We start from the raw sequence: 94,124 nt of genomic DNA, 5'->3' as shown, positions 1-94,124 counted from the left end.
CGTCCGGGCCCTACGGGCGGTCGCCCGGACCCCACGGCTCGTGCTCCGGAGCGGCCGGGCGGGGCAGGGGTTCCAGGTCCACGTCGCGGCCCCTGGGGCGCCTGCGGCGTCCGCGCATGACCGCCGCCGCCAGGAGCAGCAGCGCGCCCGCCCCGAAGGCGGAGGCGAGCCCGGCGCCGAGGCCCTGCCCGTCGGCGCCGACCGACAGGCCCCCGGCCGCCTGGCCCTGGCGGACCATCCACAGCACCGCCACGCCCAGCACCACCACCCCCGCCAGCGCCATGAGCGGCCGCGAGCGCCGCACCACCGCCACCAGCACGAGCAGCGCGGCGAAGACCATCGGCAGCAGCAGCGAGCCCGGCAGCGCGGGCACGTCGGTGGTGACGCCGGAGCCGGAGAACAGCTCCTCGATGCGGTAGTCACGGCCGGGCCGGCCGTCGTACCAGGCCCGGAACGGGCTCCAGACGGCGGCGACGGCGCCGATCAGACCCATGAGCGAGCCGATTGCGTTGCGGATCATGCCCGGCCCTCCGGGGTAGCGGTCATGATCCCGACGCTAGCCCGGGGCCCCGGGCGCCGCACGCCGGTCGTGGCGTACGGAGGCGTGGCCGGGGCCCGGGGGCCGGTGGCCTCAGGAGGTGGCGCGGGCGGCTTCGACGCGGCTGCGCAGGGCCTCGTTCATCGTGGTGAAGTTGCGGGCCGTGCCTTCCAGCAGCTTTCCGGTGAAGGGGACCAGCAGCCCCCGGAACCGTTCGCCGTGCTCCAGCCGGGTGGTGCGGCCCGGGCCCTCGGAGAGCCGGAAGAAGTGCTCGCCGTCGAAGAGGCCCCGGACCAGGAAGCGGCCGACCCAGCGGAGCTCGGCCGCGGGCACGCAGACCCGGACGGTCGGGTGGAAGGTGGTGGGCTTCCCGGACTCCGCGTACATGGTCAGCCGCAGCCGCCCGCCGGGCGCGACCTCGCCGCCGGCCTGCCGGATGAAGGGGTTCCAGACGCAGTAGCGGGGCAGGTCGGTCAGGACCGCCCAGACCTCTTCCGGGGCCGCGTCGATGATGATCTCGGTGGTGATGTTGCGTCGCATGTTCGCCGTGTTCCTCGTGGTGACGTGGTGCTCACCGAAGGGACGCGGGGGTGTGCGGCTGCCGCCGGGTTCGGTGCTGGGATGCAACCACGGATCGGGCGGGGCGGAGCCGGGGGAGGGGAGGTCTTCGCTGGTGGCGCAGAGAGCGGAACAGAGCCTTCCGGGTGTGCGGGGGTGAATGCCGACACGTCGGGCGGGCGTCGCCCGGGTGCGGCCGGGCGCGCCTGGTAGCGTGACGGCGTTTTGTCTCAGGGGGAGGGACTCGAACGATGCTGTCCGGACGGGTACGCGGGATCAGATTCGGCGCGGTGCTGGTGGCGGTGGTGCTCTCGCTCACCGGGTTCTCCACGGGCCACGGCAAGGGCGACGGCGGCGGGGGCGGCTGCTCCGGCTCGAAGAGCAGGAGCAAGACGAAGAAGACGAGCGGCGGCAGCGGGATCCGCACCGACAGCGGCCCGACCGCGACCGCGACCGCCACCGCGAGCACCGGGCCCGCCACCGCCTCCGTGGTCTCCTGCGTGGACGCCGGCACCGCCCGCCCCTCCAGCACCGTCGAGGTCACCTCACGGCTCGACCGCACCGCCACCTTCTCGGTGACCCTGCGCCGCGAGGGCGTCGGCGGGGGCCTCGTCGAGACGGCCACCGTCCTGGTCACCCTGCGGGCGCGCGAGACCCGCAGGGAGACGGTCCCGCTGCGGGCCGGGGAGCGGGCGGGCGACGTCAAGGACTGCCGGATCACGGCGGTCACCACCGTGTCCGCCACGGCCACGGCCACGGCCACCGCCACGGCCACCGCCACCCCGTCCCCGAGCCCCACGGCCACGGCCTCCCGCAGGCCCTGATCAGCGCAGCCGGAACCCCGGCCCCGCCCGGCGCCCCTCGAACAGCTCCGCCTGGCGCTCCGGCGGGAGGTTCCCCAGGGCGATCAGGGCCGGGGCCTGGGCGAGCGACTGCTGCAGCGCGGCCTGCTTCGCCGACCACAGCGCCCGCACGGTGCCCTGCACGCCCTCCGTCGGGAACGAGGCCAGGGTCCGCGCCGACCGCAGCGCCGCCGCGAGCAGCTCCCCGGGCTCGGCCAGCTCCGACACCAGGCCGATCTCGTACGCCCGGCGCGCGGAGAGCCGTTCCGCCGTGCCCATCAGGGACATCCGGGCGACCTCGCCGAAGGGCATCCGCTGCGCCATGTAGACGGCCTCGTAGGCGCTGACCATCCCGTACGAGGTGTGCGGGTCGAAGTAGGTGGCGGTGGTGGCCGACACGATGAACTCCGCCTCGCCCAGCAGGTAGAAGGCCCCGCCGCAGGCCATGCCGTTGACGGCGGCCACCACCGGCTTCCACAGGTCGTTCGCCTTCGGCCCGACGGCGATCAGCGGGTCGTCGGCCGAGTACGGGGAGGCCGGCTGCGGCACCTGCGCCGAGCGGTCGATCCCGGTGCAGAACGCGGCCGTGCCCGCGCCCGTCACCACCACCGCCCGGACCTCGTCCTCGAAGCGCAACTCCCGCCACAGCGCCGCCAGCTCGGCTGCGGTGGCGAGGTCGATCGCGTTGTGCCGGTGCTCGCGGTCCAGGGTGACGACCGCGACCCCGGCCTCCTTGTCCCGCTCGACCCGGAGCGTCATGACTTCACCGGGATCCAGCGCGGCACGGCCATCCCGCCCGTCTCGGTGAACACCACCTGCACCTGCGCCCCGATCCGCAGCCGGGACGGGTCCACCGAGTCGAGCGGGGCGTCCGCGGAGGTGACCAGGTTCCCCGCCAGCCGGATGTGCGGGGCGTCCGCCAGCTCCACCAGGATCACGTTGTACGGGGCCTGCGCCGCGTACGCCGGCAGCAGCGGGGGGTGCGGCAGGACGTAGGACCAGATCCGGCCCCGCCCGCTCATCGGGCGCCACTCGGACGCGAAGGACCCGCAGTGCGGGCAGCAGGGCCGGGGCGGGAAGCGGAGCCTGCCGCAGGAGGCGCAGGCCTGGACGCGGAGCTCGCCGCGGGCGGCGTACTCCCAGAAGGGGGCACCGTCCTCGTCGGGGACGGGGAGCAGGAGCTGGAGTTCGTCGGCGCCGGGGGCGGTGGTCATCGTGCGGCTCCTCGGGGAAGGGGGCTCAGGCGCGCAGCAGGATCGCGGACGTGGGGACGCCCTCGCCGGCCGTCACCAGGCAGGTGGCGGCGTCCGGCACCTGGGCGGTGGAGGTGCCGCGCAGCTGCTTGACGCCCTCGTTGATCAGGTTGAAGCCGTGCACGTACGCCTCGCTCAGCCCGCCGCCCCCGGTGTTGATCGGGAGCCGCCCGCCGATCTCCAGCGCCCCGCCCTCGGTGAACGCGGCGCCCTCGCCGCGGCCGCAGAAGCCGTAGCCCTCCAGGGAGAGCGGGATCAGGGGGGTGAAGGCGTCGTAGATCTGGGCGACGTCCACGTCGGCGGGCCCGAAGTCGGCCTGCTTCCACAGGTGCCGGGCGGCGGTCCAGGCGGGGCCGGACAGCGGGTCGTCGTTCCAGTAGTTGACCATCCCGTGGTGCTGGGCGGGCAGGCCCTGGGCGGCGGAGTGCACGTAGACGGGCTTCTGGCGGCAGTCGCGGGCCCGCTCGGCGGAGACGACCACGCAGGCCAGGGCGCCGTCGGTCTCCAGGCAGTTGTCGAAGAGGCAGAGCGGGTCGCTGATCATGCGGGAGGTCATGTACATCTCGCGGGTCAGCGGGCGGTCGTACATCATCGCGGCGGGGTTCTCGTTGGCCCGGTTGCGGCAGGCCATCGCGACGTTGAAGAGGTGGTCGCGGGTGGCGCCGTACTCGTGCATGTAGCGGCGGGCCAGCATGCCGATCTCGTCGGCGGGCCGCAGCAGCCCGAAGGGGCGGGTCCACTGGCCGGGGGTGGGCAGCTGGACGGCGGTGTTCTTCCAGGGGCGCGGGCCGGAGCCGCGCTTGCGGGAGCGCCAGGCGACGCCGACGGTGGCCTGGCCGGTGGCGACGGCGGCGGCGAGGTGGCCGACGGTGGCGCAGGAACCGCCGCCGCCGTAGCCGACTTTGGAGAAGAAGGTGACGTCGCCGGCGCCGATGGCCTTGGCGACCTCGACCTCGTCGGTCTCCTCCATCGTGTAGGAGGCGAAGGCGTCGACCTCGCCGGGGGCTATGCCCGCGTCGGCGAGCGCCGCCAGGATCGCCCGGCAGGCCAGCTCCTTCTCCGACGCGGGTAGCCGCTTGGCGAAGGGGGTCTGGCCGATGCCGACGATTGCCGTAGCGTCCTTGAGCGTTGCCGCCATCGCCACCTCCGGGGTGCGTCGGTACTGCTGACAGCGGCGAAGGCTACAGCTAATCTGACGGATAGTCAGCTACTGGTGTCAGGGGAGGGGCGGGCGATGGACCGAGGCGGCCACGAGGACCACGACGACACCGACGCGTACGAACCGCCCGGACGACCGGGAACGCCGCCGGAGGAGGCCCCGGCGGCTGCGGGGGGCCCGGTCGCCGCGGCTGCCCCGGCAGTGCCGGGAGGCCCGGTCGCCGCCGAGCCCGTCGATCCGCGCGGTGACCTGCGGTGGGGTAGCGTCGCCGGGCTCGTGCGGGACGCCGCGCGGCGGTACGCACGCCGCGAGGCCGTCGTCGACGGGCGTACCCGGATCGACTACGCCCAGCTCGGCGAGCGCGTCGAGCGGGCCGCCGCCGCCTGCCTCGCCGCCGGCGTCGAACCCGGCGACCGGGTCGCCGTCTGGGCGCCCAACACCGTCGACTGGATCGTCTCCGCCCTCGGCGCCGTCACCGCCGGCGCCGTCCTCGTCCCCCTCAACACCCGCTTCAAGGGCGCCGAGGCCGCCTACGTGCTCCGGCGCAGCCGCGCCCGCCTCCTCTTCGTGACCGGCACCTTCCTCGGCACCTCCTACGTGGCCTCCCTGCGCCGCGCCGCCGCCGAAGGCACCGGCACCGGACCGCTGCCCGGCCTGCCCCACCTCGAACAGGTCGTCGTCCTCGCCGACGACGCCCCCGCCGAGTTCCGCACCTGGAAGGACTTCCTCGCCGGCGGCGACCACGTCCCGGCCGCCGCCGTCCACGCCCGCGCCGACGCGATAGCCCCCGACGCCCCGTCCGACATCATCTTCACCTCCGGCACCACCGGCAGCCCCAAGGGCGCCGTCATCACCCACGCCCAGACCCTGCGCTGCTACGCCGTCTGGAGCGAGCTCGCCGGACTGCGCGAGGGCGACCGCTACCTCATCGTGAACCCGTTCTTCCACACCTTCGGCTACAAGGCCGGGATCATCGCCTGCCTGATGCGCGGGGCCACGATGGTCCCCCAGCCCGTCTTCAACGTGGACACCGCCCTCGCCAACATCGCCGCCGAGCGGATCTCCGTCCTCCCCGGCCCGCCCACCCTCCACCAGTCCCTCCTCGACCACCCCCAGCGCGACCACCACGACCTCTCCGCCCTGCGGCTGGTCGTCACCGGGGCCGCCGTCGTCCCCCTCCAGCTCGTCGAACGGCTCCGCGCCGAACTCCGCATCGCCACCGTCCTCACCGCCTACGGGCTCTCCGAGGCGAGCGGCATCGTCACCATGTGCCGCCGCGGCGACCCCGCCGAAGTCGTCGCCGCCACCTCCGGCCGCGCCATCCCCGGCACCGAGCTGCGCATCGCCGGCCCCGACGGCGCCGCGCGGCAACCCGGCACCCCCGGCGAGGTCTGGGTCCGCGGCCACCACGTGATGCGCGGCTACTTCGAGGACCCCGAGGGCACCGCCCGCACCCTCACCCCCGAGGGCTGGCTGCGCACCGGCGACGTCGGCGTCCTCGACGGCGCCGGCAACCTGCGCATCACCGACCGGATCAAGGACATGTTCATCGTCGGCGGCTTCAACGCCTACCCCGCCGAGATCGAGCAACTCCTGGGCCTGCACCCGGACATCGCCGACGTGGCCGTCGTCGGCGTCCCCGACCCCCGGCTCGGCGAGGTCGGCAAGGCCTACGCCGTCCGCCGCCCCGGCTCCACCCTCACCGCCGACGACCTGATCGCCTGGTCGCGCCGCGAGATGGCCAACTACAAGGTCCCGCGCGAGGTGGAGTTCGTCCCCGACCTGCCGCGCAACGCGAGCGGCAAGGTCCTCAAGACGGAACTCCGCGCCCGCCGCTGACCCCCGTCACGCGGCCGACCGCAGTCCCGCCCGGTGCGGGGCCCCGCCCGCGTACGCCAGGTCGGCGCGGGCGGCGCACTCCCGGGCGGCCAGGTCGCGGCCGAGCGGGGCCAGGGCCGCGCAGAACAGGAGCCCGCCCAGCGGGATCAGGTCCAGGCTGACGCCCATCACCGCCGTGCCCGCCAGCACCGCCACCGGACGCCACACCCCGGTCCGCCGCCGGACCGCCAGCTGCGTCACGATCCACAGCAGGCCCACGTAGAACAGCAGCGGCCCCACCGAGTACACCACCGGCTCCACCAAGGGCCGGCTCTGGATCTCCTCGAACAGCCGGTTCATGCCCGCCCGGTCGGCGGACCGGAAGCCGACGGTCAGGTCGATCACCGCCTGGGCCGCGACCGCCGCCGACCCGGCCAGCCCGAGCCAGGTCGCCGCCCCGGCCCCCACCCGGCCCACCCGCCCCACCGGGGCCGCCAGCCGCCGCAGCCCCGCGAACACCGCCCCGAACAGCAGCACCCCGGCGGTCAGGAACAGATGCCCGGCGGTCCAGGCGGGGCCCGGCCCGTGACCCGGGTCGGAGAGCCGGATCACCCCGTACGCCAGCATGCACAGCGGCCCCGCGACGAAGGCTCCCCGCACGAACGCGGTCCGCCGCCGCCCCCACGGCCGCCCGCCCACCGGCGCGCCCCCGCCCTTCGGCCCCGAAATCCCGTACTCAGAAGCTGCGTTGGTCATGCCCCCGATCCTGTCCGCCCGACCCCCCGGCCGGGATCCGGCATCACCCCCACCGCCACCCCGAGACGACCCCGACGCACCCCTGACCAAGGCCGGGGGCCACCGCGTTAGCCTGCACGGGTGAGCGTGCGTCAAACAGTGGAACGAATGCGGCGGCAGAGCGCGGTGCGGGCCGGCACCCGGGCGGGCGCGGTCTTCGCGCTGACCCTCGCCGCGGCCCTCGCCCTGACCTTCGTCCTGCGGCCCGGCACACCCGGGAAGGCGGACGCCGACGACCCCGCGCCCGCACGCAAGCCCGGGCTGACCGCCGCCGTCTCCGCCCCCTTCAACGCCTTCACCGAGGGCTACGACTGCTACCGCACCCCCACCCTCACCACCACCAAGGACGGCACCCTCCTGGCCATCGCCGAAGCCCGCACCGCCGGCTGCGGTGACGTCGGCGACATCGACCTCGTCCTCAAGCGCTCCACCGACGAGGGCCGCACCTGGGGCCCCCTGCAGATCATCCGCGGCGCCGGCGACCCCGGCGCCTACGGCAACCCCGCCCCCGTCGTCGACTCCGCCTCCGGCCGCGTCTCCCTCCTCCACGCCTACAGCACCTGGACCGCCGACCCCGACGGCAACCGCGTCCGCGGCCCCCGCGAACTGCGCCTGGCCCACAGCACCGACGACGGCGCCGACTGGACCACCGACCCCGCCCCGCAGCCCCAGCTCAAGGGCGCCGACTGGACCTGGGTCTCCGTCGGCCCCGGCCACGGCGTCCAGCTCACCCCCACCCGCCCCGACCGGCCCGGCCGCCTCGTCGTCAGCGCCGACTACCGCACCGGATCCGGCGAATCCGGCGCCCAGCTCCTCTACAGCGACGACGGCGGCCTCACCTGGCGGCCCGGCGCCCGCTGGGGCGCCCCCGAAGGCCGCCCCGCCCCCAACGAGCCCGCCCTCACCCAGCTCCCCGACGGCCGGATCTACGTCAACGCCCGCTCCACCGCCACCTGCGGCACCGCCGACCACCGCATGTCCGCCGTCATCGACGACGTCTCCGCGCCCGAGGTCCCCGCACCCGGCTTCACCCCCGTCGCCGACCTCCCCGCCCCGCCCGCCGCCGGATCCGTGCTCCAGCTCCCCGGCGGCCCCCTGCTCCTGTCGGCCCCCAGCCGCCCCGGCGCCGAATCCTCCGACCGCTGGACCCTCGCCGTGCGCACCTCCCGGGACGAGGGCCGCACCTGGTCGAAGGACGGCGCCGTCGTCCTGCGCGAACGCGCCGGCTACTCCGACATGGCGGCCCTGCCCGGCGGACGCGTCGGCCTGCTCTACGAGACCGCCAACGGCACCCCGCACGGCTACATCAAGTTCACCGCCTTCGGCCCCCACGAACTGAGCGCCGCCGCAGAGGACCTCACCCCCCGCCGCACCGGCGACACCACCCCCTACCGCAACCACGCCGTCGTCCACGGCGCCCCGCGCCTGGGCAACCGGCCCGGCGGCGGCAAGGCCATGCGCTTCGACGGCAAGGACGACTTCCTGCGCCTGATCGACTGCCCCGACGAACTGCGCGTCGGCGCCGAAGACTTCGCCGTCGCCACCTGGGTCAAATACAAGACCCGCGGCCAGGACGCGGAGAGCGGCGTCCGCCAGCCCCTGTTCTGGGCCTACGGCCAGGGCCCCGCCGCCCCCCAGATCCGCATCGAGGCCGACCCCGCCACCGGTCGCCTCGACGGCACCGTCAACTCCGGAACCGGCCCGATCGCCGTCACCTCCCGCTCCCGCACCGACGACGACACCTGGCACCACGTCGTCCTCCAGCGCAGCGCCGGCCGCCTCGAACTCTCCGTGGACGGCGCCCCGCCCGCCACCGCCCCCACCCCCACCGGCCCCGCGGGCGACCTCCGCCCCACCGGCCCCTTCACCATCCACCTCGGCACCCAGCCCGACTACAAGGCCTTCTACGCCGGCGCCCTGGACGACGTACGGATCTACGGCCGCGCCCTGTCCCGCAACGACATGGCCCGCCTGCGCGACGGCAACGACGTCACCGACCAGGAAGGCGTCCACCTGCCCTTCGACCGGATCTGGTGACCCGGACGGCGCTGTCAGTGCCCCTTGCCATAGTGCCGTCCGTGATCAACGAACTCGACGGCACCGACTGGACCTCCCTGGGCCACGCCTACGGCCCGGGCGGCGACATCCCCGGCTGGCTGACGGCCATGGCCTCGCCCGACCCCGACGCGCGGGACCGCGCCTTCAGCAACTTCTACGGCGCGGCCCACCACCAGGGCGACGTCTACCCCTGCACGGTGGCCGCCCTGCCGTACCTGATCGGCCTGACCGACGACCCCGCCACCCCCGACCGGGCCTCCGTCGCCGCGCTGGTGCTCAGCATCGGCCGCGAAGCCGCCGACCGCGACGACGACTGCGTCCGCTTCGCCCCGGACGGCACCGAGTCCACGGCCCCCGCCGACGCCGTGGCCCTGCTGCGCTCCCGCGCCGACGCCTTCGTCCGCTACGCCGCCGACCCGGATCCGGGCGTGCGCCGGGCCGGCATCGAGGGCCTGGGCCTCTTCCTCGACGACACCGACCGGGCCCTCGCCCTACTGCGCGACCGGCTGCCCGCCGAGAGCGGGACGGCGGAACGCCTGCTGGTCCTGCGCACCACGGCCGACCTCGCCCTGCGGCTGCCGGCCGCACCGCCGGCCGCCACGGCCTGGCTCGCCGCCCTCGCCGAGGACGGGGCCGCCGACCCCGACGTCCGGCTCGGCGCCCTCGTCCACCGCGCCCGCTGCACCCCGCAGGACATCACGGCCGAGACGGTACGGACGGCGATCGGCCTCCTCGACCGGCTCACACCCCCGGAGGAGGAGGCCGCCACCCAGGGCTGCGACGCCACCACCTGCGCCTGCGCCCCCGCCGCGACCACACCGGCCCCGGCGCCGGCCGCCCCGGCCCAGGACGTCCCCCCGCAGATAGCCGCCGCCTTCGAGGACCTCGACCGCGCCGGCCGCGTCCACGCCCCCACCACCGAGCTGCTGCAGACCTTCCACACGGTCCTCGACGCCCGCGTACCCGAGCGCACGGCCCTCCTCACCGCCCAACTGGGCAGCGCTGACCCGGCCACCCGCCACGACGCCCTCGCCATGGCCAAGGACCTGATCCGCTCCTGGCGCGGCGACCACACCGCACTGGTCACCCTCGTCGCCGGCCTCCTGCGGCCCCACGAGCCCTACACCACGGCCGTCGCCGCCGAATGCCTCCGCACGCTGGGCCCCGCCGCCGAGCCCGCACGCGAAGCCCTCGCACGCTGCGTCGCCGCGCACCGGACCGAGCACGGCGAGGACGTGTGGGCCAGTCCCCGGCCCCTGCTGCGCCGCGCCCACCAGGAGGCCGTCATGGCACTGGCCCGCCTCGGCGACGCCCGTGCGCTGCCGAGTCTCCTCACGGCCCTGGACTCCGACGCCGACGCCTGGCGCGCGGTGCAGGTGGCGGGCTCCCTGGGCCCGGCGGCCGCCGGTGAACTGGTCCCGCGGCTGGTCCGGCAGCTGGCCGGCGTCGACTTCGCCAAGGAGTGGACCGACATGAGCGCGGTGGCCCTGGTGCAGGCCCTGGCCGTACTGGGCGACCCCGCCGCCGTCCCGGCGGTCACCCGGTGCCTGGAGGAAGCGGCCCGGCACGGGCAGGTGCGCACCGTGGCCTCGGGCCTGGAGGCACTCGCCTCCTTCGGCACCGCCGCGGCCCACGCCCTGGACACGGTCCGGACGCTGACCGGCTCCGAGGACGGCAACGTCCGCCTGGCCGCAGCGGGAGCCCTGTGGGCGCTCGGGCGCGACCCGGAGGAGGCCCTTCCCCGGCTGGCGGAGCACCTCGACGGCCACCGGCGCCACCAGGCGGCCGGGGTCCTGGGCCGGATCGGCCCGCCCGCCCGTGCGCTGGCCCCGAGGCTGAGGGAGATGCTGGCCTCCCGGGACGCGTGGACCCGGGTCCACGCCGCGGCCGCGCTGTGGGACGTCGTCGGGGAGAGCGGCTCCGGGGCCGAGAGCGAGGCCGTCGTGCGGACCGTGCTGGGGGCCTGGGAGGACAACGGCCGCACCGCGAACCGTGCCCTCGCCTGCCTGTCCCGCACGGGCCCGGCCGCCGCGGCGGCCGTTCCCCGCATCGAGGCGGAACTGGCGTCGGCCCGCCGCCCCGGCGACTTCTTGGGCAGCGTCGCCGACGACGAGGAGACGCTGCGCCTGTGCCGCACCGTCCTGGACGGCCTCCAGGGCCCCGGCTAGGGTCCCGGCTTGCGGGCCAGCAGCAGGCGCCAGTGCGGGGTGCCGTCCTCGCGGTGGCCGAAGGGGGGCAGCGGGACGGTCTCCACGGTGAAGCCCGCCGCCCTCAGGTCGTCGCGGACCGGGCCGAACGGGAAGGTGCGGTAGTACATGACGAAGGGCGGCCGCCACACCGCGTTGCGCACCCGCATCGCCGAGTCGAAGCCGGCCACCGCCCACCACAGGGGCGAGGTCGGCGGGATCGGGGCGCCGACCGGGAAGGCGAACACGCCGCCGGGGCGCAGGGTGCGGTAGACCCCGCCGAAGAGGGCGGGGCGCTGGGCCGGGAGGAAGTGGCCGAAGGCGCCGAAGCTGACGGCGAGGTCGTACGCGTTCCAGAGCCGCTCGGGCAGCGCCAGCGCGTCGGCCCGGACGAGGTCCACGCCCTCGGGGTGGAGCCGGGCCGCCTCCGCCAGCATCCCGGCGCTGAGGTCGACCCCGGTGACCCGGTCCCGGCAGAGGCGGCGCAGCATCCCCAGGCCGGCGCCGGTCCCGCAGCAGAGGTCCAGGCCGGAGCCGAAGCCGCCCTCCCGCTGGGCGAGGGCCTCCTCGACGGCGTCGAGCATCCGGTCCGGGGTGCGGAACGGCGTGCGGTCGAACTTGGGGGCGAGCAGGTCGTAGCCCCGCTCGACGGAGGAGAGGGCCTGGACGGCCAGTTCGCGCAGGCTCGGGCCCTGGGAGGTGAACACGGGCTCAGGGTAGTGGCGGTGGCCGGACATGCGGATGCGCGGCGGCCGCGGTGGTCCCCCTCCGGCCACCGCGGCCGCCGCTCCCCCGTGCGTTCCCCCGTGTGCTGTCCGTACGTTCCCCCGTGCGGGCTCGTCCGGATTCCCCCGAATCCCCCGTGGGCGAGCCCGCCCGTCCCCCCGTACGCCGTGCTCCTTGCCGGTGGCGCATCCCCCCGGGTGCGTCCACCGTCGTGCTTCCCCCGTGTTCCCCCGTGTTCCCCCGTACGTCCTCGGGCGGTTCCCCCGTACGTCCCCCGTACGACCGCTCAAGGCCCCCCGTACGTTTCCCCCGTACGTCCGTCCTGCCGTGTTCCCCTGCCCGTTACGGGCGGGGGCCGGACGCGTGGTTGTCCATCGACACGATGTCGAGGTCCGAGGCGTGGTTGTCCAGCGGCTTCTCGCCGGGCTTGGCCACGACCGGCGGTTCGGCCGGCGGGTCGTCCAACGGGTTGACGTCGGCGACCGAGGCGTGGTTGTCGAGCGGTCTGATGTCGCCGTCGAGCGGCAGGATGTTCTCGTTCGTCGCCATCGACTCTCTCCTGATCTCTTGTGGTGCCCGGTGGTTGTCGGGCCCGTTCGGCGATTCCCCCGTGGACCGCCGAACGGGTCGTCCTCCAGCCGTCCCGGGTGCCCCCCGACGCCCCGGGCCGATGCACTCATCCTGCCGCGCGGCGATAAACGAACGATGAACGCGGTCGTCCATCGAGCAGGGCTCCAGGTCAGGCGCTCAGGCGGCCAGTTCCGACGCCAGCAGGGCCTGCACTTCGGCCAGTTCCGCCGAGCCCAGTTGCAGGAACACCGCCTCCGCGTCCCGCCAGCAGGCGCGCGCCCGGTCGGGCTGGCCGAGCCGGCGCAGTGCCTTGCCCAGGACCGTCAGCACCGTCGCCCGGCGCCACTCCCCGCCGATGCCGCGCAGCGCGATGGCCTGTTCGGCGTGCTTGGCGGCCAGCGCGGGCCGCTGGGCGGCCAGGTGGGCCTCGGCGAGCCGGAAGTGCGTCACGCCCTCCCACAGCGGCTGCCGGTTGTCGTGGAACAGGGACAGGGCCTCGCCGAGCTGGTCGAGGGCCTCCGCGAGCCGCCCGGCCTGGGTGAGCGCGATGCCCAGCGCGTAGCGGCCGTTGGCCAGGCGCAGGGTCAGGCCCATCCGGTCGTATATGGCGATGCCCTGCTGGGCGAGGTCGATGGCGCTGGGCATCCGGCCCAGGACCACGTGGATCCGGGAGAGGTTGCACAGGGCGCTGGCCTCGCCGATGAAGTTGCCGTCGGCCCGGAAGTTCTCGATGGCCTCCAGCAGGAAGCGCTCGCCGTCCTCGTGCCGCTTCTGGTAGAGGGCGATGATCCCGCGGTCGTTGGGCGCCCAGCAGCTGGGCAGCGGGTCGCCGGCCAGGCGGGCCAGTTCCATGGCCTGGCGGGCCTGTTCGTCGGCCTCGGTGAACCGGCCGACGAAGAGGTGGACCATGGTGAGGGTGGTCCGGGCCCGGCCCTCGCTGCGCGGGTCCCGCGCGGCGCGCGCGGCCTCGCACAGGGTCAGCGCGGCCAGCTCGTACTGCTTGGAGTTGGCGCCGGACTCGGAGAGGTCCTTGGCCGCCCACAGCAGGTCCACGGCCCGGCGCAGGGCTCCGGGCCGCCCGGCGGACTGGCGGACGCAGGCCAGCAGCGGGTCGGCCTCGGCGAACAGCCAGTCGAGGGCGGCGCGGGGCTCGCCGAGGACGAGTCCGGGGTGGCGGGTCTCGGAGAGGTGGGCGGGCAGCCGGTCGCCGGGCCGCTCCAGGGCGTACACGCGGGAGGCGGTGGCGAGGTAGAAGTCGAGGAGCCGGTCGAGGGCGGCCTCGCGTCCGCTCTCGGGCCGTTCGTCGCGTTCGGCGCAGGCACGCGCGTAGAGGCGTACGAGGTCGTGGAAGCGGTAGCGGCCGGGGGCGGCGGATTCCAGCAGGGAGCAGTCGACTAAGGCCTCCAGGAGGTCCTCGGTGTCGTGCTCGGGCAGGTCGAGGGCGGCGGCCGCGGCGGGCAGGGAGATGTCGGGGCCGTCGGCGAGGCCGAGCAGGCGGAAGGCGCGCTGCTGGGCGGGTTCCAGCTGGCCGTAGCCGAGCTCGAAGGTGGCCTTGACGGCGAGGTCGCCGGACTGGAGTTCGTCGAGGCGGCGGCGTTCGTCGGCGAGCTTGGCGGCGAGGACGGAGACGGTCCAGGTGCGGCGGGCGGCGAGCCGGGAGGCGGCGATGCGGATGGCCAGCGGCAGGAACCCGCAGGCGCCGACGACGTCGAGGGCGGCCTGGCGTTCGGCGCCGACGCGTTCGGCGCCGACGATGCGGGTGAACAGCTGCAGGGCCTCCTCGGGGCTCATCACGTCGAGGTCGACGAGATGGGCGCCGGCGAGGCCCGACATCCGGACCCGGCTGGTGACGAGGGCGGCGCAGCCCGCGGTGCCCGGCAGCAGCGGGCGGACCTGGGCGGCGTCGCGGGCGTTGTCGAGCAGGACCAGGACGCGGCGGCCGTCGAGGGTGGAGCGGTAGAGGGCGGCGCGGTCGGCGGCGGAGTCGGGGATGGCGCTGTCGGGGGTGCCCAGGGCCCGCAGGAAGGAGCCGAGGACCGCCTCGGGGAGGGCGGGGCGGGGTTCGGTGCCCTGGAGGTCGACGTAGAGCTGGCCGTCGGGGAAGTGCGGGCGGGCGGCGTGCGCGACGTGCACGGCGAGGGTGGTCTTGCCGACGCCGCCGATGCCGGCCAGCGCGGAGACGGCCATGACCTGGCCGTCGGAGCCCGCGAGGATCTCGCCGAGCTCGCTGACGAAGGGGGTGCGGCCGGTGAAGTCCGGGACGGTGGCGGGCAGTTGTGCGGGCCTTACGGGTGCGGGGGCGGCGGCCGGGGCGGGGTCCTCGGTGCGGGCCAGTTCGGCGTCCGCGTTGAGGATGCGCTGCTGGAGGACGGAGAGTTCGGGCCGCGGGTCGACGCCGAGTTCGTCGGCGAGGAGCCGGCGGGTGTCGGCGTACACGGCGAGGGCCTCGGCCTGGCGGCCGCTGCGGTAGAGGGCGAGCATCAGCAGCTCGCGCAGCCGTTCGCGCAGCGGGTGGGCGGCGGTGAGGGCGGTGAGCTCGGAGACGGCCTCGGCGTGCTGGCCGACCTCCAGGTCGAGGTCGAGGCGGGTCTCCAGCAGTTGGAAGCGCCATTCGGTGAGCCGGGTCCGCTCGGTCTCGGCGTGCGGTCCGGGGACCCCGGCGAGGGGTTCGCCGTCCCACAGGTCCAGGGCGCGGGCCAGCAGCGTGCGGGCGAGGGTGCGGTCCCCGGCGGTGCGGGCCCGCTCGGCGTCGGAGGCGAGCCCGCGGGCGATGGCGAGGTCGAGGGACTCCTGGTGGCGCAGCCGGATGGCGTAGCCGCCGGCGTCGCTGACGAGGAGGCCGGGGTCGAGGACCTTGCGGAGCCGGGAGGCGTAGGTGCGGATGGTGGCGAGGGCCTGCTGCGGGGGGTCCTCGCCCCATATGGCGTCGATCAGCTCGGGCGCGGTGGCGGTGCGGCCGTCGCGCAGGAGCAGTGCGGCGAGGAGGGCGCGCTGCTGGGGGCTGCCCGAGGGCAGGGCCTGGCCGCCACGCCAGGCCCGGATGGGCCCGAGCACGGCGAAGCGGTTGTCGCCGGCGGCTCCGGTCGGTGCGGCGGCTCCGGTTGGTGCGGCCGCTCCGGGCGCCGCGACGGCCCCGGGTGCCGCGGCCGCTCCGGGTGCCGCGACGGCTCGGGCCGACGTGGCCGCTCCGGCCGTCGCGGTGGCTCCGGGCGTGCCGGGACCGTCGGAGACGCGCGGCTGGTGCGGGATGGCCGGTCCGCCGTCCATCTGTCCTCCCCCTGCCTTCCGTCGGTTCAAGGGCAAGTCTGCCCTGTGTTGAACGTACGCGTCAGTCCGCTGCGGAGCCATCCGCTCCTGGCCGGTGGACGACTGGTGCGCAAATAGCTGACGGTTCGTCAGATGGCCGCTACCTTAAGAGGTATGGAGACCTTCCCCAAGATCATCTCGGTGGACGACCACACGGTCGAACCCCCTCACGTCTGGCGGGACCGGCTCCCGTCCAGGTACCGCGACACCGGCCCCCGGATCGTCCGCGCCCCCCTCAAGGAAATGACCTTCCTCGGTGGCAAGTTCGCGCCCGTCATGGGCGCGAAGGGCGACGAAGGACCCGTCGGCGACTGGTGGGTGTACGAGGACCTGCACCGGCCGCTCACCCGCCTCGACACCGCCGTCGGGTACGACCGTGACGAGATCAAGCTGGAAGTCATCACCTACGAGCAGATGCGCCCGGGCTCCTTCTCGGTTCCCGAGCGCCTCGCCGACATGGACGTCAACCACGTCCAGTCCGCCCTCTGCTTCCCGACCTTCCCGCGCTTCTGCGGCCAGACGTTCACCGAGGCCAAGGACCGCGAACTCGGCCTCCTCGGCGTCCGCGCGTACAACGACTGGATGGTGGAGGAGTGGTGCGGGCCCGAGGCCCGGGGCCGCCTCATCCCCCTGACCCTCGTCCCGCTGTGGGACGCCCGGCTCGCCGCCGAGGAGGTGCGCCGCAACGCCGCGCGGGGCGTGCGCGCGGTCGCGTTCTCCGAGATACCCCCGCACCTGGGGCTCCCGTCCATCCACACCGACGCGTGGGACCCCTTCCTCCAGGCCTGCGACGAGACCGGCACGGTCATCGCCATGCACATCGGCTCCTCCTCGCGCATGCCGTCCACCTCCGCCGACGCCCCGCCGGCCGTCGGCTCCACCATCACCTTCGCCAACTGCTGCTTCTCGATGGTCGACTGGCTGATGAGCGGCAAGTTCGAACGGTTCCCCCGCCTGAAGATCATGTACGCCGAGGGCCAGATCGGCTGGATCCCCTACATCCTGGAGCGCGCGAACGTGGTCTGGGAGGAGAACCGCGGCTGGGGCGGGGTCGCCGACAAGGTCCACCGCCCGCCGTCCGAACTCTTCGCCGAGCACGTCTTCGGCTGCTTCTTCGACGACGCCTTCGGCCTGAAGAACCTCGACTCCATCGGCGTCGGCAACGTCCTCTACGAGACGGACTACCCCCACTCGGACTCCACCTGGCCCAAGTCGCGGGAGGTCGGCGAGGCCCAGATGGGCCACCTGGACCCCGAGGTCGTCGACCGCATCGTGCGCGGCAACGCCATCGACCTGCTCGGGCTCACCCCGCAGGGGCTCTGGCCGGGGGCCTGAGACGGCACGGGGGGCGGGGCCGCAGGAGCGCGGCCCCGCCCCCCCGCCGCGGCGGATCGGACGCAATCAGCCGGCGGTGGCGCGGGCCCCGCCCGTCACCACGGGCCGGACGTGCGTCAGCAGCAGCTCCAGGAAGCGGTCCGGGCGGCGCAGCGCCGCGAAGTGGCTCGCGCCCTCGATCAGCGCGAAGGCCTTCACCGGCGCCTCCACCTCGTCGAAGAACGCCTTGGCTCGGGCCGCCGGGGTGATCACGTCCAGGGCGCCCTGGAAGACGAAGAACGGCACCTCGAAGCGGGTCCCGTCGGCCCGGTCGTCGAAGGCGTGCGTGCCCGCCGTGACCGGCTGCGAGAAGCCCTGCCCCTTGAAGTACGCGAGGATCCGGGCGGGGGAGTAGAGCGGCGAGAGCCACATCGAGCCCAGGACCACCTTCTTCACGGTGTCGAGGGTGAGCGGGTCGCTGCCCGCGCACAGCTTGTCGTACGCCGTCCGCTGCGCCGGGGTCCAGCGGCGCCAGTCGGAGCCCATCGCCTCCAGCTCCGCCGCGTCCTTCGCCTTCCCCGCCGCCCGCAGCCGCTCCAGCGTGGCGTCGTAGGCGGAGGTGTCCCGCCCGGCCTCCAGGACGTTCTGGTCGGTGCCGACGTACGCCGAGAACAGCTCGGGGTGGCTGCGGGCCAGCCGGAGCCCGAACACCGTGCCGAAGGAGCTCGGCAGCAGCACCACGCGGTCGACGCCGAGGCGCGCGCGGACGTGGTGGACGACCTCCAGCGCGTCCGCGTACAGCCGCGCGAAGGACGGCTCGCCGCCCTGGCCCGAGGGCCCGCCGTGGGCGAAGGTCAGCCCGGCGCCGCGCATGTCCCAGCGGACCACGGTGAAGTGCTCCTCCCAGGCCCGGGTGCGGGCCCCGTACGGGGAGTTCGCCGCGCCCGGGCCGCCGTGCAGCTCCAGCAGCACCGGGTTGGCCCGGTCCTCGCCGCGCACCGAGATCCACTGGTCGATGCCGCCGATGCGGACGAAGCCCTGCTCGTCGATGCCGTCCGGCGTGTCGATGCGCATCAGGTGGGCGTTCGCGGACCGGCGCACGGCGCGGTGGGCCAGGAGGCCGGCGACGGGGACGGCGAGTGCGGCGGCGGTGGTGACGGCGGTGGCGGCGATGATCCCGAGCATTACTGTTTCCCCCAGACACTGTTTTGTTGACGAGGAGGAGACTACGGCAACGCAGGCGTTTGTAAAGGGGGTTGAGGGCATGGCTCCCGGCCGTCCGGCGGCGCCGGAATCCCGCCATCCCAGCGGCGCGCGAGGTGCGCACCTTGCACCCCGGCCCGTCGCCGGGGCATGCTTCGCCAGGGCAAAGCGGGAGGGATCATGGCGGTGGACAAGCGGTCCGTGGTGACGGCGGTGCTCTGCGCCGTGGCGGCGCTGGGAGCCTCGGCGGCGGTCGCCGAACTCGTCCCGCCCCCCGAGGCGAGCGCCCCCGTGCACGCCAAGTCGGCCGCCGCGCCCTCCGGCTCGCCGAGCGCCTCCTCGCGCCCGCAGGCGTCGAAGCCGCAGCTGGGCAAGCCCCGGCAGACCCCCGGCGCACCCAACCAGCCCAACCAGGCCAACCAGGCCAAGACCACCGCCTTCACCGGCGCCCTGTTCACCGGCAGCCTGGACGGCGACCACTTCTGCACCGCGACGGTGGTCCGCAGCCCCGGCAAGAACATGCTCGTGACCGCCGGGCACTGCCTCCTGGAAGGGCAGCAGTCCCGCGACGGGGGCGCCGTCTTCGCACCCGGATACGCGAACGGCGTGGCCCCGTACGGGGTCTGGAAGATAGAGCAGGTCTTCGAGGACAAGCGCTGGGCCGACGACACGGACGACGACTACGACCTCGCCTTCGCCCGCCTCGCCCCCGACGACAAGGGCCGCAACATCGAGGACCTCACCGGCGGCGCCACCCTCGACACCAGCGGCCGCGCGGGCGAGGAGGTCACGGTGACGGGCTACCCCGCCGACCGCAAGGTCCCCCGCACCTGCACGGCGGTCGCCGTACGCACCAGCGAGCGCGAGCAGCGCTTCGACTGCGCCGACTTCCCCGGCGGGACCAGCGGCAGCGCCTGGCTCGGCCGCGACGGCAAGATCATCGGCATCCTGACGGGCGGCGACACGGACGACGTCTCCACCAGCACCGTCCTCGGCGACTACGCCGCCCAGCTCTACACGAAGGCCACCGCGCCCCAGCGGTGACGGGGCCCGGGCGGCGTGTGCGTCCTCCCCCGCGCGGGGGAGCACGGCTCGCTCCCGCGCACGACGACCCGCAGGCGGCTTCCGGCCAGGATCGGGGACGACCCGACCGCCGCTCCCGGAGGAGACCGCCGCCATGCACCGCACGCTCCTGCGCCTTGCCGCGCCCCTGGCCCTCGCCGCCGCCCTCACCGCCCCGGCCTGCCTCCCGGCATCGGCGGCGGAGGCGCCCCCGACCGCCGCCGCCCACCCGGGGTTCCCCGTGCCGGGCGGGATCACCGGCTGGGGGCGGATGGCCTACGGCGACCCCAGGGACGACGTCCGGATCTCCGTGGACGCCCACGGCCTGTTCGCGCCGACGCACTCCACCACCGCCGCCCACCCGTGGGGACGCTTCCGCATCCAGCACTACTCCCCGCCCGAGGACGGCAGTCCCGCGAGCTTCAACTGGGGGGACTTCGTCGTCGACTGCCTTCGGGTGGACGGCACGGAGGTCTCCGTGACGGGCCGGCTCGTCGACGCGGGCCCGGTGTGGCAGGAGTTCCTGAACCGCGAGCCCCTGCCGGCCCGCATGGGCCTCAGCTTCCGCCTCCCCGCCCCGGGCGGCCGGCCCGGCGAGGCCCGCGTCGGGCTCACGCCCCCGGCCGCGAAGGGCGCCCCGGACATCCCGAAGTGCTCGACCGGGCCGGCGGAATCGTCCCTCACGGCGGGCGGATACACCCTGACCACCTAGAATGGGAACATGTATTCGAATGACGGCCCGGCCGTGCCGGGGGAGCGCCCACCCCTCACGCCCGCCCTCACCGGGGGCGAGCTCGCCCGCTGGTACTGGACCCTGGCCGAGCTGACCGAGCTCGCCCGGCGGCTCGACGTGCCCCGCGGGGGCGGCAAGGCCGCGCTCACGGAGCGGCTGCGGGCCGTGCTCGACGGTGCGCCGCTCCCCGCGGCCGCCCCCCGCCGGGCCGCGGCCGCCCGGCAGCTCTCCGCCCCGGTGGACGGCGCCACGGTGATTCCCGAGGGGCAGCGGTGCAGCCAGGTGCTGCGGGAGTTCTTCCGGCGGGAGATCGGCCCCGGATTCCACTTCGACGCAGCCATGCGCGCCTACGTCGCGGAGAACCCCGGCCGCACCCTCGCCGAAGCCGTCACCCACTGGCACGCCACCCGCGGCGCGGCGGCCGAACCCCAGGAGATCGGCGCCCAGTTCGAGTTCAACCGCTTCCTGCGCGCCTGGCACGCCGACCGTCCGGACGGCACGAGGCAGGAGGCCCTCGCGGCCTGGCACGCCCACCGCTCGGCACCGCGGGGCCCGGCCGCAACCGGCGGCACGGCCTGAAAATGCGTTGAGCCGCCACGGCGGCGCGGCCGAGTATTCCTGTCCATGGGACATCTCGAAGCCTCGCACCTGGAGTACTGCCTGCCCGACGGGAGGGTGCTGCTCGGCGACGCCTCGTTCCGCGTGGGCGAGGGGTCCGTGGCCGCCCTGGTCGGCGCCAACGGCGCGGGCAAGACGACGCTGCTGCGGCTGCTGTCGGGCGAACTGCAACCCCACGGCGGGAGCGTCACCTCCAGCGGCGGCATCGGGGTCATGCACCAGTTCGTCGGCTCCGTGCGCGACGAACGCACCGTCCGCGACCTGCTCGTCTCGGTGTCCCAGCCGCGCATCCGGCAGGCCGCGGCCGCCGTGGACGCGGCCGAGCACCTGATCATGACGGTCGACGACGAGGCCGCGCAGCTGGCCTACGCCCAGGCGCTCAGCGACTGGGCCGAGGCCCGCGGGTACGAGGCCGAGACGGTCTGGGACATCTGCACGATGGCCGCCCTCGGCACCCCCTACGAGCGGGCGCAGTTCCGGGAGGTGCGGACCCTGTCCGGCGGCGAGCAGAAACGGCTCGTGCTGGAGGCGCTGCTGCGCGGACCGGACGAGGTCCTCCTGCTCGACGAGCCGGACAACTACCTGGACGTACCCGGCAAGCGCTGGCTGGAGGAGCGGCTGCGGGAGACCCGCAAGACGGTCCTGTTCATCTCCCACGACCGGGAACTGCTGGCCCGGGCCGCGCAGCGCATCGTGGCCGTGGAACCCGGCCCGGCCGGCTCCGACGTGTGGGTGCACGGCGGCGGCTTCGGGACCTTCCACGAGGCGCGGGAGGAGCGGTTCGCGCGCTTCGACGAACTGCGCCGGCGCTGGGACGAGAAGCGGGCGCAGCTGAAACGGCTCGTCCAGGACCTGCAGCAGTACGCCGCCCGCAGCGACGAGATGGCCTCCCGCTACCAGGCGGCCAAGACCCGGCTGCGCAGGTTCGAGGAGGCCGGCCCGCCGCCGGAGCCGCCGCGCAAGCAGGAGATCCGGATGCGCCTGCAGGGCGGCCGCACCGGGGTGCGGGCCGTGGTCTGCGAGGGGCTGGAACTCACCGGGCTGATGAAGCCGTTCTCACTGGAGGTCTTCTACGGGGAGCGCGTCGCGGTCCTCGGCTCGAACGGCTCGGGGAAGTCGCACTTCCTGCGGCTGCTCGCGGGCGAGGACGTCCGGCACACGGGCGCGTGGAAGCTGGGCGCACGGGTGGTGCCGGGCCACTTCGCCCAGACGCACGCCCACCCCGAACTGGTGGGACGCACCCTGGTCGACGTCCTGTGGACCGAGCACGCCAAGGACCGGGGCGGGGCGATGTCGGCGCTGCGGCGCTACGAGCTGGAGCGCCAGGGGGACCAGCCCTTCGACAAGCTGTCGGGCGGCCAGCAGGCCCGCTTCCAGATCCTGCTGCTGGAGCTGGCGGGCACCACCGCGCTGTTCCTCGACGAGCCGACGGACAACCTGGACCTGGAGTCGGCGGAGGCCCTGCAGGAGGGCCTGGAGGCGTACGAGGGCACGGTGCTGGCGGTCACGCACGACCGCTGGTTCGCCCGCTCCTTCGACCGCTACCTGGTGTTCGGCTCGGACGGCGTCGTCCGGGAGACCACCGAGCCGGTGTGGGACGAGCGGAGGGTCGAACGGGTGCGGTGAGCGGGGCTCCTCAGGTGACCAGGCCGAGGTGGACGGGTTCGGGCCGGGCGGCGGTGAGGAGGTCCGCCAGGCGCGGGGGCCAGAGCGGCTCGCCGAGGGTGGCCAGGCGCTCCGGCGAGAGCCACTGCCAGTGGATGCCGGGGTCCTCCAGGACGGGCTCCCGGTGGGGGCCCGTGGTGACGTAGATGTGCTCGTGCTGCCGGACGGGGACGCCCTCGTGGGTGAAGTCGTGCTCCCAGGTGCACAGCAGCCGCTGCGGCTCCAGGTCGGTCCACCCGGTCTCCTCGCGCAGCTCCCGCCGCACGCACTCCTCGGGGGTCTCACCGGGATCCATCCCGCCGCCCGGGGGAAGCCAGTGGATGCCGACTTCGACGTTGTTCTCCCGGAACAGGAACACCGACCCGCTGGGGGAGAGGACGACAAGGCGCGCTGCCTGACGCGGAGTTCTCATCACCGCAGGGTAAGTCGACAACCGGCCCGCGCGGGAGGGGTCGGCACCGGGGTTCTCGGGGAGGTCAGCAGCCGGAATCCTCGAACTTCGAGTAATTGGGCCGGATCTTCAAGGGGCCGACCTTCACGTCGACGGCTTTCCCGCCCTTGTCCTTGTCCCGCACCACCATGATGGCGCCCTGTTCCAGGTCGAGCACCTCTTGCTCCCGGAATGCGTCGCAGTCGACCTTGACGACCGCCTGTTTCGCCGGGTCTTTGGTGAGTCCCACTGCCGCGCAGACGGCCTTCTCGGCGGCGCGGTGCGCGATGTCCCGATGCTTGTTCTCGTGCACCGTGATGAGCGCGACCGCCTTGTCGATCAGGGCCTTCTGCTCCGGAGCGGCCGGTGGGTGGCCCGGGGCCCAGCTGGGTACGGCGATCCTGGTTTCCAGAACGTAGTTGACCTTGGCGACCTTGCCCTTGTCGTCGAATTCGAATGTGAATGTGATCTTGGGCTCCATGTGGCCGACGGCTACGGTGCCGCCGGCGTCGTACTTCGCCTTCGTGAGGAATTCGTCGACCGTGGACGAGGCGATCCTCGCCGGAATGTCCTTCGTGTCGTCGATCGTGGGTTTCTGGGAACACCCCGCCTTTTTCAGGGTCACGGGCGTCGGCCCCGATTCGGTGAACGGCCCCTGGGCGCCGGTGTGGGAACCGCTGATCTCGTCACACCCGACGGAACCGATCTGCACGGCACCCCCGAGGTCCGTGCCGATGAGGGTGCCGGAGACCCTGCCGTTGTCGATGACCTTCCTGACGGGGTCCCCGTCCTGCGTGGTCGTGTACGACCCGTGACCTCCGGTGAGGAGCAGCCGATGGGCATCGCCCGTGATCTTTCCGCCCTCCATGAGGATGTCGACCTGCAGGTCGACGTCGGTCCGGTAGTTGGCGGAACGCATGCTCCACGAGCCGCTGATCGCCCCGGCGTCGTCCACCGAGAGATCGAGGTGCACGTGGGAGTTGATGTGCAGTTCCCCTTCGCCGTTCGGAATGACGCTGTCGATGGCGACCGTGCCGTCGTAGTCCCCCGGATTGAGCGTCCCGGGTGCCGGGTTGCAGGTGGTGAGGGGGACGGATTCCGGGGCGGCGGCCGTGGCGAGGCGCGCGGGGGTGCCCGGGCCCACGGCCAGGGCCGCGGCCAGGGCTGCGGCCAGGAGGGTGGTGGTGCCCGGCGGGGCCGGGCGCTGCCCTTTCGCCACGACCATCACCGCCTCACGGCTCTTTCCGGTACTTCCATCTCAAGGCCTCGGCGCGGTGATCGCATGTGCTCGGCCCGGCCCGTGACCCAGGTTCCGGTTCTTGTCGGACGGGGGTGGTCCGGGGCTGATCTTGGCTGTAGAGTTCATCTTGAGCTCGCGGCCGGGAAACCGGTGGTGGGACCGGCGTTGGTGGTCCAAGGAAAGGCACCCCACTTCCTGTGGGGGGATGCAGGTGCAAGGCCTGCCCAGCGCTCGATCAAGGCCCCGGCCTCCTCAGGGAGGCCGGGGCCTTTGCGCGTCAGACGGCGGTGGAGAGCGACGTGTGGCGCCAGGCGTCGAGTTCGCGAAGCACCAGGGCCAGCTTCGCCTCGACGCGTTCGACCGCGTCCGTGCCCAGCTGCAGGCGCAGCGGCGGTTCGGCGGCCCCGGTGATGTCGACGACGGCCTTGGCGGCCTTCGCCGGATCGCCCGGCTGGAGGCCGTCGTTCGCGGCCAGCGCCTCGCGCACCGGACCCGCTCCGGCGGCGTAGTCGGGGATGGTGGCGGGCTCGAACCGGATGCTCGAGCTCTTGAGGAAGTCGGTGCGGAAGCCGCCCGGCTCGACGATGGTGACGTGGACGCCCAGCGGCGCGAGTTCGCCGTGCAGTGCCTCCGAGATGCCCTCGAGGGCGAATTTCGACGCCCCGTACACGCCCACCGCAGGGGCGGTCGCGAAGCCGCCGACGGAGCCGATGTTCAGGACGTGTCCGGACCGCTGGGACCGCAGGGTCGGCAAGGTCGCCCGCAACGTGTTGAGCACGCCGAACACGTTGACGTCGAACAGGTCCCGGGCCGCTTGGTCGGAGGTCTCCTCGACCGCGCCCACGAGCCCGTAGCCGGCGTTGTTGACCACGACGTCGATCCGCCCGAACTCCGCCAGCCCGGCCTCCACCGCGAGTGCCAACTGCTCCGGCCGGGTGACGTCCGCGTCCACCGCCAGCAGCCCTTCCGGCTTCTGCGGGTACGCCTCGAGCACCGCCGACGCGTCCCTCGCCGTCGCGATCACGCGGTGTCCCCGCTCCAGCGCCTCACGGGTGATCTCCGCGCCGAGCCCACGCGAGGCACCGGTGACGAACCACACGCTCATGTCTCTCCCCCTTCAGATCGTCCGATTGGCCGACGGGTCGACGGTACGAGCTGGAGTGCGCTCCAGATCAACAGGAACGTGACCGGAGTCACCCCCGCCGACAGCCGCGTGGAACCGGAACCCGGGTCACCGGTAAAGCTGATCAGCTGATGTACCGTCGGGGGGATGAGCAAGCACCGTCGAGCCGGATCCGGGTCCGGTCCCGCCTCCAGCCCCCGTGCCCGTACGTCGGAACGCGGCCGGCGGCGGCGCGGGGCGTCGGCCGGGCGGCCGTCGCGGGCGCTGGTGCTGGTCGCCACCGCCGGGCTGCTGGCCTTCGGGGCCGGATGGGTGCACGCCCTCCACGAGCGGCCCGGCGCGCCCGTGCCGCCGGCCGGCACCGACGCCCGGCCCAAGGCCCACGCCGCGGGCCCCGAACACGCCGCGCGCGGTGGCCGCCGTCCCGACGCCCTGCAGGGGCTCCCGGCCGCCGCCCTCAGCGAGAGCACCCGGGCCCGCATTCCGGCCGAGGCGCGCCAGCTGGTCCTCGTCACCGGCAAGGCCAAGGACTCCTCGGAGTCCACCGCCGCCCTGTACACCCGCCCCGACCCCGGCGCGGACTGGGTGCGGGCCGCGCAGTGGCCCGCCCGCAACGGCGCCAAGGGCTGGTCCACCGGGCGCGAGTACGGGGACCTGACCTCCCCGCAGGGCGTGTTCTCCCTCAGCGACGCCGGCGGCCTGCTGCCGGCCCCGCCCGGCACGAAGCTCCCGTACGACCGGGACTCCGGGTTCGTCGCGTCGGGCCGCGGGGTGAACGGCGAGTCGCTGGAGGGCTCCTTCGACTACGTCGTGGCCATCGACTACAACCGCCGCCAAGGCGTGTCCCCCCTGGACCCGGTGATGCCGGACGGCGAGGGCCGGGGCGGCAACATCTGGCTCCACGTGGACCACGACGGCCCCTCCCAGGGCTGCGTCGGCCTGCCCAAGGCGGCGATGGAACAGCTCCTGCGGACCCTGGACCCGGCCGCCCACCCGGTCATCGCGATGGGCCCGGCCGGTTTCTGAGCCGGGGCCGGGTGTTCAGGGGCTGAGGTCCAGGACCCGGACCGGTTCCCCCGCCCAGCGCTTCGGTTCCGTGGTGGCGACGAGAGCCCCCTCGGGCCGATCGGCGGTGGGCTGAGCCGCGTACCGGCTGTGGGCCGCGGCCCAGGTCTCCTCGCGGGCGACGGCCAGGGCCGCCGGCAGGTCCAGGTCGACGATGGTGACGCCGGGCAGGGCGGCGAGGTGCTCCGCGGTGCCGGGCCGGATCCGGTCGGCTTCGACGAGGGCGCAGGCGGGGGCGTACAGGAACCAGCCCACCTCGCCGTGCGCCCGTTGGATGAGGCGGGAGACCAGGACGTTCCCCCGCCCGGCCGCCAGCATCGCCGTCTCGTCCAGCACGATGTGCGTGTCCGTCACCGGCCCCTCGCCTCGGTCAGCCGCCGGTCCAGCTCGCCGTCCAGGTCGCGCTCCTCGGTGGCCGTGGGGGCGTAGCCGGTCCAGTCCCGGAGCGCGGCGCGGGCCCGTTCGGCCCGCTCGGCCCGTTCGGCCGGGGTGAGCAGGGTTTCGGCGAGGCGGGCCAGGTAGGCGCGCAGGGAGAGGCCCTCGGCCGCCGCTATGGCGGCGAGTCTGTCCTTGGCTTCCTCGGGGATGCGGATGTTGGCGTCGGTCATCGCGGTGCTCCTTCCCATCCATCCAGGGTACGGGTACGCACCCGTACCCGCCATCCTTCCCGGGGATCGCCTCCCACCTCTTGCCTGACGGACCGTCAGCTACGACGATGGCGCCCGGCGCCGCACGGCGGATCGGCATACGAAGGCGAGGCGGGACGGCCATGGCACGCGTGTTTCCGGAAGGCCGGCTGGCGTACGGGATGCAGCTCCCGGTCCAGTCGCAGAGCACCATCTACGCCGAACCCTGGGAGGCCTCCGCCGGGGCGGCCGACCTCGCCGAGGTGGCGCGGGCCGCCGACCGGGCCGGCTTCGGGTACCTGGCCACGTGCGACCACGTGGCCATCCCGCGCCGGCTCGCCGGGCCCATGGGCACCGTCTGGTACGACCCGGTGGCCACCCTGGCCTTCCTGGCCGGGATCACCGAGCGGGTCCGGCTGCTGAGCCACGTCGCGATCGTCGGCCTGCGCCACCCGCTGGCCACCGCCAAGCAGTACGCGACCCTCGACCACCTCTCCGGGGGCCGCCTGGTCCTCGGGGTCGGGGCCGGGCACGTGCAGGAGGAGTTCGAGGTGCTGGGGGCGGACTTCGCCGGCCGGGGGGCGGTCCTGGACGAGACCCTGGACGCGCTGCGGGCGGCCCTCGGCCCGGAGGAGTTCCCCGCGTTCGAGGGGGAACGGTTCTCCTTCCGCGACCTCGGCCAGTTGCCCCGTCCCGCCCAGGAGCGGATCCCCGTCTGGGTGGGCGGGTCCTCCCCGGCCGCCGTGCGGCGGGCCGCGGTGCGGGGTGACGGCTGGCTTCCGCAGGGCGACCCGCGCGAGCGGATCCCGGCGCAGGTCGCCCGGATCCGCGAGCTGAGGGAGGCGGCCGGGGTGGCGGGCCCCTTCGAGGTGGGGGCGATCACCGAGCCCCTCTACGTCGGCGAGCCCGGCTGGGACACCGGCAGGCGCACCCTCACCGGCAAGGCGGAGGCGCTGGCGGAGTCCCTGCGGGAGTACCGGGCGCTGGGCGTGGACCAGATCCAGGTCCGCTTCCGCAGTCGCGACCGGGCCGAACTCGTCGACCAGATCACCGCTTTCGGGGCCGAGGTGGCCCCGTTCCTCAACGACTGAGAACGACCGGGAGGGAGTACCCGTGGGCAAGCTGGACGGGCGCGTCGTCATCATCACCGGTGCGGCGCGCGGGCAGGGCGAGCAGGAGGCGCGGCTGTTCGCCGCCGAGGGGGCGCGGGTGGTGCTCGGCGACGTCCTCGACGAGCAGGGCGCCGCCGTCGCCAAGGGGATCACCGAGGAGCACGGTGAGGACCGGGCGCGGTACGTCCGGATGGACGTGGGCCGCGAGGAGGACTGGACGGCGGCCGTGGCCGTCGCGAAGGAGGCCTTCGGCCGGGTCGACGGGCTGGTCAACAACGCGGGCATCCTGCGCTTCAACGAGCTGACCGCGACGCCCCTGGAGGAGTTCGAGCAGGTGGTGCGGGTCAACCAGGTCGGCGCGTTCCTCGGGATCAAGGCGGTGGCCCCCGAGATCGGGGCGGCCGGCGGCGGGACGATCGTCAACACCTCCTCGTACACGGGCCTGACGGGCATGGCGTACGTGGGCGCGTACGCGGCGACCAAGGCGGCGGTCCTCGGGCTGACGCGGGTGGCGGCGCTGGAGCTGGCCGCGCGGAACATCCGGGTCAACGCGATGTGCCCGGGCGCGGTGGACACCCCCATGGCCAACCCGGGCCTGCTGGACCCGGCCGGGGTGACGGACGAGGCCCGGGAGGCGATGGCGGACCTGTACCGGAAGGTGGTGCCGCTGGGGCGGGTGGGGCGGCCGGAGGAGGTGGCGCGGCTGGCGCTGTTCCTCACGTCCGAGGACTCCTCGTACATCACCGGCCAGCCGTTCGTCATCGACGGGGGCTGGATGGCGGGGGTCAGCATCCTCTGACCCGCGACCTGCGGCCATCCGATCTGACGAGTCGTCAGTTACTGTCATCCCCGCTCTTGACGCCCCCACTGCGCGGTGGAACAGTCGGACCCATCGAATCTGACGCAACGTCAGAAACCTAAGGACGGTGAACCCCTTGGAATTCGGGCTTTTCGTGCAGGGCTACGTGCCTGAGGCGCGGTCCAAGGTCGACCCCGAGGCGGAGCACAAGGCGCTGCTCGAGGAGACCCAGTACGTCATCCAGGCCGACAAGTCCGGCTTCAAGTACGCCTGGGCCTCCGAGCACCACTTCCTGGAGGAGTACTCCCACCTCTCGGCGAACGAGGTCTTCCTCGGCTACCTCGCCGCCGCCACCGAGCGGATCCACCTCGGCTCGGGCATCTTCAACCCGCTCGCCCCGGTGAACCACCCGGTGAAGGTGGCCGAGAAGGTCACCATGCTCGACCACCTCTCCAAGGGCCGCTTCGAGTTCGGCACCGGGCGCGGCGCCGGCAGCCACGAGATCCTCGGCTTCCTGCCCGGCATCACGGACATGAACCACACCAAGGAGATCTGGGAGGAGACCATCGCGGAATTCCCCAAGATGTTCCTCCAGGAGGAGTACGAGGGGTTCCAGGGCAAGCACTGGTCGCTGCCGCCGCGCAAGATCTTCCCCAAGCCGTACGGCAAGGCGCACCCGGCCATGTGGTACGCCGCCGGGTCCCCCTCCTCGTACGCGATGGCGGCGAAGAAGGGCCTCGGGGTGCTCGGCTTCAGCGTCCAGAAGGTCTCGGACATGGAGTGGGTGCTGGAGCAGTACAAGACGGCGATCCAGGAGGCGAAGGCGATCGGGGCCTTCGTGAACGACAACGTGATGGTCACCTCCACGGCGATCTGCGCGGAGACGCACGAGAAGGCGGTGGAGATCGCGGTCAACGCGAACATGAACCGCTTCCAGTCGCTGGTGTTCCGCTACCACGACACGTTCCCGCGGCCGGAGGCGATCCCGGAGTGGCCGGAGACGCTGCCGGAGTACAACGCGGAGATCATCGAGCTGCTGATCGCGGAGGAGCTGCTGATCTGCGGTGACCCGGCGGAGGTGCGGGCGCAGTGCAAGCGGTGGGAGCAGGCGGGGGCGGACCAGCTGTCGTTCGGTCTGCCGACCGGGGTGTCGTACGAGGACACGATGACGACGATCAAGCTGATCGGTGAGCACGTGATCCCGCACATCGACACGGACCCGGTCCACCGCACGACCCGCTTCCGCCAGTCGGCGTAGCCGGTCCCGCCGGGGGTGCGGGGGGTACCGCTGCGCGGAGCCGTGTCCCCTACCCTCCCCCAGACTCCGTCCGGGGGGACCCCCACTTCCTCCGTTCCCTGGGGGCTCCGCCCCAGACCCCCAGCGCCTCAAACGGGTCCGGGGCGGAGCCCCTGGGGGCACCTCCCAGCGGTAGCTGGGGGAGGAACGGGCGAAGGGCGGGTAGGGGACTTCGCCCCGCGCAGCGGACCACCGGCACCGGCACCGCCCCCACGCACCGCGACACCGCACCCCGCCCGGCCAGGGCAACGGCAGAGGGACACCAGGAGGGGAACCCCCATGCTCGACCACCTCATCCGCGGAGCGACCGTCGTCGACGGCACCGGCGCCCCCGCCCGCGTCGCAGACGTCGGCATACGCGACGGCCGCATCGCCGTCATCGCGGAACCCGGCACCGTCGAGGAGGAGGCCCGTACCGGCGAGGACGCCACCGGACTGGTCCTCACCCCGGGGTTCGTCGACCCCCACACCCACTACGACGCCCAGCTGTTCTGGGACCCCTACGCCACCCCCTCCATGAACCACGGCGTGACCACCGTCGCCGGCGGCAACTGCGGGTTCACCCTGGCGCCCCTCCACCCCGACCGCCCCGAGGACGCCGACTACACCCGCCGCATGATGAGCAAGGTCGAAGGCATGGCCCTTGCCGCGCTCGAAGAGGGCGTCGACTGGTCCTGGTCCACCTTCGGGGAGTACCTCGACGCCCTCGAAGGGCGGATCGCCGTCAACGCCGGGTTCATGGTCGGCCACTGCGCCCTGCGCCGCCACGTGATGGGGGAGGCCGCCACCGGCGACGCCGCCCCCACCCCCGCCCAGCTGGAGCGGATGCTCGCCCTCCTCCACGAGGCCATGGACGCCGGCGCCTGGGGGCTGTCGACCACCCAGTCCGCCACCCACTCCGACGGCGACGGCGTCCCCGTCGCCTCCCGCCGCGCCGCCCCCGCCGAGCTGCTCGCGCTCTCCCGGGCCGTCGGCGAGCACGAGGGCACCCAGCTGGAGGCGATCGTCGCGGGCTGCCTCGACCAGTTCGCCGACGAGGAGATCGACCTCTTCGTCGAGATGAGCGCCGCCGCCGGCCGGCCCCTCAACTGGAACGTGCTCACCATCGACGCCGCCGTCCCCGAACGGGTCCCGCGCCAGCTGGTGCCCAGCGAGCGCGCCCGCAAGGCCGGCGGCCGGATCGTGGCGCTGACCATGCCGATCCTGACCCCCATGAACATGTCCCTCGGCACGTTCTGCGCCCTCAACCTCATCCCCGGCTGGGGCGAGGTCCTCGCCCTCCCCGTGCCCGAGCGGATCGCGAAGCTCCGCGACCCGGACGTACGGGCCGAGATGCTGCGCCGCGCCGACAGCAAGGAGGCCGGGGTCTTCCGGCGCCTCGCGAACTTCGGGCGCTACGTCATCGGTGACACGTACAGCGAGGAGAACGAGGGCCTCAGCGGGCGCGTCGTGAACGACATCGCCGCCGAACGCGGGCAGGACCCCTTCCAGTGCCTGGTCGAGATCTGCGCCGCCGACGGCCTGCGCACCGTCCTGTGGCCGATGCCCACCGACAACGACCCGGCGACCTGGGCCCTGCGCGCCGAGACCTGGCAGCACGAGGACGTGATGCTCGGCGGCTCCGACGCCGGCGCGCACCTGGACCGGATGTGCGGGGCCCCGTACACGACCCGGTTCCTCGGCGACTGCCTGCGCGGGCGCAAGCTGGTGCCGCTGGAGCAGGCGGTGAAGATGCTGACGGACGACCCGGCGCGGCTGTTCGGGCTGCGCGAGCGCGGCCGGATCGCCGAGGGCTGGCACGCGGACCTGGTCCTCTTCGACCCGGAGCGCATCGAGGCCGGCCCGGCCACCCTGGTCCACGACCTGCCCGGGGACAGCCCGCGGCTGGACTCCCGGGCGATCGGGATCGTGTCGGTACGGGTCAACGGGGTCGAGACCGTCCGTGACGACGAGGTGACCGGCGCGATCCCGGGGATCGTGCTCCGGTCGGGCCGGGACACGAGGACGGTGAGCACCCGATGAGCGGCGAGCAGGGTCAGAAGCTGTACGTCGGCGGGGAGTGGGTCGAGCCCGGCGGCGGGTACTACGAGGTGGTCAACCCGGCCGACGAGTCCGTGGTGGGCCTGGCCCCGGAGGCCTCGCGGGCGCAGGTCGAGGAGGCGGCCCGGGCCGCCGCCGAGGCCTTCGGGCCGTGGTCGCGCACGCGGCCCGAGGAGCGGGCGGCGATCCTGGACCGGGCCGCGGACGTCATCCAGCGGGAGTTCGAGCCGTGGGCGGAGCTGGCCCGGGCGGAGACGGGCGCCCCGACCGGGATCGCGCGCGGGATGCAGGTCGGGGTGGGAGTGGCCCGGTTCAGGCGCTACGCCAAGGGGGCGCTGGAGCCGGTGGAGCGGGGGCTGCCGCCGCAGGTGACCGAGGCGGGGCCGATGGGCGCGGCGAGCGTGCTGGGGGCGCTGGAGGTGCGCCAGCCGGTCGGGGTGGTCACCTGCATCACCTCGTACAACAACCCGTGGGCGAACCCGGCCGGCAAGGTGGCCCCGGCGCTGGCGATGGGGAACACGGTGGTGGTCAAGCCGGCTCCGCAGGACCCGCTGTCGGTGTTCCGGATGGCCGAGGCACTCGCGGAGGCCGGGCTTCCGCCGGGGGTGGTGAACGTGGTCTCGGGGCAGGCGGTGGAGGTCGGCGAGGCGGCGGTGGAGTCCCCGTACGTGGACATGGTGTCCTTCACCGGCTCGACGGGGGTGGGGCAGCGGATCGCGGAGGTCTGCGGGCGGTCCATGAAACGGCAGCTGATGGAGCTGGGCGGCAAGGGCGCGGCGGTGGTCTTCGAGGACGCCGACCTGGACGCGGCGGTCATGGGCATCGGCACCACCTTCTCCTTCTACAGCGGGCAGATCTGCACGGCCCCGACGCGGGTGGTCGTGCACCGGTCGGTGTACGCGGAGCTGGTGGAGAAGCTGACGGGGTACCTGGCGTTCATGAAGGTCGGGGACCCGGCGGTGAAGGGGACGGTGGTCGGGCCGGTGATCTCGGCGGCGCACCGGGACCGGGTGGAGTCGTACGTGGAGCTGGGCCGCAAGGAGGGGGCGCGGATCGCGTTCGGCGGGGAGCGGCCGGTGGTGGGGGAGGGCGACCGCAGGGGCAAGGGCTTCTACGTGGCGCCCACGCTGCTGGTGGACTGCACCCCCGACATGCGGGTGGTGCGGGAGGAGGTCTTCGGGCCGGTGGTCGTGGTCGTCCCCTTCGACGGGGGCGAGGACGAGGCGGTGGCCCTGGCCAACGACAGCGACTACGGGCTGATCAGCTACGTGTGGTCCGGGGACTCGGCACGGGCGTTCCGGGTGGCGCGGCGGCTGCGGGCGGGCGGGGTCGGGGTGAACACGATCGGCCGGAACATGGAGGCGCCGTTCGGGGGCTTCAAGCGGTCGGGCGTGGGCCGGGACGTGGGCTCGTACGCGCTGCACGCCTACAGCGAGGTGCAGTCGATCGTGTGGGCGGGGTAGGGGCCGGGGCGGCCGAGAAAATTGCCTCGGGAAATTTTCCAAACGGACATTCCGGGCGTTGCTGCGGTTTCCGCATTCCGGAACCCCACGTCCGCTGCCTCCGAATCGGGCGCGGGGGTGCGAGTCGATCTTGCAATCGGGCGTCGTAAACTGCCTGTGGATTGACATTCCAAGGCGATTCATTGCGCCGACATCTGGACTTAACCCTTCCAGATGTGGAAATCGCACCCTCTACCGTCCTTTCTCATGACACAGCTGGACGAGCGGCCTCGGGTCGGAGACACGGTAAGCGGCGTGGCCGAGGGCGACGGCGAGGTGCGCGGCAAGGGCCTCGGCAAGGGCTCCGTCGGCCTGATGGGCAGCGCCGTCATCGGCATCTCCACCGTCGCCCCCGTCTACTGCCTGACCTCCACCCTCGGCTCCACCGCCGGTCAGGTCGGCCTCCAGATGCCCGCCGTCTTCCTGGCCGGCTTCCTGCCGATGCTGCTCGTCGCCTTCGCCTACCGCGAGCTCAACAAGGACATGCCGGACTGCGGCACCTCGTTCACCTGGACCGTCAAGGCCTTCGGCCCGCGGATCGGCTGGATGTGCGGCTGGGGCCTGGTGATCGCCACGATCATCGTCCTGTCCAACCTGGCCGGCGTCGCCACGTCCTACTTCTGGCTCCTGGCCGGCGAGATCACCTCCGACCCGGACATCGCCGCCCTCGACCACAACAAGTTCGTCCACATCGCCACCTGCCTGACGCTGATCGCCGTCGCGACCGCCATCAGCTACCGCGGCATGACCGCCACCAAGGGCGTCCAGTACACCCTCGTCGGCCTCCAGCTCGTCGTCCTCGCGGTCTTCGTGGCCATGGCCTTCCAGAAGGCCTCCGCCGGAACCTTCGACACCGGCGTCCACTTCTCCTGGCAGTGGATGAACCCCTTCGCGGTCGAGTCCATGGGCGCCTTCACCGCCGGACTCTCGCTCTCGATCTTCATGTACTGGGGCTGGGACACCTGCCTCACCGCGAACGAGGAGACCATCGGCTCCGCCAAGACCCCGGGCCGCGCCTCGCTCATCGCGATGGTCGTCCTCGTCGGCTCCTACCTGGCCACCGGCGTCGCCGCCCAGATGGCCGTCGGCTCCGGCGACAAGGGCCTGGGCCTGGGCAACCCGGAGACCTCCGGCAACGTCTTCGCCGCGCTGGCCGGCCCTGTGATGGGCCCGGTCCTCGGCATCCTCCTCTTCGTGGCGGTCCTCGCCTCCGCGGCCGCCTCGCTCCAGACCACCTTCATCCCGGTCGCCCGCACCGTCCTGGCCATGTCCACGTACGAGGCCCTGCCCGCCTCCTACGCCAAGGTCCACCCCCGCTTCAAGACCCCGGGCCGCGCCACCGTCACGGCGGGCGTCGCGACCGGCGCGTTCTACACGGTCATGACCCTGGTCAGCGAGAACGTCCTCACCGACACGATCTTCGCGCTCGGCCTGATGATCTGCTTCTACTACTCCCTGACGGCCTTCGCCTGCGCCTGGTACTTCCGCGGCGACCTGCGCCGCTCCGCCCGCGACCTGTTCTTCAAGGGCGTCTTCCCGGTCCTGGGCGGCCTCCTCCTGGCGGCGGTCTTCGTCAAGACCCTCACCGACGCCTGGGACCCCTCGTACGGCTCCGGCTCCACCATCCCGGGCCTCGGCGTCGGCAGCGTCTTCGTCATCGGCGTCGGCCTGCTGGCCCTGGGCGTGGTCATCATGCTGATCACCCAGCGCCGCAGCCCCGCCTTCTTCCGCGGCGAGATCCTGACGAAGTCCACCCCGTCCCTGGTCGTCGAGGACTGACCCCCGGGCCCGCCCCGGGCCGGCCGAGGAGCCGGGCCGGGGCGGCCGTCACCCGAGGACGTACTGCTCGTCCCCGAACTCGGCCACCTGGACCTGCGTCGGGTGCTGACGCTTGCGCACCTCTGCCGGGCGGTGCGCACGGACCACGGCGATCATCTCCGCCGCGCCACGGTCGACCTCTTCCCGCTCCGCGGCGGAGAAGCCGAACTCCTCGACGAGGTCATCCCAGCGGACGGCCTTCGCGCCCCGTCCGGGCACCCGGCCTCGGTGTGCGGTGGGGCTTCACACCAACGAGTGGGCGGGTGGTGACCCGGGGCGTGGCGGGGTCGTTGGGTCGGGCATGACTGCCATCAAGCGCACCCTGTCCGCCCTCGCCCTCACCGGCGGCGCCGCCCTCGCCCTCACCCCCGCCGCGGCCGCCCACGCCGCCGACGGGCCCACTCTCGGCAACCAGCCCGTCGTCGAGCGGGTCGTCGACATCGCGGGTCACCCCGGCCAGGCGATGAAGGACACCAAGACCGCCCTCGACGTCACCACCGCGGTGGCCGGCAGCGCCACGAAGTCCACCCAGGGCTCCCTCGCGGGCGCCGACACCGGCCTGTCCGGCGGCCTGCCGCAGGCCCCGTCGGTGAAGTGAGAGAGTGCCGCTCGACGCCGCCGCTCCATTGACTTCGGAATGTATTCCGAAGTAGCGTGGATGTGTGTTGACGCCGACGATTTCCTTCTCGGAGCTCTCCAAGAACTCGAAGCGCGTAGCCGAGACGCTGGACAAGGCCAAGCGCCTGCATGTGACGCGCCGTGACGGCGAGGACATGTATCTGACCACGGCGGGTCACGATCAGCAGCGGGAGGAAACCGCTGACATCACCGCGCGCCTGTTCTCGGCCCTGATGACCACCGACGGTGGCGCGAGAGCCATACTTCTCGCGCTGCCCGCGGTGTTCCCTTGGGTCCGTCACTTGGCGCCCGAGGAGCTGCGCCAGTTCGTCGAGGAGCTGACCCACGCGGCACAGGACGTCGCCGAACTCGATGTCCACGCGAATCTGCACCGGGTCATCGCCGAATGGCGAGCCACGGCCCGAATCCTCGCCGACCCCGAGCTGACCGCCCACCTCACCCGCCCCCTCTTGGGCGAGGACCACGGAGAGGTCGTCTTGCCGTGACGCCGAAGCGAGGCGACGAGGTCGCCCCGCCCCCGGTTGCCGACGAGTGGGGCCTGCGCTTTGCCACGAACGAGGCGGCCAAAGGCCGGGGTGAACTGGCGGCGGAGGCGCCGGGCAATACCCGCCGTTGCTTCGAAGCCCTGCGCGGTGACCCGCAGGCCCAGTCCGACCCGGATCGCCAGCACCGGCTCCGGGGGCGCCTGGCCGAGCGCATCCTCGGAGGGACCGCTTATCCCCAGTGGGAGTACGAAGTGACGTCCGGCGGTCGGGTCCGGTACCTGGTGGATGAGGCACGGCGCACGGTCTGGCTCGTCTCGGCGGGCACGCGACACCCGAAGGACACGGAGTAGGAGTTGTTCCGCTCCTGGTCCGGTGTCGGTGAGGGTGACGCCGTACTCGTCCCAGTACGGGTTGTTGGCCGGGACCTGCTCGCCGCCGGTGACTTCGGCCGGGGGTGGGCGGTGCTCCCTGGGGCGGGGTCGGTGGAGTGTCGGGGGCTTCCCGCCAGTCCACTGTCCTTTCGTGCCGGGCCGGCCCGTCAAGGGCGCTCCTTCGTCGCGTCGCTTCGCGATGGCCTTCGGCCACCCTTGACAGACCGGCCCGTCCCGAAATGCCAAAGACTGTCGGGAAGCCCCCGAAGGAACGGTCTGGTCCAACCTGAACACTTCCACGCGGTCCGGGGATGAGGCGGCCCGCCCCGCCCGGCAGACCATCAGGCGGCCCCGGCTGCGACACCCCCAGGGGTCGGGCAGGCGGCCGCCCCGGATCGCTACGCGCTTCTCGAACTCGGCGGGTGGCCGTTGCGTTGGGCTGATATCCGCACAAAGAGGGTAACGGGGGCGACGGGGGCAAGGGGTGGGCGGATTCCGGTTGTTGGTGGGCGGAGATGGTTTCGGGGCTGGATCTCGTGTAAAGTCGATCTCGAGCTCGCGGCCGGGAAACCGGTGGTGGGACTGGCGTTGGTGGTCCAAGGAAAGGCACCCCACTTCCTGTGGGGGGATGCAGGTGCAAGGCCTGCCCAGCGCTCGATCAAGGCCCCGGCCTCCTCAGGAAGGCCGGGGCCTTTGCGTTGGCTACTTCCGCTCGGCCGCGCTGCGTTCCACGCAGAACTCGTTGCCCTCGGGGTCGGCGAGGGTCGCCCAGCCCGTCCCGTCGGGCTTGCGGTGGTCGCCGACCAGCGTGGCGCCGAGCCCGACGAGCCGTTCCACTTCCTCGTCGCGCGTCCGGTCCTGCGGCTGGACGTCCAAGTGCACCCTGTTCTTCACGGACTTGGTGTCGGGCACCTGTATGAACAGGAGTGCCCCGCCCGCCGTCGACAGCAATACCTCCGGGTCACCCGGGGAATCGTCCTCGTGCACGGTGCCGTTGAGGACGTCCGCCCAGAACCCGGCCAGGGCGTAGGCGTCGTGGCAGTCGATCGTGATGTGCCGGATGAGAGAGGTCATGAACGCACACTAGCCGTCCTCATGCCGGACGGCATAGCGTTTACCTGTAGTCCATTGCAATGTCGCTTGGTGGTTCGTTGCGTTGAAATCTGGGCCGTTGCAACGATTTTATGGTGCTGAGCTGCGGATATGTGATCCATGCGCAATGACGTTGTTGTCAGGTTGCGGAAAGCAACGTAGCGTTTCTCATGTCAGAAAGCAGCGGGCCGAACGGGGCGCGCGACACCGATGAAGGAGAGCACGATGCAGACGTTCGCCACCGCCACTCCGGTCTCCGCCGTCCTGGACATCCCCGCCGGCCGGGTCCACCTCATCGCCGCCGACCGCACCGACGCCACCGTCGAGGTCCTCCCCGCAGACCCCTCCAAGAGCCGCGACGTGAAGGCGGCCGAGCTGATCGAGGTCGCCTACGCCGACGGAGTCCTCCGCGTGGTCGCCGCCCCGGCGAAGAGCCGGATCACGGGCAACTCCGGCTTCGTGACCGTGACCGTGCAGCTGCCCGCCGGCTCGCACGTCGAGGCCAAGGTCGCCGCCGCCGAGGTGCGGGGCAAGGGCCGCCTGGGCGATGTCGTCCTGGAGGCCGCGCAGGCCCAGGTCGAGCTCGACGAGACCGCCTCCGCCCGCGTCACCGTCCAGGCCGGCGACATCTCCCTCGGCCGCCTGGCCGGACCGGCGGAGATCAACACCCGGAAGGGCGAGATCACCATCACCGAAGCCACCTCCGGCGTGGTCACCCTGACCACCCAGCACGGCAACATCACCGTCGGCGCCGCCCGCGACGCCGCCGCCACCCTGGACGCCGGCACCGCCTTCGGTCGCATCGACAACGCCCTCCGGAACGCCGGAGGCACCCCTCTGACCATCCAGGCCACCACCGCCTTCGGCGACATCACCGCCCGGACCGTCTGACGTAAAAGAAGGTGCGGGTGCGGGCGGCCGCGGCCTAGCGTGAAGCGGTGAGCAGCGACTATCCCTTCGCCGACGGCTACAACCTCGTCTGGGAACTGACCGGCTTCGGTGACGCGGACGAGGAGATAGTCGAGTCCGTCGCCCTGTCCCGAGACCAGTTCCTGAGGATCAGGCACCTTTTCGTCCTGGGAGACGATCCCTGGATGGCGGCGGGCGAGTACCGCGTGGCGCCGAGCATCTGGGCGCACGTCCGCCGCGCGGTGCCGGGTGTCCGGTTCCAGCGCGATGCCGACTACTTCCTCGGCGCCCGTCAGGCCCTGCCTGACGGGCGCTTCTGGCGTCCGGCCCCGGGCGTGGCGGCGCCGGGGCCGATCCCGCCGTTCTAGGCGGTCACTCCGCCCAGGAAGGCGGTCCAGGTGGAGGGGCTGACCGCCAGCTCCGGGCTCGCGGCGAGCTTCGAGTCCCGGATGTGGACGGTGTCGGTGCAGGTGGCGACCTCGACGCAGTCGTCGCCCTCGCTGCCGCTGTAGCTGCTCTTGAACCACTGGAGCTGAGAGCTGTTCACAGGGATCCTCGCAATCGCATCAACAGGCCCGCGCTGTCCGCAGGATTGAGGGCCTGGATACGAAGCTTCGCATACCGCTGATGGAGGGTGCTGATGGCTTTCGGGTCGGAGATGACCTGGCCCGTCTTCTGGCCCTCGCTGTAGCCCGCCCACTCGTGCTCGTTGGTTTCGAGGAGTCGGAAGGGGCCATCGGTTCCCGCGTGTTCTGTGCTGACGAGCGGCATGATCTGGATGTCGACGTTGGGTAGCTTCCCGCACTCCAGTAGGTGGTCGATGAGCTCGCGCGTCACCTCCGGACCGCCCGTCCGCCGCTCGATCAACGACTGCTCGACGATGAAGCTGAAGGTGATGTACGGGGTCCGGGTGAGTAGTTTCTGGCGCTCCAGGCGTCGGAAGACGCGAGCTTCCTCCACCTCGGTCGTCGGTAGGGGCGGGACGTTGTGGATCTGCGCTCGCGCGTACGCCTCCGTCTGCAGCAGGCCCGGTATCGCCCTGCACTCGTACGTATCGAGTGCAACGGCCTCCTCCTCCAGCTCCGCCCACCGCCGGAACCAGGACGCCAGCCCCCGCCTCCGCGTCATCTGCTTCGCCGCGATGTGGAGCACCCCGAAGGCGTCCAGTGTCTCTTCCGCCTTGTTCACGAACTTCACGGACGGATGTCGGCGCCCCTGCTCCACCGATGCCACGTACTGCACCGAATAGCCGACCGTCGGCGCGAACTGTTCCTGCGTGAGGTCGGCGCGTTTGCGGAACGCCTTCACCGTCTGGCCGAAGTTCTTCAGGTCGGGGTCCGGTTCCCCCTGGTTGTCACCGTTGCTGCCCTTGCCAGCCGTCATCACGGTCACCTCCCGAATCATCATGCTCACGGTCGGTGACGGCTCGTGTCCAGAGTGTGGGCTACTACTCTTCATCAGTAGCAGTCGAGGAGCTGGGAACTGCCCTGCCCACGCGGGACGTTCTCACCATGACCGCACCCTCCCGCCCCACCCCACCCCTCGTACGCGTGTTCACTCAGCGTTTCAGCTGTACCCCCCGCGGCGCCCGCCTGGCCCGGCAGCTCGCGTTGGTCTCCCTCCATGACTGGGGGATCCCCGAAGGGACCGCGCTCTCCGCCGACGCCGGGCTCGTCGTCGCGGAGCTGGCCTCCAACGCCGCCACCCACGGCCGCGTCGTCGGGCGGGACTTCGAACTCCGCATGGTCCTGCTCGGCGGTGCCGGGTGCGGCTCGGCCGGGGTTCTGCGGCTGGAGGTGTCCGACCCCCGGCGGGAGCGCCGGCCCGCCGTCCAGCCGCACGCGTACCAGGCGGAGTCGGGCTACGGCCTGCGCATCGTGGACGCGCTCGCGGCGGACTGGGGGGTGATGGACCGGATCATCGGCAAGACGGTCTGGGCCGAGCTGGCCGCCGTCAGGGCCCCGGTACCAGGACGCTGACGACGTACCACGTCGGCTGCACCAGGCGCCCGCACAGCATGTCGATCCGGATGTCCTCCGAGTGCACCCCGGAGCGGGCGAGCTCCGCCACGTACGCCCGCAGTTCATCGTGGTCCAGCGTCTCGAACCGGCGCTCCCACCGCCCCGAGGCCTCCCGTTCGCGCCGGGCGTCGGCCTCCCGGCGCTGCCGCTCCCTCCGCTTGCGCTGGCCCGGCATCGCACGCCCCCCTTCCGGCGGCCTCCACGGCCGCCCCATGGACGGGGATTAGCATGCGCGCCGGGGGTGTGGACAGGGAAGGCGGGATGAGGGTGACGGGCGTGGCCGGAGGCGGAGTTGAGGGGGCGGGGGCGCTCGGCGGGCTGCTCAGGGCCGGCCGGGTCGGACCCGACGGGCACCCGGCGGCGGTGCGCAGGGTGCTGGCCTGGCTGGCCCGGGCCGTCGGCGGGTCGGCGTGGATCGCGGACGGCAGGGAGGCGGGGCCCCCGCCCGCCGACCCGGACCTCCTGCGGGCCGTCGCCGCCGGCAGGCCCCGGGCGGCCGTCGTCGCGGAGCCCGGGCGGTACCTGCGGGTGCTGGCGCTGGGCGGGGAGCGGCCGCATCCGGTGCTCGTCGTCGCCCGTGCGTCCCCCTATGAGGAGACGGCGGGCCCGCTCGTCGCCCACGCCGCCACCGTCCTGGAGCTGCTGTTGCGGGCCGGTGAGGCCGAGGCGCAGCGGCAGCGGCTGGCCGAGGCGGGGTCGGGGGTGCGGCTGTCGGTGCTCCAGCTGCTCATGGGCGGTGAAGTGGCCCTCGCCCAGCGGACGATGGCCGGGCTGCGGCCGGGGCTGCTGGACGCGGAACGCGCGGTGGTGCTCGTGCTGGAGACCCCGGAGGGGGAGCGGCGGGAGGTGGCGCGTGCCTGTGAGGGGCTGCTGGAGGGGCGGGCGCTGGTCGTGCGGTGTCCCGCGGACGACGGGCACGTCATCGTCGTCGCGCCCGTCGCCGACGAGGGTGGCGGTGCCGAGGGCGCCCTGCGGGAGTTCGTCGCCGGGCGGGACGGGGTGTTCCTGGGGGTCGGTGACCGGCACCCGATCTCCCGTGTCGCCGCCGGCTACGACGACGCCGTCCGCAGCCTCGCGGCCGCCCGGCTGATGCCGGGCCGGGTCGCGGGGCACCAGCCCGGGGTGCGGCTGCCGGAGGTGCTGGACGCGGGGGCGGCGGCGGGCTGGGCGGCCGGGTTCCTGGGGCCGCTGGCCGACGTCCCGGCGCAGGACCGGGGGCAGCTGACGGCGACGGTGCGGCTCGGGCTGGAGTTCACCGCCGTGAACGCGGCCCGGCTGCTCGGGATCAGCCGCAACACCGTCCGGGCGCGGATGGACCGGGCGGCCGGGCTGCTCGGCGTCGACCTGGGGGACGTGCGGGCCCGGGCGGCGCTGGACCTCGCCCTGAGGTTCCATGACGGTGACGGGGCCCCCGGCGACGGGCCCGAGCTGCGCCGGCTGCTCGGCGCCGCGCCCGTGCGGGTGTGGGCGGGGGGTCTGCTCGCGCCGCTGCGGGCCGACGAGCGGGACCTGCGGCGGACCCTGCGGGACTGGGTCGGGGAGAACTGCGCGGTGGAGCCCGCCGCCCGGCGCCGGGGCGTGCACCCGCAGACCGTGCGCGAGCACCTGCGCGCGGCGGAGGGGCTGCTGCGGCGGCAGCTGGTCGCGGGCGGGGGCGGGCTCTACGAGGTGGTGCTCGCGCTCACGGCGACGGGGGAGCTGGCGGAGACCTCGTACGAGGAGCCGTGCGAGGCGGGTTCCCGCTGGTCAGGGCGGGTGGACCGTGCACCCGTGACACCCTCGTGCCCCGCTACCGTGCATCCGTGAGATGGCGGCGGGTCCGGCGGGGCCCTAGTTTCTCTCTCAGCGGCGCCCCAGGTCGGCGCCGTCAACGGGGGGATCGGAACTGCAGGTTCCGATCCATCACGCGGGAGCGTGACGCCGAACCGGGCCCGGAGCCGCTGCTGCGCTCCGGGCCCGGTTCGTCATGCCGGGGTGCCGTGACGGCTACTTCTTCGTCGGCAGCGCCGGGAGCGACGGGAGCTTGCCCGGCTCGCTCTTCTGGAAGGTGTCCTGGCCGGCGCCCTCCCAGGTGACCTTCAGGGTGGTGGCGTCGACCGAGTCGACCTTGCCCTTGGAACGGGTCTCCCCCGGGGCGCACTTCAGGTCGAGGGTGCTGCCGCTGGCGGTGCCCTCGCACGTCGCGCCGGTGGCGCCCTCGACCACGAACGCCTTCTGGCCCTTGACCGTGAGCACCACGCCCTTGCCCGGGTTCTGCATCGAGATCCAGCCGCCCTCCAGGGAGCCGGCGCCCGCGCTCCCCGTGCTGCTGCCCGTGCTCGCGGCGGCCGTCGGGGCGACGGTCGGGGTCAGGGCGGCCGCGGGGGTCTTGCCGGGCTTCGCGTCCGCCTTCGAGTCGCTGCCGCAGGCGGTCAGGGTCAGGGCGGCGGCCAGGCCGGCCGCGGCGAAGGCGGTGATGCGCAGGGTGCGGTGCGGGCTGCTGTGCACGGGAAGGTCCCCCAGGAAAGCGAGTTGACTGGAAACGAACGGTGGAACGGAACGCGCCAACGTACCAGCCGTGCGGGCGGGCCGGCGCACCCGGAGACACGCCCCGCCGGGGGCGTGCGGTTCCGGCCACCGCGGGGGAGTTCAGAGGTACTGGGCGAAGCCGTCCAGGGTGCGCAGGACCTCGTCCTCCGGGGCGGAGGGGAGCTGGAGGACGACCTCCTCGATGCCCAGCTCGGCGTAGTGGGCCAGCTTGCCGGGGTTGGGCTGGACGGCGTACGGGACCACCTGGAGGGTCTTGGGGTCGCGTCCGGCGTCCTCCCAGACCCGGCGCAGCACGGGCAGGCTCCCGGTCAGGCCGCCGCCCCCGATGGGGAGCCAGCCGTCGGCGTGGTCGGCGACGGCGGCGAACAGCTTGGGGCCGGCCGCCCCGCCGATGAGGGTGCGGGGGCCGTGCAGCCGCTCACCGCCGGGGAGTTCGCGCGGGGGCGTGGCGGGCTTGGGGTGGGCGTGGCTGGCCTGGACGGAGCCGTAGGGGCTCTCGTAGGCGGTCGGCTCCGGGGACCACAGGGCGCGCATGAGGGCCATGTGCGAGCGGACGCGTTCGCGCCGGGTGGGCCAGTCGACGCCGTGGTCGGCGGCCTCCTCGACGTTCCAGCCGTAGCCGATGCCGAGGGTGGTGCGGCCGCCGCTGAGGTGGTCGAGGGTGGCGGCCTGCTTGGCGAGGCCGATGGGGTCGTGCTGGGCGACGAGGGTGATGCCGGTGCCGAGGTGGAGGCGGCGGGTGACGGCTGCGGCCTGGGCGAGGGCGACGAAGGGGTCGAGGGTGCGGCCGTACTGGTCGGGGAGTTCGCCGCCCATGGGGGCGGAGGTGGTGCGGCTGACGGGGATGTGGGTGTGTTCGGGGAGGTAGAGGCCGGCGAAGCCGCGCTCTTCGAGGGTGGTGGCGAGGCGGGTGGGGGTGACGGTGAGGTCGGTGAGGAAGATGGTCGTGGCGATCCGCATGGGGCACCTCCGGGTGGTGGGGAGGGTCAAGGTACGGGGTTCCGCGTGGCGGTGGCAGGGGAACGGGGCCGCCCGGGTGGCGGCGGGGTGCGGGCGGGGCGGGGTCGGCCTGCGCGGCGGCGCTGTTCCGGTGTGCCCACCCGTTCCGCCCTGCGGAACGACTGCCCACACCTCAGCCTTGGGGGTAGCGGGTCAGCCAGGCTTGGGTGGGGTGGAGGGTGGGGCCCTGGGTCATTTCCAGGGCGAAGTCGTCGGCCAGTTCCAGGATCGTGGCCCGGCCCTCCAGTTCGGCGAGCCAGGCCGCCGGGAGGGCCGTCTCGCCGTGGAGGGCGCCGAGCAGGGCCCCGCACAGGGCGCCGGTGGCGGTGGAGTCGCCGCCGTGGTTGACGGCCAGGCGCAGCCCGTGCGCCACGTCCTCCGCGACGAGGGCGCAGTAGACGGCGACGGCGAGGGCGTCCTCCGCGTCGCGGCCGTCGCCCGGGGAGAGGGACTCGACGGCGCGGGGGCCGGGCGCGTCCGCGGTGGCGGCGGCGAGGGCCCGGTGCAGGGCGTCGGTGACGGGCTGGTGGCCGGGGCGGGTGGCGAGGAGGGCGAGGGCGCGCCGGAGGGCGGCGTCGAGGGTCTCGCCGCGCGTCAGGCCGTGCACGACGACGGCGAGGGCCCCGGCGGACAGGTACGCGGTGGGGTGGCCGTGGCTCTGGGCGGCGCACTCGACGGCGAGCTGGAGGACGAGGGAGGGCTCCCAGCCGACGAGGAGGCCGAAGGGGGCCGAGCGCACGGTGGCGGCGGCGTCGCGGGCGGTGGGGTTCTTGGGCTGGTCCAGGGTACCGAGGGTGTCGTCGGCGAAGCCGGTCATGCACGACCGGTCGGGGTCGCGGCGGGCGTAGAGCCACTCCTCGTGCGCGAGCCAGCCGTTGTCCTTGCGGCGTTCGTCGGGGCCCCAGTCGTGCTGGGTGGCGGCCCAGCGCAGGTAGGCGCGGTGGAGGTCGGTCGGGGGGTGCCAGGCGCCGGTGTTCCGGCGCACGTGGGCCCGTATCAGGCCGTCCACGGTGAACAGGGTGAGCTGGGTGGCCGCGGTGACGGCGCCGCGGCGGCCGTGGGCGGGGGCCGGTTCGGTGAGGCCGGCCGGGCCGTGGGCCTCGCGGATGCCGTCCAGGGAGAGGCCGGCCACGGGGGCGCCGAGGGCGTCGCCGATGGCGGAGCCGAGGAGGGTGCCGCGGACCCGGCTGCGGAAGTCCTGCTGTTCGGTGCGGCCCCACAGGGCGGTGGCCAGGACGACCCCCGCCCCGGGGGGTGCGGCCGGGGCCGGGGGAGACGCCGCCGGGGCGTCCGCCGCTGCCTCCGCCCCCGCTTCGGTCGCCGCGCTCGTGCCCGTGCCCGTGCCCGTGCTCGTCGTTGTGTCCATGCCGTCCCCCCAGAGTCTGGCGCGCACTGTAGTGGACGGTTCGGGTGGATTCGGAAGGAGTCCGTCAGGTCGGCCCGTAAGTGACCGCAGAACGGCCGGAACGGGGGCGGTCCCAGCCCGCGAGATGATCAAGTGGCACGTTTTGCCACTTTCCTTCGCGGCGGCTGGTTCCAGCCATGTCCTGTTCATGCGGGGTTCGCCGGGGGCCCGGAGCCTCGACGCCATGAAGAAGGCTCTCCTCGCCGCGACCGCCGTCGCCGCCTCCGCTCTCACCACCGCCCTGGTCGTGGCCCCCGCCGCCTCCGCCTCCGGCTGGGAATGGCCCGGCCGTCACCACGACCGCACCTCGATCCCCTTCACCGAGGCCACCGTCACCGCCGCCGCGGACGGTTCGTTCACCCTGAAGTGGAACGCCAAGGGCACCAGGCACGTCGAGATCAAGGCGAACGGCAAGGTCGTCGCCAAGGGCGGCGCCAAGGGTCAGGCGACCGTCACGGGCCTGCCCGCCGCCGACCGCCAGTGGTTCGACTTCAAGGCCGACCACGGCCAGGGCCTGCACCTCGCCGACCGTCTGGTCAAGCTGGAGGGCGCGGTCAACTTCCGCGACGCCGGCGGCTACCGCACCACCACCGGCCAGTGGGTCAAGATGGGCGAGGTCTACCGCTCCGACGCCCTGAACAAGCTCACCCCGGGCGACCTGGCCAAGCTCCAGCGCCTGCGCGTGAAGACCGTCTTCGACCTGCGCATGCAGGACGAGCGCACCAAGGACGCCGACAAGGTCCCGGCCGGTGCGCACTACGTCGTCGCCGACGTCTTCGCGGGCTCCGGCTCCTTCCAGACCCTGCCCAAGACCCCCGACGAGGCCGTCAACGCCATGATCGGCGCCGAGAAGGCCATGGTCGGCGGCGAGGGCGGCAAGAAGGCGTACACGCAGGTCTTCGAAGGCATCGGCAACGACCGCGCCCGCTCCGTCCTGTTCCACTGCACCGCCGGCAAGGACCGCACCGGCTGGGCGAACGCCTCGCTGCTGACGGCCCTCGGCGTGCCGCAGGAGACGGTGATGGCCGACTACCTGGCCAGCAACGACTACCGCAAGGCCGCCAACGACGCGGTCCTCTCCCACCTCCCGGCCCCCCAGGCCGCCGTCTACAAGCCGATGCTCGACGTCCGCCCCGAGTACCTGAACGCGGGCTACGACGAGGTCAAGGCCACGTACGGCACCTTCGACCGGTACCTCAAGGACGGCCTCGGCATCGACGCCCGCGAGCTGCGCGAGCTGAAGCAGGACCTCCTCGTCGGCTGACCCCGCTTCCCCGCCGCCCGTCCGCGCCCCGCGGTCACTCCAGGACCGGCAGCAGCTCCGGCAGGTGCCCGTCCGAGGCCCGGGCCGCGTCCTGCCGCTCCTGCGGCACCTCCCCGTACAAGGTCGTCCGGGGGCGCGCGGGCCGGCCCGCCGCCTCCGCGACCGCGACCAGGTCCCGCACCGACTTGTACGAGCCGTAACTCGACCCCGCCATGCGGGAGATGGTCTCCTCCATCAGGGTGCCGCCGAGGTCGTTGGCGCCGGAGCGGAGCATCTCGGCCGCGCCCTCCGTGCCCAGCTTCACCCAGCTGGTCTGGATGTTCGGGATGTGCGGGTGCAGCAGCAGCCGGGCCATCGCCGTCACGGCCCGGTTGTCGCGGACCGTCGGGCCGGGCCGGGCGATGCCCGCCAGGTAGACGGGGGCGTTGGTGTGGATGAAGGGGAGCGTCACGAACTCCGTGAACCCCTCCACCCCGTTGGCGCGGGCCGTCTCCTGGATGCGGGCCAGGGTGCGGAAGTGGCCGAGCCAGTGGCGGGGCTGGTCCACGTGCCCGTACATCATCGTGGACGAGGAGCGGATGCCCAGCTCGTGCGCGGTGGTGATGACCTCCGTCCAGTCCGCCGTCGGCAGCTTGCCCTTGGTGAGCACCCAGCGGACCTCGTCGTCCAGGATCTCCGCCGCCGTGCCCGGGATCGAGTCCAGCCCGGCCTCCTTGGCGGCCGTCAGCCAGTCCCGTACGGACATCCCGGTGCGGGTGGCGCCGTTGACGACCTCCATCGGGGAGAAGGCGTGCACGTGCATGCCCGGCACCCGCTGCTTCACCGCCCGCGCGATGTCGAAGTACGCCGTCCCCGGCAGGTCCGGATGGATCCCGCCCTGCATGCACACCTCGACCGCGCCCACGTCCCAGGCCTGGGCGGCCCGGTCGGCGACCTGCTCCAGGGAGAGGGTGTACGCGTCGGCGTCGGTGCGGCGCTGCGCGAAGGCGCAGAACCGGCAGCCGGTGTAGCAGACGTTGGTGAAGTTGATGTTCCGCGTGACGATGTACGTGACGTCCTCGCCCACCACCGAGCGGCGCAGGTCGTCCGCGATCCGGCACAGGGCGTCCAGCGCCGGGCCGTCCGCGTGCAGCAGGGCCAGGGCCTGCTCGTCGGTGAGCCGCTCGGGATCCTCGGCGGCCTGCGCCAGCGCGGCCCGTACGTCGGTGTCGATCCGCTCGGGGACCATGCCGGGCGCGGCGGCCTCGCGCAGGGCCTCCCAGTCGCCGTAGACCTCGTCGAAGTCCTCGCGGCGGTCGCCCGTGCGGCCCTCGGTGTCGATCGCGGTGTGCAGGTCGGTGCGCCCGGCGGCGGTGAAGGCCTCCTCGGGCTCCTGCCAGGGGTGCCCCTCCACGACGGCGTCCGGGCGGGCCAGGCCGGTCTCCGGGTCGGCCAGGGCGCGTACGTGGGGCAGCAGGCGGGGGTCCAGCCAGGGCTCGCCGCGCTGCACGAACTCCGGGTACACGCAGAGCCGTTCGCGCAGCTCGAACCCGGCCGCCGCCGACCGCTCGGCGAGCAGGTCGATCTGGGGCCAGGGGCGTTCGGGGTTGACGTGGTCCGGGGTGAGCGGGGAGACGCCGCCCCAGTCGTCGATGCCGGCGCCGATCAGGCGGGCGTACTCGCCGTCGACCAGGTTGGGCGGGGCCTGGAGGCAGGCGGAGGGGCCCATGATGTGCCGGGCGACGGCGATCGTGGCGACCAGGTCGTCCAGTTCGGCGTCCGGCATCCCGCGCATCGCCGTGTCCGGCTTGGCGCGGAAGTTCTGGATGATCAGCTCCTGGATGCCGTGGTAGGCGCGGGAGACGCGGCGCAGCGTGAACAGGGACTCGGCGCGCTCCTCGTACGTCTCGCCGATGCCGATGAGCAGCCCGGAGGTGAAGGGGACCGAGGAGCGCCCGGCGTCCTCCAGGACGCGCAGGCGGACGGCCGGCTCCTTGTCGGGGGAGCCGTGGTGCGGGCCGCCGGGCTCGGACCACAGCCGGGTGGCGGTGGTCTCCAGCATCATCCCCATGGACGGGGCCACGGGCTTGAGGCGCTGGAAGTCCGCCCAGGACATGACCCCGGGGTTGAGGTGGGGCAGCAGCCCGGTCTCCTCCAGGATGCGGATCGAGATGGCGCGGACGTAGGAGATCGTGTCGTCGTAGCCCTCCGCCTCCAGCCACTCGCGGGCCTCGGGCCAGCGGTCCTCGGGCTTGTCCCCGAGGGTGATGAGCGCTTCCTTGCAGCCCAGGGCGGCGCCCCGGCGGGCGATGTCGAGGACCTCGTCCGGGGACATGAACATCCCGTGGCCCGCGCGGCGCAGCTTGCCGGGGACGGTGGCGAAGGTGCAGTAGTGGCACTTGTCGCGGCAGAGCCGGGTGAGGGGGATGAACACGCTCTTCGAGTACGTGATCACGCCCGCGCGGCCGGCGGCCGCCAGGCCCGCGTCGCGGACCCGGGCGGCGGAGGCGGCGAGGTCCTCCAGGGCCTCGCCGCGGGCCTGGAGCAGCACGGCCGCCTCGGTCGCGTCGAGCGCGACACCGTCGCGGGCCCGCCGGAGCGCGCGGCGCATCGCGTTGTCGGTCGGGGCGTCACTCGGAGTGGTCATACGGCGAGCATACGATCAGCGGTTCGGGGGCCGGAGGGGGTCACCGCATCAGCTCACCGGCGTTGACCAGCAGGGACTGGCCGGTTATCGCCCGTGCCCGGTCGGAGGCCAGGAACACGGCGGCGTCCGCGACGTCCCCGTCGGTGGCGAGGTCGGGCAGGGCCATCCGGTCGGTGAGGCGGGCGTGGACCTCGGCCTCGGGGACGTTCTCGGTGTGGGCGGTGAAGGTGACGAAGGCCTGGACGGGCGGGCCCCACATCCAGCCGGGCAGCACGGTGTTGACGCGGATCCGGTGCGGGCCGAGCTCGCGGGCCAGGGAGTACATGGCGGAGGTCAGCGCGCCCTTGGAGGCGGCGTAGGCGGCCTGGCGGACCTCGCTGGGCGCGGCGACGGCGGACTGGGTGCCGATCAGGACGACGGAACCGCCGCCCCCGGATTTGAGGGCGGGCAGGCAGGCGCGGGTCATGCGCAGGGTGCCCAGGAGGTTGACGTCGAGGATCTGCTGCCAGGTCCCGAAGTCGGCGTCCTCCAGGCCGCCGAAGTAGGAGTCCCAGGCGGCGACGTGCACGACGGCGTCGATCCCGCCGAAGCGTTCGGCGGCGAGCGCGGCGAGGGCCTCGCACTGCCGCTCGTCGGTGATGTCGGTGGGCCGGTACGCGGTGTGGGCGCCGTCGGGGTCGATCTCGGCGGCGGACTTGGCCAGGTTGGCCTCGGTGCGCGCACCGAGGACGGCGTTCCCGCCGTCGCGGACCACGGCGGCGGCCACCTGGTGGCCGAGCCCGGCCCCCACACCGGAGACGACGACGGTCTTCCCTCGCAGCAGCATGGCGCGCTCCCGTGTGACGATCCGTTTCTGACGGTGCGTCAGGGTAGGCGGGAGTGGCCGCGGTGGGAAGGGGTGCGGGGGACGGGCTGCGGGGGCCGGGCGGCTCAGCGGCGCCCGGTGGCGTCCAGGTAGATGTTCACGGCGACCCAGGTGAACCACAGCAACGGGATGATCGCCACGTAGGCGAGCGGCCGGGCGTGCACCGGCGGACCTTCCTCCAGCGGCTGGCGGCCGGGCGCGGGGGTGGGGTCCGGGAGCTTGCCGAACTTCATCGCGGCGAGCAGGTTCCAGAACAGCGTGAACGGCGTGAACAGCACCAGGGACAGGGGGCTCCACCAGCCCTGGCACAGGGTCTTGGTGGTCATGGTGCGCACCAGGGACCGGCCGCACGGGCGGCAGAACGGGCCCTGGAGGGTGTGGAAGCGCATCAGGACCAGCACGCCGACGTGCGCGCGGACCGAGAAGAGAGCGGCCTGCGGGGCCCCGCAGTTGCGGCAGCCCGGCGCGGGCGCGTGGCCGTACGGGGGCGCGAAGGCGGGGTCGTAGGGCACGGCGCCCGGGGGCGTCCCGCCCGGGCCGCCCTGCTGGGCGGGGAAACCGGGGGCGGGCTGCTGGGCGTACGGGTGCGGCGGCTGGCCGGCGGGCTGCTCGCCCACGGGCGGCTGGCCGGCGGCCTGCTGGGCGTACGGGTTCGGCTGCGCGCCGGGCGCGCCCGCGTACGGGTTCGGCGGGACCGGGGCCCCGGAGTAGGGGTTCGGCGCGGGCTGGTGCGGCGGGGTGGTCATGGCAGGCCTTCGGGATCGGCGGCGCGGGCAGGAGAGCGGCGGCCGGCCGGCCGGTCGGCGGCGGGCAGGGCGGTGCACGGCCCGGACCACGGCCCGCCCCGCCTTCCGGATGCCTTCACGGAAGGAGGAGGCTTCGCACGCCAGTTCTCTCGTCTGGCCGAAAAGTACCAGGAGTCGGGCCGCCCGCCGGTCAACCTCCCCCGGCGGGTCACGCCTTCGGGTTCGCCGCCACCAGCCGCCCGAAGGCCTCCGGGGTGATCGTCTCCAGGCCCTTGCCCGTCAGCACGTCCACCTCCTTGCCGTTGACCTCCACCACCGGCGTGCCCTTCTTGCCGCTGCCGTAGAAGGCCTTGGAGACCCGGTCCGCCCACGGCATGTACGTCAGCTCCTTGACCGCCTTGTCGAAGTCCGGGTTGCGCAGCCCCGGTACCCGGTCGGCGAGGTCCAGCAGGGTGGCCGTCGAGCCGAACTTGTCGTCCGACTCCTTCTGCGGGTGGTTCCGGTAGAGCACCTGGAGGTAGTCCATGAACTTCTCCGGACTCTCGTTGACGGCCGCGCCCAGCGCGTTCAGCGCGCGCTTGGAGCCCTTGCCGCCGAGGGCCCCGTCCAGGAAGGTGGCGAAGTGGTACTCGACGCGGTAGTCCCCGGCGTCCGCCCGCTCCTTGAAGGCCGGTCCGAGGCCCGTCTCCACGCCCGCGCAGAACGGGCAGCGCGGATCCAGCCAGACCGATACGAGGTCCTTCGCGCCCTCCTTGCCGTACGGGACGACCGCCCCGTCCTCGCCGGCCGTGTGCGCGGGCCGCACGAACGGCCTGCCGCCCGCCTCGCTCTCCCCCGAACCGGCGGACCGCGACGCGTAGACGCCCACCCCGGCCGCGATCACGAGGACCGCGCCCAGGGCCCCGCCGACGAGCAGCCGCCCGCGCAGCCGCGCGCGCCGCGCCTGCTCCTCCCGTTCCGCCAGGAGCCGTTCACGGGCCTCGCGCCGCTGGTCCTTCTTGCCACCACTCGCCATGAAAACAGGGTAAATTCCCACGAGCCCTGCCAGGATGGGCCTTTGGGAGGTTCCGGGCAGGGCCGGAAGTCCCGTTCGCACCGGGCCGGAGGGCCGCAGGAGCCGGGCTGGACGTCCTGGGCCACAGGGGGGTGAAGCCGAGACGAATGGTGTGTCATATCTGCGGGGGCGACGGCGAGTCGTATCCGAATACCTGATAGACAGAACAATCACGGCCCGACCGGCCGTGCGCCTGACTTCGCCGGCCGCCTTGGGGGGATCGCCGCACCGTGAAGCCGCTTCACCGTCACGTAGTCAACACCTCGCGCAAGGTGTTGTGCACGGCCGCCCTCGCGGCCAGCCTCACCACCGCAGCAGTGGTGACCAACACCCCGGTCGCCGGCGCGGGCGAGGCCGAACCCACCCCGGACAGCCCGCAGGCCGCCGAGCGCGGCGACGCCCGCCTCGACCTCCCGGGCCAGCTCGCCGACCCGGTCGTCCCGCCCGCCGCGGGCGGTGCGGCCACCGAGGGCGCCGCCGGAATCCCCGCGACCGCCCTGGACGCCTACAAGCGCGCCGAGGTCGCCGTCGCCGCCGCCCTGCCCAAGTGCAAGCTGCCCTGGCAGCTGATCGCGGGCATAGGCCGGGTCGAGTCCGTGCACGCCTCCGGCTACGGGCTCAAGGACGACGGCACCACCGAGCGCCCGATCCGCGGCCCCCGCCTCGACGGCAACGGCTACGAGAAGATCCTCGACACCGACAAGGGCGAGTTCGACGGCGACACCGAGTACGACCGCGCCTTCGGCCCCCTGCAGTTCATCCCCTCCACCTGGGCCACCTGGAAGGCCGACGGCAACGGCGACGGCAAGCGCGACGCCAACAACATCTACGACGCGGCGCTGGGCGCGGGCCTCTACCTCTGCTCGGGCGGCAAGGACCTCTCCACCCCGGCCGACCTCGACCGGGCGATCCTCAGCTACAACAACTCGCGCGAGTACGTGAACAGCGTGCTCGGCTACATGCGCCAGTACCAGCAGGACGGCACCGCCGGGGTCCCGAACCCGCCCGTCGGCACCTTCCCGACGCCGCCGACGCCGACCGTCCCCACCCCGCCGCACGTCCCGACGCCCAACCCGCCGGCGACGAAGCCGACGCCCAAGCCGGACCCCAAGCCCGACCCGAAGCCGACGCCCAAGCCGGACCCGAAGCCCGACCCGACCAAGCCCACCCCGGCGCCCGCGACGCTGGCCAAGCTGGAGCGCGTCGGCGACGGCGAACTGGCGGCGGAGGCCGGCAGCACGTTCGCGGACGGCGTCCGCTTCAAGGCCGTGCTCAGCGACGGCAAGCCGGCCGTCGGCCAGGCCGTGCTCTTCGCGGTCGAGAAGGACACCACCGGCGGCACGGGCTTCGTCTTCGGTGACGAGGCGAGCGTGGTCGTCCGTACCGACGCCCAGGGCATCGCCACCGCGCCGCGCCTCAAGGCCGGTCCGACGGCGGGCACCTTCACCCTCCGGGCCAGGGCCTACGACTCCAAGGGCCAGTTCACCGTCGCGCTGGACGGCAAGGTCACCGCGAAGCCGGCCGAGAAGCCGGTGGCGCTGACCCGTGCGGACGGCGGCGGGGCGGTCGAGGTCGCGGCCGGCGCCTCGGTCAAGGGCCTGCAGTTCCTGACCGCCCGCGACGGCAAGGCGCAGGCCGGGGTCCAGGTCACCGCGACGCTGGTCACGGGCAAGCCCGGGGCCTGGGTCCCGGTCGACCCGAAGACGCCGAAGGGCCCGTTCTTCAAGGGCGCCGCGGAGGGCCAGAAGCTGTTCTCCCTGGAGCTGCCCAAGACCGGGGCCGACGGGAAGACCGACCTGCCGGAGCTGCTGACCACGGACGTCCCCGCGGGCACCTACCACCTGCGGCTGACCACGGCGGACGGGGCGGAACTGGTCCTGGACCTCACGGTCACCGCCCCGAAGGCGGCCCCCAAGGCCTGACCCCGGCCCGTACGGACGGAACACGCACGACGGCACGGCCGGTCGCCCCGCGCGACCGGCCGTGCCGTCGTGTACGGGCCGCGGAGCCCCTATACGGGGGTGCCGTCGACGCGGACGAAGCCGACGCCGCAGAAGGACGCCAGGTTGGCCGGGGTGTAGGGCACCGCGGCGTTGATGCTGCAGCTGGTGTGGTGGACGACCCCCTTCTTGTCCAGGAGGTCGATCTTCAGGTTGTGGCCGGGGCCGACGTCGGTGGCGGTGTCCGTGACGCACTTCGGGGCGTTGTCGAGGAGCCCGAGGTTGATCCACACGCCGGGGTTGCGGGTGTCGTTGAGGAAGGCGTGGCCCTGCCGGTCCGTCGCCACGCGGAAGACGATCGTGGGGACGATGTCGTCCGGCGTGGTCAGCGAGAAGTCGCGCGACACCGAGCACTTCCTCTCGTGCTCGTCCCGGTCGTCCGTGCCCCCGGCGGCCGCGGAGGGCGCCATGAGGGCGCCGAGCAGCACCGCCCCCGACACCGCCGAAACACCCCGTACGGCCCAAGCGAGCTTCGTCATCCGATTCCTCCGTGAGTGCGGGTCCGATGTCCGCGACCGAACATCCCCGACACCCGTCGGCTGTACACGCGGTGTGATGAGCGGTCACTCAGGGGAACCAGGATCCGGCCCCGAACGGCGGCGGCGGCCCCTGCTCGGGGGAAAAGGCAGGAGCCCCGCCCCTCCGTTCGCACGGAGGGAGCAGGGCTCCTTGGGTACTGCTATATCCGACCGCGATCCGGCCGGCCTGGCGACTAGGCCGGGGTGACGTTCTCCGCCTGCGGGCCCTTCGGACCCTGCGTGACGTCGAAGTTCACCTGCTGGTTCTCCTCGAGGGAGCGGAAGCCAGAGGCGTTGATCGCGGAGTAGTGGACGAAGACATCCGGGCCGCCGCCGTCCTGGGCGATGAAGCCGAAGCCCTTTTCAGCGTTGAACCACTTCACGGTTCCGGTAGCCATGAGCCCTCCTATGGGCCAAAGGGTCGCCCTGCTCCAGAACCTGCTAAGAAGTCTGAAAACTACAAAAGCCTGCGGGTTACATGCTCCGCAGGCCTCGTACTGCAAGGGAAACCAAACTGCAACTTGCGTCGAGCCTAGCACGCACCCTCGGGCCGAGACCAGAGGGAAAGATCACGTCACCCGGACGTTTGAGACCCGCTCGATCGCTGACGGAGAAGCGCCGCTAGTCTCGCGATGTGGACGTCTATCGCAGCCGGCCCAGGGTCGGCCACATCCAGTTCCTGAACTGCCTGCCCCTCTACTGGGGGCTGGCGCGCACCGGCACCCTGCTGGACATGGAGCTGACCAAGGACACCCCCGAGAAGCTGAGCGAGCGGCTGGTCCAGGGGGACCTGGACATCGCCCCGATCACCCTCGTCGAGTTCCTCCGCAACGCCGACCGGCTCGTCGCCCTCCAGGACATCGCCGTGGGCTGCGACGGCCCCGTCATGTCCTGCGTGATCGTCTCGCAGGTCCCGCTGGAGCAGCTGGACGGGGCGCGGGTGGCCCTCGGCTCGACCTCGCGGACCTCCGTGCGCCTGGCCCAGCTGCTGCTCGCCGAGCAGTACGGGGTCCGGCCGGACTACTACACCTGCCCCCCTGACCTGGGGCTGATGATGCAGGAGGCCGACGCGGCGGTGCTGATCGGCGACGCCGCGCTGCGCGCCTCGCTGCACGACGCGCCCCGGCTGGGGCTGGCCGTGCACGACCTGGGGCAGATGTGGAAGGAGTGGACGGGGCTGCCGTTCGTCTTCGCCGTCTGGGCCGCCCGCAAGGACTACCTGGCCCGCGAACCCGAGATCGTCCGGGAGGTCCACGACGCCTTCCTGGCCTCCCGGGACCTCTCCCTGGAGGAGGTCGTGAAGGTCGCCGAGCAGGCGGCCCGCTGGGAGGCGTTCGACGCCGGGCTGCTCCAGCGCTACTTCACCACCCTCGACTTCCGCTTCGGTCCGGAACAACTCGCCGGGGTGCGGGAATTCGCGCGCCGAACGGGAGCGGACACCGGCTACGCGGCCGATGTGACGGTGGAGTTGCTGAAGGCCGGCCGACAGGAACGCTGATCGTCAATAGCCCGGGGATCTTCCCGGGGATCTTCCGCTTCACCGCTCGGGAATGTTCCGTTTGCCGGTAATTCGTTCGCCTTTCGCATTTCCGTCGCACACGCCCGGAGAAGTGGAAGAAGATCGGCGGAGCGGAATACGAGCGGGGCGGGGAAGGTCATGGCATTCGGCAGGAACACGGCAACCGCGGAACCCTTCGAACCGGTGCCCTGGGACGGGATCACCCGTTTCACGGTCGGCCGGGTGCTGCGCGACGCGGTGCGCGCGTCCAGGCGGGGTGCGGGGGCGCACGCCGTGCGCGTCCCGCGCCTGCGCGGGGGCGAGGAGCTGATGGTCCCGGCCCTGTACGTCGCGCCGGCCGGCCCGGACGGCGTCCCGCTGCGGCAGGGGGGCTTCCGGCTGTACGAGGACGAGGCCCGGACCCGGCCGCTGTGCTTGGTGCTCCCGCTGGACCCCGGCGGCGACCACCACCGGGTGACGGACGCGGCCGGGCGGGAGACCGGCACGGTCCACCGGACCCCGGCGGCACAGCGGCTGGTCCGGCACGGCTGGTGGCTGGAGCAGCCCGGGCACCCGGAGGTGACCGCCCCGCGCCGCTGGGCCGAGGGGGGACCCGGGCGGATCGTGGAGCGGGGTGTCGGGAAGGTCCTCGGGAGCGTCGTCGACCACGTCCTGAGCCTGGGCGCGGAGGACACCTCCCGCGACCCGCTGAAGCCGGTGCTGTGGCGGGCCGGGGAGGAGACCGTGCTGTCCTTCCGGCCGGCCCAGGGGCCCCGCTGGTACGAGGTCGGGCGGGACGGCTGGCTGGACCGGCGGCTGGCCTTCGCCCTCGCGGTGCTGAGGGAGAGCGAGGTGTGGGGCGCGGACCGCCGCTGACGCCCGCCCTTCGCCGCCCGGATCCGCCGGGCACCCCCTAAGGTGCTGCTGTCCGGGTGACGTGGAACCCGGGGACAGGGGGGACGCGATGCACCCGCTCGAAGCCGGTGAGCCGCGGACGATCGGCGCGTACCGGCTGCTGGGCCGGCTCGGCGCGGGCGGCATGGGCCGGGTCTATCTGGGGCGCAGCGCGGGCGGCCGGACCGTCGCCGTGAAGGTCGTGCACCCCCACTTCGCCTCCGACGCGGAGTTCCGCATCCGCTTCCGCCGCGAGGTGGAGGCCGCCCGGCGGGTGGGCGGGGAGTGGACGGCGCCGGTCCTGGACGCCGACCCCGAGGCGGCCGTGCCGTGGGTGGCGACCGGGTACGTGGCGGGTCCCTCGCTGGACCGGGCGGTCGCCGGGCACGGGCCGCTGCCGGAGGGCTCGGTACGGGCCGTGGGCGGGGGGCTGGCGCGGGCCCTGGTGGCGGTGCACGGGCTGGGCCTGGTCCACCGGGACGTGAAGCCCTCGAACGTGATGCTGACCCTGGACGGGCCCCGGCTGATCGACTTCGGGATCGCCCGGGCCACGGACGGCACCGCCTCGCTGACCTCCACCGGCGTGTCCATCGGCTCGCCGGGCTACATGGCGCCCGAGCAGATCCTCGGCAAGGGGGTCACGGGGGCCTCGGACGTGTTCTCCCTCGGCGCGGTGCTGGCCTTCGCGGCGACCGGCCGGCCGCCGTTCAGCGGGGACAACTCCGCGACCCTGCTCTACAAGGTGGTGCACGAGCCGCCGGAGCTGGACGCGGTCCCGGCCGGGGAGTTGCGGGAGCTGATCGCGTCCTGCCTGGCCAAGGCGGCGTCGGAGCGGCCGTCCCCCGGGGACCTCGCGGCCGCGCTGGGCGGGGCCCTGGGCGCCCCGGGCTGGCTCCCGGCCCCACTGGTGGAGGAGGCCAGCCGGGCGGCGGTGGCCCTGCTGGACCTGGACGCGGACGCCGCCGAGGGCGGGGGCGGGGCGGGTGCCTCCGGCGGCCGGGGCGCGGCGGGGTTCCCCGGTGCCGGAGCGGGCGCGGCCGGCGCGGGTTCCGGATCCTGGCCGGGTTCCGGTTCCGGTTCCGGTTCCGGGAGCGACGGGCGGGGCGGGCACGGGGCCGGTTACGGTGCCGGATACGGAGGCGAGCCCGGCTCCGGTGACGGGTCCGGGCACGGGTTCGGGGCCGGGTACGGCCCGGGGACGGTGTCCGCGTCCGGGCCGGTGCCGTTCGCCCAGGGCTCCTACGGCGGGCCCGCCGGGGTCGGGTTCGGGACGCCGGACGCCTCGTACGGGACCCCGCCCGGGTACGCCGGGAACGCGGGGCCCTACGGGTCCGGCGGGCCGGGGACGGGCGGTTCCGGCGGCGGACCGTACGGCCCGGGTACCGGCGGCGGGGTGTACGGGGCGCCCACCGAGACGGCCGGGGGCGGCGCCGGGGTGCCGCAGCCCCGGACCGCGCCGGGCGGCGAGCGGGGCGGGGTCACCCTCAGCGCGGCCGGCCGCCGCTTCAGCTGCACCCTGGTCCTCGGCGCGGCCGCCGCACTGGTGGCGCTGTCGGGCGGGCTGTACGGGATGGGGCTGCTGCCCGGTCAGGGCGACACCAGGGACGCGGCGGTGGGCAGGCCCCCGGCCGCCGCCTCGACCCCCGGGGCGGACGCCTCCGCCCCCCGGCCCTCCGCCTCCACCCCGAAGGGGTCCCGCAAGGACGTGCCCGAGCAGTTCATCGGCACCTGGAAGGGCACCGTCTCCACCACCATCAAGGCCACCACCGAGTTCGAGATCACCATCAAGGCGGGCGGCGTCGGCGAGGTCGTCGCCCGGGACAAGTCGATCCTCCCGGTCCTGGGCGCCGACTGCAGCGGCGACTGGAGGCTGGTCTCCGCCACCGACGGCTCCCTGGTCCTGGACAGCTCGGTCGGCACCAATCCGGCCCCGGGCATCTGCTCCGGCGGCTCCGCCGACGAACGCCTCACCCTCAACCCCGGCGGCACGCTGCACTACCGGTCGGGCGACCGGGGGGCCGGGAACCCGGAGGGCGACCTCGTCCGCAGCCCGTGACCGGGGTCCCCGCCCCCTGGCGGATCCGGCCGGGGGCCCTGGCGTAGGCTGGATCGGTCCGGACCCTTGACACACCGCCGAAAGGTGACCCACCGGTGACCGACCTGGCCGCACTCCAGTCCGTCCTCGACCGCGCCGCCGCGGGGGGCCGGATCACCAAGGAAGAGGCGCTCGACCTCTACCGGCACGCTCCCCTCCACGCGCTCGGCCAGGCCGCCGACGCGGTACGCCGCCGCCGTTACGCGGGGACCGAGCACATCGCGACGTACATCATCGAGCGCAACATCAACTACACGAACGTGTGCGTCACGGCGTGCAAGTTCTGCGCCTTCTACGCGGCCCCCAAGGACACGAAGAAGGGCTGGACCCGCGGCCTCGACGACATCCTGCGCCGCTGCGCGGAGACCGTCGAGCTCGGCGGCACGCAGGTGATGTTCCAGGGCGGGCACCACCCGGACTTCGGCGTGGAGTACTACGAGGAGCACTTCTCCGCCATCAAGAAGGCCTACCCGCAGCTGGTCATCCACTCCCTCGGCGCGTCCGAGGTCGAGCACATGGCCCGCATCTCCGGCGTCTCCGCCGAGGAGGCCATCCAGCGGATCCACGCGGCCGGCCTCGACTCCTTCGCGGGCGCCGGCGCCGAACTCCTGCCGGAGCGGCCGCGCAAGGCGATCGCCCCGCTGAAGGAGTCCGGCGAGCGCTGGCTGGAGATCATGGAGATCGCCCACAAGCTGGGCGTGGAGTCCACCTCCACCATGCTGATGGGCACCGGCGAGACCAACGCCGAGCGCATCGAGCACATCGCGATGATCCGTGACACGCAGGACCGCACCGGCGGCTTCCGCGCGTTCATCCCGTACACGTACCAGCCCGAGAACAACCACCTCAAGGGCCGGACCCAGGCGACGGTCTTCGAGTACCTGCGGATGATCGCGATCGCGCGCCTCTTCCTCGACAACGTCGCGCACATCCAGGGTTCCTGGCTGACCGTCGGCAAGGAGGCGGGCCAGCTCTCCCTGCACTACGGCGCCGACGACCTCGGTTCGATCATGCTGGAGGAGAACGTCGTCTCCTCCGCCGGTGCCAAGCACCGCTCGAACCGCCAGGAGATCATCGACCTGATCCGCAAGGCGGGCCGCGTCCCGGCGCAGCGCGCCACGACGTACGAGCACCTCCTGGTGCACGAGGACCCGGCGAACGACCCGGTCGACGACCGCGTGGTCTCGCACATCTCCTCGACCGCCATCGAGGGGGGCACCGCGCACCCCGAGCTGAAGCTCATCTCCACGAACTGACGCGGACCGACCCCCGATGCTGACGCTGCACACCGCCGAGCTCCTCGTCACCGGGCCGGGCGCCGCTCCGCTGGAGGCGGGCGCCGTCCTGGTGGAGGGCGACCGGATCGTCCGCACGGGCCGCTACGAGGACCTCGGCGCGGCCGCGCCGCACGCCCGGGTGCGGCGCTGGCCCGGGGTCCTCACGCCGGGGCTGCTGGCGCGCGGGGCGGACGTGCTGCTGGAGGGGACCTACTACCCCGACGACCCGTACGAGGTCACCGAGCTGGGCGCCGACCCGATCACCGGTGCGGAAGCCCTGGAAGCCCTCAAGCTGACCGACTCCCGCCGGGGCAACAGCGCCCGGCGCGGCACGCAGAAGCTGCTGGCGCGCGGGGTGGTGGCGGTGGCCGGACGGTTCACGGTCCCGGCGGTGCGCACGGCGGTGGTCCGCTCGGGCCTGGCCGTGGTCCCGCCCGCCCCCTACGAGGGCGAGGCGGCGCTGGACCCGCTGACCGGGCGGGAGAGCGCCGGGCAGGCCTACCACGGGCTGCTCCGGGACGGGGCGGAGGCCCGGTTCGCGGTGTTCGCGGTGGCGGACGAGGCCGAACTGCTGGAGCGCGGGGCGACCACCTGCGTGGCCACCGTGATCGGCGGCCGGCTGCTGCACCGGCGGCGCTAGGCCCTGTCGTCGGAGTCCCGCCCGCCCGCTACGGCACCTGGGGGCCGGACAGGTAGGTTCCGCCGGCGGTGTGCGGCCAGGCGTTCGAGACGCAGCCCTGGAGCCCCTTGATCTGCTGCATCATCGCCGGGGCGGGGGCGCCCGGCCGGGGGCAGGTCTCGTGGCCGCGGCCCAGTTCGTGGCCCACCTCGTGGTTGATGATCAGCGCCCGGTACTCGGCGGCCGAGCCCTGGAACTTCGGCGATCCCTCCTGCCAGCGCTTGAGGTTCACCACGATGGTGTGGTGGGCCTGGCAGTTGGTCTCCCCGATGAGCTCGGGGGTCACCACGTCGCACAGCCGGTCGGTGGTGGCGGGCGTGGCGATCTTCACGGTGAAGTCCACCGGTTCGTCGCGGCCGGCCAGCCGGAATCCGTACGAGGGGTCGCGTATCCACCCGCGGCGGTCCCCGAGTATCGCCTCGATGTTCCGGGCGGCGGAGTCCGGGTCGACGCCGCTGGCGTTCTCCGTCTCCACCCGCCAGCGCAGCGGGCGCCCCTCGCCCTGGGCCCGGCCGGCGGTGGAGGAGGCGGTGAACGCGCCCGGGGCCGCGGTCGGGCTCGGGCTCGGGCTCGCGGTGGGGCTCGGGCTCGCGGTCGGGCTCCGGGGCGGGGTGGGAGCCGCGTGCTCGGCCGGTGCCGCCGCCCGTTCGGCCGCCGGCGACGGGCCGCCCAGGGCGGCGGTGGCGGCGCCCTTCTCCAGCCCGAGCCAGTAGGCGGCGACGGAGAGCGCGGCTAACGTCGCCCCGCCCAGGACCGTGCGGCGCAGTCGAAGTCGCCTGCGCCGTTTGGCCCGTCGTGCGTTGACTGAGCGGCGTGTTGCCATGGATGGTCCCCCGTTTGTTCGTAATCCCGCCCAGTCTGCCCGCTTCCGGGCTGGATCTGCCTGAATTTATGCCGGAGCGGGCCCGGCCGGGCCGGGGCGGCCGACTCGGTGGCGGCCTGAGAGGATGACGGGGTACGACCTGTCCGCCGCAGAAACACCGAGCATCGAGGGGCACCGCCAGTGACAAGGGCTTCCCTGGACAAGCAGCCGCACGAAGTCGCCTCCATGTTCGACGGCGTCGCGGAGAAGTACGACCTCACCAACGACGTCCTCTCCCTCGGGCAGGCCCGCCTGTGGCGCAAGGAGGCCGCCAGGGCGGTCGCCGCCCGCCCCGGCCACAAGGTGCTCGACCTGGCCGCCGGCACCGCGACCTCCTCCCTCCCGTACGCCGCGACCGGCGCGTACGTCGTCCCCTGCGACTTCTCCCTCGGGATGCTGCGGGAGGGCAAGAAGCGCAACCCGTGGCTCCCGCTGACGGCGGGCGACGCGACCCGGCTGCCCTTCGCGGACGACGTGTTCGACACCGTGACGATCTCCTTCGGGCTGCGCAACGTCCAGGACACGGACGCCGCGCTGCGCGAGATGTACCGGGTGACCAAGCCCGGCGGGCAGGTCGTCATCAGCGAGTTCTCGCAGCCGACCTGGGCGCCGTTCCGGACCGTCTACACCGAGTACCTGATGCGCGCCCTGCCGCCGGTGGCCCGCGCGGTCTCCTCCAACCCCGACGCGTACGTGTACCTCGCCGAGTCCATCCGCGAGTGGCCCGACCAGCCCGCGTTGGCCGAGCTGCTGCAGAAGGCCGGCTGGGGCAAGGTCGCCTGGCGGAACCTGAGCGGCGGCATCGTGGCCCTGCACCGCGGCGTCAAGGTCCGTTAGCACCCGACGGCACGTGTGGCACCAGTGGACTACCAGCACATCCTCGAACGGATCGCGGCGGACGTCGCCCCGCTGATCGGCAGCGGCACCCCGGCCGAGTACATCCCGGCGCTGGCGGGGGTCGACCCCCGCCGGTTCGGGATGGCGATCGCCGACCTCGACGGGAACGTCTTCGGCACCGGGGACTGGCGGGTCCCCTTCTCCACCCAGTCGATCACCAAGGTCTTCGCGCTGGCCCTCGCCCTCGCGGAGGGCGGGGACAGCCTGTGGGAGCGGGTGGGGCGGGAGCCGTCCGGCAACCCGTTCAACTCCCTGGTGCAGCTGGAGTACGAGAACGGCATCCCGCGGAATCCTTTCATCAACGCGGGCGCGCTCGTCGTCACCGACCGGCTGCAGACGCTGACGGGTGACGCGAGCAGCGAACTCCTGGAGTTCCTGCGGCAGGAGAGCGGGAACCCGGACGTCGGCTTCGACGCGGAGGTGGCCGCCTCCGAGCACGAACACGGCGACCGGAACGCGGCCGTGGCGCACTTCATGGCGTCCTACGGCAACATCGACAACCCCGTGCCGGCGCTGCTGGACCACTACTTCTGGCAGTGCTCGATCGAGATGACCTGCGCGGACCTGGCCCTGGCCGCCCGCTTCCTGGCCCGGCACGGGCTCCGGGCGGACGGCTCCCGCCTCCTCACCCGCAGCGAGGCCAAGCAGATCAACGCGGTGATGCTGACCTGCGGGACGTACGACGCGGCGGGGGAGTTCGCCTACCGGGTGGGGCTCCCGGGCAAGAGCGGGGTCGGCGGCGGCATCATCGCGGTCGTCCCGGGCCGCTGCACCCTCGCGGTGTGGAGCCCGGGCCTGGACGCCCAGGGCAACTCGGTCGCGGGCGCGGCGGCCCTGGACCGCTTCACGACACTGACGGGCCTGAGCGTCTTCTAGTCCTTCCCGCGCCGCTCGCGCGGCTCGGCCGCGGCCGGCCTCCCCGGCTTCGCACCGCTGCGGCGGACTCCGTCCGCCGGAGGCCGGGCGGGGCCGCTGCCCCCGGCTGGGGCCTGTCCGCCGCCTGCGGGCCGTTGCCGCCGCGCGGGGCCGGGCCCCCTACCCTCCCCCAGCGGTAGCTGGGGAAGGGGCGGGGCGGGGAGAAGGCCCCTACGCCCCCGCGAGCGTCAGCTCGTAGAGGCGGGCCCGGCGGCCGCCCGGGGCGGCGATCTCCTCGCCCGGCGTCATGCCGAGCCGCTCCGCCACCGCCACCGAACGCACGTTGCGTACGTCGATCACCGCGCAGACCCGCCCGACACCGACCTCCCGCAACCGCTCCAGCGTGGCCAGCGCGGCGGCGTACGCGTACCCCTTCCCCCACGCGGCACGCCCCAGCCGCCACCCGATCTCGATCCGGCCCACCGGCCCCCACGCCTTCGCCGCCGGCCACGGCTGCGCGCCCGTGAAGCCGAGCACCTCGCCCTCCCCGTCGAGCAGGGTCCACAGGCAGTGGCCCAGTTGTGCGTCGTGCATCCGCTGCCGGGCGGTGATCTCCTCGTAGAAGGACAGCTCCGCGGGACCGCCCAGGAACTCCATCACGTCCGCGTCGTCGAAGACGCGGTGCCAGGCGTGCGCGTCCTCGTCGATCGGTACGCGGAGCTGGACCGCCGGCAGCGGCGGCCGGGTCGTCGGCGAGGTCGTCATCGGGGCAGCCCTTCGGATCGCGATCACTCTCGCTGCATAGACTGCGTCATGTCCTGTGCCGTTGGGCACCCCTTATCGAGCCTTCGGGAGACCCCGCAGTGACCGAGCCCACCGAGCCCCTCTCCGAACACCGCGCGGACGTGATCGTCGTCGGGGCCGGGCCCGCCGGCTCGACGACCGCCTACTACCTCGCGAAGGCCGGACTCGACGTCCTGCTCCTGGAGAAGACCGCGTTCCCGCGCGAGAAGGTCTGCGGTGACGGTCTGACCCCGCGCGCCACCAAGCAGCTGGTGGCGATGGGCATCGACATCTCCGAAGAGGCCGGCTGGCTGCGCAACAAGGGCCTGCGCATCATCGGCGGCGGGCAGCGGCTCCAGCTGGACTGGCCGGAACTCGCCTCCTACCCGGACTACGGACTCGTCCGCAAGCGCGACGACTTCGACGAGACCCTGGCCCGCCAGGCGCAGAAGGCCGGCGCCCGCCTGTACGAGCGCTGCAACGTCGGCGAGCCCGTCCGCGACCCGCGCACCGGGCACATCACCGGCGTGCACGCGAAGCTCGGCGAGGAGAAGACCCCGGTCACCTTCCACGCCCCGCTCGTCGTCGCCGCCGACGGCAACTCCTCGCGCCTGTCCCTGGCGATGGGCCTGCACCGGCGCGAGGACCGCCCGATGGGCGTCGCCGTGCGCACGTACTTCACCTCGCCCCGGCACGACGACGACTACCTGGAGTCCTGGCTGGAGCTGTGGGACCGGCGCGGCCCGCAGGACCGGCTGCTGCCCGGCTACGGCTGGATCTTCGGCATGGGCGACGGCACGTCCAACGTCGGCCTCGGCATCCTCAACTCCTCCTCCGCCTTCAAGGAGCTGGACTGGCGCGAGGTCCTCAAGGCCTGGTGCGCGTCCATGCCGGAGGACTGGGGCTACACCCCCGAGAACATGACGCAGCCGATCCGCGGCGCGGCCCTGCCGATGGCCTTCAACCGGCAGCCGCACTACACCAAGGGCCTGCTGCTGGTCGGTGACGCGGGCGGGCTCGTCAACCCGTTCAACGGCGAGGGCATCGCCTACGCGATGGAGTCCGGGCAGATCGCGGCGGAGGTCATCGTCCAGGCCCACGCCCGCGCCACCCCGGCCCAGCGCGAGCTGGCGCTGCACAGCTACCCGAAGGTGCTCAAGGAGACCTACGGCGGCTACTACACGCTGGGCCGCGCCTTCGTGAAGCTGATCGGCAACCCGACGGTCATGAAGATCGCCGCCCAGCGCGGCCTGACGCACCCGGTGCTGATGCGCTTCACGCTGAAGATGCTGGCGAACCTGACGGACCCGACGGGCGGCGACGCGATGGACCGCATCATCAACGGCCTCTCGAAGGTGGCCCCGAAGGCCTGACCCGGGCCGGTACGCGCCCTGAGAGCCCCCTGAGCCGCCCCCGGATCCCCGGCGGGCGGCTCAGCCGTCCCCGGGCTCCCGCGGGCCCTCCGGGGCCCCGTGGACGGTGCGGACGCAGTGGGTCAGCAGGCCGAGGCCCGCCAGCAGCAGCGCGCCGGAGACCGTCCAGCCCAGGCCCAGGGTGAGGGGGGTGCCGGGTTTGTGCCAGGGGCGGGCGGTGGTCAGCAGCCAGCCGCCCACCGCCAGCATGCCCAGACCGAGCGCGGCGGGGAGCGCGGTGTCGTTGCCGTGGTCCTCGCACGAGGTTCCGCTCACGGGATCACCAACTCCAGGAATCGCTACGGGCACACGGCTGTGCGTCCATCTTCGCAGCGCTTCGGGGGATTCCGCACGAGCCGTCCTGCGGGACGGGATTCCGGGTATGCCGAAGGTCCGGTACTCCGCCCCCGAGCAGGGGGGAGTACCGGACCTCGCGGAGACCGGGTGGGTCAGAGGACGCGGACGGCGCCGGTCGGCATGTCGTAGCTGAGCGGGCGCTCGACGATGCCGGTGCTGGGGTTCTGCGCGCCGACGAACTTGCCGCCGCCCACGTAGATGGCGACGTGGTAGGCGCTGCCCTTGGGGCCCCAGTACAGGATGTCGCCCGGCTGGAGGTTGCTCAGCGACACCGAGGTGCCGGCCAGGGACTGGTCCTGCGAGGTGCGGTCCAGGGAGATGCCGGCCTGGCGGTACGCGGCCTGCACGAGGCCCGAGCAGTCGTACGCGGAGGGGCCGGTGGCGCCCATCACGTACGCCTTGCCGACCTGGGCGTAGGCGAAGTCGATGATGGCCGCGGCGGAGCCGGTCGCGGAGGAGCGGCCGCTGCTGGAGCCGCCCTTGACGGTGGCACCGCTGCCGTCGTCGGAGGCGGAGGCGTTGGTCAGGGAGGAACGGCCGGAGCTGCGGCCCGCGCGCTCGGCGTCGGCCTTGCGGTCGGCCTCCTGCTTCGCCTTCTGCTCGGCGGCCTTGGTGGCGTCTTCCTTCGCCTGCTTCGCCTCGGCGGCGGCACCCGTACGGGCGCTCTCCTCCTGGGCGTTCAGCTCGCCGGTGACGGCGGCCTCGACGGCGGCGACGCGGGTGTTCTCGGCGGCCGTGTTGACGGCGTTGGAGACCTCGGTGCCGAGGTCCAGGCTGAGGACCGGCATCTCCAGCGTCGTCTCGGCCACGGGCTCGGTAGACGGGGACGCGCTCGCGGTGCCGGCCATGGCCAGGGTGCTGAGGACGCCACCGGCAACTCCGGCGCGGACCGCGAGCTTCGAGGCGCTGCGGCGGGGCTTCCGGTGGCTGGGTATGTGAGCGGTGTGGGACATGGGACAACCGCTATCAGGGGTGCAGGGTCACCTTCAAGAAACGTGGTCTGCGCCACAGTTGCGGGAAAAGCCCGGCAACCGGGCGCGCCGCGCCTCTTATTGACGCCGTAACGGACGTATCGGACAGGCCTTCGCAAGGCTGTGATCATGGGGTTTCAGCAATAAGTCCGAATTGATCCACCGCCTACCATCGACCCGCACAGATGGCCAAGCCTCCTTTTTGCGGGTCATGATCGACGTGACGCAGGTCACAGTTACCTGTCGCCGTGAGGGCGCTGTGGCCGGTCCGTGATCCGACCGTGAACTCGCCGTGCGGTTCGCGGGCCGCGCCGCCGCTCGTGAACGGATGCACATCCTCTGCGCGCCGTCCCGGCGCCGGGGCCGTCGTCCACTTCCGTATCGCCGGACCCCCCGCGCGGGGGAAGTGGATTCCTTTACCACCCCGACCGCCCAGCCGCCAATTTGCCTGTAGCGCCCAATTTTTGATAGTGCAAGGCCGCCCCTACCTGCGGTAACGAGGCCGGATGTCACGTTTGGTGATCATGTGGATGCCTTGCGTACGAAGATCACCACTCATCGGGCTTCATGATCGTTCGTCAGGTGGTGGAGATCACAAACTCGGTGTTGTTACCCGTGTCGCAGATCACAGACCGGCAGGCATAAGATGCGCACCAGTCTGGCTTGTGAACTGCCTCACATGCGACCAACGGTCAAGGACGACTGGAAGGAGCGAGGAGCGTGAATGCCTACGCACCCATCCTCGTGCTCGGCGCCATCGGCGCAGGGTTTGCGATCTTCTCCGTGGTCATGGCCACGCTGATCGGCCCAAAACGGTACAACCGGGCGAAGCTTGAAGCGTACGAGTGCGGCATCGAGCCCACCCCGATGCCCGCGGGCGGCGGTCGCTTCCCCATCAAGTACTACCTCACGGCGATGCTCTTCATCGTCTTCGACATCGAGATCGTCTTCCTCTACCCCTGGGCCGTCACCTTCGACTCCCTGGGGATCTTCGGGCTCGTCGAGATGCTGCTCTTCGTGCTCACCGTCTTCGTCGCCTACGCATACGTCTGGCGCCGCGGCGGCCTGGAATGGGACTGAGGGGCTGAATTTTCCATGGGACTGGAAGAGAAGCTGCCGAGCGGCTTCCTGCTGACCACCGTCGAACAGGCCGCGGGCTGGGTGCGCAAGGCATCCGTCTTCCCGGCCACCTTCGGCCTCGCCTGCTGCGCCATCGAGATGATGACCACCGGCGCCGGCCGCTACGACCTCGCCCGCTTCGGCATGGAGGTCTTCCGCGGCTCCCCGCGCCAGGCCGACCTGATGATCGTCGCGGGCCGGGTCAGCCAGAAGATGGCGCCGGTGCTGCGGCAGGTGTACGACCAGATGCCCGCCCCCAAGTGGGTCATCTCCATGGGCGTCTGCGCCTCCTCGGGCGGCATGTTCAACAACTACGCGATCGTCCAGGGCGTCGACCACATCGTCCCGGTGGACATCTACCTGCCCGGCTGCCCGCCCCGCCCCGAGATGCTCATGGACGCGATCCTCAAGCTCCACCAGAAGATCCAGGGCTCCAAGCTCGGCGTGAACCGGGAAGAGGCGGCGCGCGAGGCGGAGGAGGCGGCCCTCAAGGCCCTCCCCACCATCGAGATGAAGGGGCTCCTGCGGTGAGCGACGGACCCGCCGTGGAGAACGGCAACGGCAACAACGTCCCCGCCCCCCGGGCCGCCACCCCCGGCCCCGAGGTGATCGGCGTCCGCAAGGGCATGTTCGGCGCCAGGAACGGCGGCGACACCAGCGGCTACGGCGGCCTCGTGCGCACCGTGGCCCTGCCCGGCGCGAGCTCCCGCCCCTACGGGTCGTACTTCGACGAGGTCGCCGACGAGCTCGAAGGCGCCCTGGAGGAGCAGGACCTGCTCCCGGAGAACGCGATCGAGAAGGTCGTCGTCGACCGCGGCGAGCTGACCCTGCACATCGCCCGCGAACACCTGGTGCGGGTGGCCTCCACCCTGCGCGACGACCCGGCCCTGCGCTTCGAACTGTGCACCGGCGTCTCCGGCGTGCACTTCCCCGACGACAAGGGCCGCGAGCTGCACGCCGTCTACCACCTGCGCTCCCTCACCCACGGCCGGATCCTCCGGCTGGAGGTGTCGGTGCCCGACGGCGACCCGCACCTCCCCTCGCTCGTCGCGGTCTACCCGACCAACGACTGGCACGAGCGCGAGGCGTACGACTTCTTCGGCCTGGTCTTCGACGGCCACCCCGCCCTCACGCGGATCATGATGCCGGACGACTGGCAGGGCTTCCCGCAGCGCAAGGACTACCCGCTCGGCGGCATCCCCATCGAGTACAAGGGCGCCCAGATCCCGGCTCCCGACCAGCGGAGGTCGTACAGCTGATGTCGAACACCCCCAACGCCGCCGACCACGCGGCCTCCCGCGAAACCACCGAAGGCACCGTCTACACCGTCACCGGCGGCGACTGGGACGAGATCGTCCAGTCCGCGGCCAAGGCGGACGACGAGCGCATCGTCGTCAACATGGGCCCCCAGCACCCCTCCACCCACGGGGTGCTCCGCCTGATCCTGGAGATCGACGGCGAGACGGTCACCGAGGCCCGCTGCGGCATCGGCTACCTGCACACCGGCATCGAGAAGAACCTCGAATTCCGCAACTGGACGCAGGGCACCACCTTCGTCACGCGCATGGACTACCTGACGCCGTTCTTCAACGAGACGGCGTACTGCCTCGGCGTCGAGAAGCTCCTCGGCATCACCGACCAGATCCCCGACCGCGCCACCGTGATCCGCGTCCTGCTGATGGAGCTCAACCGGCTCTCCTCCCACCTGGTGTGCATCGCCACCGGCGGCATGGAGCTGGGCGCGACCACGATCATGATCTACGGCTTCCGGGACCGCGAGCTGATCCTCGACGTCTTCGAGCTGATCACCGGCCTGCGCATGAACCACGCCTTCGTCCGCCCCGGCGGCCTCGCCCAGGACCTGCCCCCCGGCGCGGTCGACCAGCTGCGCGAGTTCGTCAAGACGATGAAGAAGAACCTGCCGGAGTACGACAAGCTCGCCACCGGCAACCCCATCTTCAAGGCCCGCATGCAGGACGTCGGCTACCTCGACCTGGCCGGCTGCATGGCCCTCGGCGCCACAGGACCGATCCTGCGCTCCGCCGGCCTGCCCCACGACCTGCGCAAGACCGACCCCTACTGCGGCTACGAGGGCTACGAGTTCGACGTCCCCACCACCGAGAGCTGCGACTCCTACGGGCGGTTCCTGATCCGCCTGGAGGAGATGCGCCAGTCGCTGCGGATCGTCGAGCAGTGCCTGGACCGGCTGGAGCCCGGCCCGGTCATGGTCGCCGACAAGAAGATCGCCTGGCCGGCGCAGCTCGCCATGGGCCCCGACGGCCTCGGCAACTCCCTCGACCACATCAAGAACATCATGGGCACCTCCATGGAGGCCCTCATCCACCACTTCAAGCTGGTGACCGAGGGCTTCCGCGTCCCCGCCGGGCAGGCCTACGCGGCCGTCGAGTCCCCCAAGGGCGAACTCGGCGTCCACGTGGTCTCCGACGGCGGCACCCGCCCCTACCGGGTCCACTTCCGCGACCCGTCCTTCACCAACCTGCAGGCCATGGCGGCGATGTGCGAAGGCGGCCAGGTCGCCGACGTCATCGTCGCCGTCGCCTCCATCGACCCCGTGATGGGAGGCGTCGACCGATGACGGCCGATGCAGTGAACACGGGCATCAGCCTCGGGATGCCGCAGCTCCCCGCCCCCGACTTCCCCGCCGAGGTGCGCGCCCGGCTGGAAGCGGACGCGCAGGAGGTCATCGCCCGCTACCCCGACAGCCGCTCCGCGCTGCTGCCGCTGCTGCACCTGACGCAGTCCGAGGAGGGCTACGTCTCCCGCACCGGCATCCGCTTCTGCGCCGAGGTCCTCGGCCTGACCACCGCCGAGGTCACCGCGGTCGCCACCTTCTACACGATGTACCGGCGGGGGCCCTCCGGCGACTACCAGGTCGGGGTCTGCACCAACACCCTGTGCGCGGTGATGGGCGGCGACGCCATCTTCGCCGAGCTCCAGGAGCACCTCGGGGTCGGCAACAACGAGACCACCCCCGACGGCAAGGTCACGCTGGAGCACATCGAGTGCAACGCGGCCTGCGACTACGCCCCCGTGGTGATGGTCAACTGGGAGTTCTTCGACAACCAGACCCCCGACTCCGCCAAGGCCCTCGTCGACGACCTGCGGGCCGGCCGCCCGGTCGAGCCGACCCGGGGCGCGCCGCTGTGCACGTACAAGGACACCGCCCGGATCCTCGCGGGCTTCCCCGACGAGCGCGAGGGCGCGGTGGAGGCGAGCGGCGGCGCGGGCCCCGCCTCCCTGATCGGCCTGCGCATCGCCCGCGGCGAGACCCCGCACGCCCCGGTCGTCCGCCCGCGCGCCGAGACCGGTACCGAGGGAGGGGAGTGATGTCGGTGTCGACCGAACTCGAAAAGAACGGAAGCCCCGAGAAGCTGCTCGCGCCCGTCCTGTCGGCCTTCTGGGACGAGCCGGAGTCCTGGACGCTGGCGACCTACCGGCGCCACGAGGGCTACGAGGGCCTGCGCAAGGCGCTCGCGATGACCCCGGACGAGGTGATCGCCTACGTCAAGGACTCGGGCCTGCGCGGACGCGGCGGAGCCGGCTTCCCCACCGGGATGAAATGGCAGTTCATCCCGCAGGGCGACGGCAAGCCGCACTACCTCGTCGTGAACGCGGACGAGTCGGAGCCGGGAACCTGCAAGGACATCCCCCTCCTCTTCGCCAACCCGCACTCCCTCGTCGAGGGAATGATCATCGCCTGCTACGCGATCCGCTCCGAGCACGCCTTCATCTACCTGCGCGGTGAGACCGTCCCCGTGCTGCGGAGGCTGCACGAGGCCGTGCGCGAGGCGTACGCGGCCGGATACCTCGGCAAGGACATCGACGGCAGCGGACGCAACCTCGACATCACGGTGCACGCGGGCGCGGGCGCGTACATCTGCGGCGAGGAGACGGCACTGCTCGACTCCCTCGAAGGCCGGCGCGGTCAGCCCCGGCTGCGTCCCCCCTTCCCCGCGGTCGAGGGCCTCTACGCCTGCCCCACTGTCGTGAACAACGTCGAGTCCATCGCCTCGGTTCCCGCGATCCTCAACAAGGGCAAGGACTGGTTCAAGGCGATGGGGACGGAGAAGTCCCCCGGCTTCACCCTCTACTCCCTCTCCGGGCACGTCGCCGGCCCCGGCCAGTACGAGGCCCCGCTCGGCATCACCCTGCGCCAGCTCCTCGACATGAGCGGCGGCATGCGCCCCGGGCACCGGCTGAAGTTCTGGACCCCCGGCGGCTCCTCCACGCCCATGTTCACCGAGGAGCACCTCGACGTCCCGCTCGACTACGAGGGCGTCGGCGCGGCCGGCTCCATGCTCGGCACCAAGGCCCTGCAGTGCTTCGACGAGACCACCTGCGTGGTGCGCGCCGTCACCCGCTGGACCGAGTTCTACGCCCACGAGTCCTGCGGCAAGTGCACCCCCTGCCGCGAGGGCACGTACTGGCTCGTCCAGCTGCTGCGCGACATCGAGGCCGGCAAGGGCGTCATGTCCGACCTCGACAAGCTCAACGACATCGCCGACAACATCAACGGCAAGTCCTTCTGCGCGCTCGGCGACGGCGCGGCCAGCCCGATCTTCTCCTCGCTGAAGTACTTCCGCGCGGAGTACGAGCAGCACATCACCGGGAAGGGCTGTCCCTTCGACCACCGGAAGTCGACCCTGTGGGCCGACGGTCCGGCCAAGAACTCCGAGGTGAACGCATGACCGTCGCCACCAGTGCGCCCGCCGGGGGCGGCGAGGCCGCCAAGCCGGGCCGGGACGCCGAGAACATGGTCACGCTGACCATCGACGGCGCCGAACTGTCCGTGCCCAAGGGGACCCTCGTGATCCGGGCCGCCGAACAGCTCGGCATCGAGATCCCCCGGTTCTGCGACCACCCCCTCCTCTCCCCGGCCGGCGCCTGCCGCCAGTGCATCGTCGAGGTCGAGGGCCAGCGCAAGCCGATGGCCTCCTGCACCATCACCTGCACCGACGGCATGGTCGTCAAGACGCAGCTGACCTCCGAGGCCGCCGACAAGGCCCAGCGCGGGGTGATGGAGCTGCTGCTCATCAACCACCCGCTGGACTGCCCCGTCTGCGACAAGGGCGGCGAGTGCCCCCTGCAGAACCAGGCGATGTCGCACGGCAACGCCGAGTCCCGCTTCGAGGGCCGCAAGCGGACGTACGAGAAGCCCGTCGCCATCTCCCCCCAGGTGCTGCTGGACCGGGAGCGGTGCGTGCTGTGCGCGCGCTGCACCCGCTTCTCCAACGAGATCGCCGGCGACCCGATGATCGAGCTGCTGGAACGCGGCGCGCTCCAGCAGGTCGGCACCGGCGAGGGCGACCCGTTCGAGTCCTACTTCTCCGGCAACACCATCCAGATCTGCCCCGTCGGCGCCCTCACCTCGGCCGCCTACCGGTTCCGCTCCCGCCCGTTCGACCTCGTCTCCTCCCCGAGCGTGTGCGAGCACTGCGCGGGCGGCTGCGCGACCCGGACCGACCACCGGCGCGGGAAGGTGCTGCGCCGCCTCGCCGCCGAGGACCCCGAGGTCAACGAGGAGTGGATCTGCGACAAGGGCCGCTTCGGGTTCCGCTACGCGCAGCGCCCGGACCGGCTGACCACCCCGCTGGTGCGCGGGGCCGACGGGGTCCTCGCCCCGGCGAGCTGGCCCGAGGCCCTGGAGGCCGCGGCCGCCGGGCTCACCGCCGCGCGCGGCCGCGCCGGGGTCCTGACGGGCGGCCGGCTGACCGTCGAGGACGCCTACGCGTACGCCAAGTTCGCCCGGGTGGTCCTCGACACCAACGACATCGACTTCCGGGCCCGCGCGCACAGCGCGGAGGAGGCCGAGTTCCTGGCCGCCTCCGTCGCCGGCACCGGCAAGGACCTCGACGGCACGGGCGTCACCTACGCCTCCCTGGAGGCCGCCCCGGCCGTCCTGCTCGTCGGCATCGAGGCCGAGGAGGAGGCCCCCGGGGTCTTCCTGCGGCTGCGCAAGGCCCACCGCAAGCGCGGCCAGAAGGCCTACGCCCTCGCACCGTTCGCCACCCGGGGCCTGACCAAGGCGGGCGGCACCCTGCTGGCCGCCGCCCCCGGCACCGAACCCGAGTGGCTGGACGCCCTCGCCTCCCGCACCGGCCTGGAGGCGGGTGGCGCCGAGGCGGCCGAGGCCCTGCGCAGGCCCGGGGCGGTCCTCGTCGTCGGGGAGCGGCTCGCCGGGGTGCCCGGCGCGCTGAGCGCCGCCGTACGGGCGGCCACCGCGACCGGGGCCCGGCTGGTGTGGATCCCGCGCCGGGCCGGGGAGCGGGCCGCGATCGAGGCGGGCGCGCTGCCGTCCCTGCTGCCGGGCGGACGCCCGGCCACCGACCCGCGGGCCCGCGACGAGGTCGCCACCGCCTGGGGGCTGGAGGCGCTGCCGCACCGCTACGGCCGCGACACCGGCCAGATCGTCGAGGCCGCGGCCACCCGCGAGCTGGGCGCGCTGCTGGTCGCGGGCGTGGAGGTCGCCGACCTGCCGGACCCGCGGCGGGCGCGGACCGCGCTGGAGGAGGCCTTCGTGGTCTCCCTGGAGCTGCGGCCCGGCGAGGTCACCGACCACGCGGACGTGGTCCTGCCGGTGGCCGCCGTCGCCGAGAAGGCGGGCACCTTCGTCAACTGGGAGGGCCGCGTCCGGCCGTTCGAGGCCGCCCTCAAGCCCGACCAGATGACCCGCCGGCTCGCCCCGGCCGACGCCCGCGTGCTGCACATGCTGGCCGACGCCGCCGACCGGCCGATCGCCCTGCCCGACGTGCACGCCGTACGCCGGGAGCTGGAGCGGCTCGGCCCCTGGGAGGGCGACCTGGCCCCCGAGCGGTCCACCGCCCCGGAGCCGCTGCCCCGGCCCGGCGCGGGCGAGGCCGTACTCGCCGGCCACCGCCTGCTGCTGGACCTGGGCCGGCTCCAGGAGGGCGACGAGGCCCTGGCCGGGACCCGGCACGAGGCCTCGGCCCGCCTCTCGGCCGCCACGGCCGCCGAGACCGGCGTCAAGGACGGCGACCTCCTCGCCGTCACCGGCCCGGCCGGCTCGGTGGAACTCCCGCTGCGGATCACCGAGATGCCCGACCGGGTCGTGTGGCTCCCCCTGAACTCCACCGGCTCCGGCGTCCTCGCCGACACCGGCGCCCTGCCCGGCACCCTCGTCCGCATCGGACCGGCGCCGGCCCCGGCCGCCCCCGCCAAGGAGGTGCGAGCGTGAGCAGCCTCGCCCACATCGCGGCGCAGCAGCCGCACGTCCTCGCCGCCGAGGACCTGTCCCTGTTCGGCAGGGACGTCTGGTGGCTCGTCCTGCTGAAGGCGGTGTTCTGCTTCGCCTTCCTGATGGTGACCGTGCTGTTCTCCATCGTGTGGGAGCGCAAGGTCGTCGCCTGGATGCAGCTGCGCATCGGCCCCAACCGGCACGGGCCCTGGGGCCTGCTCCAGTCGCTCGCCGACGGCGTGAAGCTGATGCTGAAGGAAGACGTCGTCGTCAAGCGGGCCGACAAGGTGGTGTACGTCCTGGCGCCGATCATCGCGGCGATCCCGGCGTTCATGGCCATCGCGGTCATCCCGTTCGGCCCGTCCGGCAACGAGGTCTCGATCTTCGGGCAGCGCACCACGATGCAGCTGACCGACCTGCCGATCGCGATGCTGTACGTCCTGGCCGTGGCCTCGGTCGGCATCTACGGCATCGTCCTCGCCGGCTGGTCCTCGGGCTCGACCTACCCGCTCCTCGGCGGCCTGCGCTCCTGCGCGCAGATGATCTCGTACGAGATCGCGATGGGCGCGGCCTTCGCCTCGGTGTTCCTCTACTCCGGGTCGATGTCGACCTCGGCGATCGTGGAGGCGCAGGCGGACCGCTGGTACATCGTGCTGCTGCCGGTGTCCTTCATCATCTACGTGATCACGATGGTCGGCGAGACCAACCGCGCCCCCTTCGACATGCCGGAGTCCGAGGGCGACCTCGTCGGCGGCTTCAACACCGAGTACTCCTCCATCAAGTTCGCGCTGTTCATGCTGGCCGAGTACGTCAACATGGTCACCGTCTCCGCCGTCTCGGTCACCCTCTTCCTGGGCGGCTGGCGGGCCCCGGCGCCGATCTCCACCTACTGGGCGGGCGCGAACCACGGCTGGTGGCCGATGCTCTGGTTCGTCATCAAGGTGCAGCTGCTGCTGTTCTTCTTCATCTGGCTGCGCGGCACCCTGCCCCGCGTGCGCTACGACCAGCTGATGAAGCTCGGCTGGAAGGTGCTGATCCCCGTCTCGGTGGTCTGGCTGATGCTGGTCGCCACCGTCCGGGCGCTGCGCAACGAGCGCTACGACTTCTCGGAGATCGTGCTCTACGTCGGCGGGGCCGTCGTGGCCATCCTGCTGCTGACCTCCGTCGCCGACCACTTCCGCGACAAGCGCGAGAAGACGGCCGCCGAACGGGCCGGGAAGGCCGCGGCCGCCGAGCCCTTCGACCCGATGGCGGGCGGCTTCCCCGTACCGCCCAAGCCCGGCCAGCACCTGGCACCCGTACCGCGCAGGCGGCCCCGCGCCGAGCGGGAGCTGATTGTCAGTGGCGGGACGAATACTGACAGTGACCGAGAGGAGGGTTGAGACGTGTCTGACGAGAAGTCCGAAAAGTGGCAGAACCCGGTGGCCGGCTTCGGCGTGACCTTCAAGGCCATGTTCAAGAAGCGCCTCACCGAGCAGTACCCGGAGCAGGAGAAGACGACCGCTCCGCGGTTCCACGGAAGGCACCAGCTCAACCGGCACCCCGACGGTCTGGAGAAGTGCATCGGGTGCGAGCTGTGCGCCTGGGCCTGCCCCGCCGACGCGATCTACGTGGAGGGCGCGGACAACACCGAGGAGGAGCGCTACTCCCCGGGTGAGCGCTACGGGCGCGTCTACCAGATCAACTACGCCCGCTGCATCCTGTGCGGGCTGTGCATCGAGGCCTGCCCGACCCGGGCGCTGACGATGACGAACGAGTTCGAACTGGCCGACTCCAGCCGAGAGTCGCTGATCTACACCAAGGAGCAGCTGCTCGCCGGGCTGACCGAGGGCATGGTCGACAGCCCGCATTCGATCTTCCCGGGCATGGACGAGCAGGACTACTACCGGGGCCTGGTCAAGGGCGCCGCTCCCGGCACCGAGCGGCAGGTGGCGGTCTCCAAGGGCGAGGTCCCGGCCGCGGACGGCGCCGGGAACGGCGCGGCCGCCGAGGGGGTCGGAGCATGAACGCCTTCGCGGCCGCCGCCACCACGACCTCCACCGGCGAGGCCCTCCAGTTCTGGGTGCTGGGCACCGTCGCCGTCATCGGCGCGCTCTGCACGATCCTGATGAAGAAGGCCGTGCACAGCGCCCTGTGCCTGGCCGGGACGATGATCATCCTCGCGGTGTTCTACCTGGCCAACGGGGCCTACTTCCTGGGCGTGGTCCAGGTCGTCGTCTACACCGGCGCCATCATGATGCTGTTCCTCTTCGTGGTCATGCTCGTCGGCGTCACGGCGGCGGACTCCCTGAAGGAGACCATCAAGGGCCAGCGCTGGCTGGCCGCCCTGTGCGGGCTCGGCTTCGGCATCCTGCTGATCGCCGGCCTCGCCAACGCCAAGCTGACCCACTTCAACGGCCTCGGCCGGGTCAACTCCGCGGGCCACGTCGAGGGCCTGGCCCAGCTGATCTTCACCCGTTACATCTTCGCCTTCGAGATCACCGGCGCCCTGCTCATCACGGCGGCCGTCGGCGCGATGGTCCTCACGCACCGCGAGCGCACCGAGCGGGCCGCCACCCAGCGCGAGCTCGCCGAGAAGCGCGTCCGCGAGGGCGTCCAGGTCCCGCCGCTCCCGGCCCCCGGCGTCTACGCCCGGCACAACGCCGTGGACGTCGCCGGCCTGCTGCCCGACGGGACCCCGTCCGAGCTGACCGTCAGCAAGACGCTGCGCGCCCGCGGCCAGATCCGCGACGTGTCCACCGAGGCCCTCGACGACCTCAAGGCGCTGGAGCAGCGCTCCGCGGAGCGCCTCGGCCGCGACTCCCGTGAGGAGGCCTCGAAGTGAATCCGGTCAACTACCTCTACCTGGCCGCCCTGCTGTTCACCATCGGCGCGGCAGGCGTCCTCATCCGGCGCAACGCCATCGTGCTGTTCATGTGCGTCGAGCTGATGCTCAACGCCTGCAACCTCGCGTTCGTGGCCTTCTCCCGGATGCACGGCAACCTCGACGGCCAGGTCATCGCGTTCTTCACGATGGTCGTCGCCGCCGCGGAGGTCGTGGTGGGCCTCGCGATCATCGTGTCGCTGTTCCGTACCCGCCACTCGGCCTCGGTCGACGACGCCAGCCTGATGAAGCTGTAAGGGGCCTGCACCGTGGAGAATCTGATCGCGCTCCTGGTGGGCGCACCCCTGCTCGGGGCGGCGGTGCTGCTGTGCGGCGGCCGGCGCCTCGACAAGGCGGGTCACTGGCTCGGGACCCTGCTCGCCGCGGTCTCGTTCGGCATCGGCGTGGTCCTCTTCGCCGGCATGCTGGGCCGCGGGGCCGAGGACCGCACCCTGCACCAGCACCTGTTCAGCTGGGTGCCGGTGGAGGGGTTCCAGGCGGACCTCGCCTTCCAGCTCGACCAGCTGTCGATGACCTTCGTCCTTCTGATCTCCGGCGTCGGCACGCTCATCCACGTGTACTCGATCGGGTACATGGAGCACGACGAGCGCCGCCGCCGCTTCTTCGGCTACCTCAACCTGTTCGTCGCGGCGATGCTGCTGCTGGTCCTCGCCGACAACTACCTGCTGCTGTACTTCGGCTGGGAGGGCGTCGGCCTCGCCTCGTACCTCCTGATCGGGTTCTGGCAGCACAAGCCCAGCGCGGCCACCGCCGCGAAGAAGGCCTTCCTGGTCAACCGGGTCGGCGACATGGGCCTGTCGATCGCCATCATGATCATGTTCACCACCTTCGGGACCTTCGCCTTCGGGCCGGTCCTGGCCAACGTGGGCAAGACCTCCGAGGGGACGCTGACGGCCATCGGCCTGATGCTGCTGCTGGCCGCCTGCGGCAAGTCGGCCCAGGTGCCGCTGCAGTCCTGGCTCGGTGACGCGATGGAGGGCCCGACCCCGGTCTCGGCCCTGATCCACGCGGCCACCATGGTCACCGCGGGCGTGTACCTGATCGTCCGCTCGGGCGCGATCTTCAACGCGGCGCCCGACGCCCAGCTGGTGGTCACCGTCGTCGGCGCGGTCACGCTGCTGTTCGGTGCGATCGTCGGTTGCGCGAAGGACGACATCAAGAAGGCCCTCGCCGGATCGACCATGTCGCAGATCGGCTACATGGTCCTGGCGGCGGGCCTCGGCCCCATCGGCTACGTCTTCGCGATCATGCACCTGGTGACGCACGGCTTCTTCAAGGCCGGCCTCTTCCTCGGCGCGGGTTCCGTCATGCACGGGATGAACGACGAGGTGGACATGCGCAAGTACGGCGGCCTGCGCACGTACATGCCGGTCACCTTCGTCACCTTCGGCCTCGGCTACCTCGCCATCATCGGCTTCCCCGGCCTGTCGGGCTTCTTCTCCAAGGACAAGATCATCGAGGCGGCCTTCGCGAAGGGCGGCACCGAGGGCTGGATCCTCGGCGGCGCGGCCCTGCTCGGCGCGGGCATCACCGCCTTCTACATGACCCGGGTCATGCTCCTCACCTTCTTCGGCGAGAAGCGCTGGCAGCCCGACGCAGAAGGCCACGCGCCGCACCCGCACGAGTCCCCGAAGTCCATGACCGTCCCGATGATCGTGCTGGCCTTCGGATCGGTCTTCGCGGGCGGCTTCTTCGGGATCGGCGACCGCTTCCTCAAGTGGCTGGAGCCGGTCACCGGACACGAGCACGGCAACCCGCCCATCGGCGCCCTGACGGTCACCCTGTCCACGATGGTCGTCCTCGTGATCGGCGTCGCCGTCGCCTGGTCGATGTACGGGAAGAAGCCCGTCCCGGTCACCGCCCCGCGCGGCTCGTTCCTCACCCGGGCGGCCCGCCGGGACCTGTTCCAGGACGACTTCAACCACGTCGTCCTCGTGCGCGGCGGAGAGCACCTCACCCGCTCGCTCGTGTACGTCGACCACAGCCTGGTCGACGGAGTGGTCAACGGGACGGCCGCCTCCGTCGGCGGGCTCTCGGGCCGGCTGCGGAAGCTGCAGAACGGCTACGCCCGCAGCTACGCGGTCTCGATGTTCGGGGGCACGGCGATCCTCATCGCCGCGACCCTGCTGATGAGGGCGGTGTGACATGACTTTCCCGCTTCTGACGGTGACGGCCGCGGTCCCCGCGGTCGGCGCGGTCCTCACCGCCGCCGTCCCGGCCAAACAGCGCACCGCCGCCAAGTGGCTCGCGCTGCTGTTCTCCCTGGCGACGCTCGCCCTGGCCGTGCTCGTCGCGGTCCGCTTCGACCCCGGCGGCGCCCGCTACCAGCTCACCGAGTCCCACGCCTGGATCGCCGACTTCGGCGTCCGCTACGAACTCGGCGTGGACGGCATCGGGGTGGCGCTCATCGCGCTCACCGCCCTGCTGATCCCCTTCGTGATCGGGGCCGGCTGGAACGACGCCGACCCCCTGGAGACCAACTCGTCGCGCTGGCGGCCCACCCAGGGCTTCTTCGCCCTGATCCTGCTGGTCGAGGCGATGGTGGTGATCTCGTTCGAGGCCACCGACGTCTTCCTCTTCTACATCTTCTTCGAAGCCATGCTCATCCCGATGTACTTCCTCATCGGCGGCTTCGGGGACCGGGCGCACTCCGGCAGCGACGAGAACGCCGCCGCCCAGCGCTCCTACGCGGCGGTCAAGTTCCTCCTCTACAACCTGGTCGGCGGCCTGATCATGCTGGCGGCCGTCATCGGGCTGTACGTGGTCGCCGGGAACTTCTCCCTCCAGGAGATCGCCGCCGCCCGCGCCGCGGGCACCCTCGACATGGCGACCAACACCGAGCGGCTGCTCTTCCTCGGCTTCTTCTTCGCCTTCGCGGTGAAGGCCCCGCTGTGGCCGCTGCACACCTGGCTGCCCAACGCCATGGGCGAGGCCACCGCCCCGGTCGCCGTACTGATCACCGCGATCGTCGACAAGGTCGGCACCTTCGCGATGCTCCGGTTCTGCCTCGGCCTCTTCCCCGAGGCCAGCAAGTGGGCCACCCCCGTGATCCTCGTCCTGGCCCTGATCAGCATCGTCTACGGCGCGCTGCTCGCGGTCGGACAGCGGGACATCAAGCGGCTGGTCGCCTACGCGTCGATCTCGCACTTCGGCTTCATCATCCTGGGCATCTTCGCGATGACCTCCCAGGGCCAGTCGGGCGCGACGCTCTACATGGTCAACCACGGGATCTCCACGGCGGCGCTGATGCTCGTCGCCGGCTTCCTGATCTCCCGGCGCGGCTCCCGGCTCATCGCCGACTACGGCGGCGTCCAGAAGGTGGCCCCGGTCCTCGCCGGCACCTTCCTGATCGGCGGCCTCGCCACCCTGTCCCTGCCGGGCCTCGCCCCGTTCGTCAGCGAGTTCCTGGTCCTGGTCGGCACCTTCGCCCGGTACCCGGTCATCGGGATCATCGCCACCATCGGCATCGTGCTGGCCGCCCTGTACACCCTGGTCCTCTACCAGCGGACCATGACCGGCCCCGTCAAGGAGGAGGTCCGCACGCTGCCGGACCTGCGCCCGCGGGAGCTGCTGGTGGTCGCCCCGCTGATCGCGCTGCTGATCGGGCTGGGCGTCTACCCCAAGGTGCTCACCGACATCGTCAACCCGTCGGTGCGGCACACGATGTCGGACGTGAAGAAGACGGACCCCAAGCCTGAGGTCGCCGTCGAAGCGAAGAACGGGGAGGCGGTCAAGTGAGCGCCGCGACTGCTGCCCAGGGCCTGCTGACACTGGCGGCCAACGGACCGGCCGACAAGATCCCGGCCCCGCACATCGAGTACGCCCAGCTCGCGCCCACGCTGATCGTGGTGGGCGCGGCCGTCCTCGGCGTCCTCGTCGAGGCCTTCGTCCCGCGCAGGTCCCGCTACCACGTGCAGGTGTTCCTCGCCGTCGCCTCCCTCGCCGCGGCCTTCGCGGCGGTCGTCGGCCTCGCCGCCGGAGGGTACGGCAACACCAAGGCGCACATCGCGGCCATGGGCGCCATCGCCGTCGACGGCCCGGCGCTGTTCCTCCAGGGCACCATCCTGCTGGCCTCGATCGTGGCCGTCTTCACCTTCGCCGAGCGCCGCCTCGACCCCAAGGCGCACGGCAACCGGGTGGACTCCTTCGCCGCCCAGGCCGCGTCCGTACCGGGCAGCGACAGCGAGAAGGCCGCCGTCAAGGCCGGGTTCACCACCACCGAGGTGTTCCCGCTGGCCCTGTTCGCCATCTCCGGGATGCTGATCTTCCCGGCGGCCGACGACCTGCTGACCCTGTTCGTCGCGCTGGAGGTCTTCTCCCTCCCGCTCTACCTGCTCTGCGCCGTCGCCCGCCGCCAGCGGCTGATGTCGCAGGAGGCGGCCGTCAAGTACTTCCTGCTCGGCGCCTTCTCCTCGGCGTTCCTGCTGTTCGGCATCGCCCTGCTCTACGGCTACGCGGGCTCCGTCTCGTACGCGGTCATCGCGGACGTGGTGGACGGCACCGTCACCACCGTCGACCCGGCGCTCGCCTCCACCATGGGCAACGACGCGCTCCTCCTCATCGGCGGCGCGCTGATCCTGATGGGGCTGCTGTTCAAGGTCGGCGCGGTCCCCTTCCACATGTGGACCCCGGACGTCTACCAGGGCGCCCCCACCCCCGTGACCGGCTTCATGGCCGCCGCGACCAAGGTGGCCGCCTTCGGCGCGCTGCTGCGCCTGCTCTACGTGGTCCTGCCCGGGCTGCGCTGGGACTGGCGGCCGGTGATGTGGGGCGTCGCCATCGTCACGATGCTCGCGGGCGCGGTGATCGCCGTGACCCAGACCGACGTGAAGCGGCTGCTGGCGTACTCCTCGATCGCGCACGCCGGGTTCATCCTGGCCGGTGTGATCGCCACGTCGGCGGAGGGCGTCAAGTCCGTCCTCTTCTACCTGGGCGCCTACTCCTTCGTGACGATCGGCGCCTTCGCGGTGGTCACGCTGGTGCGCGACGCGGGCGGCGAGGCCACGCACCTGTCGAAGTGGGCCGGGCTCGGGCGGCGTTCGCCGCTCACCGCGGCGGTCTTCGCGGTGTTCCTGCTGGCCTTCGCCGGCATCCCGCTGACCTCCGGCTTCGCCGGGAAGTTCGCGGTGTTCAAGGCGGCCGCGGAGGGCGGGGCCGGGGCGCTGGTCGTCGTCGGTGTGATCTCGTCGGCGATCGCCGCGTTCTTCTACATCCGGGTGATCGTGCTGATGTTCTTCAGCGAGCCCAAGGCCGACGGGCCGACGGTGGCGGTGCCCTCGCCGCTGACGATGACCACCATCGCGGTCGGCGTCGCCGTCACCCTGGTGCTGGGCGTCGCGCCGCAGTACTTCCTGGACCTGGCAGGACACGCGAGCACCTTCGTGCGCTGACCCGTCGCGGACGGCCCGTGGGCCCGGCTCCCCCTCCGCGGGGAGCCGGGCCCACGTGCGTCACGGCCTAACCGTGGTGGGAGTGCATCGGGTCGGGCGCGGGGTTGCCCGGGCACTTCAGGGCGGTGTTCCAGTTGTGGAACCGGCCCGCCGGGTTCTCCCGGTACGCCCACATGTGCAGGTCGTAGTGCTTGGGCATGCCCTCCCAGTGGCCGGGCATGGGCCCGTCGAAGGGCAGCCCGAACATGGTCGGCCGGTCGTCGGTGGTCTTCAGGTCCTGGTCCCGGTCGGCGGACATCCACTCGACCGTCTCCAGCTTGCGGCGGCCGTAGCGGTCCTTCTCCGTGCTGTAGAGGAGCGCGGTGGGCCGGGCGGGGTCCGTCGAACCCCAGTTGGACTCCTTGACGTAGTGGTAGCCCATGGCGCCCACCCCGAAGGGGTTGGTCATGCACTCCTTTCCGTGCGGGACGTACCCGTCCTTGATCGCCTCCCGCTCGTCCACGTACTTGGCGGTCACGGCCATGGCCGTCGCCATGTCGCGCATCGCCTTCGCGTCGTGCGGGTCCGGTGCCGGGCCGTCCACGGCGTGGGCCGGGGGCAGGGCCGCCAGGACGAGGGACGCGCCGACGGCGGCACAGGCGGACAGGGCCTTGAGGCCGCGGGCTACGGGCATGGGAGCTCCTGGTGTTCGGGGGTCCCGGAGGGGCTGTCGTTCCACCATCGGGGCGGGGCGCGGACCGTGCACGCGGCGGGCCGCCGAACGGGGGCCCTACGGGGTGGTGGCCGCGGGGGAGGGGGCGACGGCCGGGGCGGCCGGGGCGACCGGGCGGGGGCGGGTGGTCCCCGGAAGGCAGGCCACCTTCGGGTTGAACGGCTCGAACCGGCCGGACGGGTTGTCCTTCCACAGCCACAGGTGCAGCGAGTAGTGCACCTTCTGCCCCTTGTAGCGGGCGGGCAGCGGCCCCTTGAAGGGCTGGCCGAAGAGGGAGGGACGGTCGTCGTCGGTGTCCGTCCGGCCGTCCTTGTCCACGACCATCCATTCGAGGCCCACCAGGTCCCAGTGGCCCTTGCCGTCGCCCTCGTAGAGCAGCGCGGTGGGCTTCGCCGGATCCACGGAGCCGTCGTAGGCGTGGTTGAAGTGCGGGTAACCCAGCGCGCCCGGACCCCCGTTGGGGTTCACGACGCAGTACTGGTCGGGCACGTAACCGGCGGCGACACCGGTGCTGTGCTGGTGGTACTTGGCGGTCGCCCGGTAGGCCAGGGCCAGTTGGGCGGAGGGCGTCAGCCGCGGCTGGGGCGCGCCGGCGGCCGCGGGCGCGGACGGAGCGGCCGCCAGGGTGGCGGCGGCCGCGAGGGCGAGGGGGAGGAGCCTGCCGGTACGAGTGACCATGCAGGCAGCGTCACCGCCCCGCCCGGGGGCCGCCACTCGGACGGCGCGGGTGGCGTAGGCCCCGGATGGCGGCACCGGGCCCGCCACGGCCGCGGCGGGCCCGTTCGGCGGGCCGGCGGGCCGGCGGTGGGATCCGCCGCCCCGCCGCCCCGCCCGTGGACTAGCGGGCGCCCACGATGCGGCCGGTGACCTCGCCGAGGCCGACGCGGGTGCCGTCGGGGCCGGGGGCCCAGGCGGTGAGGGTGACGGTGTCCCCGTCCTCCAGGAAGGTCCGCTTGCCGTCGGCGAGCTCGATCGCGTCGCGGCCGTTCCAGGTGAGCTCCAGCAGCGAGCCGCGCTGGTCGACCTCCGGACCGCTGACGGTGCCGGAGCCGAACACGTCACCGGTGCGCAGGGAGGCGCCGTTGACGGTCATGTGGGCCAGCTGCTGGGCGGCCGTCCAGTACATGGAGGCGAACGGCGGCCGCGCCACCTCCTGCCCGTTGATCGACACGGTGATGTGCAGGTCGAAGCCCCCGGGGCGGTCCGTGGCGGAGTCGTCCAGGTAGGGCAGGAGCGGGAAGTCCCGGGCGGGCGGGGTGACACGGGCCGAGTCCAGGGCCTCCAGCGGGGTCACCCAGGCGGAGACGGAGGTCGCGAAGGACTTGCCGAGGAAGGGGCCCAGCGGCACGTACTCCCAGGCCTGGATGTCGCGCGCCGACCAGTCGTTGAGGAGGAAGAGGCCGAAGACGTGCTCCTCGAAGTCGCCGAGGGCGACCGGCCGGCCCAGCTCCGAGGGGGTGCCGACGACGAAGCCGACCTCGGCCTCGATGTCCAGCTTGACCGACGGGCCGAAGACGGGCGCCGGGTCGGCGGGCGCCTTGCGCTGCCCGGAGGGGCGCACGACGTCCGTGCCGGAGACGACGATCGTGCCCGAACGGCCGTGGTAACCGATGGGCAGGTGCTTCCAGTTGGGCGTGAGCGCGTCCCCGTCCGGCCGGAAGATGCGGCCGACGTTGGTGGCGTGGTGCTCGCTCGCGTAGAAGTCGACGTAGTCGGCGACCTCGTACGGCAGGTGCAGCGCGACCCCGTCCAGCGGCAGCAGGTGCGGCTCGACCGTCTCGCGGTGGCCCGGGTCGGTGACCCAGGCGGTCAGCGCGCGGCGCACGTCGCGCCAGGCGGTGCGGCCGGCGGCCAGCAGCGGGCCCAGCGAGCCCTGGGCCAGGAGCCCGGCGTACGGGGACCCGAGCGCGACGGCCACGGCCCCCGCGTCGAGCACGTACCCGCCGATCCGCACACCGACCCGGCGGCGCTGCGGCTCCTCGGGGGTGGAGAAGACGCCGTAGGGGAGGTTGTGCGGCCCGAACGGGTCGCCCTCGGGGACATCGAGGGGGCTCTGCTGGGGCATGGGGTACTGCCTCGCTTTCGACGCGGTCCGGGGGTGTCCCGGGGGCTGGCTGACACGTTACGTGGCGCATGAGGTCTGTGGGAGGCCGGATTCGGGCGGTATTTATAGGACTTGTCCACGGGGGTCCGTATCCTTGGCGCCGTGACTTCCGCCCTTCCCTATGCCTTGATCGCCACCGACCTGGACGGGACTCTGCTGCGCGCCGGTGACACCGTCTCCGCCCGCTCGTGCGCGGCGCTCGCGACGGCGCGCGCCGCCGGCGCCCGCCACATCGTCGTCACCGGCCGCCCGGTCCCCCAGATCCGGCACGTCCTCGATGACCTTGGGTATACGGGGCTCGCGGTGTGCGGGCAGGGCGCCCAGGTGTACGACGCGGCGCGCGGACAGCTCCTGCACTCCGTCTCCATGGACCGGGGGCTGGCCGAGGTGGCCCTGGGCAAGATCGAGGCGGAGATCGGGGAGGTGTACACGGCGGTCAACCAGGAGGGCCTGGACGCCGAGATGCTGATAGGGCCGGGCTACCGGATGTGGCACCCGCACCTGCCGACGGTCCGGGTACCGAAGCGGGGGGACCTGTGGTCCGCCCCGATCACGAAGGTCCTGCTCCAGCACCCCAGGCTGGACGACGACGAGCTGACCCGGGTGGCGCGGTCGGTGGTGGGCGACCTGGTGAACGTCACGATGGCGGGGGAGCACACGGTGGAACTCCAGCCGCCGGGCATCGACAAGGCGAGCGGCCTGGCCCGCGCGGCGGAGACCCTGGGCGTCCAGGCGGCCTCGACGATCGCCTTCGGCGACATGCCGAACGACGTCCCGATGTTCGTCTGGGCGGGGTACGGGGTGGCCATGGCGAACTCCCACCGCGAACTGGTGGCCGTCGCGGACGAGGTGACCCTGTCGAACGAGGCGGACGGCATCGCGGTGGTGCTGGAGCGGCTGTACGGGTGAGGGGGCGCGCGCCTCACCCCGCCGCCCGGGGCAGCCTCCGCTGCCAGGTCCGGTGGTAGAGGACCTCGTCGGACTCGCGGCAGACCACCTCGTTCGACGTGGTGAAGCCGCCCTCGTCGCAGGTGATCTCCGAGCGGGTCTCGACCCTGACGTCCCAGCCCAGGTCCGGGCGGTGCAGGCGGATGCGCCAGTCGGAGCGGGTGCGGGCGGAGAGGGGGTCCGACTGCTGGATCTCGTAGACCTCGCGCCCCTCCTCCTCGTACTCCAGCCCGTCCGGGTACACCCGCGTGCCCCCGTAGCGGGGGTCGACCTCCAGGCGCCAGGTTCCGCGTGCGACGTCCCGTACGACCACGCGTTCCGGGCGGGGCTCGTCCAGTGTGGCGGGGTAGGAGACGCCCAGGGGGGCCGCCTGCTCCGGGGCTTCGAAGGTGATGCCCTCGGGGGCCGGAGGGGCCGCGCGGACGGGGAGTTCGAGGGTGCTGCCCTCGGGGTCGAGGGTCCAGCCCGCCTCCGAGCCGGCGCGCGGCCAGATCCACGGCCAGTACGCCGAGGAGAGGGAGAGGCGGATGCGGTGGCCGGGCGGGAAGCGGTGGCCGATGCCGTTCAGCTCGAAGGTGACGTCCTCCCAGGCGCCCGCCGCCCATGGCGCCGCCCGGTCGCGGCCCAGCCGGGCGGACAGGTTCAGCGCACCCCGTGTGACCAGCGTCGACGCCCCGTCCGGGGCCACGTCGCACAGCCGGGCCACGACCTGGCCGTACGGGACGTCCATCCGCAGCCGCAGGGTGACCGAGGGCCGGCCCAGGACCTCCACCGGCTCGGCGGCGGCGACGGGGAACTCGAAGCAGGCCGACTTCGCGTCCTCCTCCCGCTGGTCGGGCGGCAGGTCGGCGTCGTTGCCGAAGGGGAAGAAGCGGCCGGCGTCCAGGCCGGTGTGCTGGGGCGAGGCGACGGTCACCGGCGTGCCCTGGAGCCCGTACGAGACGGGCACCACCGACGGCGACGGCCAGGCCTTCTCGCCCACCCACCGGCCCGGCAGCTCCGGGTACGTGGTCGCCGGGCGGTGCGTGTCGCTGATCCAGGCGCGCAGCAGCGGCTCGTCCATGACCCCGGTGTCGATGTCCTTCAGCCAGTGGTCCCACCAGCGCAGGGTCTCCTGGAGGAAGCCGATCGCCGGGCCGGGCGGGAGGCCGCGGTCGGGGTACTGGTGGGACCAGGGGCCGATCAGGCCGCGGACCCGGTTCGAGGGCAGGGCGGAGACCAGGCGCAGCACGGTGTCCCGGTAGGGGTCGTGCCAGCCGCCGACCGCGAGGACGGCCGCGCCGACGGCCCCGTAGTCCTCGCAGACGCTGCCGTGGCGCCAGTAGTCGTCGCGGGTCTGGTGGGCGAGCCAGGTGTGGACGAGCGGTTCGAGGCCCTCCAGCCGGTCGAGCCACCGCTCCCGCCAGCCGTCGCCGGCGTACCGGGGGTCCGGGGGGCGGGCGGCGAAGGCGAGCATGGTGGCCGACCAGGCGTGCATGTCGACGGCCAGGACGGAGCCGCCCATGTAGTGGACGTCGTTGTCGAAGCGGTCGTCGGTGGAGCAGACGGTGACGACGGCCTTGAGGGCGTCGGGGGCGAGGGCGGCGATCTGGAGGCTGTTGAAGCCGCCCCAGGAGATCCCGAACATGCCGACGGACCCCGTGCACCAGGGCTGGGCGGCCAGCCACTCCACCACGGCGACCCCGTCGGCCAGTTCCCGTGCGTCGTACTCGTCGCCGGGGCGGCCGCCGCTGCAGCCGTGGCCGCGCACGTCGACGCGTACGGAGGCGTAGCCGTGTCCGGCGTACCAGGGGTGGCGCTGCCAGTCGCGGGGGGAGGTCCAGTCGGTGAGCCGGTACGGGAGGTACTCCAGCAGGGCCGGGACGGGCCGGTCGGTCGCGGGGCGCCAGACGCGGGCGTACAGCTCCACCCCGTCGGGCATCGGGATCCGGACATCCTCGTGGCTGGTCGCGTAGGGGAACTCGGTGCGGATGATCATGGGGGTTCGCTCACGCTCCCTCGGTGGACGCCCTCATCGGGCGGCCGCGGTGGTCACGGTCATCGTGCGGCGGAGCCAGGGCGCCGCCGCGATCACGGCCAGGCCCGCCGCGACGGCGACGGCGCCGTTCACGCCGAAGTAGGCGGGGGTGGAGACGTGGCCGTACAGCTTGACCACCTGGGCCTGGATGCCGTTGGCGAGGGCCAGCGAGAGGAACCAGAGGGCCATCGTCTGGCCGGCGTAGGCCGAGGGGGCGAGCCGGGTGGTGGCCGACATGCCGGAGGTCTCCAGCAGGACGTCGCCCAGTCCGAGCAGCAGGTAGGAGCCGACGATCCACCAGGCGGCCATCCGGAAGCCCTGGTCGGTGCCGTGTCCGGAGGTCGGCAGGACCATCAGGAGGAAGGACAGGCCGCCGAGGACCACCCCGATGGCGATCTTGTTGGAGGCCTGCGGCTGGCGGCGCCCCATCCGTACCCACAGCGCCGCGACGACGGGGGCGAGGGCCACCTCGAAGGCGCCGAGCGCCGAGGCGTACCAGCCGGCGGGGAAGTGGAAGCCGAGGATCTCGGTCCGGGCGTTGGTGGAGGCCAGCAGCATCATCGTGGAGTAGGCCTGGAAGAGGATGAAGTTGAAGGCGACCGAGGCCAGGAAGAGCACCACGTACGGGCGCAGCCGCCCGCGTTCGGCGGCCGTGACGCGCGGGCTGCGGAACATGAGGGTGAAGTAGGCCACCGGGGCGATCACCGAGACGAGGGTGAGCAGGTCCACGGTGCGGGCCATCGTCAACCAGCCGATGGCCGCCAGAAGGGTGGCGAGCGCGGCGAGGAGGAGACCGCCGGCGGCGATCCGCCGCAGCGCCGTCCGGCGGGCGCCGGGGGCGAGGGCGTAGGGGGCGGCGGCGTCGCGGCCGGGGAGCCGGCCGCGGCCGAGGACGTACTGGGCGAGGCCGGCGGTCATGCCGACGGCCGCGGCGGAGAAGCCCCAGTGCCAGCCCTGGTGCTCGCCGAGCCAGCCGGCGACCAGCGGTCCGGCGAAGGCGCCGATGTTGATGGCCGTGTAGTAGAGGGCGAACCCGGCGTCACGCCGCTCGTCGTCCGTCCGGTAGAGCCGGCCGACCATGCTGGCGACGTTGGGCTTGAGCAGTCCGGTGCCGGCGCTGATCAGGCCGAGGCCGGTCCAGGTCATGGCGGCGGTGGGCACGGCCATGGCGTAGTGGCCGCAGGCGATCAGGACGCCGCCCCACAGGACGGCGCGGTAGGAGCCGAGGATCCGGTCCGCGAGCCAGCCGCCGGCCACGGAGACGAGGTAGACCATGGTCCCGTAGGCGGCCGTGACGGAGGCGGCGGTGGCGGGGTCCATGCCGAGGCCGCCGTGGGCGGCCGTGTCCGCGAAGTAGAGGACGAGGATGGCCTGCATGCCGAGGAAGGAGAACCGTTCCCAGACCTCCAGGCCGGAGAGCGTGGCCAGGCCCCTGGGGTGGCCGAGGAAGCCGTGGTCGCCGCCGGGCGCGACGGGCGGGGGCGGGGCGGCCTCCGGTTCCTTCGGCTGGTCTATGTCGGTCGTCATTCTGGACAAAACAGATTCTCCGGTTGTTTCGGTTCTCCCTGAACATACCGGTGTGGATCGGGCGGTGCGCGCGGCCCCGCGCGAGGCCCGCCGGACGGCTGCCGGGCAGGTGCTCTGCGTGATCGAAAACAGACCCGATACGCTGGCTTGAGTGATGGCAGCGACACATTGACAATCCATGTGATCGTCATCGGATCGTCAGCAGACAGGAGTACCCCTCGTGACCGTCGTCGGGCCGTTCGGACTGAGCGTGCGGGACCAGGCTCTTGAGGCCGATGTCCAGGCCGGACTGGCCGCTGTCGAAGCGGGTCTGCTGGAGGCCACCAAGAGCGAAGTCCCCTTCATCACCGAGGCCGCGCAGCACCTGGTGCGCGCCGGCGGCAAGCGGTTCCGGCCGCTGCTGGTGATGCTGGCGGCGCAGTTCGGTGACCCCTACGCGCCCGGGATCGTGCCCTCCGCGGTGGTCGTGGAGCTCACCCACCTGGCCACCCTCTACCACGACGACGTCATGGACGAGGCGGACGTGCGCCGCGGGGTGGAGAGCGCGAACGCCCGCTGGGGCAACTCGGTGGCGGTCCTGACGGGTGACTTCCTGTTCGCCCGTGCGTCGCACATCCTCGCGGACCTCGGGCCGGAAGCGGTGCGCATCCAGGCGGAGGCCTTCGAGCGGCTGGTCACCGGCCAGATCCTGGAGACGGCCGGCCCGCGCGACGGCCGCGACCCGGTCGCCCACTACCTCGACGTCATCGCGGGCAAGACCGGCTCGCTGATCGCGGTCTCCGGCCGCTTCGGCGCGCTGATGTCCGGGGCCGACGAGTCGGTGGTGGACATCCTGACCCAGTACGGCGAGCGCCTCGGCACCGCCTTCCAGCTGGCCGACGACGTCCTCGACATCGCCTCCGACTCGCACGAGTCGGGCAAGACCCCGGGCACCGACCTGCGCGAGGGCATCCCGACGCTGCCCGTGCTGCGGCTGCGGGAGACGGCCGAGCGGGACGGGCGCGAGGAGGACCTGGAGCTCGTGCGCCTGCTGGACGGGGACCTCACGGACGACGCCCGGCACGCCGAGGTGCTCGCGCGGCTGCGGGTGCACCCCGCGCTGGAGCAGGCCCGCCGCGACACCATCCAGTACGCGCAGGACGCGCGCGCCATGCTCGCCCCGCTGCCGGACTGCTTCGCGAAGTCGGCCCTGGAGGAGCTGTGCGACGCGGTGGTCCACCGCGCGGGCTGAGCCCCGGCGCCGGCACGCGTACGGCACGGGCCCCCGGCCCCGCGACCCCTACGGGTCGGGGGGAGGGGGCCCTTCCCGTGTCATCCCACGGTCGTACGCGGAGTTGATCCCGGGGACTGACGCCCTCCGCCCGCCGTTTTGGTCAGATGGATCCATCGAAACCCCACCGGATCGGGTGAGTGCGGCGGCAACGGCCGTCGCCCTGGACAAGAGGGCAGGGCTCTGAGATGGCAGCGAACACGAAGACCTCGCGCAAGGCCGCGCGGTACGCCGTACCGGTCGCGGTGGCGGGGGTCGCCGCGGCGACCGCGGCGATGGTCCCGGCCTTCGCCACCGCCGGCGGCCCGGACCTGCCCAAGGTGACGGCGCAGCAGCTGATCGAGAAGGTCGCGGCCTCCGACGTGCAGCAGCTCTCCGGCAGCGCGAAGATCAGCACCGACCTGGGCCTGCCCACCCTGGCCACCGGCCTGCTGGGCGGCGCCGGGGTGACGGGCGGCTCCGCCAACCCCGAGGACAAGATCGCCCAGCTGGCGAACGGCACGCACACCCTGCGCGTCGCGGCCGACGGCCCGGACCGCCAGAAGCTGACCTTCCTCGACGGCAAGGACGAGTACACCCTCGTCCACAACGGCCAGGACGTGTGGGGCTACGACAGCAAGTCCAACGAGGCCTTCCACGACAAGACCGACCGCGCCGGCCAGGACCACAAGACCGGCGACCGGCTCGCGGCCTCCCCGCAGCAGCTCGCGCAGGACCTCATCAAGCAGGCCGGTCCGACCACCGACATCGGCGTGGGCGAGACCGCGCAGATCGCCGGGCGCGACGCCTACCAGCTGGTGCTCAAGCCCAAGCAGAGCGGTTCCACCGTCGGGTCCGTCCAGATCGCGGTCGACGCCGAGAACGGCGTGCCGCTGCGGGTCCAGCTGCTGTCGAGCAAGGGCGGCAAGCCGATCGTCGAAGCGGGCTTCACCCAGGTCGACTTCGGCAAGCCGGCCGCCGACTCCTTCTCCTTCACCCCGCCCAAGGGCGCCAAGCTCACCGAGGGCTCGCACCCGGGCCTGGCGGGCAAGGGCGGCAAGGACGCCAAGGGCGGCAAGGACGACGAGCGCTTCAAGGCGCTGGAGTCCCTGCCCGGCTTCGGGCAGCTGGCCGGCGGGGAGCACGGCAAGGGCGACGTGAAGGTGCTCGGCGAGGGCTGGTCGACGGTCGCGCGGATCGACTCCGGCGCCGGAAAGAGCCTCAAGGACGTCGAGAACGACAAGAACGCCCCCAAGGAGGCCAAGCAGTTCCTGAACTCCCTCGGGGACAAGGTCCACGGGAAGTTCGGCGAGGGCCGCATCCTGTCGACCCGCCTGGTCAACGCGCTGATCACGGACGACGGCAAGGTGTACGTCGGCGCGGTCACCAAGGAGCAGCT

Annotated in this window: 88 protein-coding genes; 50 read left to right on the top strand and 38 right to left on the bottom strand. The window is 72.8% G+C overall.

What is annotated here, in order from left to right:
• Positions 1 to 10: 10 nt before the first annotated feature.
• Entirely contained in the window at positions 11 to 520 is a 510-nt protein-coding gene (locus ACFVXK_RS03675) for a hypothetical protein (RefSeq protein ID WP_389609913.1), read from the bottom strand.
• Positions 521 to 631: 111 nt separating this feature from the next.
• On the bottom strand, positions 632 to 1,078 hold the full coding sequence (locus tag ACFVXK_RS03670; protein ID WP_389609912.1) for an SRPBCC family protein: 447 nt from the start codon (positions 1,076 to 1,078) through the stop codon (positions 632 to 634).
• Positions 1,079 to 1,347: 269 nt separating this feature from the next.
• Between ACFVXK_RS03670 and ACFVXK_RS03665 the strand changes: the two genes are divergently transcribed.
• A complete protein-coding gene (locus ACFVXK_RS03665; protein WP_389609911.1) occupies positions 1,348 to 1,920 on the top strand; it encodes a hypothetical protein in 573 nt (190 codons plus the stop codon).
• Here ACFVXK_RS03665 and ACFVXK_RS03660 read toward each other — a convergent pair whose 3' ends face one another.
• The 3 genes from ACFVXK_RS03660 to ACFVXK_RS03650 are packed head-to-tail and all read right to left on the bottom strand — an operon-like array spanning position 1,921 to position 4,329.
• Positions 1,921 to 2,697 carry an enoyl-CoA hydratase/isomerase family protein gene (locus ACFVXK_RS03660; RefSeq protein WP_389609910.1) on the bottom strand — a complete coding sequence of 259 codons (777 nt, stop codon included), beginning with the start codon at positions 2,695 to 2,697 and terminating at the stop codon, positions 1,921 to 1,923.
• Positions 2,694 to 3,152 carry a Zn-ribbon domain-containing OB-fold protein gene (locus ACFVXK_RS03655; protein ID WP_389609909.1) on the bottom strand — a complete coding sequence of 153 codons (459 nt, stop codon included), beginning with the start codon at positions 3,150 to 3,152 and terminating at the stop codon, positions 2,694 to 2,696. Before ACFVXK_RS03655 ends, ACFVXK_RS03660 begins: the two co-directional genes overlap by 4 nt.
• 25 nt (positions 3,153 to 3,177) lie before the next feature.
• Entirely contained in the window at positions 3,178 to 4,329 is a 1,152-nt protein-coding gene (locus ACFVXK_RS03650; protein ID WP_389609908.1) for a lipid-transfer protein, read from the bottom strand.
• A 96-nt stretch (positions 4,330 to 4,425) separates the two neighbouring features.
• Between ACFVXK_RS03650 and ACFVXK_RS03645 the strand changes: the two genes are divergently transcribed.
• Entirely contained in the window at positions 4,426 to 6,189 is a 1,764-nt protein-coding gene (locus ACFVXK_RS03645) for a FadD3 family acyl-CoA ligase (RefSeq protein WP_389609907.1), read from the top strand.
• Between the two features lie 6 nt (positions 6,190 to 6,195).
• On the opposite strand, the gene ACFVXK_RS03640 is transcribed toward ACFVXK_RS03645, so the two are convergent.
• On the bottom strand, positions 6,196 to 6,924 hold the full coding sequence (locus ACFVXK_RS03640; RefSeq protein WP_389609906.1) for a hypothetical protein: 729 nt from the start codon (positions 6,922 to 6,924) through the stop codon (positions 6,196 to 6,198).
• A 147-nt stretch (positions 6,925 to 7,071) separates the two neighbouring features.
• Here ACFVXK_RS03640 and ACFVXK_RS03635 point away from each other — a divergent pair, with 147 nt between their 5' ends.
• Both ACFVXK_RS03635 and ACFVXK_RS03630 read left to right on the top strand, forming a co-directional pair.
• The gene (locus tag ACFVXK_RS03635) at positions 7,072 to 9,000 is read left to right on the top strand and encodes a LamG-like jellyroll fold domain-containing protein (RefSeq protein ID WP_389609905.1); all 1,929 of its coding nucleotides are present in this window, start codon (positions 7,072 to 7,074) and stop codon (positions 8,998 to 9,000) included.
• A gap of 41 nt (positions 9,001 to 9,041) precedes the next feature.
• Positions 9,042 to 11,189 (top strand): HEAT repeat domain-containing protein, encoded by a 2,148-nt coding sequence (locus ACFVXK_RS03630; RefSeq protein WP_389609904.1) that lies wholly within the window; start codon positions 9,042 to 9,044, stop codon positions 11,187 to 11,189.
• On the opposite strand, the gene ACFVXK_RS03625 is transcribed toward ACFVXK_RS03630, so the two are convergent.
• The 3 genes from ACFVXK_RS03625 to ACFVXK_RS03615 all read right to left on the bottom strand — a co-directional run bounded on the left by ACFVXK_RS03625 (position 11,186) and on the right by ACFVXK_RS03615 (position 15,770).
• Positions 11,186 to 11,914: a methyltransferase domain-containing protein gene (locus ACFVXK_RS03625; RefSeq protein WP_389609903.1), complete on the bottom strand. Its 729-nt coding sequence runs from the start codon at positions 11,912 to 11,914 to the stop codon at positions 11,186 to 11,188. The genes ACFVXK_RS03630 and ACFVXK_RS03625 overlap by 4 nt on opposite strands.
• A 361-nt stretch (positions 11,915 to 12,275) precedes the next feature.
• Positions 12,276 to 12,482, bottom strand: a complete 207-nt coding sequence (locus ACFVXK_RS03620; RefSeq protein ID WP_389609902.1) for a hypothetical protein — start codon at positions 12,480 to 12,482, stop codon at positions 12,276 to 12,278.
• 198 nt (positions 12,483 to 12,680) lie between these two features.
• Entirely contained in the window at positions 12,681 to 15,770 is a 3,090-nt protein-coding gene (locus ACFVXK_RS03615; RefSeq protein ID WP_389609901.1) for a BTAD domain-containing putative transcriptional regulator, read from the bottom strand.
• A 153-nt stretch (positions 15,771 to 15,923) separates the two neighbouring features.
• On the opposite strand from ACFVXK_RS03615, the gene ACFVXK_RS03610 reads away from it, so the two are divergent.
• Positions 15,924 to 17,144: an amidohydrolase family protein gene (locus tag ACFVXK_RS03610; RefSeq protein ID WP_389609900.1), complete on the top strand. Its 1,221-nt coding sequence runs from the start codon at positions 15,924 to 15,926 to the stop codon at positions 17,142 to 17,144.
• A gap of 66 nt (positions 17,145 to 17,210) precedes the next feature.
• On the opposite strand, the gene ACFVXK_RS03605 is transcribed toward ACFVXK_RS03610, so the two are convergent.
• Entirely contained in the window at positions 17,211 to 18,308 is a 1,098-nt protein-coding gene (locus ACFVXK_RS03605; RefSeq protein WP_389609899.1) for an alpha/beta fold hydrolase, read from the bottom strand.
• Positions 18,309 to 18,506: 198 nt separating this feature from the next.
• Here ACFVXK_RS03605 and ACFVXK_RS03600 point away from each other — a divergent pair, with 198 nt between their 5' ends.
• The 4 genes from ACFVXK_RS03600 (at position 18,507) to ACFVXK_RS03585 (ending at position 22,365) form a co-directional block, all read left to right on the top strand.
• Entirely contained in the window at positions 18,507 to 19,370 is an 864-nt protein-coding gene (locus tag ACFVXK_RS03600; RefSeq protein WP_389609898.1) for a trypsin-like serine peptidase, read from the top strand.
• Positions 19,371 to 19,503: 133 nt separating this feature from the next.
• The gene (locus ACFVXK_RS03595) at positions 19,504 to 20,100 is read left to right on the top strand and encodes a hypothetical protein (protein ID WP_389609897.1); all 597 of its coding nucleotides are present in this window, start codon (positions 19,504 to 19,506) and stop codon (positions 20,098 to 20,100) included.
• A 9-nt stretch (positions 20,101 to 20,109) separates the two neighbouring features.
• A complete protein-coding gene (locus ACFVXK_RS03590; RefSeq protein WP_389609896.1) occupies positions 20,110 to 20,700 on the top strand; it encodes a DUF6434 domain-containing protein in 591 nt (196 codons plus the stop codon).
• 45 nt (positions 20,701 to 20,745) lie between these two features.
• On the top strand, positions 20,746 to 22,365 hold the full coding sequence (locus ACFVXK_RS03585) for an ABC-F family ATP-binding cassette domain-containing protein (protein ID WP_389609895.1): 1,620 nt from the start codon (positions 20,746 to 20,748) through the stop codon (positions 22,363 to 22,365).
• 10 nt (positions 22,366 to 22,375) lie between these two features.
• Here the strand turns inward: ACFVXK_RS03585 and ACFVXK_RS03580 are convergent, their stop codons facing one another.
• The 3 genes from ACFVXK_RS03580 to ACFVXK_RS03570 all read right to left on the bottom strand — a co-directional run bounded on the left by ACFVXK_RS03580 (position 22,376) and on the right by ACFVXK_RS03570 (position 25,179).
• Positions 22,376 to 22,816: an NUDIX hydrolase gene (locus ACFVXK_RS03580; RefSeq protein WP_389609894.1), complete on the bottom strand. Its 441-nt coding sequence runs from the start codon at positions 22,814 to 22,816 to the stop codon at positions 22,376 to 22,378.
• Between the two features lie 64 nt (positions 22,817 to 22,880).
• The gene (locus ACFVXK_RS03575; RefSeq protein ID WP_389609921.1) at positions 22,881 to 24,059 is read right to left on the bottom strand and encodes a DUF922 domain-containing protein; all 1,179 of its coding nucleotides are present in this window, start codon (positions 24,057 to 24,059) and stop codon (positions 22,881 to 22,883) included.
• A gap of 292 nt (positions 24,060 to 24,351) precedes the next feature.
• Complete coding sequence (locus tag ACFVXK_RS03570; RefSeq protein WP_389609893.1) at positions 24,352 to 25,179, bottom strand: oxidoreductase; 828 nt, start codon at positions 25,177 to 25,179, stop codon at positions 24,352 to 24,354.
• A gap of 165 nt (positions 25,180 to 25,344) precedes the next feature.
• Here ACFVXK_RS03570 and ACFVXK_RS03565 point away from each other — a divergent pair, with 165 nt between their 5' ends.
• Complete coding sequence (locus tag ACFVXK_RS03565; protein ID WP_389609892.1) at positions 25,345 to 26,223, top strand: L,D-transpeptidase family protein; 879 nt, start codon at positions 25,345 to 25,347, stop codon at positions 26,221 to 26,223.
• Between the two features lie 15 nt (positions 26,224 to 26,238).
• Here the strand turns inward: ACFVXK_RS03565 and ACFVXK_RS03560 are convergent, their stop codons facing one another.
• Positions 26,239 to 26,580 carry a hypothetical protein gene (locus ACFVXK_RS03560; protein ID WP_389609920.1) on the bottom strand — a complete coding sequence of 114 codons (342 nt, stop codon included), beginning with the start codon at positions 26,578 to 26,580 and terminating at the stop codon, positions 26,239 to 26,241.
• A gap of 32 nt (positions 26,581 to 26,612) precedes the next feature.
• Positions 26,613 to 26,870, bottom strand: a complete 258-nt coding sequence (locus ACFVXK_RS03555; RefSeq protein ID WP_389609919.1) for a hypothetical protein — start codon at positions 26,868 to 26,870, stop codon at positions 26,613 to 26,615.
• A 161-nt stretch (positions 26,871 to 27,031) separates the two neighbouring features.
• Between ACFVXK_RS03555 and ACFVXK_RS03550 the strand changes: the two genes are divergently transcribed.
• The 6 genes from ACFVXK_RS03550 to ACFVXK_RS03525 all read left to right on the top strand — a co-directional run bounded on the left by ACFVXK_RS03550 (position 27,032) and on the right by ACFVXK_RS03525 (position 35,417).
• Positions 27,032 to 27,979, top strand: a complete 948-nt coding sequence (locus tag ACFVXK_RS03550) for an LLM class F420-dependent oxidoreductase (RefSeq protein WP_389609891.1) — start codon at positions 27,032 to 27,034, stop codon at positions 27,977 to 27,979.
• Positions 27,980 to 28,001: 22 nt separating this feature from the next.
• Positions 28,002 to 28,799: an SDR family NAD(P)-dependent oxidoreductase gene (locus ACFVXK_RS03545; RefSeq protein ID WP_389609890.1), complete on the top strand. Its 798-nt coding sequence runs from the start codon at positions 28,002 to 28,004 to the stop codon at positions 28,797 to 28,799.
• 136 nt (positions 28,800 to 28,935) lie between these two features.
• On the top strand, positions 28,936 to 30,057 hold the full coding sequence (locus ACFVXK_RS03540) for an LLM class flavin-dependent oxidoreductase (protein WP_389609918.1): 1,122 nt from the start codon (positions 28,936 to 28,938) through the stop codon (positions 30,055 to 30,057).
• Between the two features lie 318 nt (positions 30,058 to 30,375).
• Positions 30,376 to 32,118, top strand: a complete 1,743-nt coding sequence (locus ACFVXK_RS03535; RefSeq protein WP_389609889.1) for an amidohydrolase family protein — start codon at positions 30,376 to 30,378, stop codon at positions 32,116 to 32,118.
• Positions 32,115 to 33,599, top strand: coding sequence for an aldehyde dehydrogenase family protein (locus ACFVXK_RS03530; protein WP_389609888.1), 1,485 nt, complete (start codon positions 32,115 to 32,117; stop codon positions 33,597 to 33,599). The genes ACFVXK_RS03535 and ACFVXK_RS03530 overlap by 4 nt, the downstream gene beginning before the upstream one ends.
• A gap of 246 nt (positions 33,600 to 33,845) precedes the next feature.
• Positions 33,846 to 35,417 (top strand): APC family permease, encoded by a 1,572-nt coding sequence (locus tag ACFVXK_RS03525; protein ID WP_389609887.1) that lies wholly within the window; start codon positions 33,846 to 33,848, stop codon positions 35,415 to 35,417.
• A gap of 48 nt (positions 35,418 to 35,465) precedes the next feature.
• Here the strand turns inward: ACFVXK_RS03525 and ACFVXK_RS03520 are convergent, their stop codons facing one another.
• Positions 35,466 to 35,675 carry a hypothetical protein gene (locus tag ACFVXK_RS03520; protein ID WP_389609886.1) on the bottom strand — a complete coding sequence of 70 codons (210 nt, stop codon included), beginning with the start codon at positions 35,673 to 35,675 and terminating at the stop codon, positions 35,466 to 35,468.
• Positions 35,676 to 35,757: 82 nt separating this feature from the next.
• On the opposite strand from ACFVXK_RS03520, the gene ACFVXK_RS03515 reads away from it, so the two are divergent.
• From ACFVXK_RS03515 to ACFVXK_RS03505, 3 genes are all read left to right on the top strand, one after another.
• A complete protein-coding gene (locus ACFVXK_RS03515; RefSeq protein WP_389609885.1) occupies positions 35,758 to 36,054 on the top strand; it encodes a hypothetical protein in 297 nt (98 codons plus the stop codon).
• A 64-nt stretch (positions 36,055 to 36,118) separates the two neighbouring features.
• On the top strand, positions 36,119 to 36,580 hold the full coding sequence (locus tag ACFVXK_RS03510) for a prevent-host-death family protein (RefSeq protein WP_389609884.1): 462 nt from the start codon (positions 36,119 to 36,121) through the stop codon (positions 36,578 to 36,580).
• Positions 36,577 to 36,930 carry a hypothetical protein gene (locus ACFVXK_RS03505; protein ID WP_389609883.1) on the top strand — a complete coding sequence of 118 codons (354 nt, stop codon included), beginning with the start codon at positions 36,577 to 36,579 and terminating at the stop codon, positions 36,928 to 36,930. Before ACFVXK_RS03510 ends, ACFVXK_RS03505 begins: the two co-directional genes overlap by 4 nt.
• Before the next feature lie 723 nt (positions 36,931 to 37,653).
• Here the strand turns inward: ACFVXK_RS03505 and ACFVXK_RS03500 are convergent.
• Entirely contained in the window at positions 37,654 to 38,025 is a 372-nt protein-coding gene (locus tag ACFVXK_RS03500; RefSeq protein ID WP_389609882.1) for a VOC family protein, read from the bottom strand.
• Between the two features lie 243 nt (positions 38,026 to 38,268).
• On the opposite strand from ACFVXK_RS03500, the gene ACFVXK_RS03495 reads away from it, so the two are divergent.
• Positions 38,269 to 38,934 carry a DUF4097 family beta strand repeat-containing protein gene (locus ACFVXK_RS03495; RefSeq protein WP_389609881.1) on the top strand — a complete coding sequence of 222 codons (666 nt, stop codon included), beginning with the start codon at positions 38,269 to 38,271 and terminating at the stop codon, positions 38,932 to 38,934.
• Between the two features lie 47 nt (positions 38,935 to 38,981).
• On the top strand, positions 38,982 to 39,320 hold the full coding sequence (locus ACFVXK_RS03490) for a hypothetical protein (RefSeq protein ID WP_389609880.1): 339 nt from the start codon (positions 38,982 to 38,984) through the stop codon (positions 39,318 to 39,320).
• On the opposite strand, the gene ACFVXK_RS03485 is transcribed toward ACFVXK_RS03490, so the two are convergent.
• Both ACFVXK_RS03485 and ACFVXK_RS03480 read right to left on the bottom strand, forming a co-directional pair.
• Complete coding sequence (locus ACFVXK_RS03485; protein ID WP_389609917.1) at positions 39,317 to 39,514, bottom strand: DUF397 domain-containing protein; 198 nt, start codon at positions 39,512 to 39,514, stop codon at positions 39,317 to 39,319. The two genes, ACFVXK_RS03490 and ACFVXK_RS03485, sit on opposite strands and share 4 nt — an antisense overlap.
• On the bottom strand, positions 39,496 to 40,335 hold the full coding sequence (locus tag ACFVXK_RS03480) for a Scr1 family TA system antitoxin-like transcriptional regulator (protein ID WP_389609916.1): 840 nt from the start codon (positions 40,333 to 40,335) through the stop codon (positions 39,496 to 39,498). The genes ACFVXK_RS03485 and ACFVXK_RS03480 overlap by 19 nt, the downstream gene beginning before the upstream one ends.
• Positions 40,336 to 40,463: 128 nt before the next feature.
• Between ACFVXK_RS03480 and ACFVXK_RS03475 the strand changes: the two genes are divergently transcribed.
• The gene (locus ACFVXK_RS03475) at positions 40,464 to 40,931 is read left to right on the top strand and encodes an ATP-binding protein (RefSeq protein ID WP_389609879.1); all 468 of its coding nucleotides are present in this window, start codon (positions 40,464 to 40,466) and stop codon (positions 40,929 to 40,931) included.
• On the opposite strand, the gene ACFVXK_RS03470 is transcribed toward ACFVXK_RS03475, so the two are convergent.
• Positions 40,906 to 41,148, bottom strand: coding sequence for a hypothetical protein (locus tag ACFVXK_RS03470; RefSeq protein ID WP_389609878.1), 243 nt, complete (start codon positions 41,146 to 41,148; stop codon positions 40,906 to 40,908). The two genes, ACFVXK_RS03475 and ACFVXK_RS03470, sit on opposite strands and share 26 nt — an antisense overlap.
• An 86-nt stretch (positions 41,149 to 41,234) precedes the next feature.
• Between ACFVXK_RS03470 and ACFVXK_RS03465 the strand changes: the two genes are divergently transcribed.
• On the top strand, positions 41,235 to 42,779 hold the full coding sequence (locus ACFVXK_RS03465; RefSeq protein WP_389609877.1) for a helix-turn-helix domain-containing protein: 1,545 nt from the start codon (positions 41,235 to 41,237) through the stop codon (positions 42,777 to 42,779).
• Positions 42,780 to 42,959: 180 nt separating this feature from the next.
• Here ACFVXK_RS03465 and ACFVXK_RS03460 read toward each other — a convergent pair whose 3' ends face one another.
• The 3 genes from ACFVXK_RS03460 to ACFVXK_RS03450 form a co-directional block, all read right to left on the bottom strand.
• A complete protein-coding gene (locus ACFVXK_RS03460) occupies positions 42,960 to 43,460 on the bottom strand; it encodes a hypothetical protein (RefSeq protein ID WP_389609876.1) in 501 nt (166 codons plus the stop codon).
• A 141-nt stretch (positions 43,461 to 43,601) separates the two neighbouring features.
• The gene (locus tag ACFVXK_RS03455) at positions 43,602 to 44,462 is read right to left on the bottom strand and encodes a TIGR03619 family F420-dependent LLM class oxidoreductase (RefSeq protein ID WP_389609875.1); all 861 of its coding nucleotides are present in this window, start codon (positions 44,460 to 44,462) and stop codon (positions 43,602 to 43,604) included.
• A gap of 172 nt (positions 44,463 to 44,634) precedes the next feature.
• On the bottom strand, positions 44,635 to 45,723 hold the full coding sequence (locus tag ACFVXK_RS03450; RefSeq protein ID WP_389609915.1) for an ADP-ribosylglycohydrolase family protein: 1,089 nt from the start codon (positions 45,721 to 45,723) through the stop codon (positions 44,635 to 44,637).
• A gap of 367 nt (positions 45,724 to 46,090) precedes the next feature.
• Here ACFVXK_RS03450 and ACFVXK_RS03445 point away from each other — a divergent pair, with 367 nt between their 5' ends.
• Positions 46,091 to 47,170 (top strand): tyrosine-protein phosphatase, encoded by a 1,080-nt coding sequence (locus ACFVXK_RS03445; protein WP_389609874.1) that lies wholly within the window; start codon positions 46,091 to 46,093, stop codon positions 47,168 to 47,170.
• Positions 47,171 to 47,204: 34 nt separating this feature from the next.
• Here the strand turns inward: ACFVXK_RS03445 and ACFVXK_RS03440 are convergent, their stop codons facing one another.
• The 4 genes from ACFVXK_RS03440 to ACFVXK_RS03425 form a co-directional block, all read right to left on the bottom strand.
• Positions 47,205 to 49,796 (bottom strand): bifunctional FO biosynthesis protein CofGH, encoded by a 2,592-nt coding sequence (locus ACFVXK_RS03440; protein ID WP_389609873.1) that lies wholly within the window; start codon positions 49,794 to 49,796, stop codon positions 47,205 to 47,207.
• Between the two features lie 40 nt (positions 49,797 to 49,836).
• Positions 49,837 to 50,622 carry an SDR family oxidoreductase gene (locus ACFVXK_RS03435; RefSeq protein WP_389609872.1) on the bottom strand — a complete coding sequence of 262 codons (786 nt, stop codon included), beginning with the start codon at positions 50,620 to 50,622 and terminating at the stop codon, positions 49,837 to 49,839.
• 104 nt (positions 50,623 to 50,726) lie between these two features.
• The gene (locus ACFVXK_RS03430) at positions 50,727 to 51,407 is read right to left on the bottom strand and encodes a hypothetical protein (RefSeq protein ID WP_389609871.1); all 681 of its coding nucleotides are present in this window, start codon (positions 51,405 to 51,407) and stop codon (positions 50,727 to 50,729) included.
• 208 nt (positions 51,408 to 51,615) lie between these two features.
• Positions 51,616 to 52,422, bottom strand: a complete 807-nt coding sequence (locus ACFVXK_RS03425; RefSeq protein ID WP_389609870.1) for a thioredoxin domain-containing protein — start codon at positions 52,420 to 52,422, stop codon at positions 51,616 to 51,618.
• 269 nt (positions 52,423 to 52,691) lie between these two features.
• Here ACFVXK_RS03425 and ACFVXK_RS03420 point away from each other — a divergent pair, with 269 nt between their 5' ends.
• Positions 52,692 to 54,383 carry a hypothetical protein gene (locus ACFVXK_RS03420; protein WP_389609869.1) on the top strand — a complete coding sequence of 564 codons (1,692 nt, stop codon included), beginning with the start codon at positions 52,692 to 52,694 and terminating at the stop codon, positions 54,381 to 54,383.
• Between the two features lie 89 nt (positions 54,384 to 54,472).
• On the opposite strand, the gene ACFVXK_RS03415 is transcribed toward ACFVXK_RS03420, so the two are convergent.
• Positions 54,473 to 54,940, bottom strand: a complete 468-nt coding sequence (locus tag ACFVXK_RS03415; RefSeq protein WP_389609868.1) for a hypothetical protein — start codon at positions 54,938 to 54,940, stop codon at positions 54,473 to 54,475.
• A gap of 233 nt (positions 54,941 to 55,173) precedes the next feature.
• A complete protein-coding gene (locus ACFVXK_RS03410; RefSeq protein WP_007265804.1) occupies positions 55,174 to 55,377 on the bottom strand; it encodes a cold-shock protein in 204 nt (67 codons plus the stop codon).
• 236 nt (positions 55,378 to 55,613) lie between these two features.
• On the opposite strand from ACFVXK_RS03410, the gene ACFVXK_RS03405 reads away from it, so the two are divergent.
• The 5 genes from ACFVXK_RS03405 (at position 55,614) to ACFVXK_RS03385 (ending at position 61,383) form a co-directional block, all read left to right on the top strand.
• Complete coding sequence (locus tag ACFVXK_RS03405; protein WP_389609867.1) at positions 55,614 to 56,477, top strand: menaquinone biosynthetic enzyme MqnA/MqnD family protein; 864 nt, start codon at positions 55,614 to 55,616, stop codon at positions 56,475 to 56,477.
• 159 nt (positions 56,478 to 56,636) lie between these two features.
• Entirely contained in the window at positions 56,637 to 57,353 is a 717-nt protein-coding gene (locus ACFVXK_RS03400; RefSeq protein ID WP_389609866.1) for a hypothetical protein, read from the top strand.
• An 88-nt stretch (positions 57,354 to 57,441) separates the two neighbouring features.
• Entirely contained in the window at positions 57,442 to 59,427 is a 1,986-nt protein-coding gene (locus tag ACFVXK_RS03395) for a serine/threonine-protein kinase (RefSeq protein WP_389609865.1), read from the top strand.
• A 95-nt stretch (positions 59,428 to 59,522) separates the two neighbouring features.
• Positions 59,523 to 60,722, top strand: a complete 1,200-nt coding sequence (gene mqnC / locus ACFVXK_RS03390) for a cyclic dehypoxanthinyl futalosine synthase (protein WP_389609864.1) — start codon at positions 59,523 to 59,525, stop codon at positions 60,720 to 60,722.
• A gap of 16 nt (positions 60,723 to 60,738) precedes the next feature.
• Positions 60,739 to 61,383 (top strand): hypothetical protein, encoded by a 645-nt coding sequence (locus ACFVXK_RS03385; RefSeq protein ID WP_389609863.1) that lies wholly within the window; start codon positions 60,739 to 60,741, stop codon positions 61,381 to 61,383.
• A 28-nt stretch (positions 61,384 to 61,411) separates the two neighbouring features.
• On the opposite strand, the gene ACFVXK_RS03380 is transcribed toward ACFVXK_RS03385, so the two are convergent.
• Positions 61,412 to 62,245 (bottom strand): DUF3152 domain-containing protein, encoded by an 834-nt coding sequence (locus ACFVXK_RS03380; RefSeq protein WP_389609862.1) that lies wholly within the window; start codon positions 62,243 to 62,245, stop codon positions 61,412 to 61,414.
• A gap of 180 nt (positions 62,246 to 62,425) precedes the next feature.
• Here ACFVXK_RS03380 and ACFVXK_RS03375 point away from each other — a divergent pair, with 180 nt between their 5' ends.
• Together ACFVXK_RS03375 and ACFVXK_RS03370 are read left to right on the top strand one after the other, a co-directional pair.
• Positions 62,426 to 63,121 (top strand): demethylmenaquinone methyltransferase, encoded by a 696-nt coding sequence (locus ACFVXK_RS03375; protein WP_389609861.1) that lies wholly within the window; start codon positions 62,426 to 62,428, stop codon positions 63,119 to 63,121.
• A 24-nt stretch (positions 63,122 to 63,145) separates the two neighbouring features.
• On the top strand, positions 63,146 to 64,057 hold the full coding sequence (locus ACFVXK_RS03370) for a glutaminase (RefSeq protein WP_389609914.1): 912 nt from the start codon (positions 63,146 to 63,148) through the stop codon (positions 64,055 to 64,057).
• Positions 64,058 to 64,267: 210 nt separating this feature from the next.
• Here ACFVXK_RS03370 and ACFVXK_RS03365 read toward each other — a convergent pair whose 3' ends face one another.
• Positions 64,268 to 64,801: a GNAT family N-acetyltransferase gene (locus tag ACFVXK_RS03365; RefSeq protein WP_389609860.1), complete on the bottom strand. Its 534-nt coding sequence runs from the start codon at positions 64,799 to 64,801 to the stop codon at positions 64,268 to 64,270.
• A gap of 98 nt (positions 64,802 to 64,899) precedes the next feature.
• On the opposite strand from ACFVXK_RS03365, the gene ACFVXK_RS03360 reads away from it, so the two are divergent.
• Positions 64,900 to 66,192 carry a geranylgeranyl reductase family protein gene (locus tag ACFVXK_RS03360; RefSeq protein ID WP_045946772.1) on the top strand — a complete coding sequence of 431 codons (1,293 nt, stop codon included), beginning with the start codon at positions 64,900 to 64,902 and terminating at the stop codon, positions 66,190 to 66,192.
• 60 nt (positions 66,193 to 66,252) lie between these two features.
• On the opposite strand, the gene ACFVXK_RS03355 is transcribed toward ACFVXK_RS03360, so the two are convergent.
• Entirely contained in the window at positions 66,253 to 66,507 is a 255-nt protein-coding gene (locus tag ACFVXK_RS03355; RefSeq protein ID WP_389609859.1) for a hypothetical protein, read from the bottom strand.
• Between the two features lie 173 nt (positions 66,508 to 66,680).
• Positions 66,681 to 67,541 (bottom strand): C40 family peptidase, encoded by an 861-nt coding sequence (locus ACFVXK_RS03350; RefSeq protein ID WP_389609858.1) that lies wholly within the window; start codon positions 67,539 to 67,541, stop codon positions 66,681 to 66,683.
• Between the two features lie 738 nt (positions 67,542 to 68,279).
• On the opposite strand from ACFVXK_RS03350, the gene ACFVXK_RS03345 reads away from it, so the two are divergent.
• Genes ACFVXK_RS03345 through nuoN form a run of 14 tightly spaced genes read left to right on the top strand, consistent with a single transcriptional unit; the run spans position 68,280 to position 84,168 of the window.
• On the top strand, positions 68,280 to 68,639 hold the full coding sequence (locus ACFVXK_RS03345) for an NADH-quinone oxidoreductase subunit A (protein ID WP_045946775.1): 360 nt from the start codon (positions 68,280 to 68,282) through the stop codon (positions 68,637 to 68,639).
• 15 nt (positions 68,640 to 68,654) lie between these two features.
• On the top strand, positions 68,655 to 69,209 hold the full coding sequence (locus ACFVXK_RS03340; protein ID WP_045946776.1) for an NADH-quinone oxidoreductase subunit B family protein: 555 nt from the start codon (positions 68,655 to 68,657) through the stop codon (positions 69,207 to 69,209).
• A complete protein-coding gene (locus ACFVXK_RS03335; protein ID WP_389609857.1) occupies positions 69,206 to 69,937 on the top strand; it encodes an NADH-quinone oxidoreductase subunit C in 732 nt (243 codons plus the stop codon). Before ACFVXK_RS03340 ends, ACFVXK_RS03335 begins: the two co-directional genes overlap by 4 nt.
• Positions 69,937 to 71,274 carry an NADH-quinone oxidoreductase subunit D gene (locus ACFVXK_RS03330; protein WP_389609856.1) on the top strand — a complete coding sequence of 446 codons (1,338 nt, stop codon included), beginning with the start codon at positions 69,937 to 69,939 and terminating at the stop codon, positions 71,272 to 71,274. The genes ACFVXK_RS03335 and ACFVXK_RS03330 overlap by 1 nt, the downstream gene beginning before the upstream one ends.
• Positions 71,271 to 72,026 (top strand): NADH-quinone oxidoreductase subunit NuoE, encoded by a 756-nt coding sequence (nuoE, locus tag ACFVXK_RS03325; protein ID WP_389609855.1) that lies wholly within the window; start codon positions 71,271 to 71,273, stop codon positions 72,024 to 72,026. Before ACFVXK_RS03330 ends, nuoE begins: the two co-directional genes overlap by 4 nt.
• Positions 72,026 to 73,387, top strand: a complete 1,362-nt coding sequence (gene nuoF, locus ACFVXK_RS03320) for an NADH-quinone oxidoreductase subunit NuoF (RefSeq protein WP_389609854.1) — start codon at positions 72,026 to 72,028, stop codon at positions 73,385 to 73,387. The genes nuoE and nuoF overlap by 1 nt, the downstream gene beginning before the upstream one ends.
• On the top strand, positions 73,384 to 75,894 hold the full coding sequence (locus tag ACFVXK_RS03315; RefSeq protein WP_389609853.1) for an NADH-quinone oxidoreductase subunit G: 2,511 nt from the start codon (positions 73,384 to 73,386) through the stop codon (positions 75,892 to 75,894). The genes nuoF and ACFVXK_RS03315 overlap by 4 nt, the downstream gene beginning before the upstream one ends.
• On the top strand, positions 75,891 to 77,276 hold the full coding sequence (gene nuoH / locus ACFVXK_RS03310) for an NADH-quinone oxidoreductase subunit NuoH (protein ID WP_389609852.1): 1,386 nt from the start codon (positions 75,891 to 75,893) through the stop codon (positions 77,274 to 77,276). The genes ACFVXK_RS03315 and nuoH overlap by 4 nt, the downstream gene beginning before the upstream one ends.
• A gap of 3 nt (positions 77,277 to 77,279) precedes the next feature.
• Entirely contained in the window at positions 77,280 to 77,900 is a 621-nt protein-coding gene (gene nuoI / locus ACFVXK_RS03305) for an NADH-quinone oxidoreductase subunit NuoI (protein ID WP_389609851.1), read from the top strand.
• A complete protein-coding gene (locus ACFVXK_RS03300) occupies positions 77,897 to 78,718 on the top strand; it encodes an NADH-quinone oxidoreductase subunit J (protein WP_389609850.1) in 822 nt (273 codons plus the stop codon). Before nuoI ends, ACFVXK_RS03300 begins: the two co-directional genes overlap by 4 nt.
• Positions 78,715 to 79,014, top strand: a complete 300-nt coding sequence (gene nuoK, locus ACFVXK_RS03295; RefSeq protein ID WP_358899172.1) for an NADH-quinone oxidoreductase subunit NuoK — start codon at positions 78,715 to 78,717, stop codon at positions 79,012 to 79,014. The genes ACFVXK_RS03300 and nuoK overlap by 4 nt, the downstream gene beginning before the upstream one ends.
• 12 nt (positions 79,015 to 79,026) lie before the next feature.
• Positions 79,027 to 80,922 (top strand): NADH-quinone oxidoreductase subunit L, encoded by a 1,896-nt coding sequence (gene nuoL, locus ACFVXK_RS03290; protein ID WP_389609849.1) that lies wholly within the window; start codon positions 79,027 to 79,029, stop codon positions 80,920 to 80,922.
• 1 nt (position 80,923) lies between these two features.
• Positions 80,924 to 82,516 carry an NADH-quinone oxidoreductase subunit M gene (locus tag ACFVXK_RS03285; RefSeq protein ID WP_389609848.1) on the top strand — a complete coding sequence of 531 codons (1,593 nt, stop codon included), beginning with the start codon at positions 80,924 to 80,926 and terminating at the stop codon, positions 82,514 to 82,516.
• Complete coding sequence (nuoN, locus tag ACFVXK_RS03280; protein ID WP_389609847.1) at positions 82,513 to 84,168, top strand: NADH-quinone oxidoreductase subunit NuoN; 1,656 nt, start codon at positions 82,513 to 82,515, stop codon at positions 84,166 to 84,168. The genes ACFVXK_RS03285 and nuoN overlap by 4 nt, the downstream gene beginning before the upstream one ends.
• A gap of 67 nt (positions 84,169 to 84,235) precedes the next feature.
• Here nuoN and ACFVXK_RS03275 read toward each other — a convergent pair whose 3' ends face one another.
• The 3 genes from ACFVXK_RS03275 to fahA form a co-directional block, all read right to left on the bottom strand.
• Positions 84,236 to 84,841 carry a hypothetical protein gene (locus ACFVXK_RS03275; RefSeq protein WP_389609846.1) on the bottom strand — a complete coding sequence of 202 codons (606 nt, stop codon included), beginning with the start codon at positions 84,839 to 84,841 and terminating at the stop codon, positions 84,236 to 84,238.
• A gap of 96 nt (positions 84,842 to 84,937) precedes the next feature.
• Entirely contained in the window at positions 84,938 to 85,558 is a 621-nt protein-coding gene (locus ACFVXK_RS03270) for a hypothetical protein (protein WP_389609845.1), read from the bottom strand.
• 160 nt (positions 85,559 to 85,718) lie between these two features.
• Entirely contained in the window at positions 85,719 to 86,945 is a 1,227-nt protein-coding gene (gene fahA, locus ACFVXK_RS03265) for a fumarylacetoacetase (RefSeq protein ID WP_389609844.1), read from the bottom strand.
• A gap of 141 nt (positions 86,946 to 87,086) precedes the next feature.
• Here fahA and ACFVXK_RS03260 point away from each other — a divergent pair, with 141 nt between their 5' ends.
• A complete protein-coding gene (locus ACFVXK_RS03260; protein ID WP_389609843.1) occupies positions 87,087 to 87,893 on the top strand; it encodes a Cof-type HAD-IIB family hydrolase in 807 nt (268 codons plus the stop codon).
• A gap of 13 nt (positions 87,894 to 87,906) precedes the next feature.
• Here the strand turns inward: ACFVXK_RS03260 and ACFVXK_RS03255 are convergent, their stop codons facing one another.
• The gene (locus ACFVXK_RS03255) at positions 87,907 to 89,910 is read right to left on the bottom strand and encodes a CocE/NonD family hydrolase (protein ID WP_389609842.1); all 2,004 of its coding nucleotides are present in this window, start codon (positions 89,908 to 89,910) and stop codon (positions 87,907 to 87,909) included.
• Between the two features lie 33 nt (positions 89,911 to 89,943).
• On the bottom strand, positions 89,944 to 91,476 hold the full coding sequence (locus ACFVXK_RS03250; protein WP_389609841.1) for a peptide MFS transporter: 1,533 nt from the start codon (positions 91,474 to 91,476) through the stop codon (positions 89,944 to 89,946).
• Between the two features lie 220 nt (positions 91,477 to 91,696).
• On the opposite strand from ACFVXK_RS03250, the gene ACFVXK_RS03245 reads away from it, so the two are divergent.
• A complete protein-coding gene (locus ACFVXK_RS03245) occupies positions 91,697 to 92,707 on the top strand; it encodes a polyprenyl synthetase family protein (RefSeq protein ID WP_389609840.1) in 1,011 nt (336 codons plus the stop codon).
• A gap of 227 nt (positions 92,708 to 92,934) precedes the next feature.
• A partial coding sequence (locus ACFVXK_RS03240; protein ID WP_389609839.1) for an outer membrane lipoprotein carrier protein LolA occupies positions 92,935 to 94,124 on the top strand: 1,190 nt, incomplete at its 3' end.

This window comes from Streptomyces sp. NPDC058157 (genome assembly GCF_042884105.1).
In the GTDB taxonomy this organism is placed as follows: domain Bacteria; phylum Actinomycetota; class Actinomycetes; order Streptomycetales; family Streptomycetaceae; genus Streptomyces.
This window is presented reverse-complemented; position numbering and strand designations above follow the sequence as displayed.

What these genes read in the sequence shown, in the direction of transcription:
- ACFVXK_RS03675 (WP_389609913.1), bottom strand. Translation starts at nt 520, where the DNA reads ATGATCCGCAACGCAATCGGCTCGCTCATGGGTCTGATCGGCGCCGTC.
- ACFVXK_RS03670 (WP_389609912.1), bottom strand. Translation starts at nt 1,078, where the DNA reads ATGCGACGCAACATCACCACCGAGATCATCATCGACGCGGCCCCGGAA.
- ACFVXK_RS03665 (WP_389609911.1), top strand. Translation starts at nt 1,348, where the DNA reads ATGCTGTCCGGACGGGTACGCGGGATCAGATTCGGCGCGGTGCTGGTG.
- ACFVXK_RS03660 (WP_389609910.1), bottom strand. Translation starts at nt 2,697, where the DNA reads ATGACGCTCCGGGTCGAGCGGGACAAGGAGGCCGGGGTCGCGGTCGTC.
- ACFVXK_RS03655 (WP_389609909.1), bottom strand. Translation starts at nt 3,152, where the DNA reads ATGACCACCGCCCCCGGCGCCGACGAACTCCAGCTCCTGCTCCCCGTC.
- ACFVXK_RS03650 (WP_389609908.1), bottom strand. Translation starts at nt 4,329, where the DNA reads ATGGCGGCAACGCTCAAGGACGCTACGGCAATCGTCGGCATCGGCCAG.
- ACFVXK_RS03645 (WP_389609907.1), top strand. Translation starts at nt 4,426, where the DNA reads ATGGACCGAGGCGGCCACGAGGACCACGACGACACCGACGCGTACGAA.
- ACFVXK_RS03640 (WP_389609906.1), bottom strand. Translation starts at nt 6,924, where the DNA reads ATGACCAACGCAGCTTCTGAGTACGGGATTTCGGGGCCGAAGGGCGGG.
- ACFVXK_RS03635 (WP_389609905.1), top strand. Translation starts at nt 7,072, where the DNA reads ATGCGGCGGCAGAGCGCGGTGCGGGCCGGCACCCGGGCGGGCGCGGTC.
- ACFVXK_RS03620 (WP_389609902.1), bottom strand. Translation starts at nt 12,482, where the DNA reads ATGGCGACGAACGAGAACATCCTGCCGCTCGACGGCGACATCAGACCG.
- ACFVXK_RS03615 (WP_389609901.1), bottom strand. Translation starts at nt 15,770, where the DNA reads ATGGACGGCGGACCGGCCATCCCGCACCAGCCGCGCGTCTCCGACGGT.
- ACFVXK_RS03610 (WP_389609900.1), top strand. Translation starts at nt 15,924, where the DNA reads ATGGAGACCTTCCCCAAGATCATCTCGGTGGACGACCACACGGTCGAA.
- ACFVXK_RS03605 (WP_389609899.1), bottom strand. Translation starts at nt 18,308, where the DNA reads ATGCTCGGGATCATCGCCGCCACCGCCGTCACCACCGCCGCCGCACTC.
- ACFVXK_RS03600 (WP_389609898.1), top strand. Translation starts at nt 18,507, where the DNA reads ATGGCGGTGGACAAGCGGTCCGTGGTGACGGCGGTGCTCTGCGCCGTG.
- ACFVXK_RS03595 (WP_389609897.1), top strand. Translation starts at nt 19,504, where the DNA reads ATGCACCGCACGCTCCTGCGCCTTGCCGCGCCCCTGGCCCTCGCCGCC.
- ACFVXK_RS03590 (WP_389609896.1), top strand. Translation starts at nt 20,110, where the DNA reads ATGTATTCGAATGACGGCCCGGCCGTGCCGGGGGAGCGCCCACCCCTC.
- ACFVXK_RS03585 (WP_389609895.1), top strand. Translation starts at nt 20,746, where the DNA reads ATGGGACATCTCGAAGCCTCGCACCTGGAGTACTGCCTGCCCGACGGG.
- ACFVXK_RS03580 (WP_389609894.1), bottom strand. Translation starts at nt 22,816, where the DNA reads ATGAGAACTCCGCGTCAGGCAGCGCGCCTTGTCGTCCTCTCCCCCAGC.
- ACFVXK_RS03575 (WP_389609921.1), bottom strand. Translation starts at nt 24,059, where the DNA reads ATGGTCGTGGCGAAAGGGCAGCGCCCGGCCCCGCCGGGCACCACCACC.
- ACFVXK_RS03570 (WP_389609893.1), bottom strand. Translation starts at nt 25,179, where the DNA reads ATGAGCGTGTGGTTCGTCACCGGTGCCTCGCGTGGGCTCGGCGCGGAG.
- ACFVXK_RS03565 (WP_389609892.1), top strand. Translation starts at nt 25,345, where the DNA reads ATGAGCAAGCACCGTCGAGCCGGATCCGGGTCCGGTCCCGCCTCCAGC.
- ACFVXK_RS03560 (WP_389609920.1), bottom strand. Translation starts at nt 26,580, where the DNA reads ATGCTGGCGGCCGGGCGGGGGAACGTCCTGGTCTCCCGCCTCATCCAA.
- ACFVXK_RS03555 (WP_389609919.1), bottom strand. Translation starts at nt 26,870, where the DNA reads ATGACCGACGCCAACATCCGCATCCCCGAGGAAGCCAAGGACAGACTC.
- ACFVXK_RS03550 (WP_389609891.1), top strand. Translation starts at nt 27,032, where the DNA reads ATGGCACGCGTGTTTCCGGAAGGCCGGCTGGCGTACGGGATGCAGCTC.
- ACFVXK_RS03535 (WP_389609889.1), top strand. Translation starts at nt 30,376, where the DNA reads ATGCTCGACCACCTCATCCGCGGAGCGACCGTCGTCGACGGCACCGGC.
- ACFVXK_RS03530 (WP_389609888.1), top strand. Translation starts at nt 32,115, where the DNA reads ATGAGCGGCGAGCAGGGTCAGAAGCTGTACGTCGGCGGGGAGTGGGTC.
- ACFVXK_RS03525 (WP_389609887.1), top strand. Translation starts at nt 33,846, where the DNA reads ATGACACAGCTGGACGAGCGGCCTCGGGTCGGAGACACGGTAAGCGGC.
- ACFVXK_RS03515 (WP_389609885.1), top strand. Translation starts at nt 35,758, where the DNA reads ATGACTGCCATCAAGCGCACCCTGTCCGCCCTCGCCCTCACCGGCGGC.
- ACFVXK_RS03500 (WP_389609882.1), bottom strand. Translation starts at nt 38,025, where the DNA reads ATGACCTCTCTCATCCGGCACATCACGATCGACTGCCACGACGCCTAC.
- ACFVXK_RS03495 (WP_389609881.1), top strand. Translation starts at nt 38,269, where the DNA reads ATGCAGACGTTCGCCACCGCCACTCCGGTCTCCGCCGTCCTGGACATC.
- ACFVXK_RS03480 (WP_389609916.1), bottom strand. Translation starts at nt 40,335, where the DNA reads ATGACGGCTGGCAAGGGCAGCAACGGTGACAACCAGGGGGAACCGGAC.
- ACFVXK_RS03475 (WP_389609879.1), top strand. Translation starts at nt 40,464, where the DNA reads ATGACCGCACCCTCCCGCCCCACCCCACCCCTCGTACGCGTGTTCACT.
- ACFVXK_RS03470 (WP_389609878.1), bottom strand. Translation starts at nt 41,148, where the DNA reads ATGCCGGGCCAGCGCAAGCGGAGGGAGCGGCAGCGCCGGGAGGCCGAC.
- ACFVXK_RS03465 (WP_389609877.1), top strand. Translation starts at nt 41,235, where the DNA reads ATGAGGGTGACGGGCGTGGCCGGAGGCGGAGTTGAGGGGGCGGGGGCG.
- ACFVXK_RS03455 (WP_389609875.1), bottom strand. Translation starts at nt 44,462, where the DNA reads ATGCGGATCGCCACGACCATCTTCCTCACCGACCTCACCGTCACCCCC.
- ACFVXK_RS03445 (WP_389609874.1), top strand. Translation starts at nt 46,091, where the DNA reads ATGAAGAAGGCTCTCCTCGCCGCGACCGCCGTCGCCGCCTCCGCTCTC.
- ACFVXK_RS03440 (WP_389609873.1), bottom strand. Translation starts at nt 49,796, where the DNA reads ATGACCACTCCGAGTGACGCCCCGACCGACAACGCGATGCGCCGCGCG.
- ACFVXK_RS03435 (WP_389609872.1), bottom strand. Translation starts at nt 50,622, where the DNA reads ATGCTGCTGCGAGGGAAGACCGTCGTCGTCTCCGGTGTGGGGGCCGGG.
- ACFVXK_RS03430 (WP_389609871.1), bottom strand. Translation starts at nt 51,407, where the DNA reads ATGACCACCCCGCCGCACCAGCCCGCGCCGAACCCCTACTCCGGGGCC.
- ACFVXK_RS03425 (WP_389609870.1), bottom strand. Translation starts at nt 52,422, where the DNA reads ATGGCGAGTGGTGGCAAGAAGGACCAGCGGCGCGAGGCCCGTGAACGG.
- ACFVXK_RS03415 (WP_389609868.1), bottom strand. Translation starts at nt 54,940, where the DNA reads ATGACGAAGCTCGCTTGGGCCGTACGGGGTGTTTCGGCGGTGTCGGGG.
- ACFVXK_RS03410 (WP_007265804.1), bottom strand. Translation starts at nt 55,377, where the DNA reads ATGGCTACCGGAACCGTGAAGTGGTTCAACGCTGAAAAGGGCTTCGGC.
- ACFVXK_RS03400 (WP_389609866.1), top strand. Translation starts at nt 56,637, where the DNA reads ATGGCATTCGGCAGGAACACGGCAACCGCGGAACCCTTCGAACCGGTG.
- ACFVXK_RS03395 (WP_389609865.1), top strand. Translation starts at nt 57,442, where the DNA reads ATGCACCCGCTCGAAGCCGGTGAGCCGCGGACGATCGGCGCGTACCGG.
- ACFVXK_RS03385 (WP_389609863.1), top strand. Translation starts at nt 60,739, where the DNA reads ATGCTGACGCTGCACACCGCCGAGCTCCTCGTCACCGGGCCGGGCGCC.
- ACFVXK_RS03380 (WP_389609862.1), bottom strand. Translation starts at nt 62,245, where the DNA reads ATGGCAACACGCCGCTCAGTCAACGCACGACGGGCCAAACGGCGCAGG.
- ACFVXK_RS03365 (WP_389609860.1), bottom strand. Translation starts at nt 64,801, where the DNA reads ATGACGACCTCGCCGACGACCCGGCCGCCGCTGCCGGCGGTCCAGCTC.
- ACFVXK_RS03350 (WP_389609858.1), bottom strand. Translation starts at nt 67,541, where the DNA reads ATGTCCCACACCGCTCACATACCCAGCCACCGGAAGCCCCGCCGCAGC.
- ACFVXK_RS03340 (WP_045946776.1), top strand. Translation starts at nt 68,655, where the DNA reads ATGGGACTGGAAGAGAAGCTGCCGAGCGGCTTCCTGCTGACCACCGTC.
- ACFVXK_RS03330 (WP_389609856.1), top strand. Translation starts at nt 69,937, where the DNA reads ATGTCGAACACCCCCAACGCCGCCGACCACGCGGCCTCCCGCGAAACC.
- nuoE (WP_389609855.1), top strand. Translation starts at nt 71,271, where the DNA reads ATGACGGCCGATGCAGTGAACACGGGCATCAGCCTCGGGATGCCGCAG.
- nuoF (WP_389609854.1), top strand. Translation starts at nt 72,026, where the DNA reads ATGTCGGTGTCGACCGAACTCGAAAAGAACGGAAGCCCCGAGAAGCTG.
- ACFVXK_RS03315 (WP_389609853.1), top strand. Translation starts at nt 73,384, where the DNA reads ATGACCGTCGCCACCAGTGCGCCCGCCGGGGGCGGCGAGGCCGCCAAG.
- ACFVXK_RS03300 (WP_389609850.1), top strand. Translation starts at nt 77,897, where the DNA reads ATGAACGCCTTCGCGGCCGCCGCCACCACGACCTCCACCGGCGAGGCC.
- ACFVXK_RS03285 (WP_389609848.1), top strand. Translation starts at nt 80,924, where the DNA reads ATGACTTTCCCGCTTCTGACGGTGACGGCCGCGGTCCCCGCGGTCGGC.
- ACFVXK_RS03275 (WP_389609846.1), bottom strand. Translation starts at nt 84,841, where the DNA reads ATGCCCGTAGCCCGCGGCCTCAAGGCCCTGTCCGCCTGTGCCGCCGTC.
- ACFVXK_RS03270 (WP_389609845.1), bottom strand. Translation starts at nt 85,558, where the DNA reads ATGGTCACTCGTACCGGCAGGCTCCTCCCCCTCGCCCTCGCGGCCGCC.
- fahA (WP_389609844.1), bottom strand. Translation starts at nt 86,945, where the DNA reads ATGCCCCAGCAGAGCCCCCTCGATGTCCCCGAGGGCGACCCGTTCGGG.
- ACFVXK_RS03255 (WP_389609842.1), bottom strand. Translation starts at nt 89,910, where the DNA reads ATGATCATCCGCACCGAGTTCCCCTACGCGACCAGCCACGAGGATGTC.
- ACFVXK_RS03250 (WP_389609841.1), bottom strand. Translation starts at nt 91,476, where the DNA reads ATGACGACCGACATAGACCAGCCGAAGGAACCGGAGGCCGCCCCGCCC.